Origin of the sequence: Sulfitobacter sp. PR48, assembly GCF_028807335.1 — a bacterium.
Lineage (GTDB): Bacteria > Pseudomonadota > Alphaproteobacteria > Rhodobacterales > Rhodobacteraceae > Sulfitobacter.
On record NZ_JARAMM010000019.1, the window covers coordinates 1 to 81,654 of the forward strand.

Here is an 81,654-nt window from a genome sequence, read left to right on the forward strand (position 1 = left end):
TCTCAATGCGCCCTCCCAGGCTCGGGCGCGGCCCTTCGTTCGAAAACGTAACGCAGAGCGCAGAAGAACGATTTACCTCCGGCGGCAACCGTTTCCGGGTTTGTCAGCAGTCTGGCGCCCCGATCCACATCGGGGCGTTTTTGTCTGGATGGCGGATTCGCAGGCAGGCACAGGCAGGCGGCGCAGGGTCGGGCCGATGCCCCGGGTGGCAAGGAAAGACTGTGACCGGCGCGGCGGAAACTGGGCGCAACCAGCTGAAACACTGCGTTTTTTGCCGGTTTTGAACCAAAAACACGCAAAATCGGCACAGTCACGCGGATTTTGGGGCCAACACCCTGATTTTGATATTCTCACAACATGGGGTATGGTAGAAAAACCAAAACACAAGAACCTACGAGGCAGTATGATGGCAACCAAATCAACACGGTCCTCTCGGACCAGAAAGACCCCCGTGGCAACAAAATCCTCAACACCCGCCCCCGTAACCGCAATTGATGGCAAGGCGCCCGCCGCTGCCGCAGCAGCGACACCCACCGTCGTGGAGGCACCGCAATCGGTGATCCTGGGCCCCGTCATGCGCAAGAAAGAGCTGATCGACCAGGTCGTGAAACGCTCCGGCATCAAGAAGAAAGACGCCAAGCCCGTCGTCGAATCCCTGCTTTCCGTGCTGGGCGAGGCGCTCGCCGACAACCGCGAACTGGTCCTGCCGCCCTTTGGCAAGGTCAAGGTCCGCCGTGAAAAGCAGATGCCGAATGGCCGCGTCATGGTGGTCAAGGTGCGCCAGTCCGCACCGCCGCAACCCGGCCCGTCCGACAAGCTGCCCGACGCGGCCGAGTAACAGCTTTTTCGCATCTCCTCTTGCAACGGCCCGCGCGATTGTCTAATTCGCGCGGCAAGGGTGATTAGCTCAGTGGTAGAGCGCTTCGTTCACATCGAAGATGTCAGGAGTTCAAATCTCTTATCACCCACCATTTTTCCTGCGTTTCGTTTGATCTGACCGGGCGGCTTGCTGAGAGCCTGACCGACGCGCGCCCTGCGGGCAGCTGGGTCAGGAGTTCAAATCTCTTATCACCCACCATTTTTCCTCGCGTTTCGTTTGATCTGACCGGGCGGCTTGCTGAGAGCCTGACCGACGCGCGCCCTGCGGGCACACTGGGTCAGGAGTTCAAATCTCTTATCACCCACCATATTTCCTGCGTTTCGTATGTTCTGACCGGATGGCTTGCTGAGAGCCTGACCGACGCGCGCCCTGCGGGCACTCTGGGTCAGGAGTTCAAATCTCTTATCACCCACCATTCTTCTACTGTTGTTCAGGTCGTCGGGTCGCGGTTCCCTTGAGAGCCTGACCGAAGCGCGCCCTTAGGCTTCGAAACACCTGCGTCGGAATTTGGCATTTCCATCCGGCAACACCCCGGATATGGCTGTCTGCACCCGACGGAACGACGCAGGCGGCAATCACGTGACGACATATCCGAAAATCTGGTTCCTGCGCCACGGCCAAACGGAATGGAACAAGGTATCGAGGCTGCAGGGCCAGCTCGATTCCCCGCTGACCGACCAGGGGCTGGCAGAGGCGCGGCGGCAGGCGGCGCTGATGCCCCCGATCCTTGCAGATGAGCCGGCGCTTTTTGCCTCTCCGCTTGGCCGGGCACGGCAGACGGCGGATATCGCACTGGGGCAAAGGCCGTACCGGACCGACCCGCGGCTGATGGAAATCCACGCGGGCCACTGGCAGGGGCTGCTGCGCGACGAGATCATGGCCCGGCATCCCGATTGGGCGGCCACCGATCCCACAGCGCTTGAGATCTACGAGGCGGCCGAGGGCGGCGAGGGGCTGACGGCGTTTCACGCCCGCATCCGCGACTTCATGCGCAGCCTCGACGGCCCCACTGTCATTGTCGCTCATGGGCTGCTGGGACAGGTGCTGCGGGCCGAGGCCCGTGGCCTGCCGCTGGCCGAGGCCGGCCGCCTGTCGAACCTGCAAGGCTGCGTCTACCTGCTTGAAAACGGGGTGGAAACACGGCTGGACCTGCCGGAGTGAGCCGGATGCCGCCGCTCTATATCCTGCGCCATGGCGAGACGACCTGGAACGCCTCGGGCCGTTTGCAGGGCCATTTCCATGCCGATCTGACCGACCGGGGCAGGGCCCAGGCCGAGACCCAGCGCCAGATCCTGGCAGCGCGCGACCTGACCGGTTTCCAAATCCTCAGCAGCCCGCAGGGCCGGGCGGTGCAGACCGCCCGCATCGTGATGCAAGCCGTTCCCGGCCCCTTGCAGACCGAAGCGGCGCTGGCCGAAATCGGCCTCGGCGGCTGGGCCGGGGAAACCCGCGCCGATCTGATCGCGCAGACCGGTGCACAGGACGGGTTTGCGCTTTATGATCTGGCACCGGGGGGCGAGGGGCTGGCGGCCCTGCACGACCGCTGCAGCGCCTTTCTGGCGCGGCTGACGCAGCCCTCGGTGCTGGTGACCCATGGCATCACCTCGCGCATGCTGCGCCTGATCCTGACCGGCCGCCCGCCCCGCGATCTGCGCGTCATCGACGGCGGGCAGGGGGTTGTATTCTACGTTGATGGCGGGGTGCAAACCCGACTGACTTTAGGGGCTTGAAGCCGCCCCCCGCCTTGCGCTAAGAGAGCCGGGCCGGGTCGTTAGCTCAGTTGGTAGAGCGCTTCGTTTACACCGAAGATGTCGGGAGTTCGAGCCTCTCACGACCCACCATCCTTCACCGTCAGATCAAGATGATAGCGAGGCTTTCCCTTGCAGGCCCGACCGACGCGCGCCGCTGCGCGGCGCTCTGGGTCGGGAGATCGAGCCTCTCACGACCCACCATCCTTCACTTTCTGATCAGGGTTATAGGGAGGCTTTCCCTTGCAGGCCCGACCGACGCGCACCGCTGCGCGGCACTCTGGGTCGGGAGTTCGAGCCTCTCACGACCCACCATCCTTCACTTTCTGATCAGGGTTATAGGGAGGCTTTCCCTTGCAGGCCCGACCGACGCGCGCCGCTGCGCGGCACTCTGGGTCTGGCGTTCGAGCCTCTCACGACCCACCATCCTTCACCGTCAGATCAAGATGATTGGGACGCTTTCCCTTGCAGGCCCGACCGACGCGCGCCGCTGCGCGGCACTCTGGGTCTGGCGTTCGAGCCTCTCACGACCCACCATCCTTCACCGTCAGATCAAGATGATAGGGAGGCTTTCCCTTGTAGGCCCGACCGACGCGCACCGCTGCGCGGCACTCTGGGTCTGGCGTTCGAGCCTCTCATGACCCACCATCCTTCAGGACTTCACATTTTCAAGATACTGGTGTGCGAATTCCGGATCCGCGGCTGCCATTTTCTTGAGCGTATCTTTGAAGTAGTCTGACACCGCTTCGATGGTTTCCGGTTTGAGCTCTTGCTTGTACCGGCCCGGCACGACGTCGGAACCTATCCATTCATTACCAATCCATTTGGCGTTGTTTTCGACGGTTTCGGGACGTTCGTCTTCCAGCAATTTCCAAGCATTGGGCGACGGCGTTACACCTGTGATCTCGATGACTTTCTTGATGAAGCTGTCAAAATCGCAGCATAGTTGTGCATATGTTGCAACTACGTAGGATCCCTGCGGCGCGTTTTCGATCAGCCAAAATATGTTCTTGTAGTAATCATTCTCAGTGCTTTTCGCGATCCGGTCCAAAACCCACCGGTCAATACCCATTTCCTTTACACGTTGAATGCGTTTTTCCCGTTGTTCTTCAGTCTCTTTGGTCGGGTGTGAAAACTGCCAAAAGTAACTATTGCAAATGCGGTCTCGCGGATCACGGAAGTTGATCATGTACTTGTAGTCCGTGAGCGGCATGTTACGGTTCAAGCTTGGCGGATGGTTGAAGAGAAGGAACTTGCCATCTTTCGGGGGCACCAGTGACGAGACTTCGTCCTTGGCATGAGTCTCTAGTGCCTTGTCGTAGAATCTGACGTATTCCATGGAACGGTTCAAGACCGTAGTAATGATACGTGCGATTGAAGTGGTGGCGCTAGTCTGCGAAGTTAGGAAAAAAATTGATTTCATGCGGTGCCTCCTGTCCGAACAGCAAATTTCATTGTAAGAGCCGATACTCGGCCGGATCGCTCTTCAGCGTTTATCTCAAGACTGTTTCGGATGTCCATGGTGTCGGCGTGAAGAGCAAGCAGCGGCTTAGAATCTCCGCCGCACAGAAGGCCAGCCAAAAGGGGTGAATTTTGATTGTTACGGGAATTGCCCTTCAAGAGGATGTCTGGTTCGTTAGATAGTGCGCTATGCGATAGGCTTCGAGCACTGCTCTTCTGGAACGTTATTGCTCTGGTTCAGATCGCTGAATTTGTATATTGGCACTCTTGCCGTGCGTGCATCCCGGCGGGGGAGACAATAACATTGGGCGCAGTAGCCTGGGACAGTCAAAGAGCTGATTAAAATGAAGATAATGTTTGTTTGGAACGAATTATGACAACTAAAATTCTCGACTGCACCTTTCGTGACGGTGGATACTACAACGCCTGGGACTTCTCTCCGGCACTCATCGAGGAATACCTGATCGCGATGAAGGCGGCTCAGGTAGATGTCGTCGAACTCGGTTTCCGATTCTTGCAGAACAATGGCTTCAAGGGTGCTTGCGCCTATACAACTGATGATTTTTTACGCAGCCTGACGATCCCGGCTGACCTCGAAGTTGCCGTGATGGTGAATGGGGCAGATCTTTGCACCGACCTTGGCTGCATCCCTGCGCTCGAACGTCTGTTCCCGGAAAAAGCGGATACCACACCGGTAGACATTGTGCGCTTCGCCTGCCACTTCCGCGAACTTCCGGAAGCTCTTCCGGCAGCCGCTTGGCTGGTTGAACGTGGTTATCGCGTGGGCTTCAACCTGATGCAAATCGCCGATCGCTCACAGCAGGAAGTAGAGGATTTGGCGCGTATGGCGTCAGAGTGCCCGATTGAGGTTCTCTACTTTGCGGACAGCATGGGGAGCATGACTCCGGATGATGCGGCCCGTATCGTGGGTTGGTTGCAATCGGGTTGGGAAGGACCGCTTGGCATTCACACGCACGATAATTTGGGGCTGGGGCTGTCGAATACGCTCCGCGCGCATTCTGCGGGCGTGACCTGGCTCGATGCGACGGTTACCGGCATGGGACGGGGGCCAGGCAATACCCGTACCGAGGAACTCGCGATCGAAGCGGAGGCGCTTCGCGATCGGTCGGCCAATCTTGTGCCGCTGATGACGCTTATCCGGAAGCACTTTGGGCCGATGCGGACTAAGTATGGCTGGGGCACCAATCCCTACTACTTCCTATCGGGCAAGTACGGAATCCACCCGACCTATATTCAGGAAATGATAGGCGACTCGCGGTTCGACGAGGAAGACATTCTCGCGGTGATCCAGCACCTGCGGGAAGAGGGGGGCAAGAGCTTCAGCTTCAACACTCTCGATGGTGCGAGACAATTTTACAAGGGCGAGCCACGCGGAACCTGGGCACCGTCGGAGATGATGGCGGACCGAGAGGTCCTCATCCTCGGCACGGGGCCGGGTGCTACAGCGCACCGCGCGGCGCTTGAGGCTTACATTCGCCGTGAGAGGCCCGTCGTGATTGCCCTGAATACGCAGCAGGCGATTGACACCGACCTAATTGATTTGCGCGTCGCGTGTCATCCGGTTCGGTTGCTGGCGGATGCTGAAACACACGCCAGCTTGCCGCAACCTCTGATCACGCCGGCTTCCATGCTTCCGGCTGGTCTTCGTAACGAGCTTGAGGGAAAGGAACTTCTCGATTTCGGGCTCGGCATCACCCCGGACAAGTTCGAGTTTCACGAAACCCACTGTAATGCTCCGTCATCGCTTGTCCTGGGCTATGCCCTTGCCGTGGCAACGAGCGGGAAAGCTGCGCATATACTAATGGCCGGATTCGACGGTTATCCCGAAGGCGACCTGCGAAACCAAGAAGTAGAAGCCATGTTTGCGACTTTCGCCGACTCCGGGGCGATAGAGCATCTGACTTCCGTCACACCCACCAGCTACAAGGGCCTTCCGGTCCGAAGCATCTACGGATTCTGATATCATGCGCGCTTGTGTCATCATCCCAGCCCGCTACGCCTCAACCCGGTTTCCCGGGAAACCTTTGGTGGAACTTCTGGGTAAACCCATGATCCTGTGGGTTGCGGAGCTTTCCGCCCGCGCCGTCGGTCAGGAACATGTCTATATCGCAACCGAGGACGAACGCATCGCCGATGTGGCCCGTGAGGCTGGGTTTCAGCCTCTCATGACGAGCTCTGAGGCACTGACCGGCACCGATAGATTGTCCGAAGCTGCGTCCATGATCGATTATGACATTTACGTCAACGTCCAAGGGGATGAACCTTTGGTCGAGCCTGCGGATATCCGCCGCTGTATTGAGTTGAAGACTGAACAGCCGGAGATGATTTTTAATGGCTTCTGCTGGATCGGTGCAGACGAGGACCCTACCAGCGTCAACATTCCTAAAGTAATCACCACCGAGGACGGCGTTATGGTCTACATGTCTCGGACGGCGCTGCCGGGTTTCAAGGATCCCAAGTATGCACCCGAGCGGTACATGAAGCAGGTGTGCATCTATGGCTTTTCCGGGGAAGAGTTGGCGGCCTATGGTGCTTTCGGACGCAAGAGTACATTGGAAAAGGCGGAGGACATCGAGATCCTTCGCTTCCTCGAACTCGGTAGTAAGATATTTATGTACGAATGCCGGCCTGGCAGCCTCGCGGTTGACGTTGAGGAAGACGTGGCGAAGGTCGAAGCGGCATTGCAGGCACGGCGTTCCTTGTGAATACAAACCTGTCACACTACGGTACGCTGGTGTTCGATTGCGACGGCGTGGTTCTTGATTCCAACCAGGTCAAGACTGCCGCTTTTCGCAGCGCGGCAATGCCTTATGGCGCGGCGGCGGCTGATGCGCTGGTCGCGTATCATGTGGCGAATGGCGGGATATCACGATACGTCAAATTCGCGCATTTCCTCGAACGGATCGTGCCCGAACATGGGGCAGGTGCTGTTCCGGGGCGTGACGGCCCGGATCACGAGGCATTGCTCCAGATCTATGCAGAGACCGTTCGAGACGGGCTGATGAACTGCGGGATCGCCACAGGCCTGGAGCAGTTGCGGAGTAAAACCCGGGGTGCCAACTGGCTGATTGTGTCGGGAGGCGACCAGAACGAGCTGCGCGAAGTTTTCGCGGCGCGTGGCATTTCCGATCTGTTCGACGGCGGAATATTCGGCAGCCCGGACACCAAGAGCATGATCCTGGACCGCGAGCTTTCGGTCGGCAATATCTCCGGGCCGGCGCTTTTCCTGGGTGACAGCCGCCTTGACCACGAAGCCGCCTCTGCCGCAGGGCTGGATTTCATCTTCGTCCACGGCTGGACCGACCTGGCCGACTGGCCGGCCTACGTTGAGCAAAATGACATCATCACAATTGCCGGTGTTGGCGATCTTGCCAGCTGAGGGATTGCGGTGACCGCTTTGGTTACCGCAGTCTAACGGCGGATACGCTCCACCATCTCGCTCCCCCAAACCCCCTCAAAGATCCAGATCGACCCAGACCGGGACGTGGTCCGAAGGTTTGTCGCGGCCGCGGATGTCGCGGTCGATCTGGCAGTCGCGCAGCAGGTCGGCGCAGGCGGGGGACAGCAGGAAATGGTCGATCCGGATGCCGTTGTTGCGGTTCCAGGCACCGGCCTGGTAATCCCAGAAACTGTAGTGGCCGGGGCCCTGGGTGCGGGCGCGGAAGGCCTCGGTCAGGCCCAGGTTCAGCAGCCTGCGCCACTTTTCGCGGGACTCGGGGCGGAACAGCGCATCGTCGCGCCAGCTTTCCGGTTTTGCCGCATCCTCGGCCTGGGGGATAATGTTGTAATCGCCCGCCATCAGAAAGGGCGTTTCCTCGGCCAGCAGGCATTCGGCGCGGGCGCGCAGCCGGTCCATCCAGCCCAGTTTATAGGCAAATTTGCCCCCCGCGACCGGCGCGCCATCTGCGTCCAGCTCCACCGGGTTGCCGTTGGGCAGGTAGAGCCCGCAGAGGCGCAGTGCCGCGTTTTCGCCGACAATCGTGGCCTCGATATAGCGGGCCTGTTCGTCTGCTGTATCGCCGGGCAACCCGCGGGTCACATCCTCCAGCGGGAGTTTTGAAAGGATCGCCACGCCGTTGAAGGATTTCTGGCCGTGGGTTTCGACGTTATAGCCGCGCTCCTCGAAGATTTCGCGGGGAAAGGCCTCGTCCACCGACTTGATCTCTTGCAAAAGCACCACATCGGGCTGCGCCTCGTCCAGCCAGGCGGGCAGGGCCTCGGCACGGGCCTTTATGCCGTTGATGTTGAAGGTGGCAATTTTCATCATCTCACTCCCTGCAGGCTGAGGGAGCTATCGCCGATCTGGGGCAGCGGGGCAAGGGGCAGGGGCGGCGATCTGGCAAGGGCGCGCAGGCCGGGGGCAGGATCCGGGGCTCAGGACGCGCCGATCCTACATCGAGAAGGAGGTGCCGCAGCCGCAGGCGGAGGTGGCATTCGGGTTCTCGATCACGAAGCGCGCGCCGATCAGCTCTTCGGAAAAATCGATCACCGCATTGGCGAGGAAGGGCAGCGAGATGCTGTCCACCACCACCTTTTGCCCCGATCCTTCCAGGATCAGGTCATCTTCCCTGGGGTCATCCAGTGCGATGTCATATTGAAAGCCGGAGCAGCCACCGCCTTCGACCGCGACGCGCAATGCCTTGCCCTGATCGCCTGCGCCGATCTCGGCCAGGCGTTCAAAGGCGCGGGAGGTGACTTTGGGCGGCAGGTTCATGGCGCGTCTCCGTTCTGCAATGCTGGGCCGGTTTTCATCCCCGGTTGCTTGCAATATAGAAGTCCGCAGGACAGGCTACAAGGACCGGCCAGATGCACGCGCCCTATGCCTCTGATCCGACGCGCGCCCGGGGACGGCGTGTGGCGGAGGAGGAAAGCACGTTTCGTTCCTGCTATCAGCGGGACCGGGACAGGATCATTCATGCCAGCGCCTTTCGCAGGCTCAAGCACAAGACCCAGGTTTTTGTGGAACATGAGGGTGATTATTATCGCACCCGGCTGACCCATTCGATCGAGGTGGCGCAGGTGGCGCGCACCATCGCCGGGGCGCTGGGGCTGAATGGCGAGCTGACCGAGGCGGTGGCGCTGGCGCATGATCTGGGCCACACGCCCTTTGGCCATACCGGAGAGGATGCGCTGCATGCGCTGATGGCCCCCTATGGCGGGTTTGATCACAACGCCCAGGCGATCCGCATCGTGACCCGGCTGGAACGCCATTATGCCGAATTCGACGGGCTGAACCTGACCTGGGACACGCTGGAAGGCATTGCCAAGCATAATGGCCCTGTGACGCCCCTGCGGGGCGATGGCCAGATTGTGGGCGAACTGCCCTATGCGCTGGCGGAATATGACGCCCAGCATGACCTTGAGCTTCATACCCACGCCAGTGCCGAGGCACAGGTGGCGGCGCTTTCCGATGACATCGCCTATAACAACCACGATCTGCATGACGGGCTGCGCGCGGGGCTGTTCACCGAGGATGAGATTGCCGAACTGCCGCTGGTCGGGCCGGCCTATGCGCAGGTGGACAGGCTTTATCCCGAGACTGACAGCTACCGGCGGCGGCACGAGGCGCTGCGGCGGGTGTTCGGGGTGATGGTTGCAGATGTGATCGACACGTCACGGGCGCTGCTGGAAGGGTCGGGGGCGCAAAGCCCCGCAGAGATCCGCCATCTGGGCCGTCCGGTGATCCGTTTTTCACCCGCGATGTGGCAGGATCTGCGCCAGATCCGCGATTTCCTCTTTGCACGCATGTACCGCGCGCCCCAGGTGATGGCAGAGCGGGCCCGAGTCACCAAGGTGGTGGAGGAGCTGTTTCCGCTGTTTCTGGCACAGCCCGACCTGATGCCGCGCCACTGGGCGCGCCAAATCGAGGAGGCGGCGCAGGACCGGACCACGCTGGCGCGCATGGTGTCGGATTATATTGCCGGCATGACCGACCGCTTCGCCCTGCAGGAACACGCGCGGCTGATCGGCACCTCCTGAGCGCCTGCCGCTGCGAAGGTTGGCAAAGAGCCCAACTTGCGTTTTCAAAGTGAAGCCCAATTGCCAAAGCAAAGCTTTGGCAGCGCCCGAACCGCCCGCGTCACCGACAGAGCCAGGGCATCGCCTTGGCGGAGGCGTCGTGACCTGTTTTCGGATGTTGGACAGGGCAGCGATGTCCACTCACCAGACCTCGATACGCATCGCGTCTAAGGTCCGGTCTGGGGGAACGGCTTGATGGCCGGGTCAGGATCGCCCGGCATCCGCCCCGCGCGGCCCGTCCCGATTGACTGTCCCCGGCAAGATGATAGACGAGCCTGAGACGAAGGAACTTTCCAATGAACCTATTTGCCGACATCCGCGATGTGATCCTGAACTGCCTTGACCAACTGGTCGCCGAGGGCGTGCTGCCCGGGGGCCTGAACACCGACCCGATCACGGCGGAACCGCCGCGCGATCCCGCGCATGGCGACATGGCGACCAATGCCGCGATGGTGCTGGCAAAGCCCGCCGCGATGAAACCGCGCGACATTGCCGATGCGCTGGCCGCAAAGCTGACCGACGATCCGCGCATCACCTCGGCAGAGGTGGCGGGGCCGGGGTTCCTGAACCTGCGGCTTGCGCCCTCCGTCTGGCAGGGCATCGCGGGCGCGGTGCTGACCGAGGGCACCGATTTCGGGCGCGGCAGCCTTGGCGCGGGGCGCAGGGTGAATGTGGAATATGTTTCCGCCAACCCCACCGGACCGCTGCATGTGGGCCATACCCGGGGTGCGGTCTTTGGCGATGCGCTGGCCAGCCTGCTGGACTTCGCAGGCTTTGACGTGACCCGTGAATATTACATCAACGACGGCGGCGCGCAGGTCGATGTGCTGGCGCGCTCGGTCTACCTGCGCTACCTCGAAGCGTATGGCCAGGAGGTCGCCTTTCCGGACGGCACCTATCCCGGTGATTACCTGATCGCGGTGGGCGAGGCGCTGAAGGCCAAGGTGGGCGATGCCTATCTCGACAAGGGCGAGCAATTCTGGCTGGAAGACGTGCGCAACTTTGCCACCGATGCGATGATGGACCTCATTCGCGCCGACCTGAAGTCGCTGGGCGTCGAGATGGATGTCTTCTATTCGGAAAAGTCGCTTTACGGCACCGGCCGGATCGAAGCGGCGCTGGAAGATCTCAAGGGCAAGGGCCTGATCTATGAGGGCGTGCTGGAGCCGCCCAAGGGCAAGAAGCCCGAAGATTGGGAACCGCGCGAGCAGACCCTGTTCAGATCCACCGAACATGGCGACGACGTGGACCGTCCGGTGATGAAATCCGATGGCGGCTGGACCTATTTCGCGCCCGACATCGCCTATCACTATGACAAGGTGCAGCGTGGGTTCGACCTGTTGATCGACGTCTTCGGCGCCGATCACGGCGGCTATGTCAAACGGATGAAGGCGGCGGTTTCGGCGCTGTCGGGGGGCAAGGTGCCGCTCGATATCAAGCTGACCCAGCTGGTGAAACTGTTCAAGAACGGCGAGCCGTTCAAGATGTCGAAACGGGCAGGGACCTTTGTGACCCTGCGCGACGTGGTGGATCAGGTGGGGCCGGATGTGACCCGTTTCGTCATGCTGACCCGCAAGAACGATGCGATGCTGGATTTCGATTTCGACAAGGTGCTTGAGCAATCGCGCGAGAACCCGGTGTTCTATGTGCAATATGCCCATGCGCGGGTGTCCTCCGTGCTGCGCAAGGCGGCAGAGGCCGGCATGACGCTCGACGATGCGGCGCTGGCACAGGCGGATCTGTCGCTTCTGGATCACGAGGCGGAGATTGCCCTGCTGCGCAAGATCGGCGAATGGCCCCGGCTGGTGGAAATTGCCGCCCGGACCAATGAGCCGCATCGGGTGGCCTTTTATCTCTACGAACTGGCCGGAGAATTCCACGGATTGTGGAACCGGGGCAACGAGGTGCCTTCGCTCCGCTTCCTGCAGGAGGACAACCCGAAGGCCACGATGGCAAAAATTGCGCTCGCGCGGTCCGCGGCGATTGTAATTGCGGCAGGTCTTGGTATTCTTGGGGTCACTCCGGCGCAAGAGATGCGATAACGCACGAGCAACGGCGCTGACAGGCAACCCCATATCCAGACCCGCGCGGCGATGTATCTCGCGGGCAGTGAGGCAAAAATGGCAGAATTCACCTCTTCCCCCATGGCGGGGGATTACTCCTTTGAATCCGCAGCTGATTCCGGCCTGACATCCACCGCCAGAAGCTTGAAAAAGCTGACAAATCTGGCAGGTGCCATGGTGTCGCTGGCGCTGATTGCGGGGATCGGGGTCTGGGGGTACAAACTGCTTGTCCGCGACGTCAGCGGCATTCCCGTGGTCCGGGCGGCCAGCGGCGAAATGCGCATCCGCCCCGAAGATCCGGGCGGCGAACTGGCCGACCATCAGGGATTGTCCGTCAATGTGATCGCCGCCGAAGGCAGTGCCGGCCGGCCCGCCGATCAGCTGCGTCTGGCCCCCAGACCGGTCGATCTGTCCGATGAGGATCAGGTGGTTCAGGCGGCCATGGTGACAGATGCGCCACAGCAGCAAGCGCCCGCCGCCGCCGCCCCTGCCGCACAGGTTTCGGCCGATGAGGTGGCAAGCGCGCTTGCGAGCGGGGAGGTGGATGATCTGGTGGCCAAGCTGACAGATGGTGTCGCCCCGCTGACCGGGATCGAGGATGAAACCGATGCCATCGTGGCCGAGGTCACCCAGGACGTGGTGGCCGAGGTTGTCGAATCCGAAGAACGCCTTGCCGGCGTGATCGACGGGCCCGGCGTGCGCCATTCCCTGCGCCCCAAGCGGCGCCCCGCCACCCGCGCCGTTGTCACCCCGGCGGCGCTGACCACACAAAGCGCCGATACCGCGTCAGAAGAAGTGGATGCCGCCAATCTGCCCGCAGGCACCCGGCTGGCGCAGCTGGGCGCCTTCGACAGCGCCGAGGTGGCGCGCGAGCAATGGGATCAGCTGCAGAACCGGTTCAGCGCCTATCTGGGTGACAAGAAACGGGTGGTGCAAAAGGCCTCCAGCGGGGGGCGGGTGTTCTACCGCCTGCGCGCCATGGGCTTTGAAGACATCGCCGATGCGCGCCGCTTCTGTTCGGCGCTGGTGGCAGAGAATGCCGATTGCATTCCCGTGGTAACACGCTGATGCCCCCCTTTGGGGAAACGTCAGCGCGCCCCTTTGGGGAAACGTCAACGCGCCCCTTTGGGGAACTGTCAACGCGCCCCTTTGGGGAACTGTCAACGCGCCCCTTTGGGGCGACCATCCTCGATGCGGACGGGCTGACCCTCTCTGCGGAGGAAAAGGCGTTTTTCCGCGACACGCGGCCCTTTGGCTTTATCCTCTTTGCCCGCAACATCGACACGCCGGATCAGGTCCGCGCGCTCTGCGATGAATTGCGCGAGGCGGCAGGGCATGAGGCGGTCATCACCATTGATCAGGAAGGCGGACGCGTGCAGCGCCTGCGCGCGCCGCACTGGCGCGAATGGCTGCCGCCGCTCGATTTCGTGGCCCTGGCCGGGCGCGGGGCGGAACGGGCGATGTATCTGCGCCACCGCATCATCGCGGATGAGCTTGCGGCGCTTGGCATCGACAGCAATTGCGCCCCGATGGTCGATGTGGCGGGCCACCAGACCCACCAGTTCCTGCGCAACCGCTGCTATGGCAGCGAGCCTGCTCGCGTTGCCACCCTGGGCCGCGCCGCAGGGCAGGGGATGCTGGACGGCGGGGTGCTGCCGGTGGTCAAACATATCCCCGGCCATGGCCGCGCCACGATGGACAGCCATTTTGACCTGCCCCGCGTCGATGCCGCCCATGCGGATCTGACAGCGGTGGATTTCGCCCCCTTCAAGGCGCTGAACGACCTGCCGATGGGGATGACCGCCCATCTGGTCTATGACGCGATTGACCCCGCACCCGCGACCTGTTCGGCCCCGGTGATGCGCCTGATCCGCGAGGAGATCGGCTTTGACAATCTGATCATGACCGACGACCTGTCGATGAAGGCGCTGGCGGGCAGCCATGTGGCAAGCACCCGCGCCGCACTGGCGGCGGGCTGCGATGTGGCGCTTTACTGCAACCAGCCGCTGGCGGACCGGATCGCGGTGGCCGAGGCGGCAGGCGAGATGACAAAAGCCGCCCAGACCCGCGCGGAGCGTGCCCTGTCGATGCGCAAACGCCCCGACGACGTTGACATTCCCGCACTGGAAAGCGAACTTGAAGCGCTTTTGGGCGGGACGGGGCATGGCTGAATCCACATTCGAGGAAGATATTGTTTCGGTTGCCGAAAGGCGCGCCGCCGAAGCGCTGATTGTCGATGTGGATGGGTTTGAGGGGCCGCTGGACCTGCTGCTGACCCTCAGCCGCACCCAGAAAGTTGATCTGCGTAAGGTGTCGGTGCTGCAACTGGCGCGGCAATACCTGGCCTTTGTGGACAAGGCCAAGGCCCTGCGGCTGGAACTGGCCGCCGATTATCTGGTGATGGCGGCCTGGCTCGCCTTTCTGAAATCCCGCCTGTTGCTGCCGCCGGATCCCACGGAAGAGGGCCCCTCGGGCGAGGAACTGGCCGCGCATCTGGCGTTTCAGCTGGAGCGGCTGCAGGCGATGCGCGACGCCGCCGCGCGGCTGATGGCGCGCGACCAGCTGGGGCGCGATTTTTTCGCGCGTGGCCAGACCCATGAAATCCGCCGGGTGCGCCGGGTGACCTATACCGCCACCCTGCTGGACCTGATGCAGGGCTATGCCCGGATCCGCACCCGCGACGAATTCCGCCCCTTTGTCATGGACCGGGACGCGGTATTCACCATGGAACAGGCGCTGGAACGGATGCGCGGCCTGATCGGCTATGCCGGGGAATGGGGCGACTTGATGAGCTATCTGCCCGAAGGCTGGGAAAGCGACCCGGTGCGCCGCCGCTCCGCCACGGCATCGACCTTTGCCGCCTCTCTCGAACTGGTAAAAGAGGGCCATCTGGAGATCCGGCAATCGGAGGTCTTTGCCCCGATCCAGCTGCGAAAAAGGGATGTACCGCGTGGCGGATGATATTGAAGAAAAAGAAGAAAGCCTGTTCGAGGCCCCGCCGATGGCCGAACAGGAACGGATGATCGAGGCGGTGCTTTTCGCCACCTCCGAGCCGATCACCCTCAAGGAGCTGGAGGCGCGGCTGCCGCATGGCTGCGACGCGGGCGAGGCCATGGTGCACCTGCGCCGCCGTTACGAGGGGCGCGGCGTGCAGGTCTCCAAGGTCGGGGATGGCTATGCGATGCGCACAGCGGCCGATCTGGGCTTTCTGATGCAGAAGGAAACCGTCGAGGTCCGCAAGCTGAGCCGTGCCGCCATCGAAACACTGGCGATCATCGCCTATCACCAGCCCGTCACCCGCGCCGAAATCGAGGAGATCCGCGGCGTCTCGGTCAGCCGGGGCACGGTGGATCAATTGCTGGAACTGGAATGGATTCGCTTTGGCCGCCGCAAGATGACACCGGGCCGCCCGGTGACCTTTGTGGTGACCGAAGGTTTCCTGGATCATTTCGGGCTGGAAAACGCCCGCGACCTGCCGGGATTGAAGGAATTGCGCGCTGCCGGTCTGCTGGAAAACCGGCCACCCCCCGGCACCCTGCCGCTGATGGGCGAAGGCGAGGACGAGGAAGAGAGCACCGAGGGCCAGAGCGAGCTTTTCGAGGATTGATGCCGATGGCCGGTTTTCTGCTCCGATCAGCCTGAAAATTGCCGCAATACGTGCTATATAGGGGGTGAGGTAAAAAGGGGTCAGTCAATGAACCAGATTATCAACATGATTATCCGCCAGGTCATGCATCAGCTGGTGCGGCGCGGCGTGAACGCCGGATTCGACCAGGCGTCGAAGATCGGCAAGCGCCGCAATCAGCCCGAAGTGGACGCGGACGGCAACCCGGTGCAGCAGCGCCAGCTGACGCCTGAGGAACGCGCAGAGCGGCGCGCCCGGCGTCAGGCGCGCCAGAATACCGGCCATGCCAAGCAATCCATGAAGGCGATGCGCCGCTTCTCGAAGTTCTGAGGCGTTTTTCCGGCGAGGGTGTCTTGCGCGGCAGGCGCTGCGCAGGGATATTTTCTTGCCAAAAAGAGCAGGGGTGTCAGGCAGCTTTGAAATGTTTGCTGAGTTTCAGCCCCTGTCCCTGATAGTTCGACGCGATGCCCGCCCCGTAAAGCTGTGTGGGCCTTTCGGTCATGCGCTCATAGATCAGCCTGCCCACCACCTGGCCATGCTCCAGCACGAAGGGCGCTTCGTGGCAGCGGACTTCCAGCACGCCGCGTGATCCGCTGCCGCCCGCCGCGGCATGGCCGAACCCCGGATCGAAGAACCCCGCGTAATGCACCCGGAATTCACCCACCATCGCCAGATAGGGGGCCATTTCGGCGGCATAATCCGGCGGGATGGTCACCGCCTCGCGGCTGACCAGGATATAGAATGCGCCCGGATCGAGGATGATATGACCTTCGGTGCTGTGGACCTCTTCCCAGAAATCCGCCGCTGCATAATGGCCGATCAGATCAAGGTCGATCACCCCGGTATGGGGTTTGGCACGGTAGCCCACCAGCGTCGTGCCGGGCAGTTTCAGATCGACGGAAAAGCCCAGCCCGTCGTCGATCACCGGCTTGCCATCCACCAGCGGCGTCTGGTCGTGCAGGGCGCGCAGGGCCGCGTCGTCCAGCATGGCATCGCCCCGGCCAAAGCGGATCTGGTTCAGGCGCATGCCGGGGCGCACCAGCACCGAAAAGGAGCGGGGGCAGATCTCGGCATAAAGCGGCCCGGTATAGCCCGGCGCGATTCGGTCGAATTCGGTGCCGCCATCGGTGATCGTGCGGGTCAGCAGATCAAGCCGCCCGGTCGAGCTTTTGGCATTGGCCACGGCGGAAACATCGTCAGGCAGCGCCAGGGCCTCCATCAGCGGCACCAGATAGACACAGCCTTTTTCCAACACCGCACCCGGGGTCAGATCAACCTCGTGCATCTGGAATTCGCTCAGACGCTCCGCAACGCTCTTGCCGTGACCGGCCAGAAAGGAGGCGCGCACGCGAAAGGCACGGGTGCCAAGGCGCAGGTCAAGGCTGGCAGGCTGGATCTGGCCCGGAATGACCGGCAGGGCCGCGCTGATCTGACCTGCGTCGATCATGTCGCTGATCTGCTGGTTGGGGATCACGCCATGCATGACATCGCTCATCGGATCGGGCCTTTCAAAAACAAACGCCCGCGAACCACAAAGGGTGCGGGCGTTCGGATTGTTTGGTCGGGCTAGCAGGACTCGAACCTGCGACCTTCCGTCCCCCAGACGGACGCGCTACCAGGCTGCGCCATAGCCCGAACTCAGGCGGTTCATACCTGATCTTGCCCGGCGTGCAAGAGGGAATTGCCGCCCCGGACATGGGGATCAGCCGTTTGACCGCGGGCCGCCGCCATTGCCCCTGCTGGCGGCCATCGAATCACGCAGCTTTGTCAGCCGTGCCACCAGCGGCTCGATCCGGTCCAGCTTGTCCCGGTTCAGGGACCTCAGCCGGTAGGCGGTGGTCAGCACCGCCGGGATCGCATCGAAGTCCTGTTCCGCGGTCAGCGCCAGATCCGGCAGCACGCGTGGCCTCGGTGCGGGCGGTGTGTCCTCCGCCGGTGCCTCGGGGGCGGCTTGCGGCCCGTCGGCCTCTGCGGCGGGCGCGTCGCTTTCCCCGGATGCCGGTGGCGGCGGGTTGTCGGAGGGATCGGCCGGGGCGCTTTCCAGCGGGCGGCGCAGAAAGGCGGGCAGGGCCTGTCTTTCTTCGGCGGCGGGTGCCTCAGGCTCCCGCGCTTCGGTTTCCGGTGCTGCCCCGGGGGCATCGGCCTGCCGGATCGCTACCGGCTCCTCCGCTGCAGATTCGTCTTCCGGATCCTCGACATCCTCGGCCATCGGGGCCTCGGGGATCGGCGCGGGGTCTTCGGCGGGTCGGGCCTCAATCCCGTCGGGCTCAGGCGCGCCTTGCGGTGCAGCGGCGGGGGTATCAGGCGCTGCTTCGGGCGCTGGTGCAGCGGGGGCTTCCGGGGCGGCGCTGGCCTGTTCATCCTCTGCCGGGGCATCCGGAGCACTGGCGGCCGCCGATGGCGCTTCTTCACCCGCATCATCAGCGGGTTCAGAGGTGAAATCCTCTTCTTCTTCAACCGCTTCCGGGTCGTTCTTCACGTTCTTTTCAGCCGCCGGTTCAAAGCTGAGGACAACCCCTGTTTCCGGTTCGACCGCTGCAGCCGGGGGCGGCGGCGCGGCAGTTTCCGGCGTGTCGTCGATCTGGGAGGCGGTCAGCTCATCCAGCGGTGCGGACATGGCCGCGACATGATTCATGCCTTCCTCGCGGAGGATCTTCTGAACGCCCTTGATGGTCAGCCCGTCGTCATGCAGCAGCTTCTTGATGCCGCCCAGCAATTGCATGTCGCCGGGGCGATAATACCGCCGTCCGCCCGCCCGCTTGATCGGTTTGACCTGCGTGAACTTGCTTTCCCAGAACCGCAGGACATGGGCCTGTATGCCCAGCCAGTCGGCCACTTCGGAAATGGTGCGGAAGGCGTCGGGCGATTTGGCCATGAGATCAGGACTTGTTGCCGTCTGCGACGCGGTCTTTCATCAGATGGGAGGGGCGGAAGGTCAGGACACGGCGCGGGTTGATCGGCACTTCTTCTCCGGTCTTGGGATTGCGGCCGACGCGGGCGGTCTTGTCACGGACCGAGAAGGTGCCAAAAGACGAGATCTTGACCTGTTCGCCAGCGACCAGCGCGTCGGACATATGCTCCAATACGGATTCGACAAGTTGCGCGCTTTCGTTGCGCGACAGACCCACTTCGCGAAAGACAGCTTCGCTCAGATCCATGCGCGTCAAAGTCTTGTTTGACATTCAATCCCCCATTTATTTTCAGCAACTTTGGCGGCACTGGAATAGGGAGTCAATATCAATGACTTGCAGGGCGCTGTTTCGGCGGAAATTTCCGCCCCGATAACAGGTGCTTACCACCTGAGAACCACGGCGCCCCAGGCCAGGCCGCCGCCGATCGCCTCGGTCACCAGCAGGTCGCCCTGCTTGATCTGGCCCCGGTCGCGGCCCACGGAGAGCGCCAGCGGGATGGAGGCCGCCGAGGTGTTGCCGTGATCCTGGACCGTTACCACCACTTGCGACATCGGCAGGTTCAGCTTGTTCGCGGTGCCCTGGATGATGCGGATATTGGCCTGATGCGGCACAATCCAATCCACGTCTTCGGGGGTCACGCCGGCCCGTTCCATCGCGGTGGTGGCGGTGGCGGCCAGCTTGCCGACCGCGTGGCGGAACACCTGATTGCCCTGCATCCGCAGATAGCCGACAGTGCCCGTGCTGGTGCCGCCATCGACATAGAGCAGGTCGCGGTGCCGCCCGTCGGAGTTCAGATCGGTCGAGAGGATGCCACGGTCCTGCGCGGTGCCCTCGCCACTTTGCGCTTCAAGCAGCACGGCACCCGCGCCATCACCAAAAAGCACGCAGGTCGACCGGTCGGTCCAGTCCATGATCCGGCTGAAGGTTTCCGCCCCGATCACCAGAACCCGCGTCGCCTGACCCGAAAGGATCAGCGCATTGGCATTGGCCAGGGCAAAGACGAAACCGGCACAGACCGCCTGCACGTCAAAGGCAAAGCCCTTTGTCATGCCCAGCTGCGCCTGCACCATGGTCGCGGCGGAGGGGAAGGTAAGATCGGGGGTGGAGGTTGCCAGGATGATGGCATCGACGTCATCCGCACCGAGCCCTGCGTCGTCCAGCGCCGCCCGGGCGGCGGCTGTGGCCATCTGCGAGGTGGTCTCCCCCTCGGCCGCGAAATGGCGGCGTTCGATGCCCGACCGCGATCTGATCCATTCGTCATTGGTGTCCAGCGTGGCTTCGAACTCGGAATTCTCGACAATCCGCGAAGGCAGGTAGTGGCCGCAGCCAATGACAACAGATCGGGTATTCATATGGGCGTCTCTTCGGTCGGCAGCGTGGCGGCGACGCGCGCGGCAAGTTTGTCGTTGAAACGGCTTTCGGAAAGCTGCGCCGCCAGTTTGATGGCTGCCGACACGCCGGTTGCATCCGCAGAGCCGTGCGATTTGACCACCGTGCCATTGAGGCCGAGGAACACGCCGCCATTCACGCGGCGCGGGTCGATCCTGCGGCGCAGGCGCATCAGCGAGGTATAGGCCAGCAGCGAGGCCAGCCGCGACAGGGGCGAATATTTGAAGGCTTCGCGCAGGCGGTTGCCGATCATGTTGGCAGTGCCTTCGCCGGTCTTGATCGCGACATTGCCGGTGAAACCGTCGGTCACGATCACATCCGCCGCATCGCCGGAGATATCGCCGCCCTCGACGAAACCGACAAATTCGAACCCGGCCTGATCGCGCTGGTCGCGAATCAGATCATAGGCTTCCTTCAGCTCGGCGCGTCCCTTGTGTTCCTCGGTGCCGACATTCAGCAGTCCGACACGGGGGCGGGCGATGTCCATGCCGTTGCGGGCATAAGAGGTGCCCATCAGGGCAAAGCGCAGCAGGTCGTCGGCATCGGCACGCACATCCGCGCCCACATCCAGCATCACGTTGAACCCCTGCGGATTGGACGAGGGGTAGAGCACGGCAATGGCCGGACGGTTCACACCGGGCAGTTTCTTGAGGCGGATCATCGACAGCGCCATCAGCGCGCCGGTATTGCCGCAGGAGACCGCCACGGCGGCCTCGCCCGTGCGCACGGCTTCGATCGCGGACCACATGGAGGTATCCTTGCCGGTGCGTACCACCTGGCTCGGCTTGTCCTTCATGGTCACGACGTCAGTCGCATGCCTGATTTCGCAGCGGCCCTCCAGCTCGCGCCGCCTGGCGACAAGCGCAGTGAGCTGCGCCTCGTCCCCGTGCAGGATAAAGGCGATATCGGGATTGAGCTTTGCAGACAGAGAACACCCGGCAACAACGGCTGCCGGGCCTTCATCACCCCCCATGGCGTCCACGGATATCAGGGTGCGTCCGGCCTTCGCTGCGGTATGATCGGTCGGGGCCGTCATGGGTGCGAATGCCTTTTTATGATCTGAAAATGGGCAGCGCCGGCTCAGGCCGCGTCGTCTTCCAGTTCGATCTCGTCTGTCAGGGCGACCACCTCTGCATCATCGTAGTGACCGCAGGCGGCACAGATGTGGTGGGGACGCTTCAGTTCACCGCAGTTGGAACATTCGTTCGGGTTCGCAGCGGAGAGCGAATCGTGCGCACGGCGGTTGTTGCGGCGCGACTTGGAAACTTTATTCTGCTGGACAGCCATGTCTGGTGCCTTTGTCGGTTCGGGGCTGTGCATCATGGGCGCAAACAGCCGTGTTTCAATCGACCCCTCATCGGGCGTGACGCCGCTTTAGGCGAGAGGCCCTGCATTGTCCAACCTTAATTGGGGTGAGGGCGGCAAAATACCCGGAAAATGTCGCGATGCAAGCAGGTATTTCCGGTTGCGCCACACCAATCTCAGGGCCACTCCGGCTGCGGCCCTCAGGGGTCTTCCTTGTTCAGCTTTGCCTTCAGACCGGCCAGCCCGGCAAAGGGTTTGGCGTCATCATCCGTCATCGGGGCCTGACCGGGTTCGGTATAGACGATCTGCACCGGTTCCGCCCCCTCCGCCCGGGGATAATCCGGCACCGCCAGCGCCAGCGCTTCGCGCATCACAATGGCGGGATCAATCCACTGGCCAAGCGGTTCGACGGTGTCATCCTCGGGCATTTCCGCCTCCGGCTCCTCGGGATCTTCGAAGGCAGTCACGAACTGGCGGGTCACATCCGTGTCAATGCGGGTGGTGACGGGGGCCAGGGTGACGACGCAGGGCTGCACCACGGTGGCACCCAGCCTGCCGGTCAGTTGCCAGTCGCTGCGGCCCAGCGGGCTGATCTGCCCGTCGAAGCTGAGTTTGCGCAGCGCGCTGAGGTCGAGGTCGGCCGCGATCTGCTCCAGCATGGCCTTGTCGGGGCGCAGGGCAAAGCCGTTCTCGGCGCTCTGCGACAGCTCCGAGACGCGGATGGCGGTGTCACTTGGGGGCTTGGGGGACATGGGGGGCCTGTTTTCGTTTCTTGAACCTGAGGGGGTCCATGGTGTATGCGAAATAAAGCCAGACCAAACAAGGGCAAGAGGGCAGGACAGATGCACAGGACCAACAAAGCCGGCATGATGGCATTGGCGTTTGCCGGGATCGTCGCCCTGGGCGCATGTTCACCGCAGTACCGCAACCATGGCTATGTCCCCCCGGAGGAAGACCTGCAGCAGATCCAGGTCGGCGCGGATACCAAGGAAACCGTGGCCGAAAAGATCGGCGTGCCTGCCTCCTCCGGTGTGCTGACCAACTCCGGCTATTATTACGTGCGGATGCGCACCCGCACCCTTGGCCCGCTGGCCTCAAAGGAGATCGACCGCCAGGTGGTCGCGATCAGCTTCTCTGAACAGGGTGTGGTGCAGAACGTCGAACGCTTCGGTCTGGAAAAGGGGCAGGTGGTGCCGCTGACCCAGCGTGTCACCTCCTCGCCGGTAAGCGACAAATCCTTCATCCGGCAGCTTCTGGGCAACATCGGGCGCTTTAACCCGGCCGGTCTGGCGGGCTGACATCATGGTGTCATATCCCTTTGGCAGGTGGTGACACAGACCGCGTTGCATAGGGGACATGAACCAGTGATGCATCTGAAAAAGGGAAGATACACCGCCCGCAGCGCCAGCGGCCCCGCCGATCTGGCGGCAGCCCAGCGTCTGCGCGCCTTCTGCTTCGGGCTGCAGGCACCGCTTGATGTGGATGCCTATGACGACCAATGCACCCATGTGCTGATCGAGGACACCTCCAGCGGCACCCTGGTCTGCTGTTACCGGCTGCTGACCCTGCGGGGGGCTGACCTGCCGCAATCCTATGCCGCGCAGTTCTACGAGCTCAGCGCGCTGCAATCCTATGAAGGCCTGATGATGGAGCTGGGACGCTTCTGCGTGCACCCCGACTGGCGCGACCCCGACATCCAGCGTCTGGCCTGGGCGGCAATGACCGAGCTTGTGGACGCGCGTGGGGTGCAGATGCTGTTTGGCTGTTCCTCCTTTGCCGGGACGGAAACCGCAGAGTATCTCGACGCCTTTGCCATGCTGCGCGCCCGCCACCTGGCCCCCAAGCGCTGGCTGCCCCGGGTGAAGGCGCCGGATGTCTTCCGCTTTGCCGCCCGGCTGCGGCGCAAGCCTGACCTGAAGAAAGCGATGCTGCGGATGCCGCCCTTGCTGCGGACCTATCTGATGATGGGCGGCTGGGTCAGCGACCATGCGGTGGTGGACCGCCAGATGAACACGCTGCATGTTTTCACCGGGCTTGAGATCGGCGCGATTCCCGCCGCCCGCAAGCGCCTGTTGCGGGCCTTGGTCTAGGATATTTTTGGCCAAAAAGAGGAGGGGCGTTGATTTCCCCTCAAGGTGACGCTAGCTGCGGCGCATGGCACGTGCACCCCTTCTTCAACTGAATGAAATATCGCTCACCTTCGGGGGGGATCCGGTATTCGAGGACCTGTCTCTGGTCGTGCAGCCCGGCGACCGGGTGGCGCTGGTCGGGCGCAACGGGTCGGGCAAATCGACCCTGATGAAGGTCATGGCCGGTCTGGTCGAGGCCGACAGCGGCGATGTGATCGCGGGGCCGGGCGTTTCCGTGGGTTACATGGAACAGGATCCGGATCTGAGCGGCTTCGACACGCTGGGCGATTTTGCCGCCCATGGGCTGGACCCGGGCGAGATGTACAAGGTGGAACGCGCAGGCGAGGGGCTGAAGTTCGACCCGGCGCGCCCGGTGGCCACCGCTTCGGGCGGCGAACGCCGCCGCGCGGCTCTGGCGCGGCTGATGGCGCAGGCCCCGGAACTGATGCTGCTGGACGAGCCCACCAACCATCTGGACATCGAGGCAATCGGCTGGCTGGAAGAAGAGCTGAAAACCACCCGCACCGCCTTTGTCATCATCAGCCACGACCGTGCCTTCCTGCGCGCGCTGACACGGGCAACCCTGTGGATCGACCGGGGCCAGGTGCGGCGGCAGGAAAAGGGCTTTGGCGATTTCGAAGCCTGGCGTGACCAGATCTGGGAAGAGGAAGACACCCAGCGCCACAAGCTGAACCGCAAGATCAAGGCCGAGGCCCGCTGGGCGGTCGAGGGGATCTCGGCCCGGCGCAAGCGCAACCAGGGCCGGGTGCGTGCCCTGCAGGACCTGCGCGCCGAACGCGCCAGCCAGATCAAACGGCAGGGCACGGCGGCAATGGCGCTGGATGCCGGCCCCAAATCGGGCCGCAAGGTGATCGAGGCGGTAGGCATCGCCAAACACTTTGGCGACAAGGTGATTCTGCGCGACTTTTCCCTCAAGGTGCAGCGCGGTGACCGGATTGCGCTGGTGGGCCCCAACGGGGTGGGCAAGACCACGCTGCTGAACATGCTGATCGGGGCGGAACAGCCGGATGCGGGCAGGGTCACGCTGGGCACCAACCTGGAACTGGCGCTGTTCGATCAGGCCCGGGCACAGCTGGACGGCGACATGTCGCTGTGGGATTCGCTGACCGGCGATCCCGAGATGCGGGTCAGCGGCAAGGCCGATCAGGTGCTGGTGCGCGGCCAGCCGAAACATGTGGTGGGCTACCTCAAGGAATTCCTCTTTGACGAGGCACAGGCCCGTGCGCCGGTGCGCTCGCTCTCGGGCGGTGAAAAGGCGCGGCTGCTGCTGGCGAAACTGATGGCGCGGCCCTCCAACCTGCTGGTGCTGGACGAACCCACCAACGATCTGGATGTGGAAACCCTCGACCTTTTGCAGGAACTGCTGGAAACCTATGACGGTACGGTGATTCTGGTCAGCCACGACCGCGATTTCCTGGACCGCGTCGCCGCCACCACCATCGCGATGGAGGGGGACGGGCGCGCCACGGTCTATGCGGGCGGCTGGACCGATTATCTGTCCCAGCGCGGGCAGGATGATTTTTCGCAAAGCGTGGTCAAACCCAGGGAAGCCCCGGTGCGGGAAAAGACCGCCAAAGCGCAGAAATCCGGCCTGAGCTTTACCGAAAAGCACCGGCTTGAGGCCTTGCCCGCAGAGATCGCACGGCTGGAGGCCGAGATCGGCAAGCTGGAGGCTTTGCTGGCCGATGCAGAGCTCTTCACCCGCGAGCCGGTCAAGTTCAACAAGGCGACGCAAGCCCTTGTGGAACGTCAGGAAAAGCTGTCAGCAGCGGAAGAGGAATGGCTGCTGCTGGAAGACAAGGCAGAGGCCTGACCGCGCCCAGAACGCGGCGACACCGAGGGCGTGAAAGGATCACATCATGGCTTGGCTACTTCTTGTTCTGGCGGCGGTTTTCGAGGTCATGTTCGCAATGGGCATGAAGATGTCACAGGGGTTCACCCGGCTCACGCCGACGCTGGTGACCATCGTGGGGATCATATTCGGCCTGTGGTTCCTGGCCCTTGCGATGAAACAGCTGCCGGTTTCCATCGCCTATCCGGTCTGGACCGCACTTGGCACGCTGGGCACCGTGGCTCTGGGCACGCTGCTGCTGGGCGAGGCGATGACCCCGCTCAAGGCGGTTTCGGTGCTGGCCATCGTCGGCGGCGTGATCGGGCTGAAAATCTCCGGCGGCTGATCAGAGCGGTCGGGCAGGCACGCCCGCTACGGTCAGCCCTGCGGCAACATCCCGGGTGACCACGGCACCGGCCGCCACAATCGCCGCATCGCCAATCGTCACCCCCGGCATGACAATTGCCCCGGCCCCGATCCAGACGTTCCGGCCAATCGTGACCGGCAGGGCAATCTCCTGACCGGCCGCGCGTTTGACCGGATCCTTGTGGTGCTGGGCGCTGAGAATCTGCGCCCCGGGCCCGATCATCGTGTCATCCCCGATCTCCACCCGGGCGCTGTCCAGGATCACGCAATGCGCATTGATGTAGATCCGCGCGCCCAGATGGATGTGACAGCCGTAACTCGCGTGGAAGGGCGCTTCGACCAGGCAGTCGGGGCCTTGTTCGGCAAAGAGCCCCCGCAGCGGTGCGCTCAGCGTCTCGCGCGGCTCTGGGGGGAGGTGGTTGTGCGCGTGGATCGCGCGCCGCGCCGTCTGGCGCAGCACCTCCAGCGCCGGGTCAAGGCAGGAGTACCATTCCCCCGCCGCCATCTTCTCCTGCGCGCTCCGCATCCGCATCAGCGCATCCGCAGCGCGCCGTCCAGGCGGATTACCTCGCCGTTGAGATAGCCCATCTCGACGATGAAACCGGCCAGCCGCCCGTATTCCGCAGGATCGCCCAGCCGCGCGGGGTTTGGCACATCGGCGGCAAGGCCGGCCTGCACCTCTTCCGGCAGACCCGCCAGCATCGGCGTGCGGAAAATGCCCGGCGCGATGGTCATCACGCGGATGCCCTCCTTGGCCAGGTCGCGCGCCATTGGCAGGGTCATGCCCACGATTCCGCCCTTCGAGGCCGCATAGGCCGCCTGGCCCTTCTGCCCGTCAAAGGCGGCGATGGAGGCGGTGTTGATGATCACACCGCGCGCGCCGTCAGGTTCGGGATCGTTCCTTGCCATCGCCTGCGCCGCCAGCCGTGCGATGTTGAAACTGCCCACCAGGTTGATGTCCACGGTGCGCTGGAAATCGCCCAGGGGATGCGGCCCGTCACGGCCCAGCGTCTTGATGCCAAGCGCGATACCGGCGCAGTTCACGGCAACGGTGATCCGGCCCATCTTTTCGGAGGCCAGCGCGATGGCGGCCCTGACCGAATCCTCATCCGTCACATCGGTTTCGGCGAAATGCCCGCCGATGTCGGCAGCGACCTGCGGCCCGCGCGTGGTGTCGCGGTCCAGCAGGGTGACCTGTGCGCCCTGTGCGGCAAAATGGCGTGCCGTGGCCTCGCCCAGGCCGGAGGCCCCTCCGGTGATGATGGCGGCGGTGGTGTCGAGCTGCATGTGGCCCCTCCCGGATATGCAATTGAACAGGGGTTCAGATGATCATGGGCAGCGGCGGCGCGCAAGGGGATGCCAGCGCAGCCATGTGCCGCCGGTCGCACAGGCCCGCGCGCCGCTGCGCAGCTTGAACCGGTTCAGCCCGGGGGTGGCGCTGTGCAGCAGCCCGAGGTCGAGGGTCTCATGACCCTCTGCCGCCAGCCAGTCGCAGGCTGTCATCAGCAGCAGGTTATGGGCATGGCATCTGCGCCCTTCCGGAAAGCTGTGGCCGATGTGATAGCTGGCCCCGGTGCCATGGCGCAGGAACAGCATCTGCGCCACCACCCGCTGCCCGCGCCGTGCGGTGAAGAGCCGGGTCTGCGCGGGGGCCACGGCGGCAAAGGCGCAGGTCAGCGCCAGCGGCCATCCGGCATAGCCGCGCTGCCGCTGTTGCAGCGCCTCTGTCAGCAGCAGCGGATGGTGCGGATCGGCGGGCATCGGCCCATGGGACAGCCGCAGCTCTGCCCGGCGCGCCTTTCGCCATTGGTTGCGCCATTTCGGATGCAGCCGGGCGATGCGCCGCTCCGGATCGGTGCCGAGGTCCAGCAGGGCGATCTGCTGCGCTGCGCGCAGCCGCAGGGCGCGGGGCAGCGGGCAGGGATGCGCAGGCGACAGGATCAGCGGCAGCCGGGCCAGCCCGGCCGCGGCAAGCTGTTCGTTCAGGTCCCGCGGTGGCGCCATACGCGGCAACATCAGGATCGGCAGACCCAGAATGCGCCGCCGCAGGATCATCGCCCCGCCGGGCAGGATCAGCGGCGCAGCCCCACAAAGCCGCAACGCCGCGGCAAAGGCCGGGTCCTGCATCAGGGCAGGCGCGGGCGGGGGCGGTGCATCAACCATGCCCCGATGTGAGCGCGAGAAAGGTTAATAGTGCGTTAGGCCTGGCGGTGGAAAGGCGGCTCTGTTCGCTGCACCACCACCATCCTCACGATGGCGGTGGCGCTGCGCGGCAACAAGCTATCAGCCGATCTGCACCAGCGCATGGCGCTTCTTGCCGGCAGACAGCTTGACCGGGCTGGCCAGCGCCGCGGCATCCAGCATCAGCCCCGCGTTGGTAATCGGCTGATCGTCCAGCCGCGCGCCATTCTCTGCGATCAGGCGCTTGGCTTCCTTGCCGGATCCCGCCAGCCCGGATTTCACGATCAGCTGCACGATGGAGATGCCATCGCCCAGTTCCGCCGCCGTCAGGGTCAGGGTGGGCAGGTCATCGCCCACGCCGCCGCGTTCAAAAACCTCGCGCGCGGTGGCCTCGGCTGCGGCTGCCGCATCGGCGCCGTGCAGCAATGCCGTCACCTCATTGGCCAGCCGCACCTTGGCCTCATTGATCTCGGAACCCGCCAGCGCGCCCAGACGGTCGCATTCATCGACGGGCAGTTCGGTATAGAGCTTGAGGAAACGGCCCACATCCGCATCGGTGGTATTGCGCCAGAACTGCCAGAATTCATAAGGCGACAGCATGTCGCCATTCAGCCAGATCGCACCCGATTGCGACTTGCCCATCTTCTTGCCGTCGCTGGTGGTCAGCAGCGGCGAGGTGAGGCCATAGACCTCCCCCTCGATCACCCGGCGGGTCAGGTCGATCCCGTTGACGATATTGCCCCATTGGTCGCTGCCGCCCATCTGCAGGATGCAACCATAGCGGCGGTGCAGCTCCATGAAATCATAGGCCTGCAGGATCATGTAGTTGAATTCGAGGAAGGAGAGCGATTGCTCCCGGTCCAGCCGCGATTTCACGGATTCGAAACTCAGCATCCGGTTGATGCTGAAATGCCGCCCGATGTCGCGCAGGAAATCGAGGTAGTTCAACCCGTCCAGCCATTCGGCATTGTCGATCATCAGCGCATCCGATGGCCCGTCGCCATAGGTCAGATAGGCGCTGAACACCTTGCGGATGCCCGCGATGTTCTCGGCAATCTGATCCGGCCCCAGCAGCGGGCGTTCATCGGCGCGGAACGAGGGATCGCCCACCTTGGTGGTGCCGCCGCCCATCAGGGTGATCGGCTTGCCGCCGGTCTTCTGCAACCAGCGCAGCATCATGATCTGGATCAGCGAGCCGACGTGCAGGGATTTCGCGGTGGCGTCGAAGCCGATATATCCCGGTTGCCCGCCCTTCAGCAGGGCCTCGTCCAGCCCCTGATAATCGGTGCAATCGGCCAGAAAGCCGCGTTGCATCATCGTGTGGATGAACTCCGATTTGGGGTGATAGGTCATGATGTCTTGCCTCGGGCTGGGATTGCGGGGCATCTATAGGCCCAGCAGGATCAAAGGGAAAGGCCTTGGACGGCAACATGAGCAGGGCCATCGGGAAAACGGGCGTGGTGACGGCGCTGGGGGCGATGTCGGGGACATCGCTGGACGGCGTGGATGCGGCGGTGCTGCGCACCGACGGGCGGCAGATCACCGCCTTCGGCAAGAGCGGCTACCGCGCCTATTCCCCGCAGGAGCGGGCGGTGATCGCGGCCGGTCTGGGCAAATGGGCAGGGCCCGAGGTGCAGGCGGCGGCAGAGGTCGTGGAGGCCGCGCATCTGGAACTGCTGCGCGGTTTCGACAGGGTGGATCTGATCGGTTTTCACGGCCAGACCCTTGCCCATGCGCCACGCGCGCAGGGCACCCTGCAGGTGGGTGACGGCGCGGCACTGGCGCAGGATCTGGGCCTGCCGGTGGTCTGGGATTTCCGCAGTGCCGATGTGCAGCTGGGCGGCGAGGGCGCGCCGCTGGCGCCTTTCTTTCACCACGCCTGCGCGCGCTTTGCGGGCATCGGGGGCCCGGTGGGGTTCCTCAACCTTGGCGGAGTGGGCAATCTGACATGGGTGGATCCGGCGATCGAGGCGCCGGAGGCGGAAGGGGCCTTGCTGGCCTTCGACACCGGGCCCGCCAATGCGCCGCTCAACGACCTGTTGCAGGCGCGGCTGGGGCTGCCCTTTGACGAAGGCGGCAGGATCGCCCGGCGCGGCACGGTGGAAACCGGCGCGCTGGAGCTTTTCCTGGCGGAACCCTATTTCGCGCGCATCCCGCCCAAATCCCTGGACCGCAACGATTTTGCCGAGATGGTGGCGCTGGTCAGCGAGCTGTCCGACGCCGATGCCGCTGCCACGCTGACCGCCATGTGTGCCGCCGGGGTGGCCGAGGCGATGCAGCATTGCCCGCGCCCGCCCGACCGGGTGCTGGTCACCGGCGGCGGGCGGCACAACCCGGTGCTGATGCAGATGCTCAGCGTTTCGCTGGAATGTCCGGTCATGCCGGTGGAGGAGGTAGGGCTGGATGGCGACATGCTGGAGGCCCAGGCCTTTGCCTATCTCGCGGTGCGGGTGGCGCGCGGGCTGCCCACATCCTGCCCCGGCACCACAGGGGTCCGCGCCGCGGTGGGGGGCGGCACGGTCAGCCTGCCGGGGTGATCTGCGCTGGCGTGATCTGCGTCGGCGTGATCCAAAGGTGCGGCTGCGCCGCAAGACATTATGGATTTTCGCGATGGGGTGGATCTTCGCTGCGGGCCCACCATCCCAGGAAGGTCTGGCACCGCCCTTGATTGATCTCTTTCATGGCACCATCCGCCCGCCTTCCCAAGCACAATAGCCGTCTCCCCCTGCGGGGGCCCCTCGGCGATTGTGCTTGGCAATCCGGCCGTCTGGCGCCCTGACGTGCTCAAGCAAGGGCGGCGCCAGACCAGGGATGTCAGCGGGGAATGTCGAAGCCGGGGGGCGCGAGGGTGAAGCCCTCGAACTGGAAGCCGGGAGAGACGGTGCAGCTGACCAGGGTGTAATCGCCGGTGCTGCGCGCGGCCTGCCAGTGGTTTTCCGGCACGATCGCCTGGGGCGCGCCCTGTGACAGATCCGGGGTCAGCAGGTGGTCGCGCGCGGGCCCTGCATCGGTTGCGGACAGCGACAGGACCAGCGGTGCGCCCGCGTGGTAGAGCCAGATCTCGGTTGCATCGACCCGGTGCCAATGGCTGCGCTCGCCCGCCTTCAGCAGGAAATAGATGCAGGTGCCGCTGGGGCGGCCCGCATTCCCGGCCACCCAGGTCTGGCGGTAATGGCCGCCCTCCGGATGCGGGGCAAGTCCGAGCTGCGCGATGATCTGGTCGGCGGTCATGGGCGGCCTCTCAGCTCAGCGGATATTCGAAAAACAGCAGATGGGGCAGGGCATCTTCCGGGAGCGGCTGGTAGGGTCCGCGTGCCTTGAACCCCAGCGCAAGATAGAGCGGGCCCGCCGCGGGCAGGCTGCGCGAGGTGTCGAGCACGACGCGGGTGAAACCATCGGCGCGGGCCTGATCCAGCAGCGCGCGGCAGATCGCCTTGGCCAGCCCCGCGCCGCGCGCGGCCGGGCTGACGAAAACGCGTTTGATCTCGGATGTCTCTGCGTCCAGCGGGTGCGACATGCCGCAGGCGACGGGGCTGCCCTCTGCGGATCTTGCCAGCAGGATCACACCCTTTGGCCGGGCGTGGATCACCGGCAGTTCCGCCATCAGCGCCTCGTATTTGGGCACCGGATAGAAGGTTTCGGTGATGTCCCGGTCTTTCGGCGAATTGGCGACCAGGGTGGCGCGGTAATCCCAGCACAGGGCGACCACCGCCGCGAGGTCAGCGGGGGTGGTCGCCTGAACGATGCTGTAACTCTCAGCCACGCAGGATCGAGCGGCCCGCGTATTCGGCCGTTTCACCCAGCGATTCCTCGATCCGGATCAACTGGTTATACTTTGCCAGCCGGTCGGAGCGCGCGAGGCTGCCGGTCTTGATCTGGCCGCAGTTGGTGGCAACCGCAAGATCGGCGATGGTGGCATCCTCGGTCTCGCCCGAGCGGTGCGACATCACATTGGTGAACCCCGCGCGATGCGCCATCTCGACGGCTTTCAGCGTTTCGGTCAGCGTGCCGATCTGGTTGACCTTGACCAGCATGGAATTGGCCGAGCCGCGCTTGATCCCTTCGGCAAGGCGGGCAGGGTTGGTCACGAAAAGATCGTCGCCCACCAGCTGCACCTTGTCGCCCAGACGCGCGGTCAGCGCCGCCCAGCCGTCCCAGTCATCCTCCGACATGCCATCCTCGATCGAGATGATCGGATAGTCGGCCACCAGGGCGGCGAGGTAATCGACGTTTTCCGCCGAGCTCAGCTTCTTGCCTTCGCCCGCCAGGGTATAGACGCCGGACTGATAATATTCGGTGGCGGCACAATCGAGCGCGAGATACATGTCCTCGCCCGGTCTGTAGCCTGCTTTTTCGATGGATTTCAGAATGAAATCAAGCGCGTCGCGGGTGGAGCTGATGTTGGGGGCAAAGCCGCCCTCATCGCCCACACCGGTGGCCAGACCCGCCGCCGAAAGTTCCTTTTTCAGGGTGTGAAAGACTTCGGCCCCCATGCGCACGGCGTCGCGGATGTTTTCCGCGGCAACCGGCATGATCATGAATTCCTGGATGTCGATGGGGTTGTCGGCATGTTCGCCGCCGTTGATGATGTTCATCATCGGCACCGGCAGAACCCGGGCCGAGGTGCCGCCGACATAGCGGTAAAGCGGTTGCGTGCAGAAATCCGCCGCCGCCTTGGCCGCGGCCAGGGACACGCCCAGGATCGCATTGGCGCCCAGACGGCTCTTGTTCTCGGTGCCGTCCAGCTCGATCATCATCGAGTCGATTTCGACCTGTTCGGTGGCGTCGATGCCCACCAGCGCCTCGGCGATTTCGCCGTTCACGGCGGCGCAGGCCTCCAGCACGCCCTTGCCCATGTAGCGGGCCTTGTCGCCGTCGCGGCGTTCGACCGCCTCATAGGCCCCGGTGGAGGCGCCCGAGGGCACGGCGGCCCGGCCCATGGTGCCATCTTCGAGGATCACGTCGACCTCGACCGTGGGGTTGCCCCGGCTGTCCAGGATTTCGCGGGCATGGATGTCGATGATGGTGCTCATGAGATGTCCTAAGGTAAATGGCTTTGAGCGGGTTTTAGCGGCATGGGGCCGGGATGAAAAGAAGGCTTTGCGGGGGAGCGTCAGCGGGCTGCCCCGCGCGCGCGGACAGGGGGGCGGGATGAGGCAGCGGCTTGCCGGGGATGCGCGGTGCCTGCGGTGCCGTCAAAGGCATGCAAAAAGCCAGCAAATGCCTGCGATGTTTGCCATCCCGAAATGATGACATGTCATTTTTGACATGTCTTCGGTGACATGTCTTGCATGACATGTCGTCCTTTATATCGGCTCTTGCGGGGATCTCGTTCGTTGCGGGCATCTCTTCCCTGGCGGCTCAGGCCGCGGCATCGTCGCGCGCTCAGGGCAGCACGCCAATCCTGCGTTCGCGCCAGACCGTGTAGATGCCCGACAGCACGATCACTGCCGCACCGGTCAATGTCAGCGCATCGGGGCTTTCGCCAAAGACCGTCACGCCGATGACCAGCGCGAACAGCAGCCGCGCATAGCGGAACGGGGTCACGAAACTGACCTGCCCCACGCGCATCGCCGCCACGATGGCATAATAGGCCAGGATGCCGACGCTCATGCCGCTCAGGAAATAGACCCATTCGATCCCGCGTGGCAGCACAAATGCATCACCCTGCGCCGCCATCAGGATCAGCCCCGCCGGGACCACCACGGCGAATCCCAGAAAGCTGAGCTGCATGGTGGAAAAGACCGCCGGGGTGCGCCGGGTCGCCAGATCGCGCATCGCCAGGGCAAAGACCGCGCCCACCGCCAGCAGCGACAGCATCTGGAAACTCTCCATGCCGGGCCGGATGATCAGCAGCACGCCCAGCAGCCCCGCGATGATCGCGCTCCAGCGCCGCCAGCCGACCGCTTCGCCCAGAAACAGCGCCGCCCCCAGGGTGACCACCAGCGGCGTGGCCTGAAGGATCGCCGAGGCGCTGGAAATCGGCGTCAGCACGATGGCAGAGACAAAGCACATCGTGCCGATGATTTCCCCCAGCGCGCGCAGGGCGATGGGCAGGTTCAGCATGTCGCGGCTCAGCGGTTTGCGCCCCTGTGCCACGACAACACCGCCAAAGACCAGCGCGCCGCCAAGGCCCAGCATGACCAGAATCTGCCCGACGCTCAGCGCATCGGCCAGCAGCTTGATGAACATGTCCTCAAAGGCAAAGCCCAGCATCGACAGCACCATCAGTGCCGCGCCGCGAAAATTGTCCATGATGCCCGTCCTTTGCCAGTTGTCGCACCGATGCCCGGTTTTTGTGCAAAGGACAAGGGACGGCTGGCAGGCGCGCATCTGCGATGATAGCTGTCGGCCATGCGCTGGCCAAACATGACCCTCCCGCCACTGGTAACCTTGCTGACACTTGCTGTCGGCGCCTTTGGCGCCGCTGTGGCCTGGGCAATGTCCGCGCCGATCTTCATCCTGCTGGGGCCTGCGGTGGCGGTCTCGCTGGCCGGGCTGGCAGGGCTGCGCACCGGGGTCGACCTGCGGCTGCGCGATGCCTGTTTTGTGGTGCTGGGCATTGCCGTGGGCGCGGGCTTTGACAGCGACGCATTGGGCGCGATGCTGCGCTGGCCGCTGGCTTTCGTGCTGATGGCGCTGGTGCTCTGGCTGATCCTTGTGGCCAGCCGCGCGGTGCTGACCCGGCACTTCGGTTTCGACGGACGCTCGGCGCTGCTGGCCGCTGCTCCGGGGCATCTCAGCTTTGTCATCGCCATCGCGGCGGACAGCGGGCTGGATGTGCCGCGCGTCTCCATCGTCCAGTCGGTGCGCCTGCTGGCGCTGACGCTGGTGGTGCCCTTTGTCGCCATCGCCCTGGGGGTCGAGGTTTCGGGCAATATCGCGCCGCAGGGGCAGGCGATGGGCCTTGGCACCCTTGCGATGCTCGCGCTGGTCTCGCTCGGGCTGGGGCAGGTCTTTGCCCGGCTGTCGGTGCCCGCGCCGCTGCTGCTGGGGGCGATGGTCGCCTCTGCCCTGGGGCATTTGACGGGGTTTGCCACGGGGGTGCTGCCGGGCTGGCTGATCCAGCCTGCCTATCTGGTGCTTGGCGCGCTGATCGGCACCCGGTTCTCCGGCGTGACACCCGCCCTGCTGATGCAGGGGCTGGGCGCGGGGCTGATGGTGACGGCGGTTGCCGTCGGGGTTGCGGGGCTGGGCGCGCTGCCGGTGGCGCTGGCACTGGGCATGCCGCTGGCCCATGTGCTGGTGGCCTTTGCCCCCGGCGGGCTTGAGACGATGATCGCTCTCGGCGTGGTGCTGGGGGTGGTCCCCGGTTTTGTCGCGGCCTGCCATATCGCGCGGCTGCTGGTGCTGACCGTGTTGCTGCCCCTGATGCTGGGCCGCCGGACCCCGGCGGCAGAGGGCTGCCCGTAGCGCCAGTCACCCGAAGCCGAAATGCGCCTCATTGATCCGAAGCGCGGTGCGAAGTTCGGATCCACCATACCAGGGCGGCAGTGCCAAGGAGGCCCGGCAGAACCGCGCACGACGCGCGGTCAAATGATCAAATGCGCGGTCAAATGATCAAATTCAAGTTAATCAAGGGGCTCTCCGCAGAGAACCCCGCGACGCAGGCTCTGCTTGCGCGGTCCCGTCAGTTTTCCATCCATCCGGCCCAGGGCGCCCCCGGTGGCGTGGTGAGCTAATTCTTCGGCCGGATCACCAGCCGGTTGCCGTTCTTCTCGGTCTCCAGCGCGGTCAATGCCGCGACCAGCGCGCTCAGCTTGGAATGGCCATAGGTCCGCGTGTCAAAGTCCGGGTGGCTGGCCTGTATGGCCTGTCCGACCTGGCCAAGGTTGTACCAGCCGTCCTCGGCGTCGATCTTGTCCATCGCCTCTTCGAACAGCGGCAGGGCCTTGTCGGCCTTGGCGTTGCTCTCCCTGACGGTCTTGGGCGCATCCGGGTCGGGGATGTTCTCGATCAGGATGAAGCGGTTGTAGACATTGCGCAGCGCCGGGTTGGTCTTGGCCTCGCCGATGCCGATCACCGTCAGCCCGTCCTCGCGCAGGCGGTTCACCAATGCGGTGAAATCACTGTCCGAGGAGACAATGACAAAGGCGTCGAACTTGCCGCCATGCAGGATGTCCATGGCATGGATCACCAGACCGATGTCGGTGGCGTTCTTGCCGGTGGAATTCGAGGTTTCCTGGTGCGCCACCAGTCCCAGCTCGTGAATCGGCTGTTTCCAGCCCTTCAGATGCGGGTTCGACCAATCCCCATAGACCCGCCGCAGTGCAGGCTCCCCGATGGAGGCAACCTCGCGCATGATCTTGGTGGCATGTTTGGCGGGCACATTGTCCGCGTCGATCAGCACCGCCAGCAGGGGGCGGTCGCGTGGCGCGGTATTGCGGATTTGATCTGTCATGCAAGCGGTGTGGCAGAGCACCGGGGTGAAGTCTAGTAACTTGAGTCATCTGCCGCGGATCAGGCAGGCGGCGGCACCGGAGCACGGTTATTCCGGGGCAGGGGAACGGGCAGGAGGCTGGGCCAGATCGTCCAGCCCCTGCCGCAGCGCTTCGGCCATGCCGGTTGCCTCCATATGCTGGCGCAGGCGCTGGTTGTAGCCGCCCTGCGTGTTCAGGGCCTCCAGCAGGGCTTCGCTTGTCAGACCCGAGAGGTTCGAGGTCACCAGCGCCCGCAGAAAGGCCTCCCCCTGCGTCTTGTCCGATACATGATCGCCCAGCCAGTCTGCCGCGTCCCGAACCATCCGGGTGACGGGCGAAAGCACGGCCTGGGCGCAAAGATATGCCGACAGCTCATCCGCGGTCTGCAGCGGGAAGATGCTGTTCCGGGCACCGAACAATTCGCCGACAAGGGCCTCGTCACCCTGCATCATGACGGGTGTTCCGCCCTCGGCAATGCCGGGAAAGGGCATCATGATCGCCACCGCCCGCGCGGGACGCACCATGGCATCGGCCTCCGTCAGGCTCGCCCCGGCCATGAAGGTGATGATCCGCTGGTCTTTGCGAAAGGTGAGCGCGCCCAGAATCTCAGGCGCGGTTTCGGCCATCAGTCCCAGAAAGATGACATCGCTTGCGTCCACGACGCCCTGATTGCCCGCGATGCTGACATTCGCGAGGCTTTCAGCCAGGGCATTTGCATGGGCCGCACTGCGTTCTGACACGGTGATCTGATGACCATCCGCAGCAATGCCCCGGACCGCTGCGCTGGCAATCTTGCCGCATCCTATGACACCAATTCTCATGGTGTCGGAGGCTAGATGAATTTGTCCTCGGCGTCATCATCGGATCGAAGATAGGGAACCGGACCGTCGGCGAAGCGCGGTGAAAGTCGGGAAAGATCCCATTCCGCTTTCCCAAGCGCGGAATCAAGGCCGCAGGCCGCCGCGCATCGCCGGGCCGTCCCCTGGCACGGCGATTTGGCTGCTGTCGTGTGCCACGGATAACTTGGAAGTGCTTGGCTGCCATAAAGTGCCAGTCACGACGGTCAGATCGCCGCACCACGGCCCGTCAATGCGCGGCTTTGCGCATGGCAGCTTCGTCCGCACAGCTGACACTGATCCAGACAGCGCCGGAGGTTCGGTTTGGGGCGGAAATGCCTGGAACGACGTCCCGACAGATTGCGGAAAATCCGAAGGGTCCGGGCACTTTCGCGCGGCAGTCGACAATGCCACATCCTGTGACGCCGCGTCTCAAGTATGTCCCCCGATGCCGATGCTCGTTCCGCCCCAGACCGGGCCCAGCGGAAGCCCTCAGTTCTTCTTGATCGGCACGCCATAAAGCTCAAGCCGGTGGCCGCGCAGTTCATAGCCCAGTTTCTCGGCGATCTTTTCCTGCAGTGCCTCGATCTCGGCGTCGACAAATTCGATCACCTCGCCCGAATGCATGTCGATCAGGTGATCGTGGTGGTCGCGTTCCGCATCTTCATAACGCGCGCGGCCGTCGCCGAATTCCAGCTTGTCGAGAATCCCCGCCTCTTCGAAGAGTTTCACGGTCCGGTACACGGTCGCGATGGAGATGCCGGCATCCAGCGCCACGGCGCGGCTGAACAGCGCTTCCACATCGGGGTGGTCCTCGCTCTCTTCGATCACGGTGGCGATGGTGCGGCGCTGGCCGGTCATGCGCAGGCCCATGGCCTCGCAGCGTTTGATGATGGGTTTGCTCATGACGCATCTTTCCGCTTCGTTCGGACCCCTGCTTTAGCGGGAAACGTGAACCGGTGCCACCGGGTTTCGCACCCCGAAGCAGACCGAGTGGCGGTCAAAGGTTGACTTCTGCACTGCAGCACGCCATCTGGGGGGCAAGCGATGCCTTCTGCCGCGTGAGCAGTGCCGGTGCCAGCCCCCTTTGACAGATGTCGGGGCGTAAATGCACTCCGGTTCACAAGGTCCGCCGATGTTCCCAAAATCACGCGTGGGGCCAAACGCCGATGGACAGGTGTTGTGGCAGTCAGCCCGATACCTGCGATTCCCTTGGCGTGACCCTGCGGGCGCGTGATGCGCCCCGACGATAGGGCGTGGGCCTTGCCCGTGCCGGAAAGAATGAAGATGAGCGATTTCGACATGATGGAGCTGCCGCCGAAACTGGTGGCGCGGCTCAGGGAAATGGGGATCACCGACCCGACCCCGATCCAGAAACAGGCGATCCCCCATGCGCTGAACGGGCGCGACGTGATGGGCCTGGCGCAGACCGGCACCGGCAAGACGGCGGCCTTTGGCGTGCCGCTGGTGGCGCAGATGCTGGAAAACCCCCGCCGCCCCGGACCGCGCTGCGTGCGGGCCCTGGTGCTGGCACCGACCCGTGAACTGGCCCAGCAGATCATGGTCAACCTCAAGGGCTATTGCGAGAATACGCCGCTCAAGGCGCAGATGGTGGTTGGCGGAGTCTCGATCAATCCGCAGATCAAGCGGCTGGAGCGGGGCGTGGACATGCTGGTGGCGACACCGGGTCGTCTGCTGGACCTGATGGACCGCCGCGCGGTGGACCTGAGCGAGACAACCTTCCTGGTGCTGGACGAAGCGGACCAGATGCTGGACATGGGGTTCATCCATGACCTGCGCAAGATTTCCGCCGTGATCCCGAAAGAGCGTCAGACGATGCTGTTTTCGGCCACCATGCCCAAACTGATGAATGAGATCGCCAATTCCTATCTGGTCCGGCCGATCCGCATCGAAGTCACCCCGCCGGGCAAGGCTGCCGACAAGGTCACCCAGGAGGTCCATTTCATCGCCAAGGCGGAAAAGACCGCGCTGCTGACCGAGCTGCTGGCCAAGCACAGGGGCGAGCGGGCGCTGGTCTTTGGCCGCACCAAACACGGGTCCGAAAAGCTGATGAAGACGCTGGTCAAGGCCGGTTTCGATGCGGCCTCCATCCATGGCAACAAGAGCCAGGGGCAGCGTGACCGCGCCATCGAAGGGTTCAAGGAGGGCAAGATCACCGTGCTGGTGGCCACCGATGTGGCCGCGCGCGGGCTGGATATTCCCGATGTGAAACACGTCTACAATTATGAGCTGCCCAATGTGCCCGACAATTACGTGCACAGGATCGGCCGGACCGCGCGGGCGGGCAAGGATGGCGCCGCCATCGCCTTTTGCGCGCCGGACGAGATGGGCGAGCTGAAGGCGATCCAGAAGACCATGGGCATTTCGATTCCCGTGGCTTCGGGCCGGATCTGGGAAGCCTCCGAAATTCCGGACAAGCCCAAACAGGCTGGCGGACGTCGCCGCGGCGGCGGCGGTGGCCGTCCCGGTGGCGGTGGCCCGCGCGGCGGCGGTGGTGGCGGCGGTGCTGCCAAACCCGGCGGCGCAGGCCGCAACCGGCGCCGTGGTGGCGGCGGTGGCAAGCCCAGGGGACAGCACGCGGCCTGAGAAGGCCAGTGACCCCGGGGGCCGGATGCGTGGCATCTCGCAGCTGGTAAGAGCAGGGCAGTGGAAGGGTGAACCTTCCGCTGCCTTTTGTTGTGGCGGGGGCGTCGGAATTGGCTGTTCCGAACGAAAGGCCTGCGCAATCCTGCGCGCCGTCCTGATTTGTTAAAGGACCGGGGGCCTTGTCGAATGCCACGCAAAAGCGAGGCGAAACAACGGCATTTCTGATCCGGACCGGACCTTCGGCACGGTGTGGGTGAAGTTCCGCAAAGCGGACTTTGCTGCCATGTCCGACATTCGAAACAGGTCGCGCCCGAACCGAGGGGTGGGCGAGTAGCGCCCGCCCCGTGGGGGCGGTTCGGGCGCTGCCAAAGCTTTGCTTTGGCAATAGGTCTTCACTTAGAGAGCACAGAAAGGGCTCACCCCCGACCGCCGCTGCGCCAGCCGTGGACATCCGCTTTGCACGCCGCTCCTGTGAGCCAGCGCATTTCCGGTTTTCGTTGAAACGAAGCATCGCCAAAGTCCAGAGAACGCCGGAGGCGTGGCGGGTGTTGGCGAGACAACGGCAACGGTTTGATCACGCATTGACTTCCCGGTTCCGTTGACCGTTGTTGTGGCCATGGAACGCAAGGATCATATGGACCTCTTCGGGGCGGTGGCGCTGATCGTCTTTGCCCTTCACCTGGGCTTCAACCAGGTGGTGGTCAAGGTCACCGCAGGCGGGTTCAACCCGGTGTTTTCGGCCGGTCTGCGCTCGGCGGGTGCGGTCGTGGTGCTGCTGATCTGGATGAAACTGCGCGGCGTGTCGCTGCATGTCCCGCGCCGGGCGTGGTTTGGCGGTATCCTGTCGGGCCTGTTCTTTGCCTTTGAATTCATGTGCCTTTTCATCGCGCTGGATATGTCCACCGTCAGCCGCGTCTCGGTGATCCTCTATACGATGCCGGTCTGGCTGGCGATCCTGGCGCATTTCCTGTTTCCGGGCGAGGGGCTGACCCGGTTCAAGGTGCTGGGCCTGATCATGGCCGTGGCGGGCGTGGCGATTGCGCTGCTGGACAGGGATGCGGCCGGGGCCAGCTGGACCAGCGATCTGCTGGCACTGGCGGCAGCGCTCTGCTGGGCGGGGATCGTGCTCTGCGTGCGGATCACGCCGCTGTCAGAGGTGCCGCCCGCGCAGCAGCTCATGTTCCAGGTGGCGATATCCGGCCCGATCCTGCTGCTGATCGCGCCGTTGTTCGGGCCGCTGATCCGCCAGGTCGAGCCGGTCCATATTGCCGGTATCCTGTTCCAGATCATCGCCGTGGCCAGCTTCGGTTTCCTCGCGTGGTTCTGGCTGATGTCGATTTACCCGGCATCCTCGGTGGCCTCCTTCAGCTTTCTGTCGCCGGTGTTTTCGGTGATCCTGGGCTGGCTGCTGCTGTCGGAAGAGGTGACCGCATCGGTCTGGGGGGCGCTGGCGCTGGTCGCCGCTGGCATCTATCTGATCAACCGCAGGCCGCGGGTGAAAAAGGCCGTCCCGCCCGCCGTGTAACCGGGCGGCTCAGGTCCCGCAGAAGGTCGCGGGCACGATTTCGTCCTGCGAGGGGGGGCGGGCAAGTTCGGTGTCGGTTTCCTCGAACGGCGTGCAGAGCGCCTTCATCAACCGCTCAAAGGGCACCATGTCGCCCGCAACGGCAGCTTCGATCATCTGCTCGATCCGGTGATTGCGCGGGATCACGGCCGGATTTGTGGCCTGCATCAGCGCAAGAGGTGCCGGTTCCGATGCGATGCGGTCGCGCCAGCGGGTTGCCCAGGCGTCAAAGGCCGCGCGGTCGGTGAACTGATCGCGGGCGGTCTCCTTGCCAAGGGCGCGGAAGCTGTTGGTGAAATCCGCGCCGTCCTTCTGCATCAGCGCCAGCAGATCCTCGATCAATGCGGTGTCATCCGCCACCGGGGAGGCAATGCCGAGCTTGGCGGCGAAACGGCTGCGCCAGGCCTCTTCGATCTGCCCGGGCATCGCGTGGATCACTTCGGTCGCTTCCTCGACAGCGGCGTCCTTGTCGTCCATCTGCTGGATCAGGGCCGTCGCCAGCTGCGCCACGTTCCAGACCGCGATATTGGGCTGATTGCCATAGGCATAGCGGCCCTGCTGGTCGATGGAGCTGAACACCCGGCCCGCGTGAAAGGCATCCATGAAGGCGCAGGGGCCATAATCGATGGTTTCGCCGGAAATCGCCGCATTGTCGGTGTTCATCACCCCGTGGATGAAACCCACGGACATCCATTGTGCAATCAGGCCGGCCTGGGCGGCACAGACCCCGCGCAGCAGGTCCATCGGGCCCTTGGCATCCGGGTAATGGCGCCGGATCGCATAGTCGGTCAGGGTCCTGAGGTTCTCGACCTCGCCCCGGTGGGCAAAGACCTGAAAGGTGCCGACCCGCAGGTGGCTGCGGGCCACGCGGGTCAGCACGGCACCGGGCAGGGCGCCCTGTTCGCGCCAGATGTCCTCGCCCGTGGCGACAGCAGCCAGCGCGCGGGTGGTGGGGATGCCAAGCGCATGCATCGCCTCGCTGACCAGGTATTCGCGCAGCACAGGACCAAGCCAGGCACGGCCGTCGCCCATGCGCGAATAGGGGGTGGGGCCGGAGCCCTTGAGCTGGATATCGCGGCGGATGCCGTCACGGCCCAGCACCTCGCCCAGAAGGATCGCGCGGCCATCGCCCAGCTGCGGGTTGTAGGTGCCGAACTGGTGGCCCGCATAAAGCTGTGCAAGCGGTGCGGCGCCTTCCGGCAGCTGATTGCCGCTGAACACCGCCGCGCGGTCCTCGGGCGGCACGCCATCAAGACCCGTCAAATATGACATGTCGTCATTGAAGGCGAGCAGCCGGGGGGCCTTGACCGGTGTCGGGTTCAAGCGGCTGTAAAAGGCCTGCGGCAGGGCGGCATAGCTGTTGTCAAAGGTAAGCGGTTTCATAGCTTTCTCGACATGAACACATAATTGTCACGCGGGGCGAATCCAGCGCGGCGATAGAGTTTCTTGGCCGCCTCGTTGGTCTGGTCCACCTCCAGGTGGATGGCGCGCAGCCCGCCGCCCGCCAGCGCCCGGGGCAGGGCGATCAGCGCTTCGGAGGCAATGCCGCGGCCGCGCACGCCGGGGCGGATGTAAAGCTCGTCTATGATCGCATCCAGCCCGCCGAATTCCACCGACCAGCCAAAGGTGATCACGATATAGCCGATGGGCGCACGCGGCGGGCCGATCAGATAGGCCGCACCATAGGGGATGCCCTCCAGCAGCGGGGCCACACCGGCGCGGCGCGCCTCCTCCGTCAGTTCGATGCCTTCCTCGGCGTGAAAGGCCGCGACCAGCGCCAGCAGCTTGTCCAGATGCTCCGGCTTGCCGAGGGTGAGCGAGGCGCTCATAGCCGTGCCAGACGCTCTGTCAGCAGGGCAAAGAAGCCGTCGGCGTCGATCCCGCCCATGAACATCGCATTGGGCGCGCGGTCGGTGACGCGCCACCAGTCAGCCACGGTCATGCCCATGGTCAGTTCCGATGTCACCTCGATCTCCACGTTGATGTGGCGGCCGGTGAAAAGCTCCGGTTTGATCAGATAGGCGGTGACGCAAGGATCATGCAGCGGCGCACCTTCGGAGCCGTATTTCTCCTTGTCGAAACGCTCGAAGAAATCGGTCATCTGCGCCACCGCAATGCCTGCGGGGGTGTTCAGCGCGCGAAAGGCATCGTTGCGCGGTTTGGTCACCAGCGCCTTATGGGTCACATCCAGCGGCATGACCACCAGCGGCACCCCTGATCTGAAAACGATATCAGCGGCTTGCGGGTCGACATAGATGTTGAATTCCGCCGTGGGCGTGATGTTGCCCCCCTCGAAATAGCCGCCACCCATCAGGACGATCTCCTGCACCTTTGCCACGATGTCCGGGGCCTTTTCGAAGGCCGTGGCGATATTGGTCAGCGGCCCCAGCGGGCAGAGGGTGACGCTGCCGGCAGGTTCGGCGCGCAGGGTGTCGATGATGAAATCCACCGCATGGCCGTCCTGCAGCGGCATCTCGGGATCGGGCAGGTCGGGACCGTCGAGGCCGGTCTTGCCGTGCACATGTTCTGCGGTGACCAGATCGCGGCCCAGCGGGCGGTCACAGCCCGCAAAGACCCGGACCTGCGGCTTGCCCGCCAGTTCGCAGACGATGCGCGCGTTTTTCGATGTCAGGTCCAGCGGCACATTGCCCGCGACGCAGGTGATGCCCAGCACCTCGATATCCTCCGGGCTGGCCAGCGCCAGCAGGATGGCGACGGCATCGTCCTGGCCGGGGTCCGTGTCGATGATGATCTTGCGAGGGGGCATGGGAAAATCCTTTTGGCTGAAATAGGGTGTTTGGTGGCGGAACGAAAGGGGGCGGGGTCAGGTTGCGGTTTCGCGCTCGCGGGCCTTCACCGCGTCCCAGAGCGCATCCATCTCCTCCAGCGTGCTGTCTTCGGGCCGCTTGCCCCGTGCGGCAAGCTGCGCCTCGACGCCGGCGAAACGGCGGGTGAACTTGGCATTGGCAGCGCGCAATGCCGCCTCGGGGTCCAGCCCCAGATGGCGGCCCAGGTTGGCCATGACAAACATCAGGTCGCCGAATTCCTCTTCGGTTTCCGCCTGGCTCAGCGTGTCGCGGGCTTCGACCAGTTCGGCGGCTTCTTCGGCGATCTTGGCAATCACCTCGGCAGTGTCGGGCCAATCGAATCCCACCCGCGCGGCGCGTTTCTGCAGCTTGTAGGCGCGCAGCAGGGCGGGCAGGCCGACCGCCACACCGTCAAGCGCGCCTTTCTGCGCCTTTCCGGCACGTTCCCGCGCCTTGATCGCCTCCCAGTCGGCGGTTTGCTGCTCGGCCGATTTGTCGCGGGATTCATCGCCAAAGACATGCGGATGCCGGGCCACCATCTTGTCTGAGATGTTGCGCACCACGGATTGAAAGGTGAAATGCCCCGCCTCGCTGCCCATCTCGGTGTGATAGACGGTCTGCAGCAGCAGATCGCCCAATTCGCCTTCCAGTTCGGCCCAGTCGCTGCGCGCGATGGCATCTGCAACCTCATAGGCTTCCTCGATCGTATAGGGGGCGATGCTGGCAAAATCCTGTTCGATGTCCCAGGGGCAACCGGTTTGCGGGTCGCGCAGGCGGCGCATGATTTCGAGCAGCCGTTCGATGCCTGCCTCTGGGTCGTGGATAAGATCTTGTGCCATTGCAGCCGGGTCCTGTCTGGTGTCAGATGCGAAGGTGAGTTTTTAAGTACGAGGAGTCCAGCCCATGGTTGTTGTCAACCGCATCGCCGATTTCAGCGAGGATATGACCGCCTGGCGGCGGCATCTGCACACCATCCCGGAACTGGGGCTGGAGTGCCATGAGACGGCGGCCTTTGTCGCGGCGCGGCTGCGCGAATTCGGCGTGGACGAATTGCACGAAGGGGTGGCAAAGACCGGGATCGTGGCCATCATCAACGGGCAGGGCGTGGGCCCCACCATCGGGTTGCGCGCCGATATGGACGCGCTGCCGATTCTCGAAGAAACCGGGCTGGACTATGCCAGCACCCATGCGGGCAAGATGCATGCCTGCGGCCATGACGGCCATACCGCGATGCTGCTGGGGGCCGCGAAGTACCTGGCCGAGACGCGCAATTTCGCGGGCCGTGTGGCACTGCTGTTCCAGCCCGCGGAAGAGGCCGGCGGCGGCGGCGAGGTCATGGTGAACGAAGGTGTCATGGACCGCTTCGACATCGCCCAGGTCTATGCGCTGCACAATGCGCCGGGGCTGGATTTCGGGCGGTTCCACACCACCGCCGGGCCGATCATGGCGGCGGCGGATACCTTTACCATCCGGCTGACCGGGCAGGGCGGCCATGGCGCGCGGCCCCATGAATGCATCGACCCGGTGGTGGCCGCCTGTGCGCTGGTGCAATCGCTGCAGACCATCGTCAGCCGCAACACCAACCCGCAGTCGCAACTGGTGATCTCCACCACCCAGATCCACACCGGCACCACCGACAATGTGATCCCCGAAGAGATCTATATCAACGGCACCGTGCGCACCTTTGACAAGGAGGTGCAGGCCATGGTCATACGCCGGATGCAGGCCATCGTGGACGGCCATGCCGCCAGCTTTGACCTGCGGGCGGAGCTGGATTTTGAATTCGGCTATCCGCCCACGGTCAATGACCCCGCAAGCACCGGATTCGCCGCCGCGGTCGCGGAAGAAGTGGCCGGCAATGCCGGGGTGGAAACCCATTTCGCGCCCGTGATGGGGGCGGAGGATTTTTCCTATATGCTGGAGGCGCGGCCGGGGGCCTATCTGCTGCTGGGCCAGGGTGAGGGCGCAGGCGTGCATCACCCGAAATACAATTTCAACGATGAGATCGCGCCCATCGGCGCATCCTTCTTTGCCCGGCTGGTCGAGCGGGCGCAACCCATGGCAGGGAGCTGACAAATGGCGCTGGAAGACGCGAAAACCCAGGTCGATCAGGCCTTTACCCGCGACGATCTGAAGGGGCCGAGTTTCGAGAACGCCTTTGGCGGGGCCACGTCCTTTCTGCGGCGGCGCTATACCAAGGATCTCAGCGGCGTGGACATCGCCGTGACCGGCGTGCCCTTTGACCAGGCGGTGACCAACCGCACCGGCACCCGCCTTGGCCCCCGCGCCATCCGCGAGGCCAGCGCGCTGCAACCCTATGATCCGCCCTATGGCTGGGATTTCGACGTGCTGAGCGAATTTGCCATCGCGGATTATGGCGATCTGGCCTTTGACTATGGCCATGTCTCGCAGTTTCCCGCCGCCCTCACGGCGCATATCAAGGGGATTCTGGATGCCGGTGCCGCAACTGTGGTGCTGGGCGGCGATCACTACATCAGCTTTCCGATCCTCAAGGCCTATGCAGAGAAATACGGCCCGATCAGCCTGTTGCAGTTCGATGCCCATTCCGACACCTGGCCGGATGACGACATGGAGCGGATCGATCATGGCACGATGTTCTACAAGGCGGTGAAATCGGGGATCGTGGACCCGGCGACAAGCGTTCAGGTGGGCATCCGCACCACCAACCCCGATACATTGGGGGTGACCACCATCGACGCCCGCGACGTGCATCAAAACGGGCCTGCCGCCGCCGTGGCGAAGATCAAGGAAGTGCTGGGAGACCGGCCCTGTTACCTGACCTTCGACATCGACGCGCTGGACCCGGCCTTTGCCCCCGGCACCGGCACGCCGGTCTGGGGCGGGCTGACATCGGCGCAATGCGCGATCATGCTGCGCGATCTGGCGGGGATCAACATCATGGGCGGCGACATCGTCGAGGTCTCTCCGCCCTTTGACACCACCGGGGCCACGGCGATTGCCGGGGCGCATGTGGCGACGGAGATCCTTTGTCTGCTGGGGCACCGGATGCGGACGGCATGAGCGGCAAGAACCAACCCATCAGCGGCAACGACCTGGCGCGGTTTTCGGGGCCGAATACCTTCATGCGGCTGCCATCGGTGAACGATCTGGCCGGGCTGGATGTGGCGGTGCTGGGCGTGCCGATGGATATCGGCACCTCCTGGCGCTCCGGCACGCGCTTTGGCCCCAAGCAGGTCCGCAGCGAAAGCGCGATGCTGCGGCCCTATAACCTGGCCACCGGGGCGGCCCCCTATGACAGTTTGCAGGTGGCCGACATTGGCGATCTGGCGATCAACACCTTTTCGCTGAGCGACAGTTTGCGCATTATTGCAGAGAGTTACGACGCGATCCTCAACTACGATGCCATTCCGCTGGCGATCGGCGGCGATCATTCCATCACCCTTCCGATCCTGCGCGCCATGGCGCGGCGGCACGGGCCGGTGGCGCTGATCCATGTGGATGCCCATGCGGATGTGAACGACGAGATGTTCGGCGAGCGGGAGACCCATGGCACCGTGTTCCGCCGGGCACATGAAGAAGGTCTGATAAACCCTTCGAAAGTCTATCAGATCGGTTTGCGCGGGACGGGATACGGGGCGGATGATTTTACCGAGGCGGCGGGCTGGGGCTTTCAGCAGTTCCCGGCGCATGAGCTCTGGGGGCGCAGCCTGTCGGCGCTGAGCGGCGAGATCCGCCGCGACATCGGCGAACTGCCGACCTATGTGACCTATGACATCGACAGTCTTGATCCGGCCTTTGCCCCCGGCACCGGCACGCCGGAGATCGGCGGGTTGACCACCATGCAGGCGCTGGAGCTGATCCGGGGGCTGCGCGGGCTGAACATTGTCGGGGCCGACCTGGTTGAAGTGTCGCCGCCCTACGATACATCGGGCAATACGGCGCTGACCGGGGCGAACCTGCTTTTCGAGCTGTTGTGCGTCCTGCCGGGGGTGGCCTACCGCTGAGAGGGCGGAAGAGTGTATTTTTGGAACAATGAGAGAGCGGGGTGCGCATGTATTTCATCTTGATTTTGATCATCCTGCTCGGCGGGCTTCTGGGCTATGTCCGGCTGGCGCCGCATAACGTGATGCGGTGGCATCATGCGGCGGCCGGCGCGCCACTGGGCGAGACGCAACTGGAGGGCGGCTTTATCTGGCGCGAGGATGTGGGGGCGGCGGGGCCTGCCAGGCTGGCGCAGCTGGACCGGATCATCCGCGACACCCAGGGGACGCAGGTTCTGGCCGGGTCTGTCGCGGACGGGCAGGTCACCTATGTCAGCCGCACCCGCTGGATCGGCTTTCCCGATTACACCACGGTGACCCTGGATGACGGGATTCTCGAAGTCTTTGGCAGGCTGCGCTTCGGCCGCTCAGATTTCGGGGTAAACGCCAAGCGGATTAAAGGCTGGCTGGCCCAGCTCTGAGGACAGGCAGCCCTTTTGCACCTCGCGCCACATCGGCACGTTCAGTGACATCTGGCATTGCGCCATGAACATGCGCCCATCCACCTGCAGGCAGATGGTTTCGCCCAGTTCCACGCGGTTGTGGTTGCGGTCGGTGCAATAGCAATCAACCGTCTTGCCGCTGGGCGAGGTGACATCACCCCAGGTGACGGTAGGCAGGGCGATGAGCCCGAGGAGAAGCGTGGCGCGAAACATGGGGCCATTATAGCACGCGGCGGCCCTTGACCAAAGCCTTTCCATCGGCGACATCCCTGACGATGATACCCATGGACCGTCTTTTGCAGATCACCCAGCGCTTCCAGTACCTGGAAGCCGCCATGTCTGCCGGGTCCGACGGGGCCGATTTTGCCGCATTGGCCAAGGAATATGCCGATCTGAAGCCGGTGGTGAAACAGATCGACCATTACCGCCAGTTGCTCAAGGACATCGAGGCGGCCAGGGCGATGCTGGCCGATCCGGAGATGGCCGAGCTTGCCCGTGAGGAATTGCCGACGCTGAAAGAGGCGCTGCCGAAGGCGGAGGCGGCGCTGCAACTGGCGCTTTTGCCCCGCGATGCGGCGGATGCCAAGCCCGCGATGCTGGAAATCCGGCCCGGCACCGGGGGCGATGAGGCGGCCCTGTTCGCGGCGGATCTGCTGCGGATGTACCAACGCTATGCCGAGGCGCGCGGCTGGGGGTTCGACCTGATCGAAAGCCAGATGACGGAGCTGGGCGGGGTCAAGGAAGTGGTGGCCCATGTCACCGGCCAGAATGTCTTTGCCCGGCTCAAGTTCGAAAGCGGCGTGCACCGGGTGCAGCGGGTGCCCAGCACCGAGAGCGGCGGGCGCATCCACACCTCTGCCGCCACTGTCGCGGTGCTGCCGGAGGCCGAGGACGTGGATATCGAGATCAATGCCAATGACCTGCGCATCGACACGATGCGGTCCTCGGGCGCCGGGGGGCAGCACGTCAATACAACCGATTCCGCCGTGCGGATCACCCATATCCCGACGGGCATCGTGGTGACCTCTTCCGAGAAATCGCAGCACCGCAACCGGGACAAGGCGATGCAGGTGCTCAAGGCGCGGCTTTACGACATGGAACGCTCGCGGGTGGACAGTGAACGTTCAGCCGACCGGGCGGCACAGGTTGGCTCCGGTGACCGGTCGGAGCGGATCAGGACCTATAATTTTCCGCAAGGGCGGATGACCGACCACCGGATCAACCTGACGCTCTACCGGCTGGATGCGGTGATGCAGGGCGATCTGGACGAGATCGTGGATGCGCTGACGGCGGATGCCCAGGCGCAGCAGCTTGCGGCGATGAACGCATGACCACCGCGGGCGCCCTGATGGCGGCGGCTGCGGCGCGGCTGAGGGCGGCGGGCGTGCCGGACCCGGCCCGCGATGCGCGGCTGTTGCTGGCCCATGCCGCATCGGTGGATGCCGGGCGGGTGACGCTGATTGCCCCGGAAGAGGTGGCGCCCGAAATCGCGGAGCGGTTCGAGCGGCTGGTGTCGCTCAGGGCGGTGCGGGTGCCGGTCAGCCAGCTGGTGGGCGCAAGGGCCTTTTATGGCCGCGATTTCAAGGTCAGCCGCGATGTGCTGGACCCGCGGCCGGAAACCGAGACGCTGATCGAACTGGCGCTTGGTGCGCCTTTCGCGCGGGTGCTGGACCTTGGCATCGGGTCGGGTTGCATCCTCGTGACCCTGCTGGCGGAGCGGAAAGAGGCGACGGGGCTGGGGATCGACCTGTCGGAGGGGGCCTGCCTGCAGGCCAGCGCCAATGCCATGGTGCACGGGGTGGCGGCGCGGGCGGATATCCGGCAATCGGACTGGTTCGATGCGGTTGAGGGGCGCTTTGACCTGATCGTGTCCAATCCTCCTTACCTTGCTGCCGATGAAATGGCCGACGTGGCGCCGGAGCTGCGCGATCACGAGCCGCGCATCGCGCTGACCGACGGGGCGGACGGGCTGTCGGCCTATCGGACCATTGCGGCGGAGGCGCAGGGCTATCTGACCGCAACCGGCCGGGTGCTGGTGGAAATCGGCTGGCAGCAGGGCGATGCGGTGCAGGAGATTTTCCGGCGCGCCGGCTGGGGTGACGTGCATCTGGCCCATGATCTGGGCGGGCGCGCACGGGTGGTAAGGGCCGCAAACCCGGCCTGAGTGGCGGAAACGGGCCACTTTATTTAATTTTCGCCACTTTGCCCTTGCCCTGTCGCCCCTCCCATGTTTTATCGAAGGTGTTGCAGCGGTGGATGCCTTTGGCGGTCCCGCGCGGCGGTAAGCCCAACAATCTTTCGCAATCGGGTGCAATTTGGCGATGATCGCTGCACCGGTTCTTTTGACAACTCACCAAAGACTGACATCATTTCATGAAATCCAGCAGATCACGGTCCCGGTCCAAGAATAACCGCAACCGGCAGCCGCAAAGCGGCGGTAATGTCGTCAACCGCGTCTTTGACAGCAGCGGTCCCGAAGGCAAGGTGCGCGGCACGCCCCAGCAGGTGATTGAGAAATACAATCAGCTTGCCCGCGACGCGCAGCTGAGCAACGACCGCGTTGCGGCAGAAAACTTTCAGCAGCATGCGGAGCATTACCTGCGCCTGCTGTCCGAAGCGCAGCGCGAGATTGACCAGCGCCGCGAGGAGCAGGAGCGCCAGAACCGCGAGCGTCAGGCCGAACGCGACCGCGAGCGGTCGGAGCGTCAGGAACGCGACGGCAGTCAGAATCAGCAGAACAACAATCAGAACAACAGCCTTCCGGGCGATCAGCCCCAGCCGGGTGGTGATCAGCAGCCGGTGGTCGAAGAGGCCAAGCAGCCTGCGCCTGAAAAGCCCAAGCGCAGCAGGAAGCCGGCGGCACAGAGCGATCCTGCGTCACTGCCCGATTTCGTGACCGGTGGCAGCGATGACGATGATCAGGACAGCAGCGGTCTGGTGGAAACGCCGGAAAGCAAGCCCAAGCCCAAGCGCACCTATCGTCGCAAGCCCAAGGCGGAGAGCGACAGCAGCGATCCGAGCCAGGCTGCGGAATAAAGCGTCTGACGAAAGTCCTGACGTATCAGGCATCACGTGACGCATTGAAATCTCTGATTTCAGGCAGTGTTACGTGAGTCTGGTTTTTTGCATGACGCTTTACAGCGTTTCGGGATTAACTTGAAACATCCAACATCACTTTTCGCGTTCGACCGCAGGGAGAGGCAGCGAACAAGTGATTCAGGTATATCCCGAAGCGCTATAGGCGCTTTGCCGGGCCTTTTCCTTGGCCCGATCTCGGCATCTGCATGTTCAGGAAATCAGGGTTGCAGGCTCCGGGCCAGTTCCGGCCATTTCCCGATAAAGGCGTCGCGGGCGCGGATGCCCGGTGACAGCTTCTGATGCCTGTCGTCCTGTGTCAGCCTGACAAAGATCAGCCTGCGTTTGCCCATCTCTGCCCAGCCGACATACCATCCCCAGCCGCGCGCATAGTCGAAACTGCGGTCTGCCCGGCGCGGGTAGGCACCGCCGGTCTTGCCGTGCAGGGTCCAGCCTTCGACGGTGCGTTGTTCGACGATGGCGCGGGTCTGTGCCATGGCCCGGGGGGTGACGGGCAGGGTATCGCGCAACAAGGCGCGCAGGAAGCCCGCCTGCTCAAGCGGCGACACTTTCAGCGAGGATGCGATCCAGGCGCGTTCCAGGCCGTTGTCAAAGCCTGCATCACCGGAAAAATCGGCATTGCCGTAGTCAAATGCCACCGCATAACCGGTCAGCCGGTGCTGGCCCAGGGCGGCTGTGATCCGCTGCGAGTACCAGACCACCGAATAGGTCAGCCAATCGGTCGGATCGGTGTCGCGGGTCCAGTTGGCGCCACCCCAGTCCGCTTCGCCGGGGCGGTAGGAAAGCAGGGGCGCATGGGCATCTTCCAGGATGCCTGCATCATACCCCATCACCGCCAGCGGGATCTTGAAGGTCGAGGCCGGGGTGACCCGCGTGCCGCAGTCGCCCTGCTCAATAAGGATCGCGGCGCTTTGTGCATCCATCACCAGGGTACAGAGGGTTTCCGCCCCGGTGGCAGAGGCCATGCCGATGCCGGTGGCGAGCACCAGTGCTGCGGGCAGGAGGGGGCGGGGGATGCGGGGCATGATTACTCCGGTTGCAGGGAGGCGGTGCCGTCAGCGTTAATATAGGTGACCCGCCCGAGGCGGCGCAGTTCCGCGCTGCGTTCCTTCCAGTCATAGCGGCGGTCCTGCAGCACCGGCGACCAGAACAATGTGCCGCCCTGACGCCAGGGGTCGATGATGACGCCCGCCTGCATCGGGGCACCTTTGGCGGTGATCACGGCGCTGGAATGTTCGATCAGGATCGGGTTTCCGGCATTGGCGATGGCGCGCTGGATCTCAAGCGTTTCGAAGCCGGCCTGGTTGAGCAGATGCTCCATGTCCGTGGCCCAGTGATAGCAGAGCCCGCGCGGCTTTTTCCCGGCGTTGACCTTGGCGTTATGCACGAGCGGCGCATCGGTGATCTGGTACTGCTGCGCCAGTTGAAAGGTATAGCGGTAGCTCAGATCGGCGGCCCGTGCGGCCTCTGCCGGGTCGACGCCGGGGGACATCGCCTGCAAGGCCCGGGTCAGCGCCGCCACATCCGCCCGCGACCCCTGTGAGGGGCCGGTGGGGGCGCAGGCGGCAAGTGCGCAGAGCAGCGCCAGTGCGGCAAGCCAGCGGATCATCGTTTTGCCACTTCGCGGGCGAGGGCGCAGAAGCCTTCAAGCGGGACCTGTTCGGCGCGTTCGGTCGGGGCGATGCCTGCGGCCTTCAGCAGATCCTCGATATCGGGGGAGATGCCCTTGAGCGCCGAGCGCAGCATCTTGCGGCGCTGGTTGAAGGCCATGGCGACCACGCGGTTCAGCACTGCCGCATCAGCCGGAAAACGCGGTTCCGGCAGGGCGGTCAGATGGACCACGGCAGAGGAAACCTTGGGCGGCGGGGTAAAGGCACCGGGCGGCAGATGCATGACGATCCGCGCCTCTGCCCGCCATTGCGCCAGCAGGGCGAGGCGGCCATAGGCCTTGCTGCCCGGCAGCGCCACGATGCGTTCGGCCACTTCGCGCTGGAACATCAGGGTCAGGCTTTCCCAGAAGGGCGGCCAGTCGCGCGGGGTCAGCCAGCGTATCAGCAGCTCGGTGCCGACATTATAGGGCAGGTTGGCCGCCACCCGGATCGGCGGCGTCAGATGGGCCAGCGGGTCGATGTCCAGCGCGTCGCCTTCGAGCACCGTCAGCCTGCCGGGATAGGCGGCGGCGATCTCCTCCAATGCGGGGCGGCAGCGGCTGTCTTTTTCGATGGCCAGCACATGGCGTGCCCCTTCCGACAGCAGTCCACGGGTCAGCCCGCCGGGGCCGGGCCCGATTTCGAGCACGTCGCATGCCGCGACATTGCCCGCCTGACGGGCGATCTTGGCGGTCAGGTTCAGATCCAGCAGGAAGTTCTGCCCCAGCGACTTGCGCGCCGAGAGGCCATGGGTCTGGATCACCTCGCGCAGGGGCGGCAGGGAATCGATGGCGCTCATGCGGGGAGACCTGCGCCCGGACGCGGGGCCGGGATAGGTGTATTTCGGGAACAATGAAGCATCATGCGGTGCCCCTGGCCATGCGGTGGGCGAGCCGGATCGCCTCGATCATGCTGGTGGGGTTGGCCAGCCCCTTGCCCGCGATGTCGAAGGCGGTGCCGTGATCGGGCGAGGTGCGCACGAAGGGCAGGCCCAGGGTCACGTTCACGCCCCTGTCGAAATCCAGCGTCTTGATCGGGATCAGCGCCTGATCGTGGTACATCGCCACCGCCGCGTCATAACGCGTGCGGGCGGCGGCGTGGAACATGGTGTCGGCGGGCAGGGGGCCGGTGAGGTCAAACCCGGCGCTGCGCATCCCGGCGATCAGCGGTGCGATCCAGTCCAGCTCCTCGCGGCCCATGGCGCCGCCTTCGCCCGCATGGGGGTTCAGCCCGGCGATGGCAAGGCGGGGGGCGGCGATGCCGAAGAGGTCGCGCAGGCCCGCATGGGTGATCTCGATGGTGCGGCGCAGGCTGTCGGGGGTCAGGGCCAGCGGCACCTCGGACAGTGCGATGTGGATCGTTGCCGGGACCACGCGCAACTGATCCGAGGCCAGCATCATCACCACCTGAGAGACACCGGCAAGCGCGGCCAGGTATTCGGTATGGCCGGGATAGGCAAAACCGGCCCCGTCCTTCAGCGCCTTCTTGTGGATCGGGGCGGTACATAGGGCGCAGGCCCTGCCGTCGCGCACCATCCCGACCCCGAGCGCAATCATGTCGATCACGCCCTGCGCATGTTCGGGGCGCGCGGCGCCGGGTGTCATGGCGGGGCCAAAGTCATGCGCCAGCACCGGCAGCGCATCTGAAGAGACCCCGGCCGCCTCTGCCGCATCGGTGACGATGCGATGCGGGACATCGGCGGGCAGGTGGCGCGGATCGCCGAGCCAGAGCATCGGGATTTCACCGGCAAGGGCCATCCATGCGCGGGCGGCCACTTCGGGTCCGATGCCTGCGGGTTCACCACAGGAGATCACCACAGGCCTGTCCAGCAGCGCGCCGTCCCGGGGGGCTTCGGTCATTTCATGATGATGCGGGCATCGGCGCGCAATTGTTCCGTCAGCTGGTCCGCATAGCCTTGCAGTTTGCGCTGGCGCAGGCTCGACACCACGGCCTCTCGGCTGACCTCGGCATTGGCCTCGGCGGTGCGTTTGCACAGCATCAGGAACACCAGCGTCTGCCCGCCCGCCCGCGTCAGCGCGGTCGAGCTTTCACCCGGATCGAGCTTGGCCAGTTCGATCGCGATGTCCTGCGGGATTTCCGCCGGTTTCTTGGCGCCACGGTCCAGCACGCTTTCGGGCTGGCCCTGGGCCACGGCATAAAGATCGTTGCAGGTGTCGACCTCGCTGCGCACGCGGGCGGCCTCGTTCAGGGCCGCTTCGCTGCGACCGCCGGGGATGTAATAGGCGGCATATTCGATTTCGGAATAGGATTTGGCGGGCGCGCCGGTTTCCTCGATCCCGCGCAGCTGGAACAGCGCCACGGCATTGGGAATAGGCAGCGGCGATGTCACCTCACCGGGGGCGAGCGCCAGCAGGATGGGGGCCAGCGAGGGCGGGAGTTTTTCCAGCGGGGTCCAGGGCATCCGGCCGCCCCGGCCACGGGAGGCGGTTGCGGAATACTGCTGGGCATAGCGGGAGAATTCGGCCTCCGACTTGCTTTGGGCAATCCGGTCCGCCAGCGCGTTGACACGTGCGGCCTGCTGCGGCGGGGCGGGGATGATGATTTCCGACAGGAGCACGCGGATGCCGCTGCCCGCGCCGCTGCGGCCAAGTTCGCGGTCGATCTCGGCGTCGGAGATGTTCACCTGTGCGCCATAGCGGGCGCGGATCAGGTCGCGCCAGGTGAGCTGGGTGACGACGAAATCGCGGAAAGTCTGCTGCGACACGCCGGATTGTTCCAGCGCGGTGGTGAATTCTTCCACGCTGAGATTGGCGCGGGCGGCGAAATCGGACAGTCCGGACTGGACCGCCTCGTCGGACAGTTTCAGATCGAACCGGGCGGCGAATTCGTCGTGCAGACGGTCATTTATCAGCTCGTCGATGACATTCTCGCGGTCCGCGCCGGGGGCGTTCAGCAGTTGCATGAAGCGCTGCCGTTGCTGGACCTCGAATTCGGTGACGATCCTGTCATTCACGCGCGCCACGGGGGCATAGAGGTTCTGCGCCATGACGGCAGGCGGCACCAGCAGGCACAGCGCCAGTCCAAGGGCCACGGCCCACCTCGGGATGAACGCCCACCTTGAGATGAACGAAGGTGTCGGTCTGATCAGTTCCGGCATGAGCGCACGTATCTTTCTGTTCCGTTGGAGGCGGCAAAGCCCCTGAGCCCGATGTTAAAACCGATATTGGTTGAGGGCTCAACACTTGTTGAAGTGGAATAGCGCCGATTGACCGAAAGGTCGACCGATACGCATTCATTGTTGTAGGTCAGGCCGAGCCCCGCCGAGGCGGCGCGGTCGTCGGCCACGTCGAATCGCCAGTCGGCCGAGGCGGTCCATTGTCGGTTGATCCGGTAATCGCCATCAAGCGCGATCTCGGAGACTGCCTGGGTGCGGTCCTCGGCCGGGTCGGCATCGAGCCAGACATAGCTGCCGCCCAGGCGTCCGCGGGTAAAGTCCCAGTCGCCGCGCAGCTCGGCCTTGGCAAACTGGAAATTGTCGTCGAACAAGCCGCGCCCGGTGAGGGACAGGCCCTGTGCGGTCTTGATCTGGCCCGCCAGCAGGAAATCCGAAGAGGTGCCTGCCAGGCCAGATGTCGTGGTGAATTCAAGGTCGGATTTCTCGCGCAGGACCTGGCCGATGGTCAGATGCGCGTCCCATCCGGTGGGGTCAAAGCGCGACCAGTTGACGCCGATGGCCGCCACCGCATGTCTTTCGCGCCGGTCGGGCCGTGGAAACCGCGACAGCGACAGCAGGTTGCCTTCGTCGAATTCGACCCGGGTGCTTTCATCATTGGGGATGGCCAGACGGTTGCCGCCGGACCAGCCGATCTGTGCGATCGGTTCCAGCAGCTGGGACACGCCGCCCCTGCCGCGCCGGATCATCGGATAGCGCAGGGCAATGGCCGCCGCCGGCACGATGTCGGAGTGGTTCTGGGCAAAGCTGCTGTCCTGCACGATATCGAAGGCATTGAAGCTGGCGCCGATCTGCCCGTCCGCAACCAGCCCGTTGCCGAAGGTCATGCGCCGCAGCCATTTGACTTCGCCGTGCAGGCGGGCCACGTCGCGCCCGATGATATCGGCATCCGAGGTGCGCCGGTGGCTGTGTGCCTGAATGCGCATCCGCAACTCGCCGCCGATGCCCGAGGGGAACAGCCGCCGCTCGTAGTCGCCGTCCAGCACGATGGTGGGCAATTCGTCGTTCACCTCCGTATCGCGGAGGGATTCGAAATTGTAGATGCTGGCGCGCACATAGGCGTCGCGCCGCGCGCGGCTCACTGTAATCTGGCTGGAGAGGCGGTCCTTGGCGGAATAGCCGTAGTCTTTCAGATAGGCGGGGTCGCTGGTGGTTTCGATCCCGAATTCCAGCACATAGTCGCGCGCCAGGTCAAACCGGCCCACGCCAAAGAGATATCCCCGGGTTTCGCCGGGGCGCTGGTCGTCGCGGGTATAGGCGCCGTCGAACTGGATACGTCCGGACCGGAAGGCCTGGCGGTAGCGGAATTCGAGGGTCCGGGTGGCGCTGGACAGATAGGGGCTCAGGGTCAGGTCGCGGTGTTCCCCGAGCTTGATGAAATAGGGAAGCTTGAAGCCGGTGCCCAGTTGCGAGGTGGTCCGGATCGAGGGCTGAAGGAACCCGGTGGCCCGTGCCAGCGTCGGGTCGGGCAGGCGCAGGCGCGGCAGGTAGAAGATCGGGACGTTGCGGATGTGGAAGGATGCTTCGTCGAAATAGAGCTGCTGTTCGAGCTTGTCGTGGATCACCCGCTTTGCCCTGATCTGCCAAAGCGGTGCGCGCCCGTCCTCGCAGACTTTGCAGGAGGTCACGGCGGTCTTGTAAAGCTGGCTGTAGCGCCCGTCGACGCGGTTGATCTGGTTGGCGGCCAGTTGCAACTGCTGGTTCAGGATCAGCCGGGCACCCCGCAACAGGCCGTTCTGCAGATCCGGGTCCAGTTCCGCCGCATCCGCCAGGATCAGCGTATCCTCGCCTTCGGAGATGACGATGGGCCCCTCGATGGTGAGCGCGCCGGTGGCCTGGTTGTAGCTGATCGTACGGGCGCGCAGGCGGGTTTCGCCCTGAAAGGCCTCCACGTTGCCCTGGGCCACCAGCGTCCGGTCACGGGTCAGGAAGACCTGGTCGGCCACCAGTACCGCCGCGGGTGGCGTGCCCTGCTGTGCCCTGGCGATCAGCGGCATCACGGTGAGGGCCAGTATGAGCAGCCAGCGGCACACGCGTTTATCCATCCTCTGCATGCAGGAGCAGGCCAAGTGCCAGCAGGATCGCAACCGCAGGCGGCGCCCAGGCAGCGAGCAGAACGGGAATCTGCCCGTTTTCGCCAAGGATTTGTGCGAAGCTGCGAATGAAATACAAGGTGAACCCCAATAGCACAGATGCCAGTACAGCGACCCCTGTACCACCAAATCTGGTATGCCGCATGGTGAAGGCGCTCGCAACAAGAACCATCGCCATCAGGAAAAACGGCCGCGCGAACTCGGCCTGAAGCCAGACCCGGTGCTTGCGGGGGCTGAAGCCTGCCTGCTCCAGCTGGCGGATGAAGGCGGGCAGCTCATAGATCGAGACCGCGCCGGGCGCGCCGATGCTTTCGCGGATCCGCTCCACCGTCAGGGAGGAGGGAATGGTCAGCAACGCGTGGGTGGTGGCATTGCCTTCGGCATTGACCCCGGCCTCCAGCGGCCATGACTTGGCATCGCGCAAGCGCCATTCGCGGTCGACCAATGCGGCCGATCCGGCCTCGATCCGGCGCACCGGCCCGCGGTCATGCTCATAGGTGATGAAGGTCACGTCATAGAGCACCGAGGCATCGGCATTCGAGCGCCAGGCGCGGATCACGGTCTGCCCATCGACATTGCCCTGGCGCAGCCACAGCCCCTCGTCGCTGATCGACAGGGCAGAGGCCCCGTCGGCGCGGTAGCTTTCGGAGAGCTGCAGATAGCGGTTGTTGGTGGCCGCCACGATGGGGTTCAGCATGCCCACGGCCATCACACCGATGATCAGCGCAACCACCACCGGCGCGATCAGGGCGCGCAGGGCGGAGCGGCCCGCGGCCCGCGTCACCACCATCTCGGAGGAGCGGGCCAGCGAGATGAACAATGCCACGGTGGCAAGGATCATGATCAGCGGCAGGATCAGGTTGATGGTTTGCGGTGCGTTCAGCAGGGTCAGCCCCAGGATGCGCTGCCAACCCAGGTCATAGCTGCCGAACCGGCGCGCCTGCTCGACCGCATCGACCAGCATCACCAGCGCGAACAGAATCGCGGTGATGGTGACAAAGGTCACGGCAAAGCGCCGTGCGAAATAGAGATGCAGGATCATGCGGCGGCCCCCGGTCTGCGGCGCCGCAACAGGCCGGGCCGCGATGCCACCGAAAGCATCGCCACCACCAGGATCGCCCCGACAAGCACCGGCATGTACATCAGCGGCCAGTTGGCGGGATCGGTCAGCACCTCGTCCACCAGCGCGCCGCGAAACCCGTCGATTGCGATAAGCAGGCCAAAGGCGATGACCACCTCGCGCCAGACCCCGAAGCGCGAGAAGCCGCCCAGCAACAGGGTGGAAAAGCCGACCATCGCCGCCACCACGCAGAACAGCGGCTGGGCAAAGCGGGAATGGAACTCTTCCGCGATGGTGCCTAGGCTGTCGCCCGACTCCCTCGACAGTTGATCCCAGGAGGTCAGGAAAGCCGGTGTTGTCAGATTTGGCGTCGAGATCTGCCGCCCGGCAGACTTGCTGACAAGTGCCGAGATATCAAAGGAAAAGTCCCGGAACTTTGCCGTGGCCAGCCGTTTGGTTTCCTGGTTCAGGCGCTGTGCCAGCCCGTCCACCATGATCAGCGTCGTGCCCTCGCCATTGCGCACCAGATAGGCTTCGGCGGCGGTATAGATCACCCCTTCGAGCGCATTGCGCCGGTCGGACAGGAAAACATCGCGCAGCACGCCGTCGGTGTCGATCAGCCGGGTGTAGAAGGTGACGTTCTCGCCCGGATGCAGGAAGGTGCCTTCGGTCAGCAGCCGCGCGGTGACGTTCTGGGAAATCTCGTTTTCGCGCTGGCTGAGCTGGCCCTGCGCCATGGGCACCAGAAAATGGCTGAGCACGGACATCATGCCCGCAACGCAGAGGCCGTAGATGAACACCGGCCGCGCCAGCCGCCAGGGGCCGGAGCCGGTCGATTGCAGCACGGTCAGCTCGCTTTCGCTGCTCATCCGGTTGGTGACATAGGCCGCACCGGCAAAGGCGGCGATGGGCAGCACGGTCAGGATCAGCTTGGGCAGGCCAAGGGCGGTGAACTCCAGGAACACCAGCGCCGACTGGCCGTCCCCGATCAGCCGATCGAACAGCAAAACCGCCCGGTTGATCCAGAACAGCGCCACCAATACGAGCGCGAAAAAGCCGAACAGCAGCAGAAACTGCGACAGCATGTAGCGGTCAACTCTGGCCACTGCGATCCCCCCAAGGTGTCATCCGGCGCTCTGACGGCGATGTTGAATGCGACAATAATGTAAAAGAAGCGGGGGGAAAACTGGTATCTGGTCATGGGCGGGCAGGCGCGTTAGGTCTTTGTGGGAAACCAGAACAAGGGCTCTTTCATGACCGACCTCACCCCGATCCGCTTTTCCCCGACCGACATCGACAAAATCGCGGCCCATGAGGGCCGGATCGCCGTTTTCGTCAATCCGGAGGGGCGGCTGGACGCAGGCGCGCGCCGGGTCAACAAACTGATGCGCGGGGCGCTGGCGCGGCTGGTCGAGGGCGAGGCGTTTGCAAAGATGAAGCCGGGGCAATCTGTTGCAATGGCCTATCCCGCCGGTCTGGCGGCGGAAGCGGTGGATGTTGTTCACCTGCCGCGCCGGATCAGCGTGAAGGAGGCACGCCGCGCAGGCGCAAGCCTGGCCAAGGCGCGCGGCACCGCCGATCTGCTGGTGCTGGCGGCGGGCATGCGCCGGGTGTCCGAGATGGCCTTTGGCCTTGCGATGCGCGACTACGGTTTCGAAGACCACAAGAGCGCACCGAAGGAGCGCGAGGGCAGCGTGACCATCATGTGCAGCAAGCCCGACGCGGCACAGGCACAGGCAGAGCCGCTGATGGCGGTGGCCGAAGGCGCCTTCATGACCCGCGATCTGACCAATGCGCCCGCCAATGTGCTCACGACGACCGAATTCGCCGACCGTCTGGCGGCGATGGAGAAACTCGGCCTCAAGGTCGAGGTGCTGGAAGAGGCCGAACTTGAAGAACTGGGCATGCGTACCCTGCTCTGCGTGGGGCAGGGTTCCGACAGCCCCTCCAAGGTGGTGGTGATGCGCTGGGAAGGCGGGGCCGGGGATGCGGCACCGCTGGCGCTGGTCGGCAAGGGCGTGGTGTTTGACACCGGCGGGATCAGCCTGAAACCCGGTGCGGGCATGGAGGACATGACCATGGACATGGGCGGCGCGGCCGTTGTGGCCGGGGTGATGCGCAGCCTTGCGCTGCGCAAGGCCCGGGCCAATGTCGTGGGCCTGGTGGGGCTGGTGGAGAACATGCCGTCGGGCAATGCGACCCGCCCGGGCGATGTGATCACCTCGATGAAGGGGGATACGGTCGAGGTCATCAATACGGATGCCGAGGGGCGCTTGGTGCTTTGCGATGTGATGTGGTACGCACAGGACCGGTTCAAACCCGCCGCGATGATCGACCTGGCCACGCTGACCGGGGCCATCATCATCGGGCTGGGCCACGAGAACGCGGGCGTCTTTTCCAACAATGACGGGTTCTGCGCCGAGTTCCTCAAGGCGGCAGAGGCCGAGGGCGAAGGGGCCTGGCGGTTGCCGCTGGGCCAGGCCTATGACGACATGCTGAAAAGCCGGATTGCCGATATGAAGAACATCGGCGGACGGGCAGGCGGGTCGATCACCGCGGCCCAGTTCCTGCAGCGCTTTGTCAAGGAAGAGACACCCTGGATCCACCTCGATATTGCCGGGGTCGCGTCGGTCAAGTCGGAGACGGCGCTGGCCCCCACGGGGGCGACAGGCTGGGGCGTGGCGGCGCTGAACCGGCTGGTGGCCGACCGTTTCGAGACCGAGTGATCCGGCGATGGGGGCGGCCTATTTCTATCACCTGACGCGGCGGCCCCTGGTCGACACCCTGCGGATGCTGCTGGACCGGTCACTGGCCCAGGGTTGGCGCGTGGCGGTGCGCGGCACCGATGCGGCGGGGCTGGAGGCATTGGACCGCGCCCTGTGGCTGGGCCCCGACGAGGGGTTCCTGCCGCATGGCATGGCAGGCGGGCCGCATGATGCGGCGCAGCCGGTGCTGCTGACCACGGCCGCCGCTGCCGCGAACTCCCCCGCCTGCGTCATCTCTGTGCAGGGGGCCGAGGTGACAGCGCAGGAGGTCGCGGCGCTGGAACGGGTCTGCGTGCTTTTCGACGGCGATGATGACCTGGCGCTGAACCGCGCCCGCGACCAGTGGAAGCTGCTGAAGGAGGCTGGCGCCGCTGCGCAATACTGGTCGGAGGAATCGGGCCGCTGGGAGAAAAAGGCGGAAACCTGAGCCGCAGACGACACCGGCACGGCAACAGCCAGGGGCCGCCCGCGCAGCCCCCGCGCAACATTTGACTGCGCTTACCGGGTGAGGATCAACTCTCCGCCGGTGATTTCGATACGGCCCCAGCGCTGCAGATAGCCCATGCCCAGCAGGGATTGCCGCATCTCGCCCGCGTTCACCACGGCGGCGACATCGGTATCCGTGACCGCGCCCAGGGTGACGGTATCCAGCGTGACAAAGGCGGTGCGTACTTCGCCGTTGGCGGTATTGGCGGTGCCGTGGAACTTCAGGCTGTCCGGGTCGACCCCGGCGCGGCGCGCATCGGCCTGGGTCAGCACCAGATCGGTGGCACCGGTGTCCACCACGAAACGGATGGGGGTGTCGTTGATGTCGAGCGTCAGGTAGTAATGGCTGTCGCGCGATTTGGGCACGACAATCCGGTCACCGCCCGTCAGCACCATCTGCGGATGCCGCGCATCGCGGCTGATGTCCTGCCAGAGCCCCACGGCGGCGGCGCCGCCGACAAAGATCATGCCCCAGACGGCGGCATGTTGCAGGCTGCGGTTCAGGCTTTCGCGCGATTGCAGGATGAACCAGCCGATCACCATGGTGCCGAGCACCACCAGGTAGATCAATTGCATTGTGTCGATACCGCCCATCTGTCGCATCTCCTCCGGCTGGCTACCGATATAGATAGGCGCGGCGGGCGATGATGTCAGCCCGCGCCGGGGCCGAAACCGAAGGCGCTGAGCCCGTCGAGCACGAATTGCACCGACAGGGCGGCCAGCAGCATGCCCAGCAACCGGGTGATCACGTCGATCCCGGTCTTGCCGATCACATGTTCGAGATAGCTGGAGGCCTGCAGCAGCAGGGCCATCACCACAAGCGTGAGCGCGGTGATCCCCAGCACCGTCACCAGCCCCTCGGCCCCCGGGCGTTCGCCGGTCAGCAGGATCACCGAGGCGATGGAGCCGGGACCGGCCATCAGCGGGATCGCCAGCGGAAACACCGAAGGATCATCGACGGAGGTCTCATCGGTGCGGTCCTCGCGCCGTTTCGTGCGCCGCTCGAACAGCATGTCGAGGGCGGTCAGGAACAACAGGATGCCCCCCGCGACCCGGAAGGCGGGCATGGAGATGCCGATGAAGCCCAGAACGGCCTCGCCCAGAAAGGCAAAAAGCGTCAGCACCAGGCCCGCGACCAGCACCGCGCGCCAGGCCACGCGCCGCCGCTGGGCGCGGGACATGCCGGGCGTCAGGGCGATGAAAAGCGGGGCGATGCCGATCGGGTCGATCACCACGAACATGGTGACCAGTGCCGTGATCATATAGGCGGTGTCGAGCGTCATGATGCCGTGATCCGATTGCGGGCTGCGCCCATTCCATTGTTTTGCGGGGGCGCTGCCCCCATCGGCCAGAGGCCGATTCCCCCGGGAATATTTTTCGCCAAAAAGAAAGTCAGGCGGTGGCTTTCTCCAGCTTTTCCTGTGCCGACAACCAGAGCGTTTCCGCGCGTTCGAGCGCCTGCATCACTTCGGCGTATTTCTTGTTCCAGACTTCCAGCTCACCCAGCTTGGTATCTTCGTAGAGGGCGGGATCGGCCAGCTTCTTGGCCAGTTTATCGCGCATTTCGTTGATTTTCTCAACGCGGGCTTCGGATTTGCGGACTTCCGAGCGCAAGACAAGGATATCTTCGCGGCTGGCGCGCTTTACCTTGGGCGTCTCCCTGGGCTTGCTGTTCTTGCTGACCGGACGGGTCGGCTGCAGCAGCATCTTGCGGTAACTTTCCAGATCGTCCTCGTAAGGCGTCACGGTGCCGTTCGACACCAGCCAGAGCCGGTCCGCCACCATGGAGAGCAGGTGCATGTCGTGGCTGACAAGGATCACCGCGCCGGAATATTGCGTCAGCGCCTCCACCAGCGCCTCGCGGCTTTCGATGTCGAGGTGGTTGGTCGGCTCGTCGAGGATCAGCAGATGCGGCGCGTCCAGCGTCGCCAGCAGCAGCGACAGTCGCGCCTTCTGACCACCCGACAGGCGGCCGACCTCGGTTTCGGCCTGATCGGCGCCAAGACCGAATCCCGCCAGCTGCGCGCGCAGTTTGGAATGCAGCACGCCGGGGCGTGCGCTGATCATGTGCTGCAGCGGTGTTTCGTTGATGTGCAGCTCGTCCACCTGGTGCTGGGCAAAGAAGCCGATGCGCAGCTTGTTGGCCTTCACCGCCTTGCCGTCCATCAGCACCAGCCGGTCCGACAGCAGCTTTGACAGGGTCGATTTGCCCTGACCGTTCTTGCCCAGCAGCGCGATGCGGTCGTCCTGGTCGATGCGCAGGTTCAGCCGGGACAGCACCGGCTGGCCGGGGGTATAGCCGGTGGAACCGCCCTCGATGGAGATGATGGGGGGCGACAGCTCTTCCGGTTCGGGGAAGGTGAAGACCCGTTTCGCCGCCTGTTCGGGGGTCGAGATCATGTCCATCTTCTCGATCATCTTGAGGCGCGACTGGGCCTGCTTGGCCTTGGACGCCTTGGCCTTGAACCGGTCCACGAAGGCCTGCATGTGGTCGCGGCGGGCCTGTTGTTTCTTGGCCATGGCGGCCTGCACCGCGCGCTGTTCGGCGCGCTGGCGGGCGAATTGGTCATAGGGGCCCTGATAGAAGGTCAGCTTGCGGTCTTCCAGATGCAGGATGCCGTTCACGGCCCGGTTCAGCAAACCGCGGTCGTGGCTGATGATGATGACCGTATGGGGGTACCTGGCCAGGTAGCTTTCCAGCCAGAGCGCGCCTTCGAGGTCGAGATAGTTGGTCGGTTCGTCGAGCAGCAGCAGGTCGGGCTGGGCAAAGAGCACGCCCGCCAGCGCCACGCGCATCCGCCAGCCGCCCGAGAAGTCGGAGCAGGGCATCTGCTGTTCGGCGTCATCAAAGCCCAGGCCCTTGAGGATCGAGGCCGCGCGCCCTTCGGCGGACCAGGCGTCGATATCGGCCAGCCGCGCCTGGATGTCGGCGATGCGGCCGGGATCCTTTGCCGTCTCCGATTCCGCCATGAGTGCTGCGCGTTCGGTATCGGCGGCCAGCACGGTGTCGATCAGCGAGACGTCGGAGGAGGGGACCTCCTGCGCCACGCCGCCGATCCTGGCCCGGCTGGGCAGGCTGATGTCGCCGCCGTCCAGCGCCAGTTCACCGCGGATGATGCGGAACAGGGTGGTTTTGCCCGCGCCATTGCGCCCGACAAGGCCAACCTTGTGACCTTCGGGGATGACGGCGCTTGCCTCTTCAAAGAGCGGACGGCCCTCGACGGAGTAGTTGATTTCGGAAATGCGTAACATGGACGCGGTGTGGACCAAGTTGCAGGCCCCGTCAATCGCGGCTTTTCAAGCCCCGGACCCCATGGTAGGGAGCGCCAAATTCAACACCCCGAAGGAGCAAGCCACATGGCCCTTGAGCGTACATTTTCGATCATCAAGCCCGACGCCACCCGCCGCAACCTGACCGGCGCCATCAACAAGAAGTTCGAGGATGCCGGTCTGCGCATCGTGGCGCAGAAGCGGATTCACCTGACCAAGGCGCAGGCGGGCGAGTTCTACAAGGTGCACGCCGAGCGTCCCTTCTATGACGAGCTGTGCGAATTCATGGCCTCCGCGCCGATCGTGGCTCAGGTTCTGGAAGGCGAAGGCGCCATTGCCAAGAACCGTGAAGTGATGGGGGCCACCAACCCCGCCGATGCCGAAGCCGGCACCATCCGCGCCGAATTCGCCGAAAGCGTTGGCGAAAACTCCGTGCACGGGTCGGACGCGCCCGAGACGGCAGCGGTCGAGATCGCCTATTTCTTCTCCGGCCTCGAACTGGTCGGCTGAGGCAGGCCTGACCGGAAGAGGGCGCGCCTGCGTCTTCCCTCAAGGTCTCCGATTTCTGACGCCCTCGCGGGAAACCGCGGGGGCGTTGGCGTTTTTACGCGTGACTTTCGAACAATGCGGGCCCGGGCCGTCTGCCTGTGGTATGCGGTTCCTGATTGGGACACCTTGGAACACCTTGGAACTCTCGGGAACATATGGGGGGAGGCGCCATGACACCCGCGCTTGGCCGGATCGTTATCTATACCGGGAAGATCGACCAGATGGCCGATTTCTATGCGCGTCACTTCGGCTTTACGGTGAAGCGCGCTGAGGGGGACCGCATTGTGGAACTGGTGCCGCAAAATGCCGGTCTCAGCCTTCTTTTGCATCCCCTGGCGGCGAAACAGAAGGAAGGTCAGGTTCTGGTAAAGCTGGTGTTTGACGTCGAAGATGTCGCAGCGTTCTGCGCGGAAGCCAGCGCCAATGGGCTGGAGTTCGGAAAGGTCCATCAGGCGGATGGATACAGCTTTGCCAATGCCAAGGACCCGTCGAAAAATTCCATTCAGGTTTCGAGCCGGGCTTTCGCCGGGTCATGATCGGGGTCTGAGCCCGGTGGCGCGGCTCAGATGCTGGCGTAATCGGTGATTTGCGGCGGTTTGGGTTTGGGCTTTTGCGCCAGGCTCTGGTCCGGCGCGGGGGCCGGTTTGGGCGGTTCAGGGCGCGGATCGGGGTCATGGCGTGCCATATGACTGCTCCTCAATACAGGCGCGGGTTTGGCGCCCGGCTCAAAGGCTTGCGCAAGACTGTGCCGACAGCGGGGCTGAATTAAGGCGATAATGGGGCGTTATGGCGTCTGGGTGATCCGGTATTCGGTGCTCTGTTGCCAGATGCGGCCCGGTTCCAGCGTGATCTGCGGAAAATGCCCATGATGCGGGGCGTCCGGCCAATACTGCGGTTCCAGCGCCATGGCGTGAAAGGGGCGCAGGCTTTGGCCGCCGGGCAGGGCGCCGGGCGTGTCGGGCAGGAAGGCCCCGTTATAGACCTGAAGTCCGGGCGCATCCGTGGCGATGCGCAACTGCGTGCCGGTGCTGCCGGTCAGCCAGGCCACCGGGCGGATCTGCGCAGCGGGTGCATCGGAAAGGCAGTAGTTCAGGTCCAGCGCGCTGTCGCGCGGCACCGGCCGGGGGCTGCGAAAGTCAAAAGGGGTTTCTGAAAGCGGGGCCACGGCACCCCGGGGCAGCCGCTGTGCATCAGTCGGCAGGTAGTGCGCGGCGTCGATCCGCAGATTGTGGCTGGTGATATCGCCAAGCCCGTCAAGGTTCCAATAGGGGTGATGGGCCAGGTTCATCGCGGTTGCGCGGTCGGTTTCGGCACGTAGCGTCAGGCTCAGCAGCGCGCCGGTCAGCCTGTAGTCCGCGCGGATCACGCGGTTGCCGGGCAGGCCACCTTCGCCATCTTTCAGTTCGATCCCCAGAGTCAGTTGGTCGGCGTTATGGGTCACGACGTTCCATGCATGGCTGTGCAGGCCGTCGGGGCCGGAATGCAGGGTGTTTTCCCCTTCGTTCCGGGGCATCTGCCAGGGCTGGCCGGACAGGGAAATCCTGCCGCCCGTGATTCTGTTGGCCACCGGCCCCACGATGGCACCGGCATAGACCGGCAGGCGCGCATGATCTTGCGGGTCGGCAAATCCCAGCACGAGGTTCTGTGTGCCGCCCTGCAAATGCAGCCCGACAAGTGACGCGCCTTGGGGCAGGATCTGCGCCGTCAGCGCGCCGGAGCGGATGGTGAGGGGGGCAAAGGGCGACATGGCCCCTTGATGCGGTCTGCATGCGGCGCAGGCAAGAGGCGGCAGGGGGTTTGCACAAAAATTGATCACTGTGATCTGAAAACGGGCGAAATGCCCGGCTGGCCCCGCGCAAAGAATTGCGATGGCGGTGCGGGGAGGTAGGTTGATCGGTGACCATTCGGGAAAGGACAGACGATCACCTCTTTTGCGCCGCAGGACTGGCTTGATGCCGTGCCGCTGCAGCCCCGCACCCGTGGGGCTGGCAGCATCGCCGTGCGTGCCGCTGCGCAGGGGGAGACGCGGCTGGCCAACCTGCGCCAGTCCGGGGCGATGAAGCTGGTGCTGCCGCGGGTGTTCCGCCCCGACATCGAGGCGGTGATCGTGAACACGGCGGGGGGCGTGACCGGCGGTGACCGGTTGCAGCTGGAGGCGGTGGCGGGTGCCGGGGCCTGCCTGACGCTGAGCACGCAGGCGGCGGAACGGATCTACCGCGCGCAGCCGGGCGAAGTGGGGTGCGTGGACACCCGGCTTGAGGTGGCGGCGGGGGCGCGGATCAACTGGTTGCCACAGGAAACGATCCTGTTTGACCACGCCGCCCTGAACCGCCGCCTGACCGTTGATCTGGCCGCCGATGCGGGGTTCCTGATGGTGGAAACCCTGGTCTTTGGCCGTGCCGCCATGGGCGAGGTCCTGCACGAAGTGCATCTGCGCGACCGCATCCGGATCAACCGGGCAGGCGCGCCGCTCTATCTGGACGGGATTGCGCTGGAGGGCGATGTGCAGCGCCATCTGGCGCGGCCTGCCATCGCGGGGGGCGCCGGGGCGGTGGCGACGCTGGTTTTTGTGGGCGTTGAGGCCGAGGCGCAGTTGCGGCCCCTGCGCGCCTTGCTGCCCGAGACGGCGGCGGCCAGCCTGCTGCCGGGCGGGGTGCTGGTGGCCCGTCTGCTGGCATCGGACAGTTTCGAGCTGCGCCGCGCCGTGATCCCCGCCCTGATGCTGTTGAACGATGGGCACCTGCCGCTGAACTGGAGACTATGAGATGCAATTGACCCCAAGGGAAAAGGACAAGCTGCTGGTGGCCATGGCCGCCGAAGTGGCGCGCAAGAGGCTGGCACGCGGCGTGAAGCTGAACCATCCGGAGGCGATTGCCCTGATCACCGACACGGTGGTGGAGGGCGCGCGCGACGGCCGTTCCGTGGCCGACATGATGGAGGCGGGGGGCCATGTGCTGACCCGCGACCAATGCATGGAAGGCATCGCCGAGATGATCCACGACGTACAGGTCGAGGCGACCTTTCCCGATGGCACCAAGCTGGTGACCGTTCACAACCCGATCCGCTGAAAAGGAAAACCCATGAAGATCATATCGACCCTTGGCCTTGTCGTCCTGGCTGCACCGGTGGCCGCCCATACCGATGCGGGGCTGCACCTGCATCCGCATGTCTCGGACGGTGCGGCGGCCTGGCTGCCGCTGGTGCTGGGCATGGTCACCATCGTCACTGCCGTTGCTGTGACGGCGGGACGTGCGGCCATCCGGGCACGCAACACGCGGGACCGCCGCAAATGATCCCCGGCGAAGTGATCCCTGCCGCAGGCGACATCACCCTGAACGCGGGGGCGGATGCGGTGGTGCTGATGGTGGCCAATACCGGCGACCGGCCGGTGCAGGTGGGCAGCCACTATCATTTCGCCGAAACCAACCCGGCGCTGGAATTCGACCGCGCCGCCGCCCATGGGCGGCGTCTGGACATCGCCGCAGGCACCGCCGTGCGCTTCGAGCCCGGCCAGCGCCGCGAGGTGGCGCTGGTGCCCTATGGCGGCAAGCGTGTGGTGTTCGGGTTCAATGGCAAGGTGATGGGGGCACTGGATCAATGACCCTTGTCTGCGAGAACAATGCGCAAAAGTTGCGCTACAAGAACCCAGTCTTCGTTGATGCCGAAATATTGGAATACCACGATTGCGATGTGAAGGCAGACGCTCGGTTTCATTTGAATGCTCCTATAAAGAGCAGCGGTTTGCCGCTCAGGAGCCTCCCAATCTTCACACATCCGATTGGCTGTGCGGCAAAAGTCGTGCTGCCTCTTCTTGCCGCCATGAAAACCAATAGAGAAAGCGCTTAGCCATGCCTGCCACCATCCCCCGCGCGCAATATGCCGCCATGTATGGCCCCACCACGGGCGACCGTCTGCGTCTGGCCGATACCGACCTGATCATCGAGGTGGAGCGCGACCTGACCACCTATGGCGAAGAGGTGAAATTCGGCGGCGGCAAGGTGATCCGCGACGGCATGGGGCAAAGCCAGGTGACCCGCGCGGGCGGGGCGGTCGATACCGTCATCACCAATGCGCTGATCGTCGACCATGCGGGCATCTACAAGGCCGATGTGGCGCTGAAGGACGGGCTGATCCATGCCATCGGCAAGGCAGGCAACCCCGACACGCAACCGGGCGTGGACATCATCATCGGGCCAGGAACCGAGATCATCGCGGGTGAGGGGCGCATCCTGACGGCAGGCGGCGTCGACAGCCACATCCACTTCATCTGCCCGCAGCAGATGGAGGATTCGCTGCATTCCGGCGTCACCACCTGTTTCGGCGGCGGCACCGGGCCTGCCCATGGCACGCTGGCCACCACCTGCACGCCGGGGCCCTGGCACATCGGGCGGATGTTGCAGGCCTTCGACGGCATCGCGATGAACGTCGGCCTGTCGGGCAAGGGCAACGCCAGCCAGCCGGAGGCGCTGGTGGAGATGGTCCGGGGCGGGGCATCGGCGCTGAAACTGCATGAGGACTGGGGCACCACCCCCGCCGCCATCGACTGCTGTCTGAGCGTGGCCGATGATATGGACGTGCAGGTGATGATCCACACCGACACGCTGAACGAATCCGGCTTTGTCGAACATACCGTGGGCGCGATGAAGGGCCGGACCATCCATGCCTTCCACACCGAGGGGGCGGGCGGCGGCCATGCGCCGGATATCATCAAGATCTGCGGCGAAAGCTTCGTGCTGCCGTCCTCCACCAACCCGACGCGGCCTTTCACCGTGAACACGCTGGAAGAGCATCTGGACATGCTCATGGTCTGTCACCACCTGGACAAGTCGATCCCGGAGGACATCGCATTCGCCGAAAGCCGCATCCGGCGCGAGACGATTGCGGCGGAAGATATCCTGCATGACATGGGGGCCTTCAGCATCATCGCCAGCGACAGCCAGGCCATGGGCCGGGTGGGCGAGGTGCTGATCCGCACCTGGCAGACCGCTGACAAGATGAAGAAACAGCGCGGACGACTGGCCGAGGAGACCGGCGAGAACGACAATTTCCGCGTCCGCCGCTATATCGCAAAATACACCATCAATCCCGCCATCGCGCAGGGGGTCTCTCATGCCGTGGGCTCCATCGCGCCCGGCAAGCGGGCCGATCTGGTGCTGTGGAGCCCGGCGTTTTTCGGGGTGAAGCCTGAAATGGTGCTGATGGGCGGGACCATTGTCGTGGCGCAGATGGGCGATCCCAATGCATCCATCCCCACGCCGCAGCCGGTCTATACCCGGCCCATGTTCGGCGCTTACGGGCGGTCGGTGGAACATTCCAGCGTGACCTTTGTGTCGCAGGCGGCGCAGGCCGACGGCATCCGCGCCAGCCTGGGGCTGGCCAAGCAGACCATCGCCGTCGCGGGCACCCGCAACATCGGCAAGAAGGACCTGTTGCTGAACGATGCCACCCCGAAGGTGGAGGTGGATCCGGAGACCTACGAGGTGCGCGCGGATAGCGAATTGCTGACCTGCGCCCCGGCAGAGGTGCTGCCGATGGCACAACGCTATTTCATGTTCTGAGAAAGGAAGTCGAAGATGACACAGACCGCCGAAAGGACAAGAACACTGCCCGTGGCGCAGACTCATTTGAAAAAGGGCCATTGGTCCGGGCCCGCCGAAATCTGCCTGCTGGATTACGAGGCGCGCTTTCTGCGCCGCAAGCGGCTGGAAACGGTGGAGGGGCGGCCGTTTCTGGTGGATCTGCCGCAGACGACCTCGCTGGATCATGGCGATGCGCTGGTGCTGGAGGACGGGACCTATATCCTTGTCCGCGCGGCAGAGGAGGCGCTGTTGCGCGTCACCGGGCCGGACCTGGCGCGGCTGGCCTGGCATATCGGCAACCGGCACACGCCCTGCCAGATCGCGGCGGACCATCTGCTGATCCAGAACGATCCGGTGATCGGCCATATGCTGGAACATGTGGGCGCGACCCTGACCGAGGTCACGGCGCCCTTCACGCCGGAGGGCGGTGCCTATGGCCATGGGCGGACCCATAGCCATGAACACGGGAACACGGCGCATGCCCACTGACAGCGATCTGCTGACCCTCGCGCAATGGTTTTCGCCCAGCTATCCGCTGGGCTCCTTTGCCTATTCGCACGGGTTGGAGATGGCCATCGTGACCGGTCGGATCAACAGTGCCGGGAGCCTGCAGGCATGGCTGGAGGACGTACTGGCCCATGGCACCGGGCGCAATGATTGCATCCTGATCCGCGCTGCCCATGCCTGCGCAGACCTGGATGCGGTGGCCGAGGTGGACGGACATGCCCGCGCCTTTGCCAGCAGTGCCGAACGTCTGGCGGAAACCCGGGTCCAGGGCGGGGCATTCGCGCGGACCACGGCCGCGATCTGGGGCGCTGCACTGCCGGAACTGACCCATCCCGTTGCGGTGGGCTATGCCGCCGGGCGGATGTCCCTGCCGCTGGAGCTGACGGCACAGATGTATCTGCAGGCCTTTGCAAGCAACCTCGTCTCTGCCGCGGTGCGGCTGGTGCCACTGGGCCAGACCGAGGGGCAGGCCTGTCTGGCCGCCCTCGGCGGGCTGGTGCGGCAGGTCGTTGCAAAAAGCAGGGGCATGGACCTCGACGATCTGGCCGGCAGCGCCTTTTTGTCCGATGTGGCCGCGATGCGGCACGAAACACTTGAACACAGGATATTTCGATCATGACTGGCATGAACGGCCCCTTGCGCATCGGGATCGGCGGCCCCGTGGGCGCGGGCAAGACCACGCTGACCGCCGCCCTGGCGCGCGTCTTTCACCCCGCGCTTTCCATCGGGGTGATCACCAATGACATCTATACGCAGGAGGATGCGGAAGCGCTGATGCGCATGCAGATCCTGCCGCAGGACCGGGTGATCGGGGTGGAAACCGGGGGCTGCCCGCATACGGCGATCCGCGAGGATGCCTCGATCAACCTTGCGGCCATTGCCGAGATGCGTGAACGCCATGCGGACCTCGATCTGGTGCTGATCGAAAGCGGCGGCGACAACCTCTCTGCCACCTTCAGCCCGGAACTGGCGGATGTGACGCTTTACGTCATCGACGTGGCGGCGGGTGAAGAAATTCCGCGCAAGGGCGGGCCTGCCATCACCAAATCGGACCTGCTGGTGATCAACAAGACCGATCTGGCCCCCCATGTGGGCGCATCGCTTGAGGTCATGGCCCGTGATGCGGCGCGGATGCGCGGGGACAGGCCGGTGGCATTCTGTGCCCTGCGCCACGGCACCGGCGTGCAGCAGGTGGTGGACCATGTGCTGTCCATCGGCGGTTTGCAGATGCCACAGGCCGAAATTGCGGATGCCTGACGCAACACGGCCCGCGCCGGGGCGCGGGCCGTGTCATCAAATGGGTTTGCGTGAGGGAAAGGCGTTCAGCCTTCCTCTTCCTTGACCTCTTTCGGCGTGACGATCACGCCGCGTTCCACAAAGAAGGCACCGGTGCGGTAGAAGGGCACAAAGGATTCTGTCTGCAGCTCGCCCCGGCCGTTGTCGATGGGGTTCACGATCTCCTGCTTTTCTTCGGTCGCGGCGCGCAATTCATAGCGATAGACGCCATCCTGAACCTCGCCCGGTTGCAGTTCGAACACCGGCGTGCCGGATTTTGCAAAGATTTCGGTGATCTTGCCGTTGGGGGCGGCGACAACCATGCTGGCGTTGCTCAGCCCGATCCAGTTCTCGAACCAGACGGCGTTGGAATTATGCTGCTGGACCGGATCGGCGGCCCAGGCTGTGCCGGCGCTGAATAGGGCAAGCGAAGTGGTCAGGGCAATTGATTTCAAAAGACGGGACATGACATACCTCGTTCCGTTTAAATATACTTCGGGGCACGGGACCCCTATGATACATGAACATGGAATTCCGCCCTCTGGCAAGGGGCGCGGGGGGTCGCGCTGGCGGATGGGCCTTTTGCTGCCGTGTTCTGGCGGTCCGGCGCGACGCCGTGTTATGCCCTGACAGAAGCGGGCAAGTCACGCCCCGGACCGGATCAAGGAAGCGCCATGAACCATTCAGCCCATTCCGAAGTGCATCTGGTGCACCGCATCGGCTGGCTGCGTGCCGCCGTGCTGGGCGCCAACGACGGGCTGGTCTCGACCGCCAGCATCGTGGTGGGGGTGGCGGCGGCAGGCTCGGGGCGGCCCGAAATCCTGATTGCGGGCCTTGCGGGGCTGGTGGCGGGTGCCATGTCGATGGCCGCGGGGGAATATGTCTCTGTCAGTTCGCAGGCGGACACCGAGGCGGCGGACACCCTGCGCGAACGGCAGGAATTGCAGACCGCGCCCGAGGCGGAACTGGACGAGCTGACCCAGATCTATGTCGAACGCGGGCTGGATCCGGCGCTGGCGCGGCAGGTCGCGGTGCAACTGACGGAGAAAGACGCCCTGGGCGCGCATCTGCGGGACGAACTGGGCATTGTCGACACGGCTGCGGCCCAGCCGGTGCAGGCGGCGCTGGTCTCTGCCGTGACATTTGCGGCAGGTGCGGTGGTGCCGCTGATCGCCGCGGCCCTTGCCGGATATGCGCGGATCGGTCTTGTGGTCGCGCTGACAACGCTGTTGGCCCTTGCCGTGCTGGGCGCGCTTGGCGCCGTGGTGGGCGGTGCCGGGCTGATCAGGGGCGCGGCGCGGGTCATGTTCTGGGGTGCGCTGGCCATGGCGGTGACCGCCGGTGTCGGCATGGTCTTTGGCGTCAGTCTCGGCTGATCTGTAGCGTCTAGACCCCTGAGCCCAAAATACGTTACATTTCCCACTGCCCCCGGATCGCTTGCGATCCGGTTCGCACCCGACCCCGCCCCCCAGGGCGGGTGCGAAACTCCGACCTCGCAAGATGCTGCAAAGTACGGAAAGATGGAGATGCCTCGCCAAATGGTGGGCCGCCCTCGGGGTCGGGTGCGAACCTGCCGTTGAGAGCTGTATTCAATGAACTGAACTTTGAGTCCGGGTGACTATAGCGCTTCGGGATATACCTTTATCACTTGTTCGCTGCCTCTCCCTTCGGCCCTACGCGAAAAGTGATGTTGGATGTTTCAAGTTTATCCCGAAACGCTGTAACAATATGTTGGGTTCCCCGTGGGGAACCCGCCTCTGTCAGATGAGGCTGTGACAACAGGTGCAGGGCGGGAATTGCCGGTTTGGCACGCGTGTGCTTTCCCGTTGTGCTGCCATCCTATGCGCACATCCTGCACAGACCATGTGCATTCAATCGCGCTTTGCAAACCCGCCTCCCGCGCCTACCTTCCAAGCAAGCAAAAGGAACCCGATATGAGCTGGAACCCCGCCCTCGACCCCGATTGTCCCACTGGCGATGCCGTGGATGCCATTGAAACCGTGATTGTCCCCCGTGCCCGCGACCTGGGCGGCTTTGAAGTCCGCCGCGCGCTGCCCGCGCCGAAACGGCAGATGGTCGGCCCCTTCATCTTTTTCGACCAGATGGGCCCGGCAGAGTTCCTGACCGGCAAGGGGATCGACGTGCGCCCGCATCCGCACATCGGCCTCGCGACGGTGACCTATCTCTACAAGGGCAAGATCCACCACCGCGATTCGCTGGGCACCGACCAATGGATCGAACCGGGGGCGGTCAACTGGATGGTGGCGGGCCACGGCATCACCCATTCCGAACGCGCCGATGGCGACATGATCAAGGCGCCGCACAGCCTGTTCGGTCTGCAGACCTGGGTTGCCCTGCCCAGGAAATACGAGGATGAAGCCGCCGATTTCCAACATGCGGCCAAGGATGAGCTGCCGCTGCTGGAAGGCGAGGGCAAACAGCTGCGCCTGATCCTCGGCGATGCCTACGGCGAGACGGCGCCGGTCCGGGTCTTTTCCGAGACCTTCTATGCCGATGCGCTGCTGGAGGCGGGGGCCTCGATCCCGATGCCGGACAACCACGAGGACCGGGGGCTTTATGTCGTCTCCGGGTCCGTCACGGTCAGCGGACAGGATTTCGACGCGGGCCAGATGCTGGTCTTTCGCCCCGGCGACCGGATCAGCGCGCGTGCAGGCGATGAGGGCGCGCGGGTCATGTTGCTGGGCGGGGCCACCATGGACGGGCCGCGCCACATCTGGTGGAATTTCGTCGCCTCCTCGAAAGACCGGATCGACGCCGCCAAGGAAGCCTGGCGTGCGGGTGACTGGGCGCATGGCCGTTTCAAATTGCCGCCCGGCGACGATGCCGAATTCATCCCGGCACCTGCGCGCTAGGGGCAGGGATGCGGCGCGACGGCGGTTGTTTTGGCGCTGGTGAATATTTCTGCATTTTCGTCGGGTTTGCGTCTTGACGCCTCGCGCCCACGCTCATATTACCACCAAACGCTTCGGGGCCTGCTCCGAAGCTGCAGTGGGCGGTTGTAGCTCAGTTGGTTAGAGTACCGGCCTGTCACGCCGGGGGTCGCGGGTTCGAGCCCCGTCAACCGCGCCACCGCTGCATAAAAGGCTCCCTTTCGGGGGCCTTTTTGCTTTTGGATCAAAAGTTTGAAGATGTTTGCGGGGCGGGGCGCCTGATTGCCCGTCACCGGGGCAATGCCCTGCTGGGCCTTAACATTCCATTATTCCAGCGTGTAAGAAGGGGCATGAACGTTTCCGCCATTCCCCATGCCCGGCTGGGCATCTTTTGCATGCTGGCGGGGATGTTCCTGATTTCCGTCAACGACATGCTGATCAAATCCCTGTCGGGGGGCTATCCGCTGCACCAGCTTGTGATGTTCCGCGCGCTGGTCGGGCTGGTCTTTACCCTGTTCCTGCTGAGGATGGAGGGGGGCTGGAGCCTGCTGCGCACCGGGCGGCCGATGTTGCACCTGCTGCGGGCCTTGCTGCTCGTCTTCGCAAACACCATGATCTATGCCGCCATCGTGGCGATGCCGCTGGCCACGGCCAATGCGCTGTATTTCGTGGCACCCCTGTTCGTGACGCTGCTGTCGATCCCGATCCTGGGCGAAAAGGTCGGGCCGCGCCGTTTTGCGGCGATCGGGCTGGGGTTCGGGGGCGTGCTGCTGATGATGACGTCGCAACTGGGCACCGGGGAGGGCGCCCTGGGCTGGGTGGTGATCCTGCCAATACTGGCGGCGGCGGGATATGCCATGATGTCGGTGCTGACCCGCAAGCTGGGGGCCACCAGCCGCGCCTCGGCGCTGGCGCTGCACATGCAGATCGCCTTTATCGCCGTCAGCGTCTGCGTCTTTGTGGTGGCGGGAGACGGGCGTTTTGCCGCAAGTACAGAGAATGAAAGCATCAGGTTCCTGCTGCGGGCCTGGATCTGGCCGCCCATGGCGGATGTCCTGCCGATCACATTGCTCGGGCTGGTGGCCGCCGCCGTGGGCTATCTCATGGCGCAGGCGTACCGGCTGAGCCCGGCCTCGGCGGTGGCGCCTTTCGAATATTCGCTGCTGATCTATGCGCTGTTCTGGGGCTGGACGATCTTTGGCGAATGGCCCGCGCCGATGGTCTTTGCCGGGGCCGCGGTGGTGATCGGGTCGGGCATCTATGTCTTTGTGCGCGAAGGGCAGCGCAAGTCAGTCCGCCGCGTTTGACATCGCGCGCCGTTCGCGGTGGTCGAAACGGGCCACCAGGAAATCCACGAAGGCCCGGATGCTGGGCGACAGATTGCGTTTCTGCGCATAGCTGACGGCGACATCCGCATGGTTCTGGGTGTATTCCGGGAACAACCGGACCAGTTCGCCCGATGCGATCTTGTCCGCCACCAGATAGGTGGAAAGCCGTGCGATCCCCAGGCCGGACAGCGCCGCGATAAAGACCGCATCGGCGCTGTTGCCCTCGAAATTGCCGTCTGCTTCCACCGAATAGCGGATACCGTCCAGTTCCGCATGCCAGGCGTTGCGCCCGCGCGCGTTGGAGGTGCGCAGGCAATTGTACCGGGTCAGTTCGGCAAAGGTGGCAGGCGCGCCGTGGCGCGCGATGAAACGGGGTGCGGCGCACAGGATGCGTTCGTTGCGCATGATCCGCCGCACGATCACATTGGGGTTGGTCAGCTGCTCGGCAAAGCTGATGGCGGCGTCATAGCTTTCTTCCTCGATGTCGATGGTCCGGTCGGTCAGTTCGAGAGAGAATTTGATATCCGGGTATTTCTCCAGGAATTCGGGCAGGACATGCATCAGCTGGGCCTTGCCGAAAGCGACGCTTGAGGCCACGCGCAGCAGGCCGGAGGGCGCGGCGCTGAAGCTGTTGATGTAATCTTCGGCCTCGTAGAATTTCTCGGCCACGGCGCGGCATTTCTCGTAATACCGCTTGCCCTCTTCGGTCAGCGACACGCCTGCACGGGTGCGGCGCAACAGGCGGTGGCCCACGTGATCCTCCAGATGGCCGATCTGTTTGCTGACCGCCGAAGGGGTCTGCCCGCTGGCCCGTGAGGCTGCGGAAATGCTGCCCGTCTCGACCACCCGGACAAAGGCCAACATCTGCGATGAAACGTCCATGACGCCTGAACCTTTCCTGCTGGGCATAGCCCCTATGCGCATTTGACGGGTACTAATCCGGCTGGTTGCGAACTATCTCTGCATTGCAGCATAAACATATACTGCATCGCAGCATAATCAAGAAAAGGAGTGGTCTTAATGGCAACTGCAACACATCGCAACCAACCGCTCGTCCAGGGTTTCGGCACCTATCTGAGCGCTCGTTTTCAGCATCTGGGCGCCGCCCTCAAACTGGCCCAGCGGCGCCGCGCCATTTACCGGCGCACCGTCAATGAACTGGTCGGCCTGTCCGACCGCGACCTGGCTGACCTCGGCATCCCGCGCGCGCACATCCGCCGCGTTGCCAAGGAAGCAGCAGGCATGGAGAATTAACATGGCACATCACAGCACAATCAACACCCAGAGCGCATTCCTTGAACGCGCCGTGGAATTCCCGGGCACACTGGCACGCGGATTTGGCAGAGCCGTCCTGCGCGGCGTCAAGATGATGCAATACGGCCGTATGCTTTCGGTCCTGAACGCAAGCAGCGACCGGCAGCTTGAAGCAATGGGAATCACCCGCGCGGACATCCCGCGTCATGCGGCCCATCTGATCGATTACGAATACGACGGCCTTTAAGCAGGTCTGACGGAATTTCGCGCGGCACGCCCGCGCCCAGAGATCAACGGTGCGCCAGATTGCTGCGCGCGCTGTTGCCAGGCAACCGGTCTCGCTCCTCCCAGAGACAACCGGTGCCGACTTTAACGGTGCTTCCTCCCTGAAGCCGTTATACAGACCGGCACGCTCACCTCCTCCCGAGCGTGTCGGTCCCTGTTTTCCCGCAAAACCCCCCGCAATGCCCGTTGATATCAGGTCAGCGCATCCAGGATGCGCGCCCAGGACCGGATGCCCTTGTGGAAACTCTCCATGTCGTATTTCTCGTTCGGGGAATGCAGCGCGTCGTCGTCCTTGCCAAAGCCGATCAGCATCGGTTCGGTGCCAAGGATCTGCTGGAAGTGACCCGCAATCGGGATCGAGCCGCCGCAACCGATATAGGCTGCCGGGATCTGCCATTCATCCGACAGCGCCTGGCGCGCCTTTTCGAACATCGGCCCGGAAATATCGGCGCCGGAGGCAGCGCTGGCGCCATGTCCGTGGAACGTGACCTCGCAATCGGCGGGCAGGGCGTTCTGCACCATGGCGCGGAAGTTTTCCCGGATCGCCAGCGGGTCCTGGGTGCCGACAAGGCGGAATGAGATCTTGGCATGGGCCATGGAAGGCAGGACGGTCTTGAACCCGTCGCCGGTATAGCCGCCCCAGATGCCGTTGACCTCGCAGGTGGGGCGCGACCAGATCATCTCAAGCGGGGTGCGGTCCTGTTCTCCGGCCGGGATGCTCAACCCGACATCGCCCAGGAAACTTTCGTGATCAAAGGCCAGGCCCTGCCATTGCGCCTCCAGCTCGTCGGAAAGCTCGGGCACGCCGTCATAGAAGCCGGGAATCGTGACGCGTCCGGTTTCGTCGTGCAGATTTGCGACAATGCCGCTGAGCACGCGGATCGGGTTCATCGCGATGCCGCCGTACATGCCGGAATGCAGGTCCTTGTTGGCAGCGGTCACGGTCAGTTCCTCGCCCAGCAGGCCGCGCAGCATGGTGACGATGGCGGGGGTCCGGGATTCGAACAATCCGGTGTCGCAGATCAATGCGATGTCGGTTTTCAGCTCTTCGGCGTTTTCCTGCATGAAGGGCACCAGCGAGGGGGAGCCGGATTCCTCTTCGCCCTCCAGGAAAAAGGTGATGCGGCAGGGCCAGTCGCCCTTGACCTCTTTCCATGCGCGCAAGGCCTCGACAAAGGTCATCAGCTGGCCCTTGTCATCCGAAGACCCGCGCCCGCGGATCACCTTGCCCTTGGCGGTGTCCTGAACTTCGGGATCGAAAGGGTCGCGGTCCCACAGGTTCAGCGGGTCAACGGGCTGCACATCGTAATGGCCATAGAACAGCAGATGCGGACCGCTGTCGCCGAGGTGGCCCACAACCATCGGATGCCCCGGCGTGGGGCGTTTGCTGGCGTCGATGCCCATGGCGGTCAGATCGGCGACCAGCCAGTCGGCGGCGCGGTCGCAATCGGGTTTGAACGCGGGATCGGTCGAAATGGAAGGGATTCGCAGAAGGTCCAGCAGGCGGTCGGTTGCGGCGGGCAATTCGGCGTCGATACGGGCCAGGACGGCGTCTAGGGACATGGTGTACTCCGGTTGTCAGGCTGATTGGCGCGACCGTATCAGCCAGGCTGGCAGTGTCCAGAGACGGGGCAGGTGCCTAGGTCGTGTTGACATTCATTGTCGCCCACCCGTTTCAGTCCAAAATTGCTCAGTTCCAGGCAAGAGAGCGCAGGAATAGCCAGC

Annotated in this window: 87 protein-coding genes and 4 tRNA genes; 48 read left to right on the top strand and 43 right to left on the bottom strand. The window is 64.2% G+C overall.

Features of this window, described 5'->3' with window-relative positions:
- Positions 1-451 precede the first annotated feature (451 nt).
- From PVW51_RS20180 to PVW51_RS20200, 5 genes are all read left to right on the top strand, one after another.
- A complete protein-coding gene (locus tag PVW51_RS20180) occupies positions 452-838 on the top strand; it encodes an HU family DNA-binding protein (protein WP_269366498.1) in 387 nt (128 codons plus the stop codon).
- Between the two features lie 58 nt (positions 839-896).
- A tRNA-Val gene (locus tag PVW51_RS20185) sits at positions 897-971 on the top strand.
- A gap of 488 nt (positions 972-1,459) precedes the next feature.
- Positions 1,460-2,041 carry a histidine phosphatase family protein gene (locus PVW51_RS20190; protein WP_274577105.1) on the top strand — a complete coding sequence of 194 codons (582 nt, stop codon included), beginning with the start codon at positions 1,460-1,462 and terminating at the stop codon, positions 2,039-2,041.
- Positions 2,042-2,046: 5 nt separating this feature from the next.
- Positions 2,047-2,610: a histidine phosphatase family protein gene (locus PVW51_RS20195; protein WP_274577106.1), complete on the top strand. Its 564-nt coding sequence runs from the start codon at positions 2,047-2,049 to the stop codon at positions 2,608-2,610.
- Between the two features lie 35 nt (positions 2,611-2,645).
- Positions 2,646-2,721, top strand: a tRNA-Val gene (locus PVW51_RS20200).
- Between the two features lie 559 nt (positions 2,722-3,280).
- On the opposite strand, the gene PVW51_RS20205 is transcribed toward PVW51_RS20200, so the two are convergent.
- Positions 3,281-4,051: a hypothetical protein gene (locus PVW51_RS20205; protein WP_274577107.1), complete on the bottom strand. Its 771-nt coding sequence runs from the start codon at positions 4,049-4,051 to the stop codon at positions 3,281-3,283.
- Positions 4,052-4,462: 411 nt separating this feature from the next.
- On the opposite strand from PVW51_RS20205, the gene PVW51_RS20210 reads away from it, so the two are divergent.
- The 3 genes from PVW51_RS20210 to PVW51_RS20220 are packed head-to-tail and all read left to right on the top strand — an operon-like array spanning position 4,463 to position 7,489.
- Positions 4,463-6,070 carry an aldolase catalytic domain-containing protein gene (locus tag PVW51_RS20210; RefSeq protein WP_274577108.1) on the top strand — a complete coding sequence of 536 codons (1,608 nt, stop codon included), beginning with the start codon at positions 4,463-4,465 and terminating at the stop codon, positions 6,068-6,070.
- Between the two features lie 4 nt (positions 6,071-6,074).
- A complete protein-coding gene (locus tag PVW51_RS20215; RefSeq protein WP_274577109.1) occupies positions 6,075-6,815 on the top strand; it encodes a 3-deoxy-manno-octulosonate cytidylyltransferase in 741 nt (246 codons plus the stop codon).
- Positions 6,812-7,489: an HAD family hydrolase gene (locus PVW51_RS20220; protein ID WP_274577110.1), complete on the top strand. Its 678-nt coding sequence runs from the start codon at positions 6,812-6,814 to the stop codon at positions 7,487-7,489. Before PVW51_RS20215 ends, PVW51_RS20220 begins: the two co-directional genes overlap by 4 nt.
- Positions 7,490-7,564: 75 nt before the next feature.
- Here PVW51_RS20220 and xth read toward each other — a convergent pair whose 3' ends face one another.
- Together xth and PVW51_RS20230 are read right to left on the bottom strand one after the other, a co-directional pair.
- A complete protein-coding gene (gene xth, locus PVW51_RS20225; RefSeq protein WP_274577111.1) occupies positions 7,565-8,374 on the bottom strand; it encodes an exodeoxyribonuclease III in 810 nt (269 codons plus the stop codon).
- A 126-nt stretch (positions 8,375-8,500) separates the two neighbouring features.
- Positions 8,501-8,824 carry a HesB/IscA family protein gene (locus PVW51_RS20230; RefSeq protein ID WP_269366480.1) on the bottom strand — a complete coding sequence of 108 codons (324 nt, stop codon included), beginning with the start codon at positions 8,822-8,824 and terminating at the stop codon, positions 8,501-8,503.
- Positions 8,825-8,916: 92 nt separating this feature from the next.
- Between PVW51_RS20230 and PVW51_RS20235 the strand changes: the two genes are divergently transcribed.
- From PVW51_RS20235 to PVW51_RS20265, 7 genes are all read left to right on the top strand, one after another.
- Positions 8,917-10,089: a deoxyguanosinetriphosphate triphosphohydrolase gene (locus tag PVW51_RS20235; RefSeq protein WP_274577112.1), complete on the top strand. Its 1,173-nt coding sequence runs from the start codon at positions 8,917-8,919 to the stop codon at positions 10,087-10,089.
- A gap of 335 nt (positions 10,090-10,424) precedes the next feature.
- The gene (gene argS, locus PVW51_RS20240; protein WP_274577113.1) at positions 10,425-12,170 is read left to right on the top strand and encodes an arginine--tRNA ligase; all 1,746 of its coding nucleotides are present in this window, start codon (positions 10,425-10,427) and stop codon (positions 12,168-12,170) included.
- Positions 12,171-12,248: 78 nt separating this feature from the next.
- Positions 12,249-13,259, top strand: coding sequence for an SPOR domain-containing protein (locus tag PVW51_RS20245; protein ID WP_274577114.1), 1,011 nt, complete (start codon positions 12,249-12,251; stop codon positions 13,257-13,259).
- Complete coding sequence (gene nagZ / locus PVW51_RS20250) at positions 13,259-14,362, top strand: beta-N-acetylhexosaminidase (protein WP_274577115.1); 1,104 nt, start codon at positions 13,259-13,261, stop codon at positions 14,360-14,362. Before PVW51_RS20245 ends, nagZ begins: the two co-directional genes overlap by 1 nt.
- Positions 14,355-15,152 (top strand): segregation and condensation protein A, encoded by a 798-nt coding sequence (locus PVW51_RS20255; RefSeq protein WP_274577116.1) that lies wholly within the window; start codon positions 14,355-14,357, stop codon positions 15,150-15,152. Before nagZ ends, PVW51_RS20255 begins: the two co-directional genes overlap by 8 nt.
- Complete coding sequence (gene scpB / locus PVW51_RS20260; protein WP_443288520.1) at positions 15,133-15,798, top strand: SMC-Scp complex subunit ScpB; 666 nt, start codon at positions 15,133-15,135, stop codon at positions 15,796-15,798. The genes PVW51_RS20255 and scpB overlap by 20 nt, the downstream gene beginning before the upstream one ends.
- A gap of 87 nt (positions 15,799-15,885) precedes the next feature.
- On the top strand, positions 15,886-16,146 hold the full coding sequence (locus PVW51_RS20265) for a hypothetical protein (protein WP_269366468.1): 261 nt from the start codon (positions 15,886-15,888) through the stop codon (positions 16,144-16,146).
- 76 nt (positions 16,147-16,222) lie between these two features.
- Here PVW51_RS20265 and PVW51_RS20270 read toward each other — a convergent pair whose 3' ends face one another.
- The 8 genes from PVW51_RS20270 to PVW51_RS20305 form a co-directional block, all read right to left on the bottom strand.
- Complete coding sequence (locus tag PVW51_RS20270; RefSeq protein WP_274577174.1) at positions 16,223-17,299, bottom strand: 2'-deoxycytidine 5'-triphosphate deaminase; 1,077 nt, start codon at positions 17,297-17,299, stop codon at positions 16,223-16,225.
- 75 nt (positions 17,300-17,374) lie between these two features.
- Positions 17,375-17,451, bottom strand: a tRNA-Pro gene (locus tag PVW51_RS20275).
- A 67-nt stretch (positions 17,452-17,518) separates the two neighbouring features.
- Positions 17,519-18,691, bottom strand: a complete 1,173-nt coding sequence (locus tag PVW51_RS20280; protein WP_274577118.1) for a MerR family transcriptional regulator — start codon at positions 18,689-18,691, stop codon at positions 17,519-17,521.
- Positions 18,692-18,695: 4 nt separating this feature from the next.
- Positions 18,696-18,998 (bottom strand): integration host factor subunit alpha, encoded by a 303-nt coding sequence (gene ihfA / locus PVW51_RS20285; RefSeq protein WP_114273520.1) that lies wholly within the window; start codon positions 18,996-18,998, stop codon positions 18,696-18,698.
- A 110-nt stretch (positions 18,999-19,108) separates the two neighbouring features.
- Entirely contained in the window at positions 19,109-20,080 is a 972-nt protein-coding gene (locus tag PVW51_RS20290) for a beta-ketoacyl-ACP synthase III (RefSeq protein WP_269366463.1), read from the bottom strand.
- Positions 20,077-21,153: a phosphate acyltransferase PlsX gene (plsX, locus tag PVW51_RS20295; protein ID WP_114273518.1), complete on the bottom strand. Its 1,077-nt coding sequence runs from the start codon at positions 21,151-21,153 to the stop codon at positions 20,077-20,079. The genes PVW51_RS20290 and plsX overlap by 4 nt, the downstream gene beginning before the upstream one ends.
- A gap of 44 nt (positions 21,154-21,197) precedes the next feature.
- On the bottom strand, positions 21,198-21,404 hold the full coding sequence (gene rpmF, locus PVW51_RS20300) for a 50S ribosomal protein L32 (RefSeq protein ID WP_114273517.1): 207 nt from the start codon (positions 21,402-21,404) through the stop codon (positions 21,198-21,200).
- A 218-nt stretch (positions 21,405-21,622) separates the two neighbouring features.
- A complete protein-coding gene (locus PVW51_RS20305) occupies positions 21,623-22,174 on the bottom strand; it encodes a YceD family protein (RefSeq protein ID WP_274577120.1) in 552 nt (183 codons plus the stop codon).
- Between the two features lie 90 nt (positions 22,175-22,264).
- Between PVW51_RS20305 and PVW51_RS20310 the strand changes: the two genes are divergently transcribed.
- From PVW51_RS20310 to PVW51_RS20325, 4 genes are all read left to right on the top strand, one after another.
- On the top strand, positions 22,265-22,720 hold the full coding sequence (locus PVW51_RS20310) for an outer membrane protein assembly factor BamE (RefSeq protein WP_269366458.1): 456 nt from the start codon (positions 22,265-22,267) through the stop codon (positions 22,718-22,720).
- Between the two features lie 69 nt (positions 22,721-22,789).
- On the top strand, positions 22,790-23,512 hold the full coding sequence (locus PVW51_RS20315) for a GNAT family N-acetyltransferase (RefSeq protein ID WP_269366456.1): 723 nt from the start codon (positions 22,790-22,792) through the stop codon (positions 23,510-23,512).
- Between the two features lie 64 nt (positions 23,513-23,576).
- Positions 23,577-25,385: an ABC-F family ATP-binding cassette domain-containing protein gene (locus PVW51_RS20320; RefSeq protein WP_274577122.1), complete on the top strand. Its 1,809-nt coding sequence runs from the start codon at positions 23,577-23,579 to the stop codon at positions 25,383-25,385.
- A gap of 46 nt (positions 25,386-25,431) precedes the next feature.
- Entirely contained in the window at positions 25,432-25,749 is a 318-nt protein-coding gene (locus PVW51_RS20325; protein ID WP_274577123.1) for a DMT family transporter, read from the top strand.
- Here PVW51_RS20325 and PVW51_RS20330 read toward each other — a convergent pair whose 3' ends face one another.
- From PVW51_RS20330 to tyrS, 4 genes are all read right to left on the bottom strand, one after another.
- Positions 25,750-26,301: a sugar O-acetyltransferase gene (locus PVW51_RS20330; protein ID WP_274577124.1), complete on the bottom strand. Its 552-nt coding sequence runs from the start codon at positions 26,299-26,301 to the stop codon at positions 25,750-25,752.
- On the bottom strand, positions 26,301-27,056 hold the full coding sequence (locus PVW51_RS20335) for a 3-hydroxyacyl-CoA dehydrogenase (RefSeq protein ID WP_274577126.1): 756 nt from the start codon (positions 27,054-27,056) through the stop codon (positions 26,301-26,303). The genes PVW51_RS20330 and PVW51_RS20335 overlap by 1 nt, the downstream gene beginning before the upstream one ends.
- A 42-nt stretch (positions 27,057-27,098) precedes the next feature.
- Positions 27,099-27,932: a GNAT family N-acetyltransferase gene (locus tag PVW51_RS20340; RefSeq protein WP_274577127.1), complete on the bottom strand. Its 834-nt coding sequence runs from the start codon at positions 27,930-27,932 to the stop codon at positions 27,099-27,101.
- Between the two features lie 120 nt (positions 27,933-28,052).
- Positions 28,053-29,303 carry a tyrosine--tRNA ligase gene (gene tyrS / locus PVW51_RS20345; protein ID WP_274577128.1) on the bottom strand — a complete coding sequence of 417 codons (1,251 nt, stop codon included), beginning with the start codon at positions 29,301-29,303 and terminating at the stop codon, positions 28,053-28,055.
- 77 nt (positions 29,304-29,380) lie between these two features.
- Between tyrS and PVW51_RS20350 the strand changes: the two genes are divergently transcribed.
- Positions 29,381-30,487 carry an anhydro-N-acetylmuramic acid kinase gene (locus tag PVW51_RS20350; RefSeq protein ID WP_274577130.1) on the top strand — a complete coding sequence of 369 codons (1,107 nt, stop codon included), beginning with the start codon at positions 29,381-29,383 and terminating at the stop codon, positions 30,485-30,487.
- Positions 30,488-30,764: 277 nt separating this feature from the next.
- Here the strand turns inward: PVW51_RS20350 and PVW51_RS20355 are convergent, their stop codons facing one another.
- The 4 genes from PVW51_RS20355 to PVW51_RS20370 form a co-directional block, all read right to left on the bottom strand.
- Positions 30,765-31,181, bottom strand: coding sequence for a cupin domain-containing protein (locus PVW51_RS20355; protein WP_274577132.1), 417 nt, complete (start codon positions 31,179-31,181; stop codon positions 30,765-30,767).
- 10 nt (positions 31,182-31,191) lie between these two features.
- Positions 31,192-31,713 (bottom strand): GNAT family N-acetyltransferase, encoded by a 522-nt coding sequence (locus PVW51_RS20360; RefSeq protein ID WP_269366439.1) that lies wholly within the window; start codon positions 31,711-31,713, stop codon positions 31,192-31,194.
- On the bottom strand, positions 31,706-32,983 hold the full coding sequence (gene eno, locus PVW51_RS20365) for a phosphopyruvate hydratase (protein WP_269366437.1): 1,278 nt from the start codon (positions 32,981-32,983) through the stop codon (positions 31,706-31,708). Before eno ends, PVW51_RS20360 begins: the two co-directional genes overlap by 8 nt.
- 352 nt (positions 32,984-33,335) lie before the next feature.
- Positions 33,336-34,205: a DMT family transporter gene (locus PVW51_RS20370; RefSeq protein ID WP_274577133.1), complete on the bottom strand. Its 870-nt coding sequence runs from the start codon at positions 34,203-34,205 to the stop codon at positions 33,336-33,338.
- 114 nt (positions 34,206-34,319) lie between these two features.
- Between PVW51_RS20370 and PVW51_RS20375 the strand changes: the two genes are divergently transcribed.
- Positions 34,320-35,363, top strand: a complete 1,044-nt coding sequence (locus PVW51_RS20375) for an AbrB family transcriptional regulator (RefSeq protein ID WP_274577134.1) — start codon at positions 34,320-34,322, stop codon at positions 35,361-35,363.
- Positions 35,364-35,628: 265 nt separating this feature from the next.
- Here PVW51_RS20375 and PVW51_RS20380 read toward each other — a convergent pair whose 3' ends face one another.
- The 3 genes from PVW51_RS20380 to PVW51_RS20390 all read right to left on the bottom strand — a co-directional run bounded on the left by PVW51_RS20380 (position 35,629) and on the right by PVW51_RS20390 (position 38,112).
- Entirely contained in the window at positions 35,629-36,351 is a 723-nt protein-coding gene (locus PVW51_RS20380) for an NYN domain-containing protein (protein ID WP_114276511.1), read from the bottom strand.
- Between the two features lie 87 nt (positions 36,352-36,438).
- Positions 36,439-37,191 carry an NAD(P)-binding domain-containing protein gene (locus PVW51_RS20385; RefSeq protein WP_274577135.1) on the bottom strand — a complete coding sequence of 251 codons (753 nt, stop codon included), beginning with the start codon at positions 37,189-37,191 and terminating at the stop codon, positions 36,439-36,441.
- Between the two features lie 507 nt (positions 37,192-37,698).
- Positions 37,699-38,112, bottom strand: a complete 414-nt coding sequence (locus PVW51_RS20390) for a Fur family transcriptional regulator (RefSeq protein WP_274577136.1) — start codon at positions 38,110-38,112, stop codon at positions 37,699-37,701.
- A gap of 381 nt (positions 38,113-38,493) precedes the next feature.
- On the opposite strand from PVW51_RS20390, the gene PVW51_RS20395 reads away from it, so the two are divergent.
- Both PVW51_RS20395 and PVW51_RS20400 read left to right on the top strand, forming a co-directional pair.
- Positions 38,494-39,813 (top strand): DEAD/DEAH box helicase, encoded by a 1,320-nt coding sequence (locus tag PVW51_RS20395; RefSeq protein WP_274577137.1) that lies wholly within the window; start codon positions 38,494-38,496, stop codon positions 39,811-39,813.
- A gap of 616 nt (positions 39,814-40,429) precedes the next feature.
- The gene (locus PVW51_RS20400; RefSeq protein ID WP_274577138.1) at positions 40,430-41,338 is read left to right on the top strand and encodes a DMT family transporter; all 909 of its coding nucleotides are present in this window, start codon (positions 40,430-40,432) and stop codon (positions 41,336-41,338) included.
- Between the two features lie 9 nt (positions 41,339-41,347).
- On the opposite strand, the gene PVW51_RS20405 is transcribed toward PVW51_RS20400, so the two are convergent.
- The 4 genes from PVW51_RS20405 to mazG are packed head-to-tail and all read right to left on the bottom strand — an operon-like array spanning position 41,348 to position 45,023.
- The gene (locus PVW51_RS20405) at positions 41,348-42,760 is read right to left on the bottom strand and encodes a protein adenylyltransferase SelO (RefSeq protein ID WP_274577139.1); all 1,413 of its coding nucleotides are present in this window, start codon (positions 42,758-42,760) and stop codon (positions 41,348-41,350) included.
- Entirely contained in the window at positions 42,757-43,206 is a 450-nt protein-coding gene (locus tag PVW51_RS20410; protein WP_114276517.1) for a GNAT family N-acetyltransferase, read from the bottom strand. The genes PVW51_RS20405 and PVW51_RS20410 overlap by 4 nt, the downstream gene beginning before the upstream one ends.
- Entirely contained in the window at positions 43,203-44,144 is a 942-nt protein-coding gene (locus PVW51_RS20415) for a nucleoside hydrolase (RefSeq protein WP_269366424.1), read from the bottom strand. The genes PVW51_RS20410 and PVW51_RS20415 overlap by 4 nt, the downstream gene beginning before the upstream one ends.
- 57 nt (positions 44,145-44,201) lie before the next feature.
- Positions 44,202-45,023, bottom strand: a complete 822-nt coding sequence (gene mazG / locus PVW51_RS20420; RefSeq protein WP_269366422.1) for a nucleoside triphosphate pyrophosphohydrolase — start codon at positions 45,021-45,023, stop codon at positions 44,202-44,204.
- A 64-nt stretch (positions 45,024-45,087) separates the two neighbouring features.
- On the opposite strand from mazG, the gene PVW51_RS20425 reads away from it, so the two are divergent.
- The 4 genes from PVW51_RS20425 to PVW51_RS20440 are packed head-to-tail and all read left to right on the top strand — an operon-like array spanning position 45,088 to position 48,628.
- Positions 45,088-46,257, top strand: coding sequence for a M20 aminoacylase family protein (locus tag PVW51_RS20425; RefSeq protein ID WP_274577141.1), 1,170 nt, complete (start codon positions 45,088-45,090; stop codon positions 46,255-46,257).
- Between the two features lie 3 nt (positions 46,258-46,260).
- Positions 46,261-47,226: an agmatinase gene (gene speB, locus PVW51_RS20430; RefSeq protein ID WP_274577142.1), complete on the top strand. Its 966-nt coding sequence runs from the start codon at positions 46,261-46,263 to the stop codon at positions 47,224-47,226.
- Positions 47,223-48,170 (top strand): agmatinase, encoded by a 948-nt coding sequence (gene speB, locus PVW51_RS20435; protein WP_274577143.1) that lies wholly within the window; start codon positions 47,223-47,225, stop codon positions 48,168-48,170. Before speB (PVW51_RS20430) ends, speB (PVW51_RS20435) begins: the two co-directional genes overlap by 4 nt.
- Before the next feature lie 47 nt (positions 48,171-48,217).
- Entirely contained in the window at positions 48,218-48,628 is a 411-nt protein-coding gene (locus PVW51_RS20440; protein ID WP_274577144.1) for a DUF1499 domain-containing protein, read from the top strand.
- Here the strand turns inward: PVW51_RS20440 and PVW51_RS20445 are convergent.
- Positions 48,575-48,862, bottom strand: coding sequence for a hypothetical protein (locus PVW51_RS20445; RefSeq protein WP_274577175.1), 288 nt, complete (start codon positions 48,860-48,862; stop codon positions 48,575-48,577). The two genes, PVW51_RS20440 and PVW51_RS20445, sit on opposite strands and share 54 nt — an antisense overlap.
- A 62-nt stretch (positions 48,863-48,924) precedes the next feature.
- On the opposite strand from PVW51_RS20445, the gene prfA reads away from it, so the two are divergent.
- From prfA to PVW51_RS20460, 3 genes are all read left to right on the top strand, one after another.
- On the top strand, positions 48,925-49,980 hold the full coding sequence (prfA, locus tag PVW51_RS20450; protein WP_274577145.1) for a peptide chain release factor 1: 1,056 nt from the start codon (positions 48,925-48,927) through the stop codon (positions 49,978-49,980).
- A complete protein-coding gene (prmC, locus tag PVW51_RS20455) occupies positions 49,977-50,813 on the top strand; it encodes a peptide chain release factor N(5)-glutamine methyltransferase (RefSeq protein WP_274577146.1) in 837 nt (278 codons plus the stop codon). The genes prfA and prmC overlap by 4 nt, the downstream gene beginning before the upstream one ends.
- Positions 50,814-51,022: 209 nt before the next feature.
- The gene (locus PVW51_RS20460) at positions 51,023-51,685 is read left to right on the top strand and encodes a DUF4167 domain-containing protein (RefSeq protein ID WP_274577147.1); all 663 of its coding nucleotides are present in this window, start codon (positions 51,023-51,025) and stop codon (positions 51,683-51,685) included.
- Between the two features lie 260 nt (positions 51,686-51,945).
- Here PVW51_RS20460 and blaOXA read toward each other — a convergent pair whose 3' ends face one another.
- The 8 genes from blaOXA to lptF all read right to left on the bottom strand — a co-directional run bounded on the left by blaOXA (position 51,946) and on the right by lptF (position 60,846).
- Positions 51,946-52,770, bottom strand: coding sequence for a class D beta-lactamase (gene blaOXA / locus PVW51_RS20465; RefSeq protein ID WP_274577148.1), 825 nt, complete (start codon positions 52,768-52,770; stop codon positions 51,946-51,948).
- A gap of 2 nt (positions 52,771-52,772) precedes the next feature.
- Positions 52,773-53,354 (bottom strand): hypothetical protein, encoded by a 582-nt coding sequence (locus PVW51_RS20470; RefSeq protein WP_274577150.1) that lies wholly within the window; start codon positions 53,352-53,354, stop codon positions 52,773-52,775.
- Entirely contained in the window at positions 53,351-54,193 is an 843-nt protein-coding gene (gene rsmA, locus PVW51_RS20475) for a 16S rRNA (adenine(1518)-N(6)/adenine(1519)-N(6))-dimethyltransferase RsmA (RefSeq protein WP_274577151.1), read from the bottom strand. The genes PVW51_RS20470 and rsmA overlap by 4 nt, the downstream gene beginning before the upstream one ends.
- A gap of 61 nt (positions 54,194-54,254) precedes the next feature.
- A complete protein-coding gene (gene pdxA, locus PVW51_RS20480) occupies positions 54,255-55,253 on the bottom strand; it encodes a 4-hydroxythreonine-4-phosphate dehydrogenase PdxA (protein WP_274577152.1) in 999 nt (332 codons plus the stop codon).
- Entirely contained in the window at positions 55,250-56,446 is a 1,197-nt protein-coding gene (locus PVW51_RS20485) for a peptidylprolyl isomerase (RefSeq protein WP_338019767.1), read from the bottom strand. The genes pdxA and PVW51_RS20485 overlap by 4 nt, the downstream gene beginning before the upstream one ends.
- A gap of 53 nt (positions 56,447-56,499) precedes the next feature.
- Positions 56,500-58,632, bottom strand: coding sequence for an LPS-assembly protein LptD (locus PVW51_RS20490; protein WP_443288533.1), 2,133 nt, complete (start codon positions 58,630-58,632; stop codon positions 56,500-56,502).
- Entirely contained in the window at positions 58,625-59,722 is a 1,098-nt protein-coding gene (gene lptG / locus PVW51_RS20495; protein ID WP_269366395.1) for an LPS export ABC transporter permease LptG, read from the bottom strand. Before lptG ends, PVW51_RS20490 begins: the two co-directional genes overlap by 8 nt.
- Positions 59,719-60,846, bottom strand: a complete 1,128-nt coding sequence (gene lptF / locus PVW51_RS20500) for an LPS export ABC transporter permease LptF (protein WP_269366394.1) — start codon at positions 60,844-60,846, stop codon at positions 59,719-59,721. The genes lptG and lptF overlap by 4 nt, the downstream gene beginning before the upstream one ends.
- A gap of 147 nt (positions 60,847-60,993) precedes the next feature.
- Here lptF and PVW51_RS20505 point away from each other — a divergent pair, with 147 nt between their 5' ends.
- A complete protein-coding gene (locus tag PVW51_RS20505; RefSeq protein ID WP_274577153.1) occupies positions 60,994-62,466 on the top strand; it encodes a leucyl aminopeptidase in 1,473 nt (490 codons plus the stop codon).
- Between the two features lie 7 nt (positions 62,467-62,473).
- A complete protein-coding gene (locus PVW51_RS20510; RefSeq protein ID WP_274577154.1) occupies positions 62,474-62,932 on the top strand; it encodes a DNA polymerase III subunit chi in 459 nt (152 codons plus the stop codon).
- Between the two features lie 71 nt (positions 62,933-63,003).
- Here the strand turns inward: PVW51_RS20510 and PVW51_RS20515 are convergent, their stop codons facing one another.
- From PVW51_RS20515 to PVW51_RS20525, 3 genes are all read right to left on the bottom strand, one after another.
- On the bottom strand, positions 63,004-63,585 hold the full coding sequence (locus PVW51_RS20515) for a retropepsin-like aspartic protease family protein (RefSeq protein ID WP_274577156.1): 582 nt from the start codon (positions 63,583-63,585) through the stop codon (positions 63,004-63,006).
- Between the two features lie 56 nt (positions 63,586-63,641).
- Positions 63,642-64,274, bottom strand: a complete 633-nt coding sequence (locus PVW51_RS20520; protein WP_114276537.1) for a MarC family protein — start codon at positions 64,272-64,274, stop codon at positions 63,642-63,644.
- Between the two features lie 109 nt (positions 64,275-64,383).
- Positions 64,384-66,243, bottom strand: a complete 1,860-nt coding sequence (locus PVW51_RS20525; RefSeq protein ID WP_274577159.1) for an ABC-F family ATP-binding cassette domain-containing protein — start codon at positions 66,241-66,243, stop codon at positions 64,384-64,386.
- Positions 66,244-66,348: 105 nt separating this feature from the next.
- Between PVW51_RS20525 and ndk the strand changes: the two genes are divergently transcribed.
- Positions 66,349-66,771: a nucleoside-diphosphate kinase gene (ndk, locus tag PVW51_RS20530; RefSeq protein ID WP_071972037.1), complete on the top strand. Its 423-nt coding sequence runs from the start codon at positions 66,349-66,351 to the stop codon at positions 66,769-66,771.
- A gap of 209 nt (positions 66,772-66,980) precedes the next feature.
- Positions 66,981-67,346, top strand: a complete 366-nt coding sequence (locus tag PVW51_RS20535) for a VOC family protein (RefSeq protein ID WP_269366386.1) — start codon at positions 66,981-66,983, stop codon at positions 67,344-67,346.
- Between the two features lie 26 nt (positions 67,347-67,372).
- Here the strand turns inward: PVW51_RS20535 and PVW51_RS20540 are convergent, their stop codons facing one another.
- Positions 67,373-67,495, bottom strand: a complete 123-nt coding sequence (locus tag PVW51_RS20540; protein ID WP_269366385.1) for a hypothetical protein — start codon at positions 67,493-67,495, stop codon at positions 67,373-67,375.
- A 99-nt stretch (positions 67,496-67,594) separates the two neighbouring features.
- Positions 67,595-68,557: an aldose epimerase family protein gene (locus PVW51_RS20545; RefSeq protein WP_274577160.1), complete on the bottom strand. Its 963-nt coding sequence runs from the start codon at positions 68,555-68,557 to the stop codon at positions 67,595-67,597.
- A 210-nt stretch (positions 68,558-68,767) separates the two neighbouring features.
- Here PVW51_RS20545 and PVW51_RS20550 point away from each other — a divergent pair, with 210 nt between their 5' ends.
- The 8 genes from PVW51_RS20550 (at position 68,768) to ureG (ending at position 74,153) form a co-directional block, all read left to right on the top strand.
- The gene (locus tag PVW51_RS20550) at positions 68,768-69,574 is read left to right on the top strand and encodes an urease accessory protein UreD (protein WP_338019769.1); all 807 of its coding nucleotides are present in this window, start codon (positions 68,768-68,770) and stop codon (positions 69,572-69,574) included.
- A 1-nt stretch (position 69,575) separates the two neighbouring features.
- A complete protein-coding gene (locus PVW51_RS20555; RefSeq protein WP_067292577.1) occupies positions 69,576-69,878 on the top strand; it encodes an urease subunit gamma in 303 nt (100 codons plus the stop codon).
- A gap of 12 nt (positions 69,879-69,890) precedes the next feature.
- The gene (locus PVW51_RS20560) at positions 69,891-70,103 is read left to right on the top strand and encodes a hypothetical protein (RefSeq protein WP_269366382.1); all 213 of its coding nucleotides are present in this window, start codon (positions 69,891-69,893) and stop codon (positions 70,101-70,103) included.
- A complete protein-coding gene (locus PVW51_RS20565; protein ID WP_269366380.1) occupies positions 70,100-70,411 on the top strand; it encodes an urease subunit beta in 312 nt (103 codons plus the stop codon). Before PVW51_RS20560 ends, PVW51_RS20565 begins: the two co-directional genes overlap by 4 nt.
- Before the next feature lie 247 nt (positions 70,412-70,658).
- Positions 70,659-72,368 carry an urease subunit alpha gene (gene ureC, locus PVW51_RS20570; protein WP_274577162.1) on the top strand — a complete coding sequence of 570 codons (1,710 nt, stop codon included), beginning with the start codon at positions 70,659-70,661 and terminating at the stop codon, positions 72,366-72,368.
- Positions 72,369-72,383: 15 nt separating this feature from the next.
- Positions 72,384-72,878 (top strand): urease accessory protein UreE, encoded by a 495-nt coding sequence (locus tag PVW51_RS20575; protein WP_269366376.1) that lies wholly within the window; start codon positions 72,384-72,386, stop codon positions 72,876-72,878.
- Positions 72,868-73,515, top strand: a complete 648-nt coding sequence (locus PVW51_RS20580) for an urease accessory protein UreF (RefSeq protein WP_274577164.1) — start codon at positions 72,868-72,870, stop codon at positions 73,513-73,515. Before PVW51_RS20575 ends, PVW51_RS20580 begins: the two co-directional genes overlap by 11 nt.
- The gene (ureG, locus tag PVW51_RS20585) at positions 73,512-74,153 is read left to right on the top strand and encodes an urease accessory protein UreG (protein ID WP_274577166.1); all 642 of its coding nucleotides are present in this window, start codon (positions 73,512-73,514) and stop codon (positions 74,151-74,153) included. Before PVW51_RS20580 ends, ureG begins: the two co-directional genes overlap by 4 nt.
- Positions 74,154-74,218: 65 nt before the next feature.
- Here the strand turns inward: ureG and PVW51_RS20590 are convergent, their stop codons facing one another.
- Positions 74,219-74,638, bottom strand: a complete 420-nt coding sequence (locus PVW51_RS20590; protein WP_114276547.1) for a hypothetical protein — start codon at positions 74,636-74,638, stop codon at positions 74,219-74,221.
- A 207-nt stretch (positions 74,639-74,845) separates the two neighbouring features.
- Here PVW51_RS20590 and PVW51_RS20595 point away from each other — a divergent pair, with 207 nt between their 5' ends.
- From PVW51_RS20595 to PVW51_RS20610, 4 genes are all read left to right on the top strand, one after another.
- Positions 74,846-75,547 (top strand): VIT1/CCC1 transporter family protein, encoded by a 702-nt coding sequence (locus PVW51_RS20595; protein WP_274577168.1) that lies wholly within the window; start codon positions 74,846-74,848, stop codon positions 75,545-75,547.
- Positions 75,548-76,105: 558 nt separating this feature from the next.
- Positions 76,106-77,044 carry a pirin family protein gene (locus PVW51_RS20600; protein ID WP_274577169.1) on the top strand — a complete coding sequence of 313 codons (939 nt, stop codon included), beginning with the start codon at positions 76,106-76,108 and terminating at the stop codon, positions 77,042-77,044.
- A 140-nt stretch (positions 77,045-77,184) separates the two neighbouring features.
- Positions 77,185-77,261: transfer RNA gene (locus tag PVW51_RS20605), tRNA-Asp, on the top strand.
- 151 nt (positions 77,262-77,412) lie between these two features.
- Positions 77,413-78,369 carry a DMT family transporter gene (locus PVW51_RS20610; protein ID WP_274577171.1) on the top strand — a complete coding sequence of 319 codons (957 nt, stop codon included), beginning with the start codon at positions 77,413-77,415 and terminating at the stop codon, positions 78,367-78,369.
- On the opposite strand, the gene PVW51_RS20615 is transcribed toward PVW51_RS20610, so the two are convergent.
- Positions 78,352-79,272, bottom strand: a complete 921-nt coding sequence (locus PVW51_RS20615; protein ID WP_269366364.1) for a LysR family transcriptional regulator — start codon at positions 79,270-79,272, stop codon at positions 78,352-78,354. The genes PVW51_RS20610 and PVW51_RS20615 overlap by 18 nt on opposite strands.
- Positions 79,273-79,410: 138 nt before the next feature.
- Between PVW51_RS20615 and PVW51_RS20620 the strand changes: the two genes are divergently transcribed.
- Positions 79,411-79,644, top strand: a complete 234-nt coding sequence (locus PVW51_RS20620) for a DUF1127 domain-containing protein (protein ID WP_269366362.1) — start codon at positions 79,411-79,413, stop codon at positions 79,642-79,644.
- Position 79,645: 1 nt separating this feature from the next.
- Positions 79,646-79,891: a DUF1127 domain-containing protein gene (locus PVW51_RS20625; RefSeq protein WP_269366360.1), complete on the top strand. Its 246-nt coding sequence runs from the start codon at positions 79,646-79,648 to the stop codon at positions 79,889-79,891.
- Between the two features lie 230 nt (positions 79,892-80,121).
- Here the strand turns inward: PVW51_RS20625 and PVW51_RS20630 are convergent, their stop codons facing one another.
- Complete coding sequence (locus PVW51_RS20630; protein ID WP_274577172.1) at positions 80,122-81,492, bottom strand: M20/M25/M40 family metallo-hydrolase; 1,371 nt, start codon at positions 81,490-81,492, stop codon at positions 80,122-80,124.
- Positions 81,493-81,654 lie beyond the last annotated feature (162 nt).

Coding starts and splice junctions, on each gene's coding strand:
- PVW51_RS20195 (WP_274577106.1), top strand. CDS start 2,047: ATGCCGCCGCTCTATATCCTGCGCCATGGCGAGACGACCTGGAACGCC.
- PVW51_RS20205 (WP_274577107.1), bottom strand. CDS start 4,051: ATGAAATCAATTTTTTTCCTAACTTCGCAGACTAGCGCCACCACTTCA.
- PVW51_RS20210 (WP_274577108.1), top strand. CDS start 4,463: ATGACAACTAAAATTCTCGACTGCACCTTTCGTGACGGTGGATACTAC.
- PVW51_RS20215 (WP_274577109.1), top strand. CDS start 6,075: ATGCGCGCTTGTGTCATCATCCCAGCCCGCTACGCCTCAACCCGGTTT.
- xth (WP_274577111.1), bottom strand. CDS start 8,374: ATGAAAATTGCCACCTTCAACATCAACGGCATAAAGGCCCGTGCCGAG.
- PVW51_RS20230 (WP_269366480.1), bottom strand. CDS start 8,824: ATGAACCTGCCGCCCAAAGTCACCTCCCGCGCCTTTGAACGCCTGGCC.
- PVW51_RS20235 (WP_274577112.1), top strand. CDS start 8,917: ATGCACGCGCCCTATGCCTCTGATCCGACGCGCGCCCGGGGACGGCGT.
- argS (WP_274577113.1), top strand. CDS start 10,425: ATGAACCTATTTGCCGACATCCGCGATGTGATCCTGAACTGCCTTGAC.
- PVW51_RS20245 (WP_274577114.1), top strand. CDS start 12,249: ATGGCAGAATTCACCTCTTCCCCCATGGCGGGGGATTACTCCTTTGAA.
- nagZ (WP_274577115.1), top strand. CDS start 13,259: ATGCCCCCCTTTGGGGAAACGTCAGCGCGCCCCTTTGGGGAAACGTCA.
- PVW51_RS20255 (WP_274577116.1), top strand. CDS start 14,355: ATGGCTGAATCCACATTCGAGGAAGATATTGTTTCGGTTGCCGAAAGG.
- scpB (WP_443288520.1), top strand. CDS start 15,133: ATGTACCGCGTGGCGGATGATATTGAAGAAAAAGAAGAAAGCCTGTTC.
- PVW51_RS20265 (WP_269366468.1), top strand. CDS start 15,886: ATGAACCAGATTATCAACATGATTATCCGCCAGGTCATGCATCAGCTG.
- PVW51_RS20270 (WP_274577174.1), bottom strand. CDS start 17,299: ATGCATGGCGTGATCCCCAACCAGCAGATCAGCGACATGATCGACGCA.
- PVW51_RS20280 (WP_274577118.1), bottom strand. CDS start 18,691: ATGGCCAAATCGCCCGACGCCTTCCGCACCATTTCCGAAGTGGCCGAC.
- ihfA (WP_114273520.1), bottom strand. CDS start 18,998: ATGTCAAACAAGACTTTGACGCGCATGGATCTGAGCGAAGCTGTCTTT.
- PVW51_RS20290 (WP_269366463.1), bottom strand. CDS start 20,080: ATGAATACCCGATCTGTTGTCATTGGCTGCGGCCACTACCTGCCTTCG.
- plsX (WP_114273518.1), bottom strand. CDS start 21,153: ATGACGGCCCCGACCGATCATACCGCAGCGAAGGCCGGACGCACCCTG.
- rpmF (WP_114273517.1), bottom strand. CDS start 21,404: ATGGCTGTCCAGCAGAATAAAGTTTCCAAGTCGCGCCGCAACAACCGC.
- PVW51_RS20305 (WP_274577120.1), bottom strand. CDS start 22,174: ATGTCCCCCAAGCCCCCAAGTGACACCGCCATCCGCGTCTCGGAGCTG.
- PVW51_RS20310 (WP_269366458.1), top strand. CDS start 22,265: ATGCACAGGACCAACAAAGCCGGCATGATGGCATTGGCGTTTGCCGGG.
- PVW51_RS20315 (WP_269366456.1), top strand. CDS start 22,790: ATGCATCTGAAAAAGGGAAGATACACCGCCCGCAGCGCCAGCGGCCCC.
- PVW51_RS20320 (WP_274577122.1), top strand. CDS start 23,577: ATGGCACGTGCACCCCTTCTTCAACTGAATGAAATATCGCTCACCTTC.
- PVW51_RS20325 (WP_274577123.1), top strand. CDS start 25,432: ATGGCTTGGCTACTTCTTGTTCTGGCGGCGGTTTTCGAGGTCATGTTC.
- PVW51_RS20330 (WP_274577124.1), bottom strand. CDS start 26,301: ATGCGGATGCGGAGCGCGCAGGAGAAGATGGCGGCGGGGGAATGGTAC.
- PVW51_RS20335 (WP_274577126.1), bottom strand. CDS start 27,056: ATGCAGCTCGACACCACCGCCGCCATCATCACCGGAGGGGCCTCCGGC.
- PVW51_RS20340 (WP_274577127.1), bottom strand. CDS start 27,932: ATGGTTGATGCACCGCCCCCGCCCGCGCCTGCCCTGATGCAGGACCCG.
- tyrS (WP_274577128.1), bottom strand. CDS start 29,303: ATGACCTATCACCCCAAATCGGAGTTCATCCACACGATGATGCAACGC.
- PVW51_RS20350 (WP_274577130.1), top strand. CDS start 29,381: ATGAGCAGGGCCATCGGGAAAACGGGCGTGGTGACGGCGCTGGGGGCG.
- PVW51_RS20355 (WP_274577132.1), bottom strand. CDS start 31,181: ATGACCGCCGACCAGATCATCGCGCAGCTCGGACTTGCCCCGCATCCG.
- eno (WP_269366437.1), bottom strand. CDS start 32,983: ATGAGCACCATCATCGACATCCATGCCCGCGAAATCCTGGACAGCCGG.
- PVW51_RS20370 (WP_274577133.1), bottom strand. CDS start 34,205: ATGGACAATTTTCGCGGCGCGGCACTGATGGTGCTGTCGATGCTGGGC.
- PVW51_RS20375 (WP_274577134.1), top strand. CDS start 34,320: ATGACCCTCCCGCCACTGGTAACCTTGCTGACACTTGCTGTCGGCGCC.
- PVW51_RS20380 (WP_114276511.1), bottom strand. CDS start 36,351: ATGACAGATCAAATCCGCAATACCGCGCCACGCGACCGCCCCCTGCTG.
- PVW51_RS20385 (WP_274577135.1), bottom strand. CDS start 37,191: ATGAGAATTGGTGTCATAGGATGCGGCAAGATTGCCAGCGCAGCGGTC.
- PVW51_RS20390 (WP_274577136.1), bottom strand. CDS start 38,112: ATGAGCAAACCCATCATCAAACGCTGCGAGGCCATGGGCCTGCGCATG.
- PVW51_RS20395 (WP_274577137.1), top strand. CDS start 38,494: ATGAGCGATTTCGACATGATGGAGCTGCCGCCGAAACTGGTGGCGCGG.
- PVW51_RS20400 (WP_274577138.1), top strand. CDS start 40,430: ATGGAACGCAAGGATCATATGGACCTCTTCGGGGCGGTGGCGCTGATC.
- PVW51_RS20405 (WP_274577139.1), bottom strand. CDS start 42,760: ATGAAACCGCTTACCTTTGACAACAGCTATGCCGCCCTGCCGCAGGCC.
- PVW51_RS20410 (WP_114276517.1), bottom strand. CDS start 43,206: ATGAGCGCCTCGCTCACCCTCGGCAAGCCGGAGCATCTGGACAAGCTG.
- PVW51_RS20415 (WP_269366424.1), bottom strand. CDS start 44,144: ATGCCCCCTCGCAAGATCATCATCGACACGGACCCCGGCCAGGACGAT.
- mazG (WP_269366422.1), bottom strand. CDS start 45,023: ATGGCACAAGATCTTATCCACGACCCAGAGGCAGGCATCGAACGGCTG.
- PVW51_RS20425 (WP_274577141.1), top strand. CDS start 45,088: ATGGTTGTTGTCAACCGCATCGCCGATTTCAGCGAGGATATGACCGCC.
- speB (WP_274577142.1), top strand. CDS start 46,261: ATGGCGCTGGAAGACGCGAAAACCCAGGTCGATCAGGCCTTTACCCGC.
- speB (WP_274577143.1), top strand. CDS start 47,223: ATGAGCGGCAAGAACCAACCCATCAGCGGCAACGACCTGGCGCGGTTT.
- PVW51_RS20440 (WP_274577144.1), top strand. CDS start 48,218: ATGTATTTCATCTTGATTTTGATCATCCTGCTCGGCGGGCTTCTGGGC.
- PVW51_RS20445 (WP_274577175.1), bottom strand. CDS start 48,862: ATGTTTCGCGCCACGCTTCTCCTCGGGCTCATCGCCCTGCCTACCGTC.
- prfA (WP_274577145.1), top strand. CDS start 48,925: ATGATACCCATGGACCGTCTTTTGCAGATCACCCAGCGCTTCCAGTAC.
- prmC (WP_274577146.1), top strand. CDS start 49,977: ATGACCACCGCGGGCGCCCTGATGGCGGCGGCTGCGGCGCGGCTGAGG.
- PVW51_RS20460 (WP_274577147.1), top strand. CDS start 51,023: ATGAAATCCAGCAGATCACGGTCCCGGTCCAAGAATAACCGCAACCGG.
- blaOXA (WP_274577148.1), bottom strand. CDS start 52,770: ATGCCCCGCATCCCCCGCCCCCTCCTGCCCGCAGCACTGGTGCTCGCC.
- PVW51_RS20470 (WP_274577150.1), bottom strand. CDS start 53,354: ATGATCCGCTGGCTTGCCGCACTGGCGCTGCTCTGCGCACTTGCCGCC.
- rsmA (WP_274577151.1), bottom strand. CDS start 54,193: ATGAGCGCCATCGATTCCCTGCCGCCCCTGCGCGAGGTGATCCAGACC.
- pdxA (WP_274577152.1), bottom strand. CDS start 55,253: ATGACCGAAGCCCCCCGGGACGGCGCGCTGCTGGACAGGCCTGTGGTG.
- PVW51_RS20490 (WP_443288533.1), bottom strand. CDS start 58,632: ATGGATAAACGCGTGTGCCGCTGGCTGCTCATACTGGCCCTCACCGTG.
- lptG (WP_269366395.1), bottom strand. CDS start 59,722: ATGATCCTGCATCTCTATTTCGCACGGCGCTTTGCCGTGACCTTTGTC.
- PVW51_RS20505 (WP_274577153.1), top strand. CDS start 60,994: ATGACCGACCTCACCCCGATCCGCTTTTCCCCGACCGACATCGACAAA.
- PVW51_RS20510 (WP_274577154.1), top strand. CDS start 62,474: ATGGGGGCGGCCTATTTCTATCACCTGACGCGGCGGCCCCTGGTCGAC.
- PVW51_RS20515 (WP_274577156.1), bottom strand. CDS start 63,585: ATGGGCGGTATCGACACAATGCAATTGATCTACCTGGTGGTGCTCGGC.
- PVW51_RS20520 (WP_114276537.1), bottom strand. CDS start 64,274: ATGACGCTCGACACCGCCTATATGATCACGGCACTGGTCACCATGTTC.
- PVW51_RS20525 (WP_274577159.1), bottom strand. CDS start 66,243: ATGTTACGCATTTCCGAAATCAACTACTCCGTCGAGGGCCGTCCGCTC.
- ndk (WP_071972037.1), top strand. CDS start 66,349: ATGGCCCTTGAGCGTACATTTTCGATCATCAAGCCCGACGCCACCCGC.
- PVW51_RS20535 (WP_269366386.1), top strand. CDS start 66,981: ATGACACCCGCGCTTGGCCGGATCGTTATCTATACCGGGAAGATCGAC.
- PVW51_RS20540 (WP_269366385.1), bottom strand. CDS start 67,495: ATGGCACGCCATGACCCCGATCCGCGCCCTGAACCGCCCAAACCGGCC.
- PVW51_RS20545 (WP_274577160.1), bottom strand. CDS start 68,557: ATGTCGCCCTTTGCCCCCCTCACCATCCGCTCCGGCGCGCTGACGGCG.
- PVW51_RS20555 (WP_067292577.1), top strand. CDS start 69,576: ATGCAATTGACCCCAAGGGAAAAGGACAAGCTGCTGGTGGCCATGGCC.
- PVW51_RS20560 (WP_269366382.1), top strand. CDS start 69,891: ATGAAGATCATATCGACCCTTGGCCTTGTCGTCCTGGCTGCACCGGTG.
- PVW51_RS20565 (WP_269366380.1), top strand. CDS start 70,100: ATGATCCCCGGCGAAGTGATCCCTGCCGCAGGCGACATCACCCTGAAC.
- ureC (WP_274577162.1), top strand. CDS start 70,659: ATGCCTGCCACCATCCCCCGCGCGCAATATGCCGCCATGTATGGCCCC.
- PVW51_RS20575 (WP_269366376.1), top strand. CDS start 72,384: ATGACACAGACCGCCGAAAGGACAAGAACACTGCCCGTGGCGCAGACT.
- PVW51_RS20580 (WP_274577164.1), top strand. CDS start 72,868: ATGCCCACTGACAGCGATCTGCTGACCCTCGCGCAATGGTTTTCGCCC.
- ureG (WP_274577166.1), top strand. CDS start 73,512: ATGACTGGCATGAACGGCCCCTTGCGCATCGGGATCGGCGGCCCCGTG.
- PVW51_RS20590 (WP_114276547.1), bottom strand. CDS start 74,638: ATGTCCCGTCTTTTGAAATCAATTGCCCTGACCACTTCGCTTGCCCTA.
- PVW51_RS20595 (WP_274577168.1), top strand. CDS start 74,846: ATGAACCATTCAGCCCATTCCGAAGTGCATCTGGTGCACCGCATCGGC.
- PVW51_RS20600 (WP_274577169.1), top strand. CDS start 76,106: ATGAGCTGGAACCCCGCCCTCGACCCCGATTGTCCCACTGGCGATGCC.
- PVW51_RS20610 (WP_274577171.1), top strand. CDS start 77,413: ATGAACGTTTCCGCCATTCCCCATGCCCGGCTGGGCATCTTTTGCATG.
- PVW51_RS20615 (WP_269366364.1), bottom strand. CDS start 79,272: ATGGACGTTTCATCGCAGATGTTGGCCTTTGTCCGGGTGGTCGAGACG.
- PVW51_RS20620 (WP_269366362.1), top strand. CDS start 79,411: ATGGCAACTGCAACACATCGCAACCAACCGCTCGTCCAGGGTTTCGGC.
- PVW51_RS20625 (WP_269366360.1), top strand. CDS start 79,646: ATGGCACATCACAGCACAATCAACACCCAGAGCGCATTCCTTGAACGC.
- PVW51_RS20630 (WP_274577172.1), bottom strand. CDS start 81,492: ATGTCCCTAGACGCCGTCCTGGCCCGTATCGACGCCGAATTGCCCGCC.